General features: G+C 32.5%; 99 protein-coding genes, 3 pseudogenes and 1 other annotated feature. Of the genes and pseudogenes, 30 read left to right on the forward strand and 72 right to left on the reverse strand.

Translation table 11 applies throughout. The features are described from left to right. Positions 1–724 precede the first annotated feature (724 nt). Positions 725–1,384: an elongation factor G-binding protein gene (locus tag RR409_RS02105; protein ID WP_332556066.1), complete on the forward strand. Its 660-nt coding sequence runs from the start codon at positions 725–727 to the stop codon at positions 1,382–1,384. A gap of 457 nt (positions 1,385–1,841) precedes the next feature. On the opposite strand, the gene RR409_RS02110 is transcribed toward RR409_RS02105, so the two are convergent. From RR409_RS02110 to RR409_RS02135, 6 genes and pseudogenes are all read right to left on the reverse strand, one after another. Further along, positions 1,842–1,970, reverse strand: a complete 129-nt coding sequence (locus RR409_RS02110; protein WP_332556067.1) for a hypothetical protein — start codon at positions 1,968–1,970, stop codon at positions 1,842–1,844. Between the two features lie 39 nt (positions 1,971–2,009). After that, positions 2,010–2,171 (reverse strand): annotated as a pseudogene (locus RR409_RS02115) (DUF1062 domain-containing protein); the annotation flags it as partial. Positions 2,172–2,767: 596 nt separating this feature from the next. Continuing rightward, positions 2,768–3,028, reverse strand: a complete 261-nt coding sequence (locus RR409_RS02120) for a hypothetical protein (protein ID WP_332556068.1) — start codon at positions 3,026–3,028, stop codon at positions 2,768–2,770. 181 nt (positions 3,029–3,209) lie between these two features. Continuing rightward, positions 3,210–3,620 (reverse strand): peptide deformylase, encoded by a 411-nt coding sequence (locus RR409_RS02125; protein ID WP_332556069.1) that lies wholly within the window; start codon positions 3,618–3,620, stop codon positions 3,210–3,212. A 137-nt stretch (positions 3,621–3,757) separates the two neighbouring features. Beyond that, positions 3,758–4,606, reverse strand: coding sequence for an MBL fold metallo-hydrolase (locus RR409_RS02130; protein ID WP_332556070.1), 849 nt, complete (start codon positions 4,604–4,606; stop codon positions 3,758–3,760). 405 nt (positions 4,607–5,011) lie between these two features. Continuing rightward, positions 5,012–6,994 (reverse strand): molybdopterin-dependent oxidoreductase, encoded by a 1,983-nt coding sequence (locus RR409_RS02135; protein ID WP_332556071.1) that lies wholly within the window; start codon positions 6,992–6,994, stop codon positions 5,012–5,014. A gap of 660 nt (positions 6,995–7,654) precedes the next feature. On the opposite strand from RR409_RS02135, the gene RR409_RS02140 reads away from it, so the two are divergent. Both RR409_RS02140 and RR409_RS02145 read left to right on the forward strand, forming a co-directional pair. Continuing rightward, positions 7,655–9,328, forward strand: coding sequence for a M20/M25/M40 family metallo-hydrolase (locus tag RR409_RS02140; protein ID WP_332556072.1), 1,674 nt, complete (start codon positions 7,655–7,657; stop codon positions 9,326–9,328). A 337-nt stretch (positions 9,329–9,665) separates the two neighbouring features. Next, positions 9,666–9,782 carry a transposase gene (locus RR409_RS02145; protein ID WP_332556073.1) on the forward strand — a complete coding sequence of 39 codons (117 nt, stop codon included), beginning with the start codon at positions 9,666–9,668 and terminating at the stop codon, positions 9,780–9,782. A gap of 299 nt (positions 9,783–10,081) precedes the next feature. Here the strand turns inward: RR409_RS02145 and RR409_RS02150 are convergent, their stop codons facing one another. After that, positions 10,082–10,255 (reverse strand): DUF2922 domain-containing protein, encoded by a 174-nt coding sequence (locus RR409_RS02150; RefSeq protein WP_332556205.1) that lies wholly within the window; start codon positions 10,253–10,255, stop codon positions 10,082–10,084. Between the two features lie 133 nt (positions 10,256–10,388). Here RR409_RS02150 and RR409_RS02155 point away from each other — a divergent pair, with 133 nt between their 5' ends. From RR409_RS02155 to RR409_RS02185, 7 genes are read left to right on the forward strand one after another with little or no spacing between them, the layout of a single operon-like run. Continuing rightward, on the forward strand, positions 10,389–11,351 hold the full coding sequence (locus RR409_RS02155) for a Gfo/Idh/MocA family oxidoreductase (RefSeq protein WP_332556074.1): 963 nt from the start codon (positions 10,389–10,391) through the stop codon (positions 11,349–11,351). A 42-nt stretch (positions 11,352–11,393) separates the two neighbouring features. After that, positions 11,394–12,380 (forward strand): GNAT family N-acetyltransferase, encoded by a 987-nt coding sequence (locus tag RR409_RS02160; RefSeq protein WP_332556075.1) that lies wholly within the window; start codon positions 11,394–11,396, stop codon positions 12,378–12,380. A 17-nt stretch (positions 12,381–12,397) separates the two neighbouring features. Further along, positions 12,398–13,087: a WbqC family protein gene (locus RR409_RS02165; RefSeq protein ID WP_332556076.1), complete on the forward strand. Its 690-nt coding sequence runs from the start codon at positions 12,398–12,400 to the stop codon at positions 13,085–13,087. A gap of 2 nt (positions 13,088–13,089) precedes the next feature. Beyond that, the gene (locus RR409_RS02170) at positions 13,090–14,064 is read left to right on the forward strand and encodes a glycosyltransferase (protein ID WP_332556077.1); all 975 of its coding nucleotides are present in this window, start codon (positions 13,090–13,092) and stop codon (positions 14,062–14,064) included. A 7-nt stretch (positions 14,065–14,071) separates the two neighbouring features. Then, a complete protein-coding gene (locus tag RR409_RS02175) occupies positions 14,072–14,932 on the forward strand; it encodes a UDP-3-O-acyl-N-acetylglucosamine deacetylase (RefSeq protein WP_332556078.1) in 861 nt (286 codons plus the stop codon). After that, positions 14,916–15,995 (forward strand): DegT/DnrJ/EryC1/StrS family aminotransferase, encoded by a 1,080-nt coding sequence (locus RR409_RS02180; RefSeq protein WP_332556079.1) that lies wholly within the window; start codon positions 14,916–14,918, stop codon positions 15,993–15,995. The genes RR409_RS02175 and RR409_RS02180 overlap by 17 nt, the downstream gene beginning before the upstream one ends. Next, the gene (locus tag RR409_RS02185; protein ID WP_332556080.1) at positions 15,967–17,013 is read left to right on the forward strand and encodes an ATP-grasp domain-containing protein; all 1,047 of its coding nucleotides are present in this window, start codon (positions 15,967–15,969) and stop codon (positions 17,011–17,013) included. The genes RR409_RS02180 and RR409_RS02185 overlap by 29 nt, the downstream gene beginning before the upstream one ends. A 309-nt stretch (positions 17,014–17,322) precedes the next feature. On the opposite strand, the pseudogene RR409_RS02190 reads toward RR409_RS02185, so the two are convergent. Further along, a pseudogene (locus RR409_RS02190) lies at positions 17,323–18,349 on the reverse strand (IS3 family transposase). A gap of 302 nt (positions 18,350–18,651) precedes the next feature. Between RR409_RS02190 and RR409_RS02195 the strand changes: the two are divergent. Next, on the forward strand, positions 18,652–19,227 hold the full coding sequence (locus RR409_RS02195; RefSeq protein WP_332556081.1) for a hypothetical protein: 576 nt from the start codon (positions 18,652–18,654) through the stop codon (positions 19,225–19,227). Positions 19,228–19,450: 223 nt separating this feature from the next. Further along, positions 19,451–20,731: a M28 family peptidase gene (locus RR409_RS02200; RefSeq protein ID WP_332556082.1), complete on the forward strand. Its 1,281-nt coding sequence runs from the start codon at positions 19,451–19,453 to the stop codon at positions 20,729–20,731. On the opposite strand, the gene RR409_RS02205 is transcribed toward RR409_RS02200, so the two are convergent. The 7 genes and pseudogenes from RR409_RS02205 to RR409_RS02235 all read right to left on the reverse strand — a co-directional run bounded on the left by RR409_RS02205 (position 20,714) and on the right by RR409_RS02235 (position 28,033). Further along, entirely contained in the window at positions 20,714–20,881 is a 168-nt protein-coding gene (locus RR409_RS02205) for a hypothetical protein (RefSeq protein WP_332556083.1), read from the reverse strand. The genes RR409_RS02200 and RR409_RS02205 overlap by 18 nt on opposite strands. A 264-nt stretch (positions 20,882–21,145) precedes the next feature. Then, on the reverse strand, positions 21,146–22,351 hold the full coding sequence (locus RR409_RS02210) for an aldo/keto reductase (RefSeq protein WP_332556084.1): 1,206 nt from the start codon (positions 22,349–22,351) through the stop codon (positions 21,146–21,148). Between the two features lie 192 nt (positions 22,352–22,543). Further along, positions 22,544–22,893 (reverse strand): annotated as a pseudogene (locus tag RR409_RS02215) (DUF2200 domain-containing protein). Between the two features lie 867 nt (positions 22,894–23,760). Continuing rightward, on the reverse strand, positions 23,761–24,621 hold the full coding sequence (locus tag RR409_RS02220; RefSeq protein WP_332556085.1) for an AraC family transcriptional regulator: 861 nt from the start codon (positions 24,619–24,621) through the stop codon (positions 23,761–23,763). Between the two features lie 370 nt (positions 24,622–24,991). Continuing rightward, positions 24,992–26,536 (reverse strand): ABC-F family ATP-binding cassette domain-containing protein, encoded by a 1,545-nt coding sequence (locus RR409_RS02225; protein WP_332556086.1) that lies wholly within the window; start codon positions 26,534–26,536, stop codon positions 24,992–24,994. A gap of 386 nt (positions 26,537–26,922) precedes the next feature. Continuing rightward, positions 26,923–27,198: a CD3324 family protein gene (locus tag RR409_RS02230; protein ID WP_332556087.1), complete on the reverse strand. Its 276-nt coding sequence runs from the start codon at positions 27,196–27,198 to the stop codon at positions 26,923–26,925. A gap of 262 nt (positions 27,199–27,460) precedes the next feature. Next, positions 27,461–28,033, reverse strand: a complete 573-nt coding sequence (locus tag RR409_RS02235) for a TetR/AcrR family transcriptional regulator C-terminal domain-containing protein (protein WP_332556088.1) — start codon at positions 28,031–28,033, stop codon at positions 27,461–27,463. Positions 28,034–28,216: 183 nt separating this feature from the next. Here RR409_RS02235 and RR409_RS02240 point away from each other — a divergent pair, with 183 nt between their 5' ends. The 3 genes from RR409_RS02240 to RR409_RS02250 are packed head-to-tail and all read left to right on the forward strand — an operon-like array spanning position 28,217 to position 30,954. Then, positions 28,217–29,464, forward strand: a complete 1,248-nt coding sequence (locus tag RR409_RS02240) for a glycosyltransferase (RefSeq protein WP_332556089.1) — start codon at positions 28,217–28,219, stop codon at positions 29,462–29,464. 4 nt (positions 29,465–29,468) lie between these two features. After that, the gene (locus RR409_RS02245) at positions 29,469–30,701 is read left to right on the forward strand and encodes an MFS transporter (RefSeq protein WP_332556090.1); all 1,233 of its coding nucleotides are present in this window, start codon (positions 29,469–29,471) and stop codon (positions 30,699–30,701) included. Beyond that, complete coding sequence (locus RR409_RS02250; protein ID WP_332556091.1) at positions 30,694–30,954, forward strand: hypothetical protein; 261 nt, start codon at positions 30,694–30,696, stop codon at positions 30,952–30,954. The genes RR409_RS02245 and RR409_RS02250 overlap by 8 nt, the downstream gene beginning before the upstream one ends. Before the next feature lie 485 nt (positions 30,955–31,439). Here RR409_RS02250 and RR409_RS02255 read toward each other — a convergent pair whose 3' ends face one another. The 6 genes from RR409_RS02255 to RR409_RS02280 form a co-directional block, all read right to left on the reverse strand. Then, positions 31,440–32,843, reverse strand: a complete 1,404-nt coding sequence (locus tag RR409_RS02255) for a dienelactone hydrolase family protein (RefSeq protein ID WP_332556092.1) — start codon at positions 32,841–32,843, stop codon at positions 31,440–31,442. Positions 32,844–33,030: 187 nt separating this feature from the next. Next, positions 33,031–33,720, reverse strand: a complete 690-nt coding sequence (locus RR409_RS02260) for a response regulator transcription factor (RefSeq protein ID WP_332556093.1) — start codon at positions 33,718–33,720, stop codon at positions 33,031–33,033. A 3-nt stretch (positions 33,721–33,723) separates the two neighbouring features. Further along, a complete protein-coding gene (locus RR409_RS02265) occupies positions 33,724–34,908 on the reverse strand; it encodes a sensor histidine kinase (RefSeq protein ID WP_332556094.1) in 1,185 nt (394 codons plus the stop codon). Positions 34,909–35,132: 224 nt separating this feature from the next. Continuing rightward, complete coding sequence (gene thrS, locus RR409_RS02270; RefSeq protein ID WP_332556095.1) at positions 35,133–37,040, reverse strand: threonine--tRNA ligase; 1,908 nt, start codon at positions 37,038–37,040, stop codon at positions 35,133–35,135. An 87-nt stretch (positions 37,041–37,127) separates the two neighbouring features. Continuing rightward, positions 37,128–37,357 (reverse strand) — a binding site (T-box leader). Positions 37,358–37,621: 264 nt separating this feature from the next. Then, on the reverse strand, positions 37,622–37,864 hold the full coding sequence (locus RR409_RS02275; protein ID WP_332556096.1) for a hypothetical protein: 243 nt from the start codon (positions 37,862–37,864) through the stop codon (positions 37,622–37,624). A gap of 184 nt (positions 37,865–38,048) precedes the next feature. Next, positions 38,049–39,434 carry a tryptophanase gene (locus RR409_RS02280; protein ID WP_332556097.1) on the reverse strand — a complete coding sequence of 462 codons (1,386 nt, stop codon included), beginning with the start codon at positions 39,432–39,434 and terminating at the stop codon, positions 38,049–38,051. A gap of 474 nt (positions 39,435–39,908) precedes the next feature. On the opposite strand from RR409_RS02280, the gene RR409_RS02285 reads away from it, so the two are divergent. After that, a complete protein-coding gene (locus RR409_RS02285) occupies positions 39,909–40,598 on the forward strand; it encodes a PAS domain-containing protein (RefSeq protein ID WP_332556098.1) in 690 nt (229 codons plus the stop codon). A 28-nt stretch (positions 40,599–40,626) separates the two neighbouring features. After that, a complete protein-coding gene (locus RR409_RS02290) occupies positions 40,627–41,091 on the forward strand; it encodes a GNAT family N-acetyltransferase (RefSeq protein ID WP_332556099.1) in 465 nt (154 codons plus the stop codon). 319 nt (positions 41,092–41,410) lie between these two features. Here RR409_RS02290 and RR409_RS02295 read toward each other — a convergent pair whose 3' ends face one another. Then, positions 41,411–42,322 (reverse strand): AEC family transporter, encoded by a 912-nt coding sequence (locus RR409_RS02295; RefSeq protein WP_332556100.1) that lies wholly within the window; start codon positions 42,320–42,322, stop codon positions 41,411–41,413. A gap of 225 nt (positions 42,323–42,547) precedes the next feature. On the opposite strand from RR409_RS02295, the gene RR409_RS02300 reads away from it, so the two are divergent. Next, on the forward strand, positions 42,548–42,955 hold the full coding sequence (locus RR409_RS02300) for a hypothetical protein (RefSeq protein ID WP_332556101.1): 408 nt from the start codon (positions 42,548–42,550) through the stop codon (positions 42,953–42,955). Positions 42,956–43,051: 96 nt separating this feature from the next. On the opposite strand, the gene RR409_RS02305 is transcribed toward RR409_RS02300, so the two are convergent. From RR409_RS02305 to RR409_RS02315, 3 genes are all read right to left on the reverse strand, one after another. Further along, positions 43,052–44,071 carry a rhodanese-like domain-containing protein gene (locus RR409_RS02305; protein WP_332556102.1) on the reverse strand — a complete coding sequence of 340 codons (1,020 nt, stop codon included), beginning with the start codon at positions 44,069–44,071 and terminating at the stop codon, positions 43,052–43,054. A gap of 433 nt (positions 44,072–44,504) precedes the next feature. Beyond that, the gene (locus tag RR409_RS02310) at positions 44,505–45,329 is read right to left on the reverse strand and encodes a class I SAM-dependent methyltransferase (protein WP_332556103.1); all 825 of its coding nucleotides are present in this window, start codon (positions 45,327–45,329) and stop codon (positions 44,505–44,507) included. A 162-nt stretch (positions 45,330–45,491) separates the two neighbouring features. Next, a complete protein-coding gene (locus RR409_RS02315) occupies positions 45,492–46,742 on the reverse strand; it encodes a dicarboxylate/amino acid:cation symporter (protein ID WP_332556104.1) in 1,251 nt (416 codons plus the stop codon). A 123-nt stretch (positions 46,743–46,865) separates the two neighbouring features. Here RR409_RS02315 and RR409_RS02320 point away from each other — a divergent pair, with 123 nt between their 5' ends. Next, on the forward strand, positions 46,866–47,729 hold the full coding sequence (locus tag RR409_RS02320) for an AraC family transcriptional regulator (RefSeq protein ID WP_332556105.1): 864 nt from the start codon (positions 46,866–46,868) through the stop codon (positions 47,727–47,729). Between the two features lie 238 nt (positions 47,730–47,967). Here the strand turns inward: RR409_RS02320 and RR409_RS02325 are convergent, their stop codons facing one another. Continuing rightward, positions 47,968–48,303 carry a helix-turn-helix domain-containing protein gene (locus RR409_RS02325; RefSeq protein WP_332556106.1) on the reverse strand — a complete coding sequence of 112 codons (336 nt, stop codon included), beginning with the start codon at positions 48,301–48,303 and terminating at the stop codon, positions 47,968–47,970. A gap of 128 nt (positions 48,304–48,431) precedes the next feature. Here RR409_RS02325 and RR409_RS02330 point away from each other — a divergent pair, with 128 nt between their 5' ends. Further along, complete coding sequence (locus tag RR409_RS02330) at positions 48,432–48,827, forward strand: pyridoxamine 5'-phosphate oxidase family protein (protein ID WP_332556107.1); 396 nt, start codon at positions 48,432–48,434, stop codon at positions 48,825–48,827. 218 nt (positions 48,828–49,045) lie between these two features. On the opposite strand, the gene RR409_RS02335 is transcribed toward RR409_RS02330, so the two are convergent. From RR409_RS02335 to RR409_RS02345, 3 genes are all read right to left on the reverse strand, one after another. Next, positions 49,046–49,366, reverse strand: a complete 321-nt coding sequence (locus RR409_RS02335) for a hypothetical protein (RefSeq protein WP_332556108.1) — start codon at positions 49,364–49,366, stop codon at positions 49,046–49,048. Between the two features lie 232 nt (positions 49,367–49,598). Further along, complete coding sequence (locus tag RR409_RS02340) at positions 49,599–50,354, reverse strand: alpha/beta hydrolase (RefSeq protein ID WP_332556109.1); 756 nt, start codon at positions 50,352–50,354, stop codon at positions 49,599–49,601. A gap of 200 nt (positions 50,355–50,554) precedes the next feature. Next, positions 50,555–50,932: a hypothetical protein gene (locus RR409_RS02345; RefSeq protein ID WP_332556110.1), complete on the reverse strand. Its 378-nt coding sequence runs from the start codon at positions 50,930–50,932 to the stop codon at positions 50,555–50,557. 341 nt (positions 50,933–51,273) lie between these two features. On the opposite strand from RR409_RS02345, the gene RR409_RS02350 reads away from it, so the two are divergent. Beyond that, positions 51,274–52,590 (forward strand): pyridoxal phosphate-dependent aminotransferase, encoded by a 1,317-nt coding sequence (locus RR409_RS02350; RefSeq protein ID WP_332556111.1) that lies wholly within the window; start codon positions 51,274–51,276, stop codon positions 52,588–52,590. Positions 52,591–52,873: 283 nt separating this feature from the next. Here RR409_RS02350 and RR409_RS02355 read toward each other — a convergent pair whose 3' ends face one another. From RR409_RS02355 to RR409_RS02390, 8 genes are all read right to left on the reverse strand, one after another. Beyond that, positions 52,874–53,296 (reverse strand): VOC family protein, encoded by a 423-nt coding sequence (locus RR409_RS02355; RefSeq protein ID WP_332556112.1) that lies wholly within the window; start codon positions 53,294–53,296, stop codon positions 52,874–52,876. A 49-nt stretch (positions 53,297–53,345) separates the two neighbouring features. Next, positions 53,346–54,176, reverse strand: a complete 831-nt coding sequence (locus tag RR409_RS02360) for a MerR family transcriptional regulator (RefSeq protein WP_332556113.1) — start codon at positions 54,174–54,176, stop codon at positions 53,346–53,348. A 337-nt stretch (positions 54,177–54,513) separates the two neighbouring features. Next, the gene (locus RR409_RS02365) at positions 54,514–56,286 is read right to left on the reverse strand and encodes an EAL domain-containing protein (RefSeq protein WP_332556114.1); all 1,773 of its coding nucleotides are present in this window, start codon (positions 56,284–56,286) and stop codon (positions 54,514–54,516) included. A 654-nt stretch (positions 56,287–56,940) separates the two neighbouring features. Next, positions 56,941–57,330, reverse strand: a complete 390-nt coding sequence (locus RR409_RS02370) for a DUF1801 domain-containing protein (protein WP_332556115.1) — start codon at positions 57,328–57,330, stop codon at positions 56,941–56,943. A gap of 283 nt (positions 57,331–57,613) precedes the next feature. Then, a complete protein-coding gene (locus RR409_RS02375) occupies positions 57,614–58,273 on the reverse strand; it encodes a phenylalanine--tRNA ligase beta subunit-related protein (RefSeq protein ID WP_332556116.1) in 660 nt (219 codons plus the stop codon). Positions 58,274–58,553: 280 nt separating this feature from the next. Continuing rightward, positions 58,554–58,814: a hypothetical protein gene (locus tag RR409_RS02380; RefSeq protein ID WP_332556117.1), complete on the reverse strand. Its 261-nt coding sequence runs from the start codon at positions 58,812–58,814 to the stop codon at positions 58,554–58,556. A gap of 473 nt (positions 58,815–59,287) precedes the next feature. Continuing rightward, positions 59,288–59,860: a hypothetical protein gene (locus tag RR409_RS02385; RefSeq protein ID WP_332556118.1), complete on the reverse strand. Its 573-nt coding sequence runs from the start codon at positions 59,858–59,860 to the stop codon at positions 59,288–59,290. Positions 59,861–59,886: 26 nt separating this feature from the next. Beyond that, positions 59,887–60,519: a TetR/AcrR family transcriptional regulator gene (locus RR409_RS02390; protein WP_332556119.1), complete on the reverse strand. Its 633-nt coding sequence runs from the start codon at positions 60,517–60,519 to the stop codon at positions 59,887–59,889. 540 nt (positions 60,520–61,059) lie between these two features. Here RR409_RS02390 and RR409_RS02395 point away from each other — a divergent pair. Beyond that, positions 61,060–65,589 (forward strand): CehA/McbA family metallohydrolase, encoded by a 4,530-nt coding sequence (locus RR409_RS02395; RefSeq protein ID WP_332556120.1) that lies wholly within the window; start codon positions 61,060–61,062, stop codon positions 65,587–65,589. Between the two features lie 87 nt (positions 65,590–65,676). On the opposite strand, the gene RR409_RS02400 is transcribed toward RR409_RS02395, so the two are convergent. The 10 genes from RR409_RS02400 to RR409_RS02445 form a co-directional block, all read right to left on the reverse strand. Further along, complete coding sequence (locus tag RR409_RS02400) at positions 65,677–67,272, reverse strand: oleate hydratase (RefSeq protein WP_332556121.1); 1,596 nt, start codon at positions 67,270–67,272, stop codon at positions 65,677–65,679. A 127-nt stretch (positions 67,273–67,399) separates the two neighbouring features. Next, positions 67,400–67,951: a dihydroxyacetone kinase transcriptional activator DhaS gene (dhaS, locus tag RR409_RS02405; RefSeq protein ID WP_332556122.1), complete on the reverse strand. Its 552-nt coding sequence runs from the start codon at positions 67,949–67,951 to the stop codon at positions 67,400–67,402. A 15-nt stretch (positions 67,952–67,966) separates the two neighbouring features. Next, positions 67,967–69,832 carry an ABC transporter ATP-binding protein gene (locus tag RR409_RS02410; protein ID WP_332556123.1) on the reverse strand — a complete coding sequence of 622 codons (1,866 nt, stop codon included), beginning with the start codon at positions 69,830–69,832 and terminating at the stop codon, positions 67,967–67,969. Further along, on the reverse strand, positions 69,816–71,753 hold the full coding sequence (locus RR409_RS02415) for an ABC transporter ATP-binding protein (RefSeq protein ID WP_332556124.1): 1,938 nt from the start codon (positions 71,751–71,753) through the stop codon (positions 69,816–69,818). Before RR409_RS02415 ends, RR409_RS02410 begins: the two co-directional genes overlap by 17 nt. Before the next feature lie 405 nt (positions 71,754–72,158). Next, a complete protein-coding gene (locus tag RR409_RS02420; RefSeq protein WP_332556125.1) occupies positions 72,159–72,719 on the reverse strand; it encodes a GNAT family N-acetyltransferase in 561 nt (186 codons plus the stop codon). A 69-nt stretch (positions 72,720–72,788) separates the two neighbouring features. Beyond that, a complete protein-coding gene (locus RR409_RS02425; protein WP_336745755.1) occupies positions 72,789–73,064 on the reverse strand; it encodes a hypothetical protein in 276 nt (91 codons plus the stop codon). 367 nt (positions 73,065–73,431) lie between these two features. Then, positions 73,432–74,643, reverse strand: a complete 1,212-nt coding sequence (locus tag RR409_RS02430) for an MFS transporter (protein ID WP_332556126.1) — start codon at positions 74,641–74,643, stop codon at positions 73,432–73,434. Positions 74,644–74,898: 255 nt separating this feature from the next. Further along, a complete protein-coding gene (locus RR409_RS02435; protein WP_332556127.1) occupies positions 74,899–75,027 on the reverse strand; it encodes a hypothetical protein in 129 nt (42 codons plus the stop codon). Positions 75,028–75,416: 389 nt separating this feature from the next. Beyond that, positions 75,417–76,439, reverse strand: coding sequence for a spore photoproduct lyase (gene splB, locus RR409_RS02440; RefSeq protein WP_332556128.1), 1,023 nt, complete (start codon positions 76,437–76,439; stop codon positions 75,417–75,419). A 614-nt stretch (positions 76,440–77,053) separates the two neighbouring features. Continuing rightward, positions 77,054–78,010: a hypothetical protein gene (locus tag RR409_RS02445; RefSeq protein WP_332556129.1), complete on the reverse strand. Its 957-nt coding sequence runs from the start codon at positions 78,008–78,010 to the stop codon at positions 77,054–77,056. 426 nt (positions 78,011–78,436) lie between these two features. Between RR409_RS02445 and RR409_RS02450 the strand changes: the two genes are divergently transcribed. From RR409_RS02450 to RR409_RS02465, 4 genes are read left to right on the forward strand one after another with little or no spacing between them, the layout of a single operon-like run. Continuing rightward, positions 78,437–79,030: a TetR/AcrR family transcriptional regulator gene (locus tag RR409_RS02450; RefSeq protein WP_332556130.1), complete on the forward strand. Its 594-nt coding sequence runs from the start codon at positions 78,437–78,439 to the stop codon at positions 79,028–79,030. A gap of 26 nt (positions 79,031–79,056) precedes the next feature. Beyond that, positions 79,057–81,711: a phosphoenolpyruvate synthase gene (locus RR409_RS02455; protein WP_332556131.1), complete on the forward strand. Its 2,655-nt coding sequence runs from the start codon at positions 79,057–79,059 to the stop codon at positions 81,709–81,711. Between the two features lie 11 nt (positions 81,712–81,722). After that, positions 81,723–81,917: a hypothetical protein gene (locus tag RR409_RS02460; RefSeq protein WP_332556132.1), complete on the forward strand. Its 195-nt coding sequence runs from the start codon at positions 81,723–81,725 to the stop codon at positions 81,915–81,917. Then, positions 81,910–82,293 carry a hypothetical protein gene (locus tag RR409_RS02465; protein ID WP_332556133.1) on the forward strand — a complete coding sequence of 128 codons (384 nt, stop codon included), beginning with the start codon at positions 81,910–81,912 and terminating at the stop codon, positions 82,291–82,293. Before RR409_RS02460 ends, RR409_RS02465 begins: the two co-directional genes overlap by 8 nt. Positions 82,294–82,709: 416 nt before the next feature. On the opposite strand, the gene RR409_RS02470 is transcribed toward RR409_RS02465, so the two are convergent. From RR409_RS02470 to RR409_RS02500, 7 genes are all read right to left on the reverse strand, one after another. After that, entirely contained in the window at positions 82,710–83,708 is a 999-nt protein-coding gene (locus RR409_RS02470) for a lipoate--protein ligase (RefSeq protein ID WP_332556134.1), read from the reverse strand. Further along, positions 83,698–85,398, reverse strand: a complete 1,701-nt coding sequence (gene lpdA, locus RR409_RS02475) for a dihydrolipoyl dehydrogenase (protein WP_332556135.1) — start codon at positions 85,396–85,398, stop codon at positions 83,698–83,700. Before lpdA ends, RR409_RS02470 begins: the two co-directional genes overlap by 11 nt. A gap of 87 nt (positions 85,399–85,485) precedes the next feature. Then, entirely contained in the window at positions 85,486–85,839 is a 354-nt protein-coding gene (locus RR409_RS02480; protein ID WP_332556136.1) for a carboxymuconolactone decarboxylase family protein, read from the reverse strand. Positions 85,840–86,096: 257 nt separating this feature from the next. Next, on the reverse strand, positions 86,097–86,531 hold the full coding sequence (locus tag RR409_RS02485) for a MarR family transcriptional regulator (RefSeq protein WP_332556137.1): 435 nt from the start codon (positions 86,529–86,531) through the stop codon (positions 86,097–86,099). A 112-nt stretch (positions 86,532–86,643) separates the two neighbouring features. Continuing rightward, positions 86,644–88,032, reverse strand: a complete 1,389-nt coding sequence (locus RR409_RS02490) for an L-cystine transporter (RefSeq protein WP_332556138.1) — start codon at positions 88,030–88,032, stop codon at positions 86,644–86,646. A gap of 803 nt (positions 88,033–88,835) precedes the next feature. After that, positions 88,836–89,690 carry an ABC transporter permease gene (locus tag RR409_RS02495; RefSeq protein WP_332556139.1) on the reverse strand — a complete coding sequence of 285 codons (855 nt, stop codon included), beginning with the start codon at positions 89,688–89,690 and terminating at the stop codon, positions 88,836–88,838. Beyond that, positions 89,687–90,601 carry an ABC transporter ATP-binding protein gene (locus tag RR409_RS02500; protein WP_332556140.1) on the reverse strand — a complete coding sequence of 305 codons (915 nt, stop codon included), beginning with the start codon at positions 90,599–90,601 and terminating at the stop codon, positions 89,687–89,689. Before RR409_RS02500 ends, RR409_RS02495 begins: the two co-directional genes overlap by 4 nt. 405 nt (positions 90,602–91,006) lie before the next feature. On the opposite strand from RR409_RS02500, the gene RR409_RS02505 reads away from it, so the two are divergent. Together RR409_RS02505 and RR409_RS02510 are read left to right on the forward strand one after the other, a co-directional pair. Beyond that, positions 91,007–91,210 carry a nucleic acid-binding protein gene (locus RR409_RS02505; RefSeq protein ID WP_332556141.1) on the forward strand — a complete coding sequence of 68 codons (204 nt, stop codon included), beginning with the start codon at positions 91,007–91,009 and terminating at the stop codon, positions 91,208–91,210. A 565-nt stretch (positions 91,211–91,775) separates the two neighbouring features. Continuing rightward, positions 91,776–93,005 (forward strand): MFS transporter, encoded by a 1,230-nt coding sequence (locus RR409_RS02510; RefSeq protein WP_332556142.1) that lies wholly within the window; start codon positions 91,776–91,778, stop codon positions 93,003–93,005. Between the two features lie 75 nt (positions 93,006–93,080). Here RR409_RS02510 and RR409_RS02515 read toward each other — a convergent pair whose 3' ends face one another. From RR409_RS02515 to RR409_RS02535, 5 genes are all read right to left on the reverse strand, one after another. Then, positions 93,081–93,791: an ABC transporter ATP-binding protein gene (locus RR409_RS02515; protein WP_332556143.1), complete on the reverse strand. Its 711-nt coding sequence runs from the start codon at positions 93,789–93,791 to the stop codon at positions 93,081–93,083. Then, complete coding sequence (locus RR409_RS02520; RefSeq protein WP_332556144.1) at positions 93,778–94,581, reverse strand: ABC transporter ATP-binding protein; 804 nt, start codon at positions 94,579–94,581, stop codon at positions 93,778–93,780. The genes RR409_RS02515 and RR409_RS02520 overlap by 14 nt, the downstream gene beginning before the upstream one ends. 1 nt (position 94,582) lies before the next feature. Next, on the reverse strand, positions 94,583–95,488 hold the full coding sequence (locus tag RR409_RS02525) for a branched-chain amino acid ABC transporter permease (protein ID WP_332556145.1): 906 nt from the start codon (positions 95,486–95,488) through the stop codon (positions 94,583–94,585). 14 nt (positions 95,489–95,502) lie between these two features. Further along, complete coding sequence (locus tag RR409_RS02530) at positions 95,503–96,381, reverse strand: branched-chain amino acid ABC transporter permease (RefSeq protein ID WP_332556146.1); 879 nt, start codon at positions 96,379–96,381, stop codon at positions 95,503–95,505. 124 nt (positions 96,382–96,505) lie between these two features. After that, positions 96,506–97,675: an ABC transporter substrate-binding protein gene (locus RR409_RS02535; protein WP_332556147.1), complete on the reverse strand. Its 1,170-nt coding sequence runs from the start codon at positions 97,673–97,675 to the stop codon at positions 96,506–96,508. Positions 97,676–98,484: 809 nt separating this feature from the next. Between RR409_RS02535 and RR409_RS02540 the strand changes: the two genes are divergently transcribed. Further along, complete coding sequence (locus RR409_RS02540; protein WP_332556148.1) at positions 98,485–98,655, forward strand: zinc-ribbon domain-containing protein; 171 nt, start codon at positions 98,485–98,487, stop codon at positions 98,653–98,655. 369 nt (positions 98,656–99,024) lie between these two features. Here RR409_RS02540 and RR409_RS02545 read toward each other — a convergent pair whose 3' ends face one another. The 9 genes from RR409_RS02545 to RR409_RS02585 form a co-directional block, all read right to left on the reverse strand. Continuing rightward, a complete protein-coding gene (locus RR409_RS02545) occupies positions 99,025–100,284 on the reverse strand; it encodes a dicarboxylate/amino acid:cation symporter (RefSeq protein ID WP_332556149.1) in 1,260 nt (419 codons plus the stop codon). Between the two features lie 128 nt (positions 100,285–100,412). Further along, the gene (locus tag RR409_RS02550; RefSeq protein WP_332556150.1) at positions 100,413–101,885 is read right to left on the reverse strand and encodes an amidase; all 1,473 of its coding nucleotides are present in this window, start codon (positions 101,883–101,885) and stop codon (positions 100,413–100,415) included. A gap of 70 nt (positions 101,886–101,955) precedes the next feature. Then, positions 101,956–103,164 carry a dihydroorotase family protein gene (locus RR409_RS02555; protein WP_332556151.1) on the reverse strand — a complete coding sequence of 403 codons (1,209 nt, stop codon included), beginning with the start codon at positions 103,162–103,164 and terminating at the stop codon, positions 101,956–101,958. 462 nt (positions 103,165–103,626) lie between these two features. Continuing rightward, positions 103,627–105,531, reverse strand: a complete 1,905-nt coding sequence (locus RR409_RS02560; RefSeq protein WP_332556152.1) for a sigma 54-interacting transcriptional regulator — start codon at positions 105,529–105,531, stop codon at positions 103,627–103,629. A 289-nt stretch (positions 105,532–105,820) separates the two neighbouring features. Further along, positions 105,821–107,314 carry an ATP-binding protein gene (locus RR409_RS02565; protein ID WP_332556153.1) on the reverse strand — a complete coding sequence of 498 codons (1,494 nt, stop codon included), beginning with the start codon at positions 107,312–107,314 and terminating at the stop codon, positions 105,821–105,823. Next, complete coding sequence (locus RR409_RS02570; RefSeq protein ID WP_332556154.1) at positions 107,304–107,999, reverse strand: response regulator transcription factor; 696 nt, start codon at positions 107,997–107,999, stop codon at positions 107,304–107,306. Before RR409_RS02570 ends, RR409_RS02565 begins: the two co-directional genes overlap by 11 nt. Further along, complete coding sequence (locus RR409_RS02575) at positions 107,945–108,613, reverse strand: phosphatase PAP2 family protein (RefSeq protein ID WP_332556155.1); 669 nt, start codon at positions 108,611–108,613, stop codon at positions 107,945–107,947. The genes RR409_RS02570 and RR409_RS02575 overlap by 55 nt, the downstream gene beginning before the upstream one ends. Positions 108,614–108,633: 20 nt before the next feature. Next, positions 108,634–109,827, reverse strand: coding sequence for a glycosyltransferase family 4 protein (locus tag RR409_RS02580; RefSeq protein WP_332556156.1), 1,194 nt, complete (start codon positions 109,825–109,827; stop codon positions 108,634–108,636). 290 nt (positions 109,828–110,117) lie between these two features. Continuing rightward, entirely contained in the window at positions 110,118–110,402 is a 285-nt protein-coding gene (locus RR409_RS02585) for a hypothetical protein (RefSeq protein WP_332556157.1), read from the reverse strand. 384 nt (positions 110,403–110,786) lie between these two features. Here RR409_RS02585 and RR409_RS02590 point away from each other — a divergent pair, with 384 nt between their 5' ends. Next, positions 110,787–111,695: a GGDEF domain-containing protein gene (locus RR409_RS02590; protein WP_332556158.1), complete on the forward strand. Its 909-nt coding sequence runs from the start codon at positions 110,787–110,789 to the stop codon at positions 111,693–111,695. 203 nt (positions 111,696–111,898) lie between these two features. Here RR409_RS02590 and RR409_RS02595 read toward each other — a convergent pair whose 3' ends face one another. From RR409_RS02595 to RR409_RS02610, 4 genes are all read right to left on the reverse strand, one after another. Then, on the reverse strand, positions 111,899–112,030 hold the full coding sequence (locus RR409_RS02595; RefSeq protein WP_332556159.1) for a hypothetical protein: 132 nt from the start codon (positions 112,028–112,030) through the stop codon (positions 111,899–111,901). Positions 112,031–112,112: 82 nt separating this feature from the next. Then, entirely contained in the window at positions 112,113–112,760 is a 648-nt protein-coding gene (locus RR409_RS02600) for a cyclase family protein (RefSeq protein WP_332556160.1), read from the reverse strand. Between the two features lie 52 nt (positions 112,761–112,812). Beyond that, positions 112,813–113,394 carry a GNAT family protein gene (locus tag RR409_RS02605; protein ID WP_332556161.1) on the reverse strand — a complete coding sequence of 194 codons (582 nt, stop codon included), beginning with the start codon at positions 113,392–113,394 and terminating at the stop codon, positions 112,813–112,815. A gap of 458 nt (positions 113,395–113,852) precedes the next feature. After that, positions 113,853–114,214 (reverse strand): DMT family transporter (locus RR409_RS02610; protein WP_332556162.1); only part of this gene is annotated, 362 nt, incomplete at its 5' end.

Genomic DNA, 114,214 nt, shown 5'->3' on the forward strand with positions numbered 1-114,214 from the left:
GAGTTGTTTTTAATCCTAAGTCATTTTTGCAAATCATAATATTTTCCCTTTCATAAATACTAACATTTAATTATATTTAAAAATAACGTTTATATTATACAATATTATTATAAAGATCTCAATAAAATAATGTACAAGCTCATTTTGTTCAACCATTTTTCAAAGGAGATTTCACTTGAACAAAGCACCTTTTGCTACACCATAGTTTTGCTTACTGTAAAGGACTCCCCCTTAAACTTGCTTAAACATAAAGTGCCTAGGAGACTTATACTTCAAAATATGGTTAAAACACAAGACCTGTTATTAAGTTGAGAAATAGTAGGCTTTTTAATAGTATATTGTTGAATCCGATATTAATGACTAATTCAAGAGTATTGACAGTAAAAAAGCGTATAGAGTAAGTAAAAGATTAAAATAAATCTCTATGCTCATAATCATTACAGAATCATTAATTAGATTGAAGGCTTCTTTGTCACCATGTTATTATTTCATTGTGGCTATCCTATGAAAGTTATTATTTCTAGTTTAATACAAGATTCAAGAGTTAAATTGTTAATCATATGTATTACGTTTAAAATTAGGATGATAGTTATTACTTTCAGTTAGAGTGATACCTTTCATCCTTTTGTTACCAGGCTAATGATAAAGTGTAATTAAAAGTAATATCATTTTCACTCACATGATTAATAAAAATAAATGTTTTAGAAAAGAGGTGCTAGATTTTATGAAAGCTTTTATAAAGAAGCATGAATATAATTATATAAAAAAGCGTTTAAATGATTTAAATAATGCTTTCAAAGGTTGCGTAGATATTAATATTATTGAAGCTACTAAAGCATACATCCACGGAAACATATTAAATATTTTTTCAAATTTATCCGAAGATGAAAGAGCTCTACTTGATATTAGTAAAATAAAAAATCCACTTCATATTAATAAATATTTAGCTGAGCTAGATGAATATGTATATGGAATGCCAAACATTACGAATGCGCAAATTATTAAATTGTTTAAAAAGGAAAAGAAGTTAAAATTATCAAGCTTAAATTCACAGGATTCAAAGAATGTATATTTAGGTTGGGTAGATGATTCCATCAATAAATTATTTGTGGCTTATAATATGAATGGTAAACTTATAGGTATGTCATGTAGAACTCTAAAGTATACTTCCAATAACACCAATAGATGTACCCTTTGTAATCATGTAGGCGGCGAAAATGAAGTAGCTTTTGTTTCACCTATCTGCAAAACATCTAATGCTGGGGAAGGTTCCTATAAGTCAATAGCCTTTGATATATGTTTAGATAGCGAGAAGTGTAATGACCGAATCGTGTCTATCGAAAAACTTGAGAGCATTTTAAAGGAAGTTAACAATATAAAGTGATAGCTGCACATGTACACTTAACTCCCTATTAACAATTGAAAAATAGGGAAATAAAATATAATAAATAACAGCCTAATGCACCCAATATAGTGCTTTAGGGGGTTCTCTATTTAAGAACGTTAAACCGTTATATGCTGGATATACTGATAATAGCTGGTAAGTACTATTTACCTCTTCTGGACTTCTTTTATATTTCTTATTACCACATTCAACAGTACTTACTCTAGTGTCGATAGCTGTATTGTCTAAACTATAACTGGGCCTAATACTTAATTCATAAATAAAAATGTGCTACCTAAACAAATTAGGTAGCACATTCTGTATTATGGCATTTTCTCTTTGTAGAAGTAATTCTTTGTATAGTTTTCCGTGATAAGTAATACTTTTCTGAAAGAGATTGTGTGTACATTCCTTCCACATAATTTCAACAATTGCTTATTTTTAATGGAATAGAGGCTTATACTATTGCCTCTAAAACATTCTTATTGTCTGCAGACTTTATAACATGTATCTCCATTCCGTGTCTTGCTTTCATATTTAATGATTTTTTATCACCATTAATAAATATTACTCCTTCTTTATACATATCTTTTATTTTGCTCCTTGAAATTTCAAGTATATCACTTTAAAGCCTATCTACCCTCAATTCTATTGGATACTTGCAAATGAGTTCAATAACAAGTTCATTTTCCTTTATGTAATATGCTTCTGATTTTCTTTGGATTAACCTATAATTTATATTATCCTGAACAACTTTCACTTTATTTTTACTATATATACTTAAATTAAAGGCATATTCTCTGGCTAATTCACTATCCTTTGAAAGAAACTTATCATACTCATACTTACTATAATACTATGAGGCTTTATTCTTTCGTATATAGTCATATTCCAAATTGATTTACTCTTAGGCTAACTAAGCTCTTCATAAATTATCATCTACAAATTACTATTTGTGTTTCACTCAAGTTGCTTATATTTCCTATTATGCCATGTTTTGTGAACGATACATTGCTTGTGTAAAGTTTTTTTCATGCACAAAAACAACCTTAGCCAATTAATATTAATGGCTAAGGCTATAAACTGCATTCACTTATGATACAGCTCTCCGTATCATCTCTAAATGAGGTTTTTCCATTTTATTCTTCTGTATAAATCCTATATAATTATGATATAATTCTAAAGTAATATTTTGAAATCCGTAGTAGATGGCTACGGGGGTTTTGAAACATAATCTTTTTATTTCTAAGTTAATTATTAAGATTAAATTTCTTGGTATTCATATAGAACTTAATGGCAAAGAGAAAAAGCACCCATCCGCCAAAGACTAGTGCTTCACTCTAGAATAAAATATTAATTTTAATTCATCCTCAATAGGTCTATCTATTCAGCATCAAAATCAATAAAGTACTTTCTCTCTGGTGTATGTATGGTGAGGGTTGCTAAATTAATATTGTCCTCTAAAATATCCACTCTGTATTCGAACATGGTATCATCATTTTGCTTCTTCATGAATAAGTAACTTCCTTCTTCTTGATCCTCGGCCTCATCACTTATTTCAGCGTAGATTTCTTCGCCACTGACTTCTCCAGGATATCCTGACTTTCTTATCTTTTCCTCTATTGCTTTAAAAAACTTTTCCATTTTTTTTGCTCTCTTTCTTTTTAAATACCTATTTCTCTTCAAATCAAGTATATACTATGTTTCTAAATAACAGTATCCCTAATCATTATTAATTTATGATCTGAGGAAAACCTCACTTATCAAACTCACATGATTCTCAATGACCCTAGGCTAATAATTACGTCATATTTTAATTATTTAATTAAATTATTATACCTTCAAAATGATCCATTTCATGTTGAATTATTTGTGCTGTAAATCCAGTAAACACTTGCTTTTGCTTCTTAAAATTTCTATCAAGATACTCCACTTCTATCTTTTCATATCTCTTTGTTTTTCTAAAGCCAATTAAAGATAAACAACTCTCTTCAGTTTCATAAATCTTTTCTTTATTTAATACAACTGGATTTATCATAGGCACAATAAGGTTGCCTACAGCAAATACTAATATACGCTTTTTCACTCCAATCATATTACCAGCCAATCCAACACAATTCTCAAAGTTTGCTCTTAATGTATCTATTAAATCATCAATCACTACTATATCATTTTTAGTTGCATCTTCTGATTTTTGTCCTAAAAACAATATATCTTTTATAATTGGTTTTATCATAATTTATTTTTAGTATCAGATTGTATAACAAGTATGCAGGCATTGAAAACATTAAACTTATCACTTGTTACACATTTTAAACTGTATACTACTTTCTCCTTTCCCTTAAAATTTACTATTTAACTTAGACTTGATTTTTATAAATCAATAATCATTCCATCAAATGCAAACTTTAAGAAATCATATTGTTTTTCCAGTTCTAAATAGTCATCATATGACTTACCCCAGTCTTCCTCTATGTGTGTAATAATCACGCGTTTTATTTGCATATCTTTTACGATATTTAAGACATTTTCAAAACTATGTAGTACAGTGTGGAGAGGATGATTATCAGTTATTGTTTTCCCGTTCTTTAGTACATTTCCTATAAATGTATGGCCTATAATTAACAAATCGGCATTTTTTATTTTATCGTCCTCTGGGAATGGAACACAGTCGCAAGGTGCATATACAACCTTTTTTCCTTGTGACTCAAAAACGAAAACAGATGTAGCCTTATCCTTTGGTACAGGAATTAATGTAATGCTTATATCACCTAATTTTATAGAATGCTCCACAATAGAACGTGTGATTAGCCCCATGTGTTCATAGAAATCAAGCAAAGGACCATATTTACTTCTTATTGCATTAATATCATCCATGACACCTTTTTGAGCAAGAACATTAATTGGATTTTGGGGAGTAATTTTATCATAGTAATCAAGCCATTCAAGTCGTAGTTGTTCCATTATTCTCATTCCAAGTGTATGGTCAGGATCCCAATGACTATACATAATATGATTTACTTCTTTAAGGTCTGCATTGTTTATAGCAATAGCTATATCTTCAGGAGTATCAATTAAAAGTGCAATATCTTCTATGTACAAACTACAACCACACCTTTTGTATGGAAATCCCTTTTCTCTTGCTTCTACACATATGTTACATTGACATAATGGCTTAGGGGTACAGGTACAACCACCTGAACCTGTAATAATAAATCTCATAATTTATACCTCTTTTTCAGTTATCTTTTTTAGAAATCGTACTGTATCATATATAAAATTAGCATATCTAGTCCAACACCCAGTTGGCACATCAATGGCAAATTACTATTTGTCTATCACTTGAAAGTTATTTTTCTCTTTTATTTTAACATATTTTGATAATTTTCCATTACTTATGATACGGTATTTTAAAATATAAAAATCCCTTAATCAAGTCATACCAATGCATTTAATTAAAAACCTCATTAACTTATGATACAGCTCATCCTGCATTATTGTAAATTGCCCTATCTCTTTGTTCCATCAGTTAGCATTTTTAAAAATAATAATTTCTTCAACTTTTCTTCTACAGCTTACTAATATGTTCTACTTAAACTTGGTAGTCGATTGAACTTACCTCCGCTACTAACCTATACTTTCTAACCTGCAAAAACTCTCATAGTATGCGGATTGGTCTCCTATATCACTTACTTCATCAGTTGTTAACATATTTACAGAACCACTTTTATGCCAAATACCTTCATACATCATAATTATATTTTCCCCTACAATGTCACTTACAGCAAGCTGTACTTCAATTTCACCACGGCTTGACTGTATTTTTACTAATTGTTTATTTTCAAACCCTTCCTGCTTTAAGGTATTTCCATTTATATAAGCTATTGGTTTATTATCATCAAAGGCAAAATGCTGTGAGTGAAGTGAATTTTTAGGATGAGGAGTTAATAATCTTAGTGAATAACTATCATCCTTTTCCCTTACAGGTATATATTTTGGTATTGGGCTTAATCCCTGATTTTTAGCAGTTTCAGAGTAAAGCTCATATTTACCTGAAGGTGTATCAAATATTCCATCTTGCCAAGGTATTTCTTCACCCTCTAGAGCAAGGTAATTCTCTTTTAAATACTCATAGCTCACCTCTGCTTTTTCCATCAACGGCTTCATTGCGCTTCTAAAGAAAGTTTCCTTATCAATATCTGGATAATCTTTTAGCTCCATTTTTTTAGCAAGGAGTCTAAAAAGCTCATATTCCCCTAGGATGTTGTTCACAGGTTCAATAACCCTCTGTGAATAACTGAGATAAGGTGAATACATCCCTGTATAATTAAAATCTTCTTCTTCAAGCGTACTAGTTGCAGGTAATATTAAGTCTGCATATTTTGCTGAATCTGTCATAAACAAGTCTATTGCAACGATAAAGTCTACCTTTTTAAAGGCTTCTATGGTTTTGTTTATATCCCCTACTTGAACCATGGGGTTTCCTTTGTTTATAAACATGCACTTCACTGGAGGATTATCAGTATTTAATATAAAATCCCCAAGTTGACCTACAATATAATTTCTCTTTTTCATTGGGAGCTCTTCACTTTTATCTACTTCGCTAAACACATATTTACTAATAGTTTTGTGATAGTAATTGACTCCCCCTCCACTTTTACCTATATTACCTGTGATGGCACCTAAGGAATCTATGGCTCTTACATTATTACCACCATTTCTATATCTTTGTAGGCCATAACCAATATAAATAGACGAAGGTGTATTTTCACCATAAGCTTTAGCCAGTTCAATGATAACTTCTTTATCTACTCCTGTGATCTTCATAACATAATCTAGGTTAAAGCTCTTAGCATATTCCTTATATTCTTCATAACCCTTAACATTTTTATTTATAAATTCTTCATCAATTAACGCATTGTTAATAAGGTAATTTGCTATCCCAAAAGCTAAGGCACCATCAGTCCCTGGGTTTAATCTTATATATTTTGAGGCTGCTTTAGCTGTATTTGTTTTTATTGGATCAACTACATAAATTTGTGCGCCCTTATCTTTTGCCTCTATTAAATACTTCATTAGATGAATATTTGTATCTGCAGGATTTCTACCCCATACAAAAATTGTCTTAGAATTTAGTACATCTTTAGGATCATGCTCCTTATTTGCGCCAAAATCTATTTTTTGTGCTTCCTTACCTGCCCCTAAGCACAGACTACCTATAGCTTTTGTTACTCCACCATAGTAATTAAAAAACATGTCATCTACAGACTTACTGAGTCCATTATATCCACCACTTGAAAACAAAAGCACAGATTCAGAGCCGTATTCTTTTTTGTAAGAAAGGAGCTTTCTTGAAATTTCACCCAAAGCTTCCTCATAGCTTATATCCACCCATTTACCATTTTCTTTTCTTTTTGGGCTTAATATTCTATCATGATGATATACTCTTTCTAAATGCTTTTTTCCCTTTATACAAAATACACCTTGTGTTAGAGGATGATTCTTATTTCCTTCTATTTTTATTACTTTGCCATTTTCTACTGTTGCCACCAAAGAGCAATTTCCAAAACAATCTAGAGAACAACCAAAATTCACTTTTTTCTCTTCCATCTATTACACCTCCATTGTTGCTTTTCGCAATATTACAGTGGTGACAATCTGATTATGTCCAAAAGCTCAAGACGCAGATTTACACCGAACAAAGTATCTTTGTGAACAAAAGAATTTTGTTACACAAAGAAATTTTCCTAGACTGAAGGGCTTCTACTTATAGAAACCTAGAGACTTGAAGCTTTCAAAATGTCATTAAACAGTGGGATTACTACAAACCACTGTAATTCTTTTATTTGTTATGGTGAAATAAAGAATTATATGCATGCATCTTCTTTGAATCTATCATCTTCATAATTTTATGATAATATGTTTCAGCAGGTTGAATATACTATATTGATACTTTATATCATAGCAATAATTTTACATTTTTTGAACTAGTATGCAAATATTATTACCATTTTGAGGAGTATAATAATTTAATTTTCGCAATAACCAAGATAATAATTAGTCATACTATTTATAAATAAATAGTAATTAAAAAACTATAAACTATCTAGTTCTGTTTTGTATTCTCTTTAATAGAAGTTACATTATAATAATGCTTCAACAATAGAAGTATGCAAAATTCATGTATTTACACATTGCATACATAACTTTTTATGAAACAGCTACAATCGAACTATAATATTAATTATCCTAAGGAAGGTGGACAAGGATATGAAAAATTCTGTTTTAGATAAAATTGATAAGGAAATTGAAGCTATTTTTTATCCCTATATTAAAGTTAGAAGCGATACTTTCACAGAATTAGAACGGGACATAGAACTTTTTTTAATGAATTTCTTTGGCAGTATAGATTATTTTAAAAATAATCCTGATTTTTTTGGCACATATAAAATCAAGGATGATACACTTGAGAGGTCCGTTTGCTGGGGCCTTGTAAAAGGGAAAGGAAATGACACCGTGGTTCTCATACATCATAATGATGTAGTTAGTATTGAAGATTTTAAAACCCTTAAGCCTTACGCTTATTCACCAAAAGAACTAGAAATAGAACTAATGAAATTAGTGGAGGATTTGCAACCTGAAGCAAGAAATGATCTTGAAAGTGGAGATTACATTTTTGGTCGTGGCACAGCAGATATGAAGGGTGGTGGCTCTATTCAACTTGCACTTATAAAAAGATATTCACAGCTAGAAAATTTTTGTGGCAATGCTTTGCTTATTTCTGTACCAGATGAGGAAAATCTTTCTGCAGGAATGCTCAGTGCGGTTTTATTATTAAAGGAATTAAAAGAAAAATATGAGCTTAATTATTTAATGATGATAAATTCTGAACCACATCAAAGAGTAAATAAAGAAGTTGGAGTACTTTCAGAAGGCTCCGTTGGAAAGATGATGCCATTTTTCTATGTTAGGGGGTTTTTATCCCATGTAGGAAAAGTTTTTGAAGGCTTCAATCCTGTATCTCTTTTATCCGAAATAGTCCGCAGAACAGAGCTTAATTTAGAACTTTCTGATTTCATTGGTGATGAGGCTTCTCCTCCACCTACCTGGCTTTATTTTAAGGAAAGAAAATATCAATATGATGTGTCGTTACCACCAAGTGTAGGAGGATGTTTAAGTATTCTTACCTTGAACAGAGATCCTACTTCCATGCTAGAAACCATCCGCAGAATTTGCTATCAGGCTTTTGACGAAGTAATTATGGACATGAATGGAAAATACAAGATCTTCAAGGAAAGAATGAACAAACCCTTTGAACCTTTGCCATGGAAAGCTAAAGTAGTAACTTTTAAAGAGCTTTATGATGACGCTTACGCTGATTATGGTGATACCTTTAAAACTAAGTATGAGGAAGTTCTTCAAACCATAAAGTTAAAGGTTGAAAGCAGTGAGCTTTCCATTATCGAAAGTAATTTCTTTCTAGTGGAAGCGGTTTATGATTTTATTAATGATTTATCTCCACGAATTGTTATAGGTCTGGCACCTCCTTATTATCCTAATGTATCAAATATGTATATTAAGGATATTAATCCTAAAGCCAAAAATCTTTCTAATTGTATTATGGATTATTCATTAAAACACTTTAATCAAGGCTACTCTAGTGAGTATTTTTTCACCGGTATTTCTGATTTAAGCTATACATCTATCAATAACTCCAAGGTTATATCAGAAACTCTTCAGGGAAGCATGCCACTGTTTGGTTCACTTTACTCCATTCCACTTCAAGACATTGAAGATCTATCAATGCCTTGTATAAACATAGGACCCTGGGGCAAAGAATTCCATAAGCTCACAGAAAGGGTTTTAAAGGAGGACTTATTTCATAGGACTCCGGAACTTTTACATTATGCTATTTCAACTTTACTAGAATGGGATAAAAGCTAGGTTAAAAGTTCTTTTAAATAATGAATTTGTTTATTGTTTAAAACAAATAAATTCTCTAATATTTTGCTTAGTGTTATCGGCACTAAGCATTTCTTATTTATGATATGGTTCACTGTATCAGTTGCAAGTGAGGTTTTTACCATAGATGTCACAATATGTTTTTTGTTCCTATATTGTTTCTTCTTTCAATAACGCTGTAACTTCTAATTGCTTCAACTTCTCCTGCACATTAGCTCTATAGATATCATCATGTCTTACCGCCAAAAATAGTAACCTTCCCCCAGTTTGATAGACATGAAGATTCCCTATATAATAAGAAGAAACGGAGGGATTCAGTGTGAGAGAAAGAAAAAAGTTTGATAAATCATTTAAAGAACAAACAGTTGCAAAAATATTATCAGGTGAAACAACTACTAGCTTAATGTCTAAGGAGTTAGGTATACATAGGAAATAACTCCACCAAAGCTTACTATTTCAACTATAAATGCTCCTCTTGGTTCCGGACCATGAGGCCGCAGGTTCGAGTCCTGTCATCCAGATCAACATTAGCAGATATTATTTCAACTGAGCAGAAAAATATATTTAAAAGTATACAAAAGTGTCAACAACCTGGGGACTTATGGAGTAATCTTATTTAGGATTAATTACTGTGAACAGTATCACAACTAATAAGAAAACAGTCCAAAAGCAAAACAAAGGGGCTATGCTGAAAGATGAACTCAAAATCATCTTACAACATAGCCCCTAATTTTATTATCTCACCGCAAGATCAGTAATATTCCTCTCAGTAATCTGAGCTGAATGATTTGATTTCAAATCTCCACTAGATGCTATAACCACATCCATAGCTGCTGAAACCTCTGCTTCGGTTATGTTGTCTCTTAAGCCTGGAAGTGTAATGCTTGCTCTTGAACCTTCTGCGTTCAGTTATTAGCCCCTTTTATTTTTTTCGCTTTACGCAATGAGGATCCTCAATGCAAGTAACATTTTTTATGAGTGGTGAATACACTAATACATGGTGCTCCGGCATATAATTAGTATGTAATGAGAGGTGATTGCAATGATGAAGCTTGCTTTGATAGGCTGTGGAAAATGGGGAAAAAATTATCTAAAAACTGTAAATGCAATAGAGGGCTGTGAATTGAAGTGGGCCTGCGACCTAGACTATGAAAAGCTAAATCAGGCAGCACCTGTTTACCCTCATACCAGGTTCACTGAAAATAAAGCAGATATATTGAATGACAGTGAGGTACAGGGGGTTATTATAGCCACAACACCTGAAAGTCATTACATACTGGCGAAGGAAGCAATAAGCAAAGGCAAAGCTGTTCTCGTAGAAAAGCCCGTGACAATTAACAGGAAAGACAGTGATGATCTAATTGAATTGGCTGCTGCTCAAAATACCGTATTGATGGCCGGCCATACATTGATTTACCATCCTGCTGTGAAAAAGATAAAGGGGCTTCTGGAAGAAAAACATATTATTGATGATCAATGTTTCTTCAACATGTGCAGAACCAGTTCCACTTCTCAGGCTCCAAAAGTAGATGTTCTTTATGATCTGGCAGTTCATGATATTTATCTTTCCCGCCACCTCATAGGTATGGACCCTATCTGGGTAATTGCCCATGGTGAAAAATATATTCAAAGTCCTTATAACAATGTTATCAATATACTGATGGGTTTCCCCAATGGTAAAATGGCTTCTATATTTGCTAGCTTCATTCATAGGGAGAAAACCAGGAAAATGACACTGGTTACATCGAAAACAAAATTAGTATTTGACGATGCACAGACTGCCGATAGAAAAATCCAAATCTTCCATAACGGAGAGCAGGAGCATTTTTTGTCAGTGGAAGAGAAGTTGGAACCTCTGACACAGGAGTGTCTTCATTTTATGGAATGCATTAGAGAACACAAGGAGCCTCTTAGCGGCAGAGAAAATATAGAATTTGTGGCAAAAATAATTGATTGTATTTCAGAATCTCTCGCAAAAGGTGGAGAGAAAATCAACATCTTTTGATGGAGACGGCAAGCATTATAATCAGGAAAGTGTGGTGAAATTATGTTAATTGTAAAGAACTATTCAAAAGAACTTGAGAATGAATGGGAGGGATTTGTGAGTTCCTCAGTTAACGGCACTTTTATGCAGGAGAGAAGATTCCTGGGTTATCATCCTTCAGACAGGTTTTCAGATCATTCCCTGATATTTATGGAGGATAAGAGAATCATTGCTGTTCTTCCTGCTGCCGTAGTACAACAAGAGGATAAACGCATCCTGGTTTCCCACCCCGGCGCTTCCCATGGAGGGCTGATAATAAAGTCCAGTTTAAGCACTAAAAAATCCCTGGAGTTAGTAAGTGCCCTTATTGAATATTGTGCCATGGCTGGTTTTCACTATATACGGCTAAAACCTGTTCCGAAGGTTTACCATAATGAGCTTTCGGACCAACTTGACTTTGCTTTAAGGTTTTCTGGGTTTAGGATTGAGTATACAGAGCTGGCCACAGTGCTTGAGCTAAAAAAAGATGAGGAGCCCTTTGTAAAGCTGGTAATGAGTGACACAGCTTTTCGAAACTATCAAAAGGCATTGAAAAGCGGATTATCAGTGGTGGAGGATGCGGATATAAATGGTTTTTGGCCTATTCTGGAAAATAAACTTAAACATAGTCATAATGCAAAGCCTGCACATACATTAGATGAAATCAAACATCTAAAAACCCTTTATCCACACAGGATAAAACTCTTTGCAGCATATGAAGGAGTAACTCCTGCAGCGGGTGTTTTAGCATTTTTACTGAACGATAGAGTTATAAACTGTTTTTATATTGCCCACCACGATGGTTTCCAGCATAAGCGGCCCTTAAACCTTATTTTTGGTCATATGATGGAATGGGGACTAAAAAACGGCTTTTCATACTTAGATTGGGGTATTTCCACTGAGGTAAAAGGAAGTAGAGTCAATACAGGGCTGTTCCGTTTCAAAGAAGGCTATGGAGGGCATGGGGTATTGCGGGAATGCTATTTGTATGAAGTAAACAATAGCAAATAATTTAAAGGAGTGAGGCAATGAAATTAGCAGGTCATCAACCGAATTATATTCCCTGGCCGGGATATTTTGTTAAGATGGCACAGTGTGATATTTTTTTTATTTTAGATACTGCTCAGTTTCAAACAGGCAGTTCACTAGATAATAGGAATCTTATCAAGACTTCCCAAGGGACTCAGCTACTAACTGTGCCGGTAAAACGCAAAGGCATGGGCTTGCAGCGGTTTAATGAAGTAACTATGATACCGGGTTGGAAAAGGCATCATCTTATGGCACTCCAAGTAAACTACGCAAAGGCACCTCATTTCAAAGAAGTTTTCCCCATGATGGAGCAGGTATTGCAAGATACCGGATATCTTGTAGATACCAACATAGCTTTCATCAAGCTGGTACATCACCTGCTGGGACTTAAAACTAAGCTTGTGTTTTTATCAGATTTACCTCAATTTTCTGAGCTTCGAAAAAATGAACTGATAGCTGCAATCTGCAGCCACTTCTCTGCTGACAGTTACCTGTCCGGTATTGGAGGAAAGGCATATAATCAACCAGAGATTTTTGAAAAACAAGGTATTAAATTGGAGTATTTAAATTATGAGCCTATAGCATATCCGCAGCTTTGGGGCAATTTTATACCCAATTTGTCTATAGTTGATATGTTATTTAATTGTGGGACAAAAGGCACACGCAAGCTTTTGTTGAAAGAGGTGTAAGTATGAAAAGAATACTGTTTTTTGCACATAGTTCTAAATATACTCTTGGACTGCCCCAGGGCTTTAAAGAATTGAACTGCCCTGTTTTTGTCCTGAGGGATTTAAGTAGAAGTTCTATAACAGACGCAATTGACAACTTTAGGCCTGATATTATGATAACCACGGGATGGGCTTACCGCAGGTATAGCCGTGAGCATATAGAGGAGCTTACGAAAAGAGCTTCTAAATATAAGGTGAAACATGTGTATTGGGCAACTGAAGATCCAAGATGGACGGAAAAGTGTTCCTTCAGGTGTATTGAAACCTTTAAACCTAATGCAATTATGACCATACATCCTGGTAGTGTAAATAAATACAGAGAGCTTGGGCTTCCCTCCGGGCATCTGGATTTTGGTTGCAATCCGGAGTTCAATAAGAGTGAACCTCCAATCAGTAAATACGATTATGATGTGGTTTTAATCGGAAATGGTGGAAGAGAGTGGAAGTCATATCGTAAGAATAGCGTTCAGATATTACTTAAGCCTTTGGTGGAAAGAGGATATAACATTGCTATTTGGGGTAAGCGATGGGACCGTTTTAATGAGGAACTAATGGGTTTTAAGATCCCAACGCATATGCTTAAAGGTGAACTACCTTATGAGGAAACAAATAAAGTATATAATTCAGCCAGAATTATATTAGGTTTGCAAAATGATCATGACATGTTAACATCTCGGACTTTTGAGGTACTGGGTTCGGGGGGTTTTTTGCTTACGGTATCAACACAATCTGTCACCAAGCTGTTTATAAATAATGTTCACCTGTCGTGTGCCTCTTCCCCAGAGGATACAGTTCACCTGGTAAATTATTTTCTTAAAAATACCGCAGCACGGCAAGAAATAGCCCGCAATGGTCAGCGGTCGGTTTATTTAAAACATACTTATAAGGAACGGGCCAGACAAATTCTTGATTTCTGCAGTTTAGTTGAAAGGAAATGAAATTGAAATGGATAATCAGAAAACTATTAAACAAAAAGTTTCTTTAATTGGTACTAGCATTGCTGGAGAAACTGATGCAAAGGTAACTTTTTATCCAGCCCCGCCGAGTACTGGTATAATATTTATCCGTAATGACCTGCCAGGCTGCCCTAAAGTAAAATGCTCATTTGAAAAAGCAAAGGTTGAATACAGATGGACTTCTCTTGTTGATGGAGCTGTTCGCATTGAACACACGGAGCATGCCTTAGCAGCCTTATCAGGATTAGGACTAGACAACGTATTTATTGAGCTGGAACAGGCCAGCCTGCCAGTAACAGAGGATTACAGCAGTAAAAAGTTCAAAGAAGCGCTCACGGGAGCTGGGATAGTGGAACAAAATGCCAAGAAGGAAATGATAAAAATACTTAAGCCCATTATTGTATATCAACGTGAAAGCTTAGGGGATATGGAATATGAAAAGTTCCTGATAGCTCTTCCCTACCATGGATTTAAACTAACCTATGTGATCGACTATCCCAATCTGCCGCAACTAACTCAAGTAGCTGAAATGGACATAACTCCCGAAACCTTTGCTAAAGAGCTGGCAGATGCCCGTTCTTATATAATTGAGTCAGAGGTTGAAGAGGTTGTAAACCTCACTGGGAAAGTCAGCTCAAATGTATTGGTTGTGAAATCCGGGGCTGAGTACAGGTCTTGGAAATGGCCCAATGAACCTGCCCGACATAAAGTGCTTGACCTTCTCGGAGACCTTGGCCTACTTGGGAAAAAGGTACAGGGACATGTGATAGGCTTCAGATCCGGTCACCGGTTAAATCTAGAGTTGTGCAAAAATATTTATGAGGAGTGTAGTGATGATCGCTTTAGCTAAACCTATGCTTGGTATAGAGGAAAAAATACTTGTGAATGAAGTTCTTTCCAGTGGAAAGCTAGCCCAGGGAGAATATGTGGAAATGTTTGAACGGGACTTTGCCCTATTCCAGGGCAGCAAGCACAGCATCGCCACCTCTTCAGGCACCTCTGCCCTTCATGTGGCACTGCTGTCTTTAGGTATTAAACCTGGGGACAAAGTTATAACCACACCTTTCTCATTTATTGCAACTTCAAATGCCATACTTTATGCGCAAGCTGTTCCTGTGTTTTGTGACATTAATCTGGAGGATTACAACATGTCGCCTCAAGAGCTGCAAGATACCATGAAAAGACATCCTGATGCAAAAGCAATCCTAGTAGTTCATCTTTACGGCTATCCAGCTCCTATGACAGAGATAATGGCAATAGCCAATGAATACAAGCTGCCAGTGATAGAGGATTGTGCACAAGCTCACGGTGCATCCATCAATAGTAAGAAAGTCGGAACCTTTGGGCACTGTGGGGTTTTTAGCTTTTATCCTACAAAAAACATGACCTGCGGAGAAGGGGGCATGGTTGTGACCGATGACAAAGAGCTGGCTGATAAGGCCAGGAGTTTCATAAACCATGGACAGATAGCCAAATACCGTCATGATGCACTTGGCTACAATTACAGGATGACCAATATCCATGCAGCAATCGGCATAGAACAGTTGCGCAAGCTGCCTTACTTCAATGAAAGTCGCAAAGCTATTGCAGCACGATATTTAAGGGAGATAACCAACACCGCTTTTACTAAGCCCGTATGCTTACCGGGTTTTGAGCATGTATATCACCAATTTACCCTTGGGGTGAACAATCGCAGGGATTTCATAGAATTTCTGGAAACACAGGGTATTGGCTATGGTATCCATTATCCCACAGCTATCCCTGACCAGCCCCTGTATCAGCAGGGAGAAATCTTGGGATCTTTCACAAATGCCCGAATAGCTGCTGAAAGGGTAGTTTCAATACCTGTTCACCCTGGATTAACAGAACAGGAGGTTGATTACATTGTCAGCAGCTTGCAAAGATATGAATGAAATCAATGGTACTCTTAGTGTATTGGTTACAGGTGCAGGTTCCGTATACGGACTAGGTATTATCAGGTCACTGAAAGAATCGGTGCTTCCTGTTGAAACAATAGCAATTGACTCTAACCCATATTCCCTAGGTTTATTTGTTGCCCACAAAAGCTTTATCGCTCCCAAGGTAGCAGCTGAAGAAAGCTATTATATGTTTATTAAAGATCTTTGTATAAATTATCAGATTAAAGGAATATTTATCGGCTCCACAGCGGAACTTCCCTTTTATTCAAGAAATAGAGAATCCCTTGAAAGAGCTACAGGAACAAAGGTGTTTGTAAATTCTCCTGAAGTGATAGATCTTTGCACCGATAAGTGGCTCACCATGTGCCATTTATCACGCTGCGGTTTTCAAATTCCTGCAAGTATCAGGTATCCTGAAGATGCTGGTATGCTCTCCTCATTTATTGAAAGTACTGGGTTTCCCTTGATAGTGAAGCCGCGTTTTGGACGTGGCTCAGTAGGTGTTGTTTTAGTTAAGGATGAGCAGGTGCTGCTTGAAAATATAAAGGATAAGAAAAGCCTACTTATACAGGAATACCTTACAGATGAGGAGCAAGAGTTTACCGTAGGGATTTGCATAAATCAACAGGGAGAGGTGATTTCCAAAATCGCTTTAAGGAGGTATTTGCTGGAAGGAGTTTCTATTGCTGCAGTTTCTGATGATTATCACCACATTGCAGATTATTGTGCTATGGTTGCAAGTACACTGGGAGCCTATGGGGCTATAAATATTCAATTGCGCCTTAAAGATTGCAAGCCAGTAATTTTTGAAATAAATCCCAGATTCAGCAGTTCTACAGGCATGCGGTTACTATTTGGAATAAATGAGCCGGAAAGCTTAATACGCTCAGAAGTGCTTTGCCAGGAGGTAATACCCGGCAGCCCAGCAACTGGCCTTGTATTGAGGCAATACATGGATTATTACTTCCCATTAGATAAGCTTAACTCCCTTTCTACAGCCAGGCCTAATTAGATATAAATATTTACGTGAAAATTATTGAAAACCACCACTAATTAATTGGTGGTGGTTTTTTTATTTATAGAATCTAGCAGCAGTGACTATTAGTCAAACTGCTCGATTTTTGGTTTAGATCCAGTGTCCTAAAATGGTTGTCAGTTGTTGAAAAAGTGCAGGTATTGAGTACGGACCTAAAGCGCCGACTATGGTATGTTATTTTACGCTAAGACCTCATTTATTTATGATACGGTTCCCATGTCATTATTCCAAATTACTATACCTTATGATTTTGACCTAGGTCAATATTTTGGACACAATTTTTTATCAGTTTGACGCCTTAGCCAAGTCTTCTTTAGCCTGAGGCGTTAAATAACTAATTGACCCATGAATTCTCTGCCTGTTATACCACCCCTCAATATACTTAAAGAGCGCCAGCCTTGCGGCAGCAAAATCATAGTATGTTACACGATTAACTTCTTCTTTCTTTAAGATAGAATGAAAAGACGCTATACAAGCATTATCGTAAGGACACCCTTTACCGCTGTACGAGGCTGTAATGTCGTATCTTTTTAGTTGCTCTATAAACGCTTCGCTAGTATACTGTGTTCCAAGATCAGAGTGAAAAATAACGGAGCCGTTAGGCCTTTGTGTTTCGTATGCATTTTTTAAGGCTGCAATAATTAAGTTTGTATCCATGGTTTTTGAAAATGAATATCCAACTATCTTTCTTGTGTGAATATCCATAACTGATGCTATATTTAACCTTTTCGTAAGCCTCTGAACTCGTTTAATGCTTATTTTAAAGCCTTGATTTGTGAGCAGTTTATGAATTTTGGGTGCACCATATCGCTTGCTACTCTTTTTATAAATAGCAAGTATCTCAGATTCATATTTTTGATTTTCAATAGTCCTCTTACTTGGAGTCTTATCCAGGAACTTGTAATAAGTACTCCTGGGTATGTTGAGCACTTACACATAGTTTTAACCGAATAGTTCCCCTTATTTTCATCAATAAAATCTAATATGGATATTCTTCCTTTGCGAATATGGCGATAGCTTTTTTTAATATTTCATTTTCCTCTTTAATGCGTTCATTTTCCTTTTGAAGCTTAATCAACTCTTTGTCTTTATCCACAGCCTTCGGCTTATCATCAATTTTTATTATAGGCTTCTTTGATTCATTGCTAGGTGGGTTCTTAATCCACTTATATAGGGTTGCACTTGTTACGCCATATTCGCTGCATAGTTCAAGCACTGGCTTGCCTGAATTATATACCTCTATTAACATTTTCTTAAAATCGTACGTATATATCTTTCCTGTAACTCTCACACGGACACTTCCTTCCAACATTGATATATTAACTTGTTATCTGTACTCGTGTCCATTAAATTATACTAACACTATTAGATAAATTTTTACTTACTTGCTTATTATAACATAAAAAAGCCATGGACTTATAAAATGCACATCAATGAATTCGGTTTAGTTTAATTCCTTACTCTTTTTTATAAAACATATGAGTTTACCCCTATTTTTCTTTCTTAACATTTAATCTTAGTAACAACTGTCTACTTCACATTATGTAGCACTTCTCAGAATATGAAATATATTATTAGTGAAGTTTATATTCTATCAATATAAAGGAGTATTATATGTATAATAACAAATTTCCCTACTATCCTCACTACATGAATCATGCTACTTACTCCTCCTTAAATGCAAAGTTAAGGAATACATCATTAAAATTTGCACCTTTCAGTGGTACCGTTACAAAGATTGAAGACTTTTACACAAGCGAAGATGATGCATCAGTAGGCTGCTATAAAATGATGTCACTGGAAAGCATCGACATGGGACCAGTAAATTTTGTGATATCCCCAGAAACTTATTTTTTAGACCATGAATTGGTAGAGGTAGGAGATGAGGTAACTGGATTCTACGATGCAAATGCACCTGCCCTCCTTATTTATCCGCCGCAATACCCTGCAATTGTTATGGTGAAAGACACAGTATATGAAAATGTTACTGTAGACTATTTTAACAATCAGCTTATAAGCAGCGATGGAAATTTGAAACTAAATATCGCCCCATTTACTGAGGTAATTTTGAGAAACGATCAGCTTTTTAACGGATTACCTAGAAATAAAAACCTAATTGTTGTTTATGGCCCTACTACCAAGAGCATACCTCCTCAAACTACACCTTATAAAATCATTGTTCTTTGCTAAATTAATCTATATTATATTAATACATGCAATTTGCTTCAATTCAGAGAGAGGGTGTAATTACCCTCCTTCTTATATTGCAAAAGAAGTATATAATGTTCTCAGTTATACTATGGCTACTGAAAACATTCCTTCCTTTTTTGTTGTTATGCAGATTTTTTGGTATTTTGAATTTTCTTTCAATTTTGGTATAATATATATAACTAAATAGACGGGGGGAAATATTATGACAATAAATTGTGAAAGAGAATTTGAACTTTTAAAAAAGATTGGTTTTGTAAGAACCAGCGGTTCAGAAGAAGAATTAAGAGCTGCAAACATTTTACTGGAAGAAGTAGCTTCAATAGGCTGCAGCGGACACTTAGAGGATTTTAAAGTTCCTACTTCTAAAATAAAAAAAGCTACACTAAAGGTAGTTGAGCCTTTTGAAAGGGAATATGAGATTACACCATATAACTGCTCCATTAGTACACCTGAAGGTGGAATAACTACAGATTTTATATATATAGAAGATGGACTAGATGCAAATTTAGTTGATCTTAAAGGAAAGTTTGTACTTATGAACATGGGGCCAAACCCTAAGGTTTACAAAAAACTTATGAAAGCTGGCATCGCTGGTTATATAACTATGAGCGGTACTGCCAGGGACGAAGAAGACAAAACTGATATTACTGTAGCTAGAATGCGTGAAAAGAATACTCAATATGGAAAAGTAACTGCTTTAAATATTCGAATGAAAGACGGCTTTCATATGGTTCAAAACAAAGCCTCTAAGGTTAAAGTAGAACTAATTACTGAAGATATAGAACTTACTTCTCATAATGTGGTGGTAACCTTAGAAGGTACTAAATACCCTGATGAAATAATATCCTTTGGTGCTCACTATGATAGTGTTCCTTTCAGTACAGGGGTATATGACAATGGTGCTGGTTCAGTTATTATAATGGAACTTCTTAGACACTTTAAGGAAAATCCACCAATGAGAACTTTAAAATTTGTATGGTACGGCTCTGAGGAAGTTGGGCTTCTTGGAAGTAAAGCTTATTTAAAAGCTCATGAAGAAGAACTTAAAAACCATCTTCTAATGATCAACGTAGATGTGGCTGGATCAATTCTTGGAAAAGAAATGGCTTTAGTTACTGCTGAGCAAAGCTTAGTTGATTATATTAATCATATGGCTAAAATTAAAGGCTTCCCACTTAAGGTAGATCAAGATATCTACTCAAGTGATTCCACAGCCTTTGCTGATGCAGGAATTCCTTCTCTTACCTTCTGCCGTTTTGCACCTCAAGGGGGAGCTTTTATCCATACTCGACACGATGTTATGGACTATTTAAGTGCTGAAGCTTTAGAAAAAACTACTGTTATAACTAAAGATTTCAGTGAATCAGTGGTAAACTCAGTGGTATTCCCAATTGAAAGAAAAATTCCAGAAAATATGAGAAAGAAATTAGATGAATACTTTGGTAAAGATACTGAAAAAGAGGAATCATCTGAAAAGAAATAATAGCGAGAAAGGCTTACATCCTGGGATGTAAGCCTTTTTATTTAAATAGCTTGTTTTTACTGCTGTAAAAAATAGGCCATCATATTTACTATCGCAAGCCATGATTCTTTCCCACATCTCTTCAAAGGAGAGATTGATTTTGGTCGCCATTTAACCACTTCCCTTCACCTTATGCTGTACATTTTGCTTTTCTCATAATATTAGCTGAGTTAATTTTAGCAAGTAATCCATATTAATTTCGTCCTGATTCTTGCTGTTATGGTGTTCATTCTAAAACAAGACCCTCAGTCCTAATTACAAGGCTGAGGGTTTCTATAGTATAATATATTATTTTAGTTATATCACTTACAGCAACATAAAGTAAATAGTTACAAGCTTAAATTTAAGGTTAATATTCCAAAGAGAAAAGAGATATTACCACAATTTAAACAATCCAACTGCTGCTTTAGCAATTTTATAAACAGGAGTTTCAAGTTCCCTTTTCACATTCTTTAATTCCTTGCGAATTTCAATGTTCTGTGGGCAGTGTTTTTCACATTTCCCACAATCCACACACTGAGATGCGCTACTTGGTGTCTTTCGCATTACAGTACACATTATATAGTCACGCCAACCTGATTTTCTATTCTCTGAATATATCATATTGTAACTGTGGAAAGCACCTGGAATATCAACCCCCTTGTGACATGGCACGCAGTAACCACAGCCTGTACATCCAACCTTCACATTCTTATTTATCTCACTCTTTACCTGGTGTATTAAAGCAAAATCCTCTTCTGAAAACTCACCAACTTTAACTTCTGAGGCAACCCTTATATTTTCTCTTATCATATCAAGGGAATTCATGCCAGATAGAACTGAAGTAACTGCCTCTTGGTTCCATAACCACCTAAAGGCCCATTCAGCAGGTGTACGCTTTCTTAAATCCTGTTTGAAAATATCCTTTGCCTTTTCAGGAAGCAGATTTACCAATCTTCCACCTCTAAGTGGTTCCATTATAATAACTGGTATACCCTTTTTATTTGCATAATCAAGACCTCTTCTACCAGCCTGACTGTGCTCATCAATGTAATTGTATTGAATTTGGCAAAAATCCCAATCATATGCATCTACTAATTTTATAAACATATCCGTACTTCCATGATAGGAAAATCCTATATTTCGGATTTGGCCTTTATCCATTTTTTCCTTTATCCAATCTTCTACCCCTAAAGCTTTTAGACGCTCCCAGGTATCCACATCTGTGAGCATATGCATCAAATAGTAATCCACATAATCTGTTTGCAGCCTCTTTAATTGTTCTTGAAAATACTTTTCCAGACTATTTTTAGATTTAACCATATAGTGTGGAAGCTTGGTTGCTATATACACCTTTTCTCTGCAAGAGTTTCTTTTAAGTATTTCCCCAAGTGCTGCTTCACTTCCTACATAAACATAAGCAGTATCAAAATAATTGACACCGCTTTCGATGGCTTCCATCACTTCTTTTTCAGCTTTGTCCAAGTCAATGCTGGTGCCTTTTTTCGTAAATCGCATGCATCCATAACTAAGAATAGATATGCCCTTCCCTTTCCTATCTTTTCTGTACTGCATAACTTTTTTGTTTCCTTCTGATTCCATTAAGTACATCCCCTTATATTTAATTAATGCCAATATTGTGGATTCAAAAAACACCGATTCTTTATATTGTATATATGTTCTAGTAATGAAAATACATTTTAGTAATTACTAAATAATCACAACCCTAAATTACAAAGGTATAAACTTTAATGGAATATATATATGGAATCAGTGCTTATTCTTCTTAAATTATTATTTTCTCAAAATCTTATCCATGACTTTTCCTTTTGCTAACTCATCGATGAGCTTATCCAAATAGCGAATTTCCTTCATAGTTGGTTCTTCGATATCTTTCAATCTGACACCACAAACCACACCTTTGATCAAAATCCTGGAAGGATTAAGCTTAGGAGCTTCAGCAAAGAAGGTCTCATAATCTATCTGTTTTTCCAGTTGGACTTCTAACTCCTCCTGGTGTATCCTGTGAGCCAAAGGATGATTTCATCCACTTCCGCTTTAGTACGTCCCTTTTTCTCCGCCTTCGTAACCAAAAGAGGATGTACTCTTGCTATGCTCATTGTATATATATTATGTTTGGCCATAATAAAACCTCACTTAAATAATTTTCTTAAATAATACTATTTATTATATCACAAGAATAGTCCTATTTTTATGTAAATCCTATACAATATTTGATATTAGTAACAGCTAAAATCGCCATTATTTATGATATGGTTCTCCGTATTAGTTTCAAGTGAGGCTTTTAACATATGCTTTGTTAGCTCTCAAAATATAATAGAAATTTTTTCAATTCTATTTACCAAATTCATATTTATCTTTCTTTTTATTAAAACATATCTTGTTAATTCATCATTATTTACGATACGGTATTTTATCTGTAAAAATAGTCTTAGGCAAGTTATATAAATGACTAAGACAATAAACCTTATTTATTTGTGATTCAGTTCTCCTTAATTAGTATAACTTATGCTTTTTTATGTAAAGAAAAAAATATATACTTCTATCTCTTGAGATAAACATATTTAAATACCTTTTATTAAAAAAATTTTAAGTTATTAAATTCTTGTTATCTTTAGAAACTGCTTGGCAAGCACTACCAGAAAGAGAAGAAGGAGTTATATTAAAACTTTATCCGTTAAGTTAGATTTCCTTACTTATGATTATGGAAAACAAGAAATTTCCACACAAGTGTGTCAATAACTTAATTTATAAAAAAACCTTGATAATATATTTCAATATTATCAAGGTTTTTTTATAAAACGAAGTTTAGTATCATACCTAAATTTAATTTAGCAAATACTTCTTATTAATTGTGATAATTTCAGCCTAAAATGATATTCTATTTTATCCTCCTCTTAAGCTTAGAAAAGTTTACTCTTTCTCTTATCTAGTTCCTTGTCTAACTTTCTATATTTATTTGTATATTATTTTATATATAAAATTTTCATCTATTTCTTCTTTACTGCAATCCAAATTTCACTATATTTGCTATCAGTTCCTTTATCATGTTCAGTAAACGATATTCCAGGAGCCTTCACTAGCTCATATCCTGATGATGGTAACCACTCTGAATATATTTGTGCCCAAGTATTTTGAAGAGTCATAGGGAATGGTCCTTCATTAGGAAATATAGCCCACGTCAATGCAGGAACAGAAATTTCATCTAAATCCTCAAACTTATTATGCTTTTCTGAAACAAACCCTATCATATGGGCTAATTCTCCCTTTTCTTCCAATATTCCATCATCAAAATCGTAAGACGCATTCACCACTCTATGAGGGTACATATCCTTGAACTCATGCATTTCAGCTCTTTGTTGATCTGATATACTCTTAGCAAGTTCTAAAATAACATTATTCACTCCTTCAAATTGTATTGGAACCCTTTTGCTCACTCCAATAATATTAAATGCTTTTTTCTCTTCAATTCTAAAATCCATAGAAACTCCTCCTCTAATATTTAAATAAAATGAAAGCTTAGGAAAAGATTTTTGAGCTTTGGTTTTAATAACTTCTGAAGGCAGAACACCCATCCATCCTTTAAATGCCCTAGTAAATCCATCTACTGACTGATACCCATATTTAAAAGCTACATCAGTAACCTTTTCTCCCTTTATCAAATCAGTATTGGCATTTGCCAATCTTCTATTCTTAATATATTCACTTAAAGACATTCCTGAAATATAAGAAAACATTTTACGAAAATGATAATCAGATGCTCCAACAATTTGAGCGATTTTTTCTACTTCAATAACCTCGGTCAAATTATTCTCTATATACTCCATTACCTTATTAAACTCCTGTAACATTCTTTTCCTCACCTCTATTTCTATAATAAATATTTTTAGATATTTCTACTCGATATTTTCTATACTACATTTATCGTATCATATTAATTTAAGAATTTTCTTATTTCATATCCTTAAAAAACTTGAATCTCTTTTAGTAATTTTCACACAATTTCCTTAAGGAATTTTTATAATTCATAAGATATGTCTTGTATATTTGTAAAACCTTATGCTTTAATATTTATAAAAAATCTAACTGATATCTAAACAATATGTTCATTATTTATTTAGACATCAATTGCAATTTATCTTTTACTTAATATTATTTACTTTTCATTATAACATATTTTGTAAATATGCTATTACTTACAATACGATGTCTTCAGCTACCTCAAACTACCCAATCCTCACAATTCCATACTTCTGTTACAATATCACTATAAAACTCTGGTTCATGACAAACTAGAATTATGCTACCATCATATTCCTTTAATGCACGCTTAAGTTCACTTTTAGCATGAATATCCAGATGATTTATGGGTTCATCCAAAACCAATATATTGGAAGGTCTATTAATCAGCTTACATAATCTTACTTTAGCTTGCTCTCCTCCACTTAGTATATTAATAGGACTTTCTATATGCTGCCTTGTTAATCCGCATTGAGCAAGACTTCTTCTAACTTCTGTCACCGTCATATGTGGAAAGGTATCCCACATATCCTTTAACACTTCAGTAGTATTATTTTCTGTAATTTCTTGCTCAAAATAACCAATTTTTATATATTCACTTAAGCTTATTTCCCCATCTATAGGTTTTAGAAGTCCAAGTAAGCTTTTTAGAAGAGTTGTTTTACCAAGTCCATTGGCCCCAATTATTGCAATTTTTTCTCCCCTCTTCATCTTTAAATTTAGAGGCTTACTTAAGGGTTCATTGTAACCTATAACTAAATTGCTAGTTTGAAGAACTATACTTTCTGGTATGGCTACACTTATAAAATTGAAATAAGGCTTTATCATATCTTTTTTGATTTCTATTCTCTCAATTTTATTGAGCTTTTTTTCTCTTGCTTTAGCTTGTTTTGCAGTTGCTGTTCTCACCTTATTTTTTCTTATATAATCTTCGAGCTTTTTAATTTCCGCTTGTTGCTCTTTATACTCAATGAGTCTCTGCTCTTTCCTTATCTCATAAAGCTTAACAAAATAATCATAGTTCCCTTCATATCTTGTTAGCTCCTTGTGTTCAAGATGATAATCTACATTTACTACACTATTTAAAAAGCTATTATCATGAGATATCAATATAAATGCATTCTTATACTCTATCAAGTAACTTTTAAGCCATTCTATATGCTCCTCATCCAAATGGTTAGTGGGCTCATCTAACAGTAAAATATCTGGCTTTTCTAAAAGCAGCTTAGCAAGTAAAATTTTAGTTCTCTGACCACCACTTAAAGCAGAAACTTCTTTATCTAACAGCTCCTTAAATCCAAGGCCAATTGCCATTGCCTGTATTTTTGAATTAATGGTGTAAAAATCACTTTTATCTAATATCTCCTGAAATTGAGCTATTTTAATTAAGGCTTTATCCATTTCTTCTGTATTCATATTACCAAGATTATTATATAAATCATTAATTTTATTTTCCATATTATATAGATTTATAAATGCCTCTTTCAAGAAATCTATTGTGGTAACTCCTACTTTTAAATCCACAAGCTGATCCATATACCCAATGGTGAATTTTCTATTCCATTGAATATTACCGCTATCGGGCAAAATCTGATCTGTAAGAATTTTCATAAAGGTTGACTTACCCTCTCCATTAGCACCAATTAGACCAACATGTTCTCCCTTAAATAGATTAAAGGATACATTGCTAAAAAGTATTCTATCACCAAAAGAATGGTTCATGTTTTCAATTGTTAAAATGCTCATAAACTGTGCACCTCCTTGTACCCTCATATATAATAATATCATCCATCAGTACAAGGACCCAAGGTTGCAAATGATTCTGTAATAAATATAACCACAAAAGAACAAAAGCGTTTATTCACACACCTCTTAAGAAGCTACAATTACTTGGAATTTTTTGTAATACCGTAAAAGCCGCTAATATCAGGACTTTGACGACTTTATTTTAAGTGTAGCAAAGTTGAACTTTTTATATAAGAATAAAGGTATATTTCCATAGTAAAAACTACGAAAATATACCTCAAATATAGGGAACCAAAGTCAAAGCTTAACTTATAAATGAACCTACCTTGGTTGCTCTAAAGCTTCTAGAAAATGAATACTTTCATTCTTTATCATGGAAGCTCATCTCACCCATATTTTTTTTGATTTCTAATTATTCTTCTAATGCTGCTTTCCGTTAAGAAATACTGCTCACATAGAATTTTCACAGACGCTCCAGAGGAATACTTATAAAAAATTTCTTTATCCCTAGCCTCAAGCTGCCTTTTGGTTTCAGTATTTTCTCCCCAGGACTTCTTATTTTCATTCTTTCTAGGTATATAGATATACCCACCATCAATATAGTCTTGAATTAATTCTATTATATTATTTGGTAATATATTTTCTGCTTTCTCATATTTCATAAATCTTCGCTCCCATCTACATTTAGTTCCTAAATGAAGATGCAAAGGCTTAATCAAATATGAAAAACTCAATTTTTATTTATTAGCTCCAAGCATAAGTTTTTCATATTTTACAACCTTTGCATGGAGCCTACTACTATAGTTAGACACATATACATTCACTTCCTACTCTTTTTTTCTTTATAATTATCTATTATACTCGAAACACTATAGATTTTTGCCATATTTCTTTTAATATTTTTAAACGTAAATCTATGGTATTTTATAATACATTACTCTGAACACGCTTCATAACACCATTTTCCATAATATCGTATATTAGTGAGACTAAATCTTCTGCAGGTAATATTTTATCCTCCCTGAACCAGTAGCTCATTATGCCTATCATAGCTGAAAGAACAAATTCTAGGATAAAGTCAAATTCTATAGAATTTATATCGTATTTTCCAAGGAATGCTTGCCTAATAACAGGTTTTGTTGAGTTTTTCAGCTTGCTTGCAAAAGCAGGATCACCATTATCACCAAGTAACACAGAATAGTATTTGCTGTTCTGCTCATAGAGAGTAATAAACATATCAAGTGGCATCCCCATATTTTCATTTGGTATAAAAATTGGAGGCAACTCATGAATTGTAGGTATGAGGGATTTCTCAATCTGCTCTAGTACATCATAAACATCTGTAAAATATTCGTAGAAAGTCCCTCTGTTGTAGCCTGCTTTCTGTGTTATTTCCTTAATAGTTATTTTTTCAATTCTTTTTTCACAATATAAGCACCAGAATGCATCAATTAAGTTCTGCTTGGTCTGTGCGGTTATTTCGAGCTGCTTTTTCATATTTTCCTCCTGTATTCCTTATTCCGAACTGAGCAAATATTAATTGTTCAGTGTCCTATTTCATTTCCCTATCCCCATTAGAATCCGACATTCATCCTCTGATTGTTGGTTGATGGACAATTAAAACACAATTATACTGTAAATATACAACAAGTTGTCGGATAATACAAGGAGGAATAATACATGATTACAATACTTTGTTCAGGTTCAAGAGGAGATTTTCAGCCATATATCGCTCTTGCACAAGAGCTTAAGAAGTTAGGAAGAGATGTTCGTATTACTGGTATGAGAGAATTTGAAGACTTTGTTAAAAGCTATGGCATAGATTTTTATCCTATACAGGCAGATTTCAAATCCCTTAATGTTGATGAGAACATGCTTAAGGAAGCCCAATCAGCAGACAACCCATTAAAGATGCTTTTAACCTTCAATAAAATGAAAAAATATGGGTTAACCATAGCTAATGAATTCTATGCAGCCTGTGAAGAAAGCGAATTAATTATTTATCACCCTGGTTGCACCATCGGTTATTTTGCCGCTGAAAGGCTTGGTATACCTGCTATTTTGGCTTCTCCCTTCCCAATGCACAAAACAAAAGAGCAGACCTCTGTAATTCAGTATGGAAGAGTTAAATCCTCTCCATTTAAAAATATAATTAGCTACCATATGCTTCAAAGTATGCTGTGGCTAGCATCAAACAACTCAGTGAAATACCTTTGGAAGAAAGAATTCGGAGGACTTCCTAAAAATTTTGGTAAGCCTTATGAGCGTCATACAGTGAAAACACAACCTGCTGTTATATCCTGCAGTAACTTTGTTTTCAAAAGACCAAGTGATTGGAATGAGAATATACATCAATATGGGTATTGGTTTGTAAATGAGCCAAATGAATATACTCCTTCAAAGGAACTAGCACATTTTTTAAGTTCTGGTGAAAAGCCTGTCTATATTGGGTTTGGTAGCGTATTTCATGAAGATCAGAAAGATGCCTTATCTAAACTGATTATAGATGCTCTTTCAAAAGCTAACAGACGTGGAATAATCTGTGGAATGGGTAAGCTTCACAATTTACCAGAGAATATAATAGCTATAGATAGCATACCTCACTCCTGGCTTTTTGATAGAGTTGCAGCAGTATGCCATCACGGAGGGGCAGGAACTACCTCTGCAAGTTTTGCAGCTGGTGTTCCAAGCGTTATTATACCTTTTGCCAACGACCAACATGCTTGGGCTCATAGAGCTTATGACCTTGGAGTTGGTTCAAAGCCTATTCCTATAAAGAAGTTAACTTCTGATAATCTGGCTGAAGCTATTAACTATGCCCTTCAGGATAAAATTGCCCAAAATGCAAAGATTCTAGCAGCAAACATCTCCACTGAAAACGGTGCTAGAGAATGTGCAAAAGTTATTGTACACAGTCTAAGGAGGTAATTCTATGAAAAACCTTCAAAATTGGCACAAGACTTTCTTTACCATGTATATAGGTCAAGCCTTTTCACTTTTAAGCTCCAGTGCTGTTCAGTTTTCAATAATCTGGTGGATTACTCTTCAAACAGGCTCTGCTATGGCCCTTACAGCTGCAAGCGTAGTGGGCCTCCTGCCACAGGCCGTAATAGGACCCTTTGCAGGGGTTTGGATAGATAGATTCAACCGTAAAACCATAATGATAATTGCTGATAGCGCTGTTGCAGTGTCTAGTCTTTTTCTAGGTCTATCTTTCTTTTTCACTACACCTTCTTTGATATTTATTTACTTCATTTTGTTTATCAGGGCCTTAGGAGAAACCTTCCACAAGCCGGCAATGCAGGCAGCCATCCCACAGATTGTCCCTGAAAATCAACTTACTAAAGTTGGAGGTGTTGGACAAATGATTCAGTCAGCTTGCTCTATGGTGGGGCCAATGCTTGGAGCCTTTTTAATGAGTGTCACAACTCTTCAATATGCAATGGTCGTTGACGTACTAAGTGCTTTCTTAGCTGTACTGACACTTTCTTCGGTTAAGATAGCAAAGCACACTGTGAATTCAACCAAGTTCAGTATTATAGCAGATATAAAACAAGGTATAAGGGCTATAAAAGCAAATAAAGCACTAATGACAGTGTCCATTCCAATACTTCTTTCAACAATTGTTTTTGTACCTATGGGCACCCTGTTACCCTTAATAGTGAAAGAATACTTCCATGGTACTGCCTGGCATAATGGAATTGTGCAAACTCTATTTTCTAGTGGAATGCTTATAGGTGCAATGGTAATAAGCATAACTGGAGGAATAAGAAAGCAGTTTCTCATGATTTCTGTGGGTATATTTACCTTGGGAGTTTGCTCTTTAGTAGGAGGGACACTTCCTTCTGGTGCCTTCTGGATATTCTGTATAGTTATTTTCATAATGGGTACAACGGGGATGTTGTCTAATATTCCGTTCACCGCTTATATACAAAAGACAATACCGCAGGAAAACTTGGGTAAGGTTATTTCCCTAGTGACTAGCGTAATGAGCTTTGCGGCTCCTATAGGAATGTTTATAGCAGGACCTTTATCTAGTTTAATAGGCATTAGCTCCTGGATGATATGTGCAGGAGTATTGATGCTTATAGTTGGAATCCTATGTTATATACTAACCAGAAAATATGATAAAATAACTTTAAATGAGGTGATTTTAAGTGAATAAAATTTTTAAAAGGATTTTATTTATGCTATTGCTTTTGTTGTCACCTCTAGCAACTGTAGCTGTATTGGGTGCAGCTTATATTGCTTTTAGAATGATTACCGGTGTGGAGTTCGCAATAGCTCTAAGCTCTTTCAAAACAGTTATTTATAGTGTTAAGCCTTACTTCCCCTACTTAACCATAATACCAGCAGCTTTATTTATACTCCCACAACTTCTTAAAAGCAAAATAAAAATTAAAAACTTGAGAAAGTAGAAAACTACCCACAAGGCATGCTAAGCTTTAAACCAGGCTTTCCTTGTGGGCTTTTTATATTTGTACTTAGTTATATAAGCACTGATAAACTATTTGCAACTCGTACTTTACAATCTTTTAAAATATTAAATATACCTAAGCTCACTTACATATGCAACATATTTAAATATATTAATAAGCATAAGCACACATTAAAAAATCTCATTTACTTATGATACGGTTCATCGTACTTTATCCTAAACTGCAGCTTCAAAATTTTGTTTACCTCATATTGTACCAGAGAGTTAATCATAAAAAACATTTTTTTAGCCAAATAAACCTTATCAATTAGATTTCTCTCTTTATATTCAAGTCACTCACCTTTAGTCCATTTGCTTTAAGTTGCTGACGCCAGCCCATTTCTGCCCCAATTTTATAAGCAAATCTAGGAAAGTTAGGAGAAACATATTTATCTTCTAATGTGATTATGCCTTTCTAGTAATCATTTATCTTCCTACAATCTCAGAAACTCTCTTACTAAATTCCACCTGTTCACTAGGTGTATTATTTTCTAATAGTAAGCTATTTTGTCCTTTTATATGCTTATCAAAGAAAGCTAAAGAATAATCATTAACTATCTTTATGCATACAAAAGAGTCTACAGTACCAACTCCAAGCTTTTGTGCTAAAAATGGTGATATTCTTGGAAGATCTGTAAAGTTTAAATGTCCTGACTCCTTTATGAATAAGGAGTATGCAGCATTAGTAGAATTATTATACGCCTGGATATTGGGTAGGTAAGCTGACTTTTTAGCTTCCTCCTGCTGAAATAAGGAACCATACATTAACATAAGTGGTTTAGTGAACTTCTCTTCTGTGATGATTTCACTATTATCACTATTTAAACCTTTTATATCTCCTATCATTGTTCCATCAATAACAATAGCAGCCTTCACATCATCACGTACTCTCGCAACCTGAGCTGATGCAGCTCCACCAAGAGAATGCCCAAAAAGCCCAATGTTATTTAAATCCATGTGTCCCTTTAAAAATTCTCCATTTGTTCCAAGGTTTCCTGCTTTAAGACTATCAATTACAAGGTTTATATCTTTAGTTCTTAAATCAAGCCAACTATGGGTGATATCAAAAGCCTTTTGACCTTTAATATCATCTACCTGAACTCCTATGGCCTCATTTAGAAAATCATTGTTTACAATTGCTACCTTTCCATCTGCAAAAGAAGTGTAAAAAGCTTGATATGCATGATCTATGCTAGCTACAATATAGCCGTGACTAGCTAATTCCCTACAAGTTGAAGCATTACTCATACGCATTCCAAAAGCTCCATGAGAAAATATAACTAGCGGATATTGCTTCTGTATTGTAGAAACTGGTACACCTTCTATATCATACCTAACTTCTGTTTCCTGTCTATCTGAAGGATACCAGAATTGAACAGCAATTTTTCGATTACCGCCTGATTTTGAAAGAGTTTCTGTGCGGTTATTATCTGTAAAATCCATAACCACTGTTCCTACATCAAAGGTCCCTGTTGGTTCTGGAAGTGAATAAAAAGGTATTACCATGGTTGGAATAAATACACACACTGCTAATAAAATTAATTGAAATACGCGGCCTATGCTAGCTTTCACTCCATGTTTTGGTTCCTTAGAATTACCCTTGAAAATTTTCTGAATTGAAACTAAAAACATAGTGATTGTGAATATATAAAGTGGAATAAACCTTGCTGCTACAGTATCCTTGTCAATGAAAATATGAAGTATAAGAACAACTACCGCAGCTAAAGGAATAAAATCAATAGAGCGAGGGGCCTTCTTACTAGTGATTAAAGGCCATACGATCACTGTCATATTTAATACTACTATAATGATTTCTAGAAAAGTTAACATAATAAACCTCCAAAATTTACAATTCGTTATATATTAATTGTAAATCTTAGGAGGTTTTTACACATGTGTCTTGGGTAACAACTTTAGTCATAGTGACCTATGACTTGGGTCATATTATTTTATTTTAGATATATATTTTAACTAACAATTGAAGAAATCAAAGAACTTTTGAGAAATAACATACTTGTTATTTTTTTGAAGCTACCTTAATTGCGTATAAAGTTAATTTGCTTCTATCATCTATTTCCAATTTGCTATAAAGATTGCTGATATAATTTTTAACCGTCCCCACTGAAATATAAAGTTTCTTAGCTATTTCAGTATTAGACATTCCCTCTCCCACTAGGTGGAGTATTTCTCCTTCACGTTCCGTAAGTTCTGATATATGATTTATAACTTTAGTAGTATTCATGTGAATCTCCTTAGGAACCTCATGGTGCGTGGATTCTTTTGTTGAGCCGGTTATGTGAGAAATCACCTTTGCTGCAATTTCAGGCTGCATTATTGAATTCCCTTTATAGGCATCTTTAATGACTTCCACCAGCTTTTCTGAAGAAAGATCCTTTAAAATATATCCCACAGCACCGTTTTTCAAAGCTTCTATTATAAATTCGTCATCATCGAAGGTAGTTAAAATAATAACCTTAACCCTTGGATACTGTTGCTTTATGACTTTTGTACATTCTACCCCATCCATCACAGGCATCCGGATATCCATGAGGATTACATCAGGCTTGGCACTTTGAAGCTTCTCTAGTGCATCTTTTCCATTTTCAGCAAGCTCTACTACAGTTAAATCCTCCTCTAAATCAAGAAGAGTCTTAAGTCCTTCTCTCATGAGTCTTTGGTCATCTGTAATCATTACTTTAATTTTCATTTTCTATAACACCTCACAAGGAATTAATACCTTTGTCTTAAAGCCTTTACCTTGGAAACTTTCAAATTCCACAGTTCCCTTTAGACTTTCAACTCTTTCCTGAATCCCCTGGGTACCATACCCTTTTTTCATATTTGCACATCCGTAGCCATTGTCAGAAATTCTTAAATTGATATCATTTTCCTGCTTTTCCATATAAATTTCAATTTCACTGGCCTGTCCGTGTCTTATGGAGTTTGTAATACTTTCCTGTGTAATCCTAAACAGCGCAACCTCATGCTGTGATGCTAGCTTTATATTTTTTGGAAGTAAGTTGTTTAACACAATTTTCACTTTGGTGTTCTCCATAGTTTCATTGATAATAGCATTTATGGAAGCGAAGAAAGATTTTTCTTCCATAACTTGAGGTCTTAGTGCTTTTATACTGCGTTTTACCTCATTAAAGCCACTTCTTGATAATTTCTGAGCCTTTTCTAGTTCCATAGGTAGTCTAGAAGGGTCCTTTGAAGACAGTTTTTTACAAGCTTCTAGCTGGATAATCAATGTTGTTAAAGTATGAGCAAGAGTATCATGAATCTCTCTAGCCATTCTAGTTCTTTCTTTTTCCACTGTAAGCTCTTCTGCTATTGCTGAAGTTTCTATAAGCTTCTTATAGGTTTTTTCCAGTTCAGCCTTGGTCCTTGCCAGCTTTTCCTTTTCCCGAATCTGCACCTTTACCAAATAGCTCATCCCAACTACAAAGGCTATAGAAACCCCATAATTAAAAAACATAGCAAGAAATGATTGCATAGCTTGAGTAAATCCACTTTGTATAATGAAAATAAAAAAAGTAGAACCTAAATACACAGCCACTAAAAAAATTGAATATATAAAGGGATGTATAATCACCGTTGAGGATACAAAAACGAAAAATAAAAGTAGGTTAATATTTTCTTTATCAAAAAAGCTTATGGATAATATGAGAATCATTTCAATAGCCATACTTGTTATTACATAACCTATAGCTTTGTTCTTTGAAACTATGAAGTAATCTCTTGAATAATTAGTAAAAAATATAAATACTATAATTGGTATAATTCGTGTCAAGTTTTGAAAATTGTTGTTTACAATTAATAAAACTGTGGCAGAAATGTAGGTAAATAACTTTATCCCATTTGTAAAGTTTCTGATATCAAAAATCCTTGTCATAAAATCCCCCCATGACACCATTCTTCTAAATTCTATTCCTTTAGATGTTTTTCTATTCCAAATACTACCTTTATTATATGCTCTGAGGAAATCCTTGGCAACTCACTGTAACCCTTCAAGTTGGTTTGCTCTTAACTTCGCCATTACCCTTAATAGGGTTACTTATAGAAAAAATAGTAGCCCCCCACAGAAAAAGGATAGCTACTATTTTAAAATTTATATTATTACAGTTCTTTATTCACTATTTCTCCATTGATCCTATTTATAAACGCTCCTAAATCTAAACTTCCTTCATCTCCGTTATTTCTGCTGCGTAAAGAAATCTTTCCTTCCATCTCTTCCTTTTCTCCAACAACAATAATATATGGAACTCTTTCATTTCTAGCTTCTCTAATTTTATATCCTATCTTTTCATCTCTATAATCCATTTCAACTCTTATTCCTTTAGCTCTTAGTTGCTCTTTAACTTTCTCTGAATAATCGTTGAATTTATTTGATATAGGAAGTACTTTTACCTGAACTGGTGAAAGCCAAGTTGGGAATTTTCCTGCAAAGTGCTCTATTAGTATTCCAATAAATCTTTCTATACTTCCGTATACAACTCTATGAATAACTATAGGTCTATGCTTTTCTCCATCAGCCCCTGTGTACTCAAGTTCAAATCTTTGAGGTAACTGGAAGTCTAATTGAATTGTTCCACATTGCCATGTTCTACCTATACTATCTTCAAGATGAAAGTCTATCTTAGGTCCATAGAAGGCTCCATCACCCTCATTTACTTTGTACTGCAAATTCAGCTCATCTAAGGCACCTTGTAAGGATTCTTCTGCTAACTTCCAGTCTTCATCGCTTCCCATAGAATTTTCTGGTCTTGTAGAAAGTTCAAGATTATATTTAAATCCAAATTTCGAATATACCTTATCAATAAGATCTATAACACCTTTTATTTCAGATTTAATCTGACTAGGTAGCATAAATATATGAGCATCATCTTGTGTAAAAGCTCTTACTCTCATGAGTCCATGCATTGCACCTGAAAGTTCGTGTCTGTGAACTCTTCCAAGTTCCCCAACTCTCATTGGAAAATCTCTATAGGAATGAGCTTCTGATTTGTACACCATCATTCCACCAGGACAGTTCATTGGTTTTAGAGCAAATTCTTCCTCGTCAATTACTGAAGTATACATGTTTTCTTTGTAATGATACCAGTGACCTGAAGTTTCCCATAGTTTTTTATTAAGCATTATTGGAGTTTCAATTTCTACATAGCCCGCTTCATTATGAAGTATTCTCCAAAAATCAATTAAAATATTTTTAAGAACCACACCTTTAGGTAGCATAAATGGGAATCCTGGCCCTTCTTCTGCAAAAGTAAATAACTTTAATTCTCTGCCTAATTTTCTGTGATCTCTCTTTTTAGCTTCTTCTAAATTGTGCAAATGAGTATCTAATTGAGCCTTATTTGCAAAGGCAACTCCATAGACTCTTTGAAGCATCTTATTCTTTTCGCTACCTCTCCAGTAGGCTCCTGCTACACTTAAAAGCTTAAAGGCTTTTATATATTTTGTAGAAGGTATATGAGGTCCTCTACAAAGATCAATGTATTCACCTTGTGTGTATAAGGATATTTTTTCATCCTCTGGAAACTCGCTAATAAGCTCTTCTTTATAGGTTTCTCCTTTTTCCTCCATTAGCTTAATTGCTTCTTCTCTTGAAATATCAATTCTCTCTAAGCTTAAGTTTTCACTTATTATTTTGTTCATTTCTGCTTCAATCTTACTTAGATCATCAATAGATAGTGGATTTTCAATATCAAAATCATAATAGAATCCATTGTCAATGGAAGGTCCAATGGCAATCTTTGCGTCTTTATAAATTCGCTTGACTGCTTGAGCCATAACGTGAGATGTAGAATGTCTCAAAACTTCAATTGCTTTTTCATCTTCATAGGTTAGGATACTAACCTCATCATTTTCTTTTAATTTGTAGCTTAAATCCACTAGGGTTCCGTTTACTTCCCCCACTATTGCAGCTTTAGCTAAATTTTTGCTAATTGAGCTTGCAAGGTCATAAATACTTGAGCCATCTGAAATTTCCTTTACTGATCCATCTTTAAGTTTTACACTTATCATACCTCATTACCTCCTTCTTCTAAATTTTAATTTAAGTCACATTACAAATCTGCCTAATTTTTGATATAAAAAAAGCATCCATCCCGGTCTTGGGACGAATGCATAATATCCGTGGTTCCACCCAAATTGAATTAAAATAATTCAATTCTTCTCAAAACATTTTAACGATTTTCACCGATGGCATTTTACGAAGTTTGCTACTCAGCCATAGCTCCAGGGTAGTTTTTCTTATAGTCATATTTAGGAATGCTTACAGCCGGTGACACTCCCTCTCTGAAAACTGTTTCTATAGTACTTTTCCCTATCTTAGCCCATTTCATATCTGATTTTAGAAAAGTAAATACTACTTTTCTCTTATTAATATTATATATTATCATTTCTTTCATATGTTGTAAATACATTTTGCGAATCTATTTTGAAATTTTTGAATTTAATAACAAATTACTTCAACCTATAATTTAGAGGCAAGCTGTAAGAGCTTCTGCCTATTACCTCAAAATAGGATTATATCACCTTTTTTCTTCTCTACCGCCAATGTGGTAAGAATTGCAACAAGCTTTTCTCTTAAAATTTAAATTTATCTAGTGCACGGTAGCGAATGATTCTAACATTGAAATACTTGATAATAACCCTGCAATAAATGCAGCACCTGCACCTGTACCAAAAGATGTAAATTCTACTCCCTTATTACTTACTAAATATCCTGGTGTCGAGAATACTAATACTCCAACAATAAGATCAAAACTTGAATTTGCAAAAACTATAATAATTGTACTGTTTACAGTATCTACTTTATCATCTAAGTATGAACCATAGGTAATCATACCCCTTCAGCTAAAGTTGTTGAGAAAAATCCTGAGCGTAAGCAAAAACCCAAATACTCTGGTTTAAACAATGCCTCAAATCCTATGGCAGAATCATTTAAACGTACTGCATTAACATAAAATCTCTGAGGCTATCATATAACCTCAGAGATAATAATAGAAGTTTAAGTCTCTATATTAATTCTTATTTTCCTATTGGTTCAAGATGTGCTGTGAAGTGTCTAAGAACTGCTGGCTCCCATGTAATTCTGTATCCTTTAACTTCACTAGCTCTTTCTTTAATAGCAATCAAAGCTTCTGCCATAACATCAAAATGAGCTTGTGTATAAACACGACGTGGAATTGCTAGACGTGTAAATTCAAATTCTGATTTCAACTGTTTACCTGTATCAGGATCATTTCCTAGCATATATGATCCAATATCACAGGTACGTATTCCAGCTTCAATGTAAAGTTCTATTGCAAGAGCTTGACCAGGGAATTCATAGTATGGAATGTGAGGAAGCAATGCTTTAGCATCTATAAACACGCCATGTCCACCTACTGGTGATTGGTATGAAATACCACCATCATCAAGTCTTCCTGCAAGATACTGCATTTGTCCAATACGATATCTTAAGTAATTTTCATCAAGTCCCTCATAAAGTCCAATTGCTAAACTTTCAAGTTCACGGCCTGAAAGTCCACCGTAAGTAATGAAACCTTCAAATAAAATTGTTCTTTCTTTACAAGCTTGAACTAACTCTTCATTATCTTTAATTCCAATTAATCCACCCATATTTACAATTGTGTCTTTCTTAGCACTCATTGTAAACATGTCAGCATATCCAAACATCTCTTTAACAATCTCTTTTATTGATTTATCTGCATAACCTTCTTCTCTTTCTTTTACGAAGTATGCATTTTCAGCATAACGCGCAGCATCAATACATAATTTTATACCATATTTTTTACAAACCGCAGCTGTTTCTCTTACATTTTGCACAGATACTGGTTGTCCACCCGCTGAGTTGTTTGTTACTGTTACAACAACAAGACCAATCTTTTCAGCTCCATACTCTCTAATTAAGCTTTCTAATTTTTCAATATCCATATTTCCTTTAAAAGGAGCTCTCTTCGCTGGATCTTTAGCTTCTGCAACTACTGCATCAATTGCTCTAGCACCTGTTGCTTCTACGTGTGCTCTTGTTGTATCAAAGAACGTGTTAGAGATAGAGTACTGACCTTCTCCTAGTAATAATCCAAACATAACCTTTTCTGCAGCACGACCTTGATGAACTGGTTGGATATAGTTATAACCAAAAATATCTTTTGCTGCATCTACAAGTTTAAAGTAACTTGATCCACCAGCATAGGCTTCATCACCTCTAACAATACCCGCCCACTGTTCTTGGCTCATTGCATTTGTTCCACTGTCTGTTAATAAATCAATATAAACATCTTCTGCTCTAAGATTAAACACATTGTATTTTGCTTCAGCAATTTTTTGTATTCTTTCCTCACGTGTAAGCATTTTAATTGTCTCTACCATTTTAATTCTAAACGGTTCTGGCATATATTTTACGCCCATTGTAATCCCCCCATGACTTTTATTTTAATTTATAATCAAGTTAAAAATTAATAACTTCTAAATAAGACATAAAAAGTAAAATACTTTGTACTTCTAGATATGCCTATAGGTATCATCTATTATAAGATGTGTCCTCAATCACTAAGCCATCACTTACTATTCCCAATTTATATTCTTTTTCGATTATTCAGACAATTAATTTTACAAATTAATAATCCCTTTAATATAATATTATCATCGTAATAATTTTTAGTCAATAAATATGTTGTTAATTTGCCTATTCATATTTAATTTCTTATATTATAACTATTTTATATACCATGCCATTGCATTTATGTAGCTTTTCTTCTATTACTTAGATAATATTTTATTATGTTGATAAAATATTATTAGTATTTTTATTTTTATAGTGATAAAATATATTTATAAATTATAAAGATATAGCTTTACGAAATTATAAGAGTAGGTGAAAATATGAATGATAATACATTAAAACAATATAGCATTCTCGTAGAGTTTTTAGGAAAAACCTTAGGACCAGACTATGAGGTTGCTTTATACGATATTGGAAGTGAAACTAATTCCTTAGTAGCCATCGCAAATGGCTATATCAGTGGTAGAACCATAGGCGCCCCCATGACAAATATGGGATTAAATACAATCTCAAATAAGCTTTATATGCATAGTAACTACAAATTAAACTACCCCGGGATTTCAAAAGACCAGAATATACTTAGATCCTCAACTATGTTTATCAAGGATGAAAACGAGGAACTTGTGGGAATGTTATGCATCAACTTCGATGATAGAAAATTTGTAAATCTCAGCAATGAAATAATGCAGCTTTGTCACCCAAATGAATTAATTGAAAAGCACTGTACCTATGAATCTGTTAATACATTATCAGATGATGAAGTTGAGACATTTTCTGGTTCTATTTCTGAAGCAACTGAAAATGCCCTTAATAAAGTATTGTCTTCAAAGAACATTCCTCTTGATAGATTAACCCAGGATGAACGACTGGATGTTATTGATATTTTAATTCAAAAGGGTGTTTTTATGCTAAAAGGTGCTGTAAGTGAAGTGGCAAAACAACTTCATTGTTCAGAACCAACCGTTTATCGTTATATTAACAAACTAAATAAAGATCCGGATAATGCATAACTCAAAATCCATAGTGTGAGGTGTAATAATGAAACCTGAGAATATTATTATAAGAAGATTTGAAAGTAGTGATAGTATAGAAGTATGCGACATAATAAAGAGAAACTTGATTAAAGTAAATAGCAAAGACTATCCTGCACATATTATCAATAACATGTGTGATCTTTACACTTCTGAACACATAATAGAAATAGCTAAAGCCCGTGATATATATGTGGCTGAATTAAATGGTAAGCTTATTGGCACTGCAAGCTTAGATAAGCATATTATTTGTGCAGTTTATGTAAATATCGATTATCATAACCGTGGTATAGGTAGAAGACTAATGTGTTTTATTGAAGAAGTAGCTAAGCATAAGTCAATTAAATTTTTACGTTTACATGCAAGTTTGACATCATTAAACTTTTATTACACCTTAGGCTATAAATATATTGAAGAATTAAATGATCCTGAAGCAGGAAAAAGCACTCTTGTTGAAAAGGTATTGTTTTAGTTGATTCCTTTTTTTCATTTACTGTATATTTACTTTTAAAACACAAAAACACTCCCCTTGAAGTAACAGATTTTTCATTTTAAAATCTATCTACTTTAAGGGGAGCACATCATTTTAGCTATTATATTTTCTTTACGTCTAACTCACAAAAGGGCGTAATATATTTTCCAATTTGTTATATGGATTTTCATATTATATGAGATAATTTTAACTTCCCCTTTAAACAGTTATTTTACATAAGCTAGTAAGGATTATTACCTATTTATACACAAATTCTCTGATGAAGTATTTTCTGCAGGGGGTTCACCCCAAATATTAACTATCTTAATATAAAACTCCAAATTGGAATTGAAATAATCGATACAAGAGTAGAAAAGATAATACATCTGGAAGCAAATATATAGTCTCCATCATATTTAGACGCTAGCATTGCGGTAGCAGTTCCAGCTGGCATTGCAGTTAATATAACCACTACTCCCGTTACTAAATGATCAATTTTAAATATTAAACATAAAGTCCACACTATTAAGGGCAAAATAACAAGTCTTAACACTGTATAATATGCTATTGTTTTATTTACTAAGTTTTTAAAGTCAACTTCTGCAAAGATTGTTCCTATCACTATCATAGAAATTGGTGTATTAGCAGTACTTAAGCTCTTAATTGAGGTATCTAAAAACCCAGGAAGCTTTACCTGCATAAACATAAATAATAGTCCAATATACACTGCCACAATGCATGGATGTGTAAGTACTTTTTTTGTTAAGGTCTTTTTATCAGGAGCTTCCGTGAAAATGGATATACCAGCAGACCACATAACTATTCGTTGAGGAATTAAAAATATAGATGCATAAGCAAGACCCATCATTCCAAAAACACTTTCTGCAATAGGATTTCCAAAAAAACCTGCATTAGAGCATAAAGTGGCATATTTTAATACCTGACTTTGACCTGGACTGCATTTTACATATAATAATTTTCCCAATATAGAACACATAAACTGAATTAATATAGAAATAATTAACACAGTACCAAAACTTATTAAAATACTTTTATTGAAGGTGATCATAAAGGATTTAATAATATTAAAGGGTAGTAAAACATAAAGCACTAGATTTGTTAAGCTTTCTTTACCACTTTCTGAAATTACATTTAGCTTTTTAAGAGCAAAGCCTATAAATATCATTAAGAACATGGTTAACTGCAAGTCAAGTAACTGTTTTATCTCCATAGTTATCCCCACTTTCCATTAACCATTATACTTGTCCAAATAAAAATTCTCAAGATAAATAAACGAATTTACTTTTTTAAAATCCTTGGATTGTGTGAAAAAAATAAAGGAAAAGAAGACTTTTAGAAGAATCTTAGACTGAATAAATTAACTTCTAATAACCATTCGAGAAAAGATTTTGGTACAATAGTAATATCACATTAATAGTAAGGAGATATACTTATAATGAAAAAATTTTTCTTTTGGATGTTCACAATACTTCAAGTGCTTCTACTCATTACAGCTTATGGGATACAATTTTTTTCTATGAAAAAGATGGGTATGATGAGGTATGTAGTATTTATAAATAAAGAATGGCAATCCTTATATCCTATTTCTGTATTACAAGGTTTTGCAATTACATTTTTAATACTATTATGTTCTTCTATTATTTTATATATAAAAATAAAAAAAGATAATTATTTTAAGTCTAAAAAATTTTTACCAATGTTAATAGTAGATATAATACTTACTATTTCATTTGTAACTTTCACTTTAGCGTATTCAACAGTAAGTTATCGCTCATATTATTTTACCAGTTTGATATTAGCGATCACTACACTTATACAGGATATAAAAATTATTCTATATTAAAAAAAACCAAATAACAGATTTAGTTAAGTGCCCTAACTCCATTAATTAATATGATAAAAAAATGTCTGAAGGCCTATTAACCATCAGACATTTAATTTATTTATATTGGGCTGCTGCTTCTTCTGGAGTGATTGCTTGCACTGGATTGTTTGGATCCAACTGCCATGCGAACCATCCGCCATCATACATTTTTACGTTTTTCCATCCATTTTCATATGCCATTAAAAATGGAATAGTTGCTCTCCAGCCAGTACCGCAATAAAATGCGATTTCGTTATCTTTTGTAACTCCTTGTTCTTCCCACATTGCTATAGCTTTATCAAATGTAATAAAGGTTCCATCAGCATTACGGTAATCTGGTTCATCATGACCCCATACAGCTCCTTGTGGCTCCCCTGTTCTTTTGATATAGTCATATCCACTTTCTTTACCTGTAAATTCATCTAAACTTCTTATACTAACTAATCTGAATTTATCATTTTTTGCCATTTCATCCTTTACATCCTTTGGCATAGATAAAAGGTACTCAGGATGTGCTGGTATAGCTACTCCAAAATCTTTCGTAGTTGCTACTGGATTTTCTATATCTTTATTCGTTGAATATCCTGCTTTTGTCCAAGAACTTAAGCCACCATCAACAACCTTTACATTTTCAACTCCAGCCCAAAGACACACAAAGGCAACTCTAGTAGCACCTGAGTCACCACCATAAACAATAACAGTGGTATCTTTTGTTATTCCATAATCCGCCATGAGCTTCTTAATCTCATCACCTGTTCTTATGTTCCAGTAGTCTGGCTCTTCAATATCATCTGTATTTATATGAGCTGCTCCAGGTATGTGGGCTTCTTTGTAGTCTTTAGCCTCACTAACTGGCCCCCAAGACACTTCAAGGATTTTGTAATCTTTTGATTCTGGCTGCTTACCATCAATTACACTTTTTACCCAATCTGCAGAAACAAATACCTTTGTCTTTGTCACAGCCTCAACAGTGTTAGTATTTGTTGAACCATTTGTTGAATTATTTGTAGTTGGTTCAGGTTTAGAAGCGCAACCAGTAGCAAATACAGCAAACATAGTTACAACAAGAATATAAATAAGCAATTTCTTCTTCATGGTATCACTCCCCTTAATATGCATTTTAATATTTTCGCTTTAATTACCAATATAGTATGTTACACTATGTCCAATAATTAGTCGAATAGCATTTTCTAATAATATGTAAAGCTACTATTATTTTTTTTAATAAGGCAAGTACTAATAGTACATAATCATCTACATTTTTATATAACAAATATTGAAAAACTCACAGTGGTTTTTACAAGGCTATGGACAAATGAGATTCGGTTAACCTAATACTAGCATTAGCCTAATTTATTTATGATATTTTCTTTCTATTACTTACAACTGAGAGTTTTAGACGTTGTCAGAATAAAATAATAAGACGAGTGATAAGTTATGTAACCAAACATAATTTATCACTCGCCTTATTTGTTGATTTAAGGTTATTTATAAAAATTTAAATATTCAACAGTTATTATCCATTTTATTACGATTTTTTAGGATTCTTAGCTATAAACATTCCGCTGGATTTAGGTATATCAATACTTCCTTCTCTTAAAATTATATCTTCCAAATACATGTGTAAGTCCTTTATTCTACTATCTGTCATTATATCATGTATGTTTACGTGTCCTTCCAGAGACAAAATATAATCAACTAAGGGCTTTGCTTCTGTTATATGAAGAGAATCTTCATATACTAACATTTCAACAGAATCAAAATGTTTAATTAACTGCTCAGCTCCATTTTCTAATCCAAATTCCTTTGCAACAGAAAAGGATGCATAATCAAGGCGAGAATCAAAATTTCTTACTAAAGCTTTTAATCCCTTCATGTTGTATAAGCTATTTGTAGTAGCATAAAAAGTTCCATGTGGTTTAAGTATGCGAGCAACTTCACTTATTGCTAAATCTCTATCTTTCACATGGTAGAGCATATGATTGGCAATAGCACTATTAAAGGAATCATCTTCAAATTCAATGTTTTGTATATCCATAAGTGAATACTCAAATACTCCATCAATACCTAAAAGACTTTCTTTTGTTGCTTCAAGCATACCTTCAGATAAATCTGTGAGAATAACCCTAATATCCTTTAGTATCCTATTTCTATTATTGGCCCAAATACTTCCATTACCACAACCAAATTCAATAATTCTATCATTGGTTTTAAGCTTATACTGATCAAATACCCAATTTTGCCATCCGTATTTATTTGTACTGAAACCAAGATGTAAAGCTAGTCTAGCATTTAAATTCTTATCTGAATTATACTGAAATTTAACTATATCCCTGTCATTTGCTCTGGACATATAATCACTCCATTCCATTACTAAAAATTAAACCTGACTTTGCCATTACAGTTAAGTTCTTCTTAGTCAATCTTCATCAGGTATACAACAAATTATACCATAATATTACTTTCAATTCATATATTTACATTATCGATTATTCTTGATGATGCAAGAAACATGTTAGCAGACCTTTAACCACTTCTTCCCATCAACAAGTTTTGACACTATCATTGCACAAACTGTATTTCCTGTGGAGTTTAACACGGTTGCAGGGGCATCAATGATTGTGCTGATAACTGCTATAACTGGAAGAGCTTCAGGTGGAAAACCATAAACACTTATTATAAGCATTTCTCCAATCATTCCTCCCCCTGGAATTGCGCCCATAACAGCTCCCACTAAAAACCCTACTGCCAATATAGATAATAAAGCTTCAGTACTATGAAGATCCTTACCGAATAACCCAAATAAGAAAGCTATCTTTAATACTCCCCCAATAACTGAACCATCCTTATGAGTATTAACTCCAAGAGGAATAACAGTTTCAGCAATATCCTTTGGAACTCCAATTTTCTTAGTGGCTTCAAGATTTACTGGTATGGATGCAGCACTAGAACAAGTGGCTAGCGCAGTAACTGTAGGTGCAATAGCATTTTTCCAAAAGGCCTTAAATCCTAATTTTCCTGCTGATAAATAAGCATAAGCACTAAAAATTATAAAATAATTTATTGCCGCTATCACTAAATATAAAATAAATACCCTTAAGTATCCCTCTAATATCTGGGTTCCCAACTGACCCACCACTGTTGCAAAATAACATCCAAGCCCAATTGGTGCATAATACATAATAATTTTTACCATCTTCATCATTACAGCTGCTGATGCATCTAAAAAGTTTTTAACAACCGTTGCTTTTTCGCCAACTAATGCTGTGGATAATCCAAACAAAACAGAAAATACAATTAGCTGAAGCATATTACTTTTAGAAAGTAGTGCTGAAAAGTCCCCCACTGTAATTGTGTTCACAAGCTGTTTTGATAAGGATAACTTTTCAGTATTCTTCCCTACTTCCTCACCTGATTGAGTTAAAATCCCTTTAATAACTTCACTATTTAATCCTTCAGTTGGATTAAAAATTAATACTCCGATAATTGACAATAGTCCAGATATTAATGCAGTTAATGCAAAGGTAATTGCAATGCTTACTACTATTTTGCTTAGTCGATTCATGTTTCCCATATTAGCTATAGACGAAGCTACACTAAAAAAAACTAAAGGTACTAATATAGTGAACATTAAATTAAGAAACAGTTGCCCAAAAGGTTCTAACACGGTTGAACTTGGCCCTAATATAACACCTATAATCCCACCCAGTAATATTGATAAAAGTAACACTAAAGACATTTTGTAATTTTTAAAAAAGTTACTCATAAATTCAACTCCTTAATTCTTTCTAGTAATTATTATAATAGCTACATCTGCAATTTATATTGTAGTTACTGTTCAATTTATTGCAAAAAGTGCTATAATGAGTTTTATAATGGAGGTTACTATATGAATGAAATTAATTCTATTAAAAAAGTAAAAAAAGGATATCTAAATGAAGATTTTCAATTTTTTAATCTGAAGGATAAGTTAAGAAATGAATTTGAGTTTCACTACCATGACTTTAATAAGATAATTGTTTTTATCTCTGGGGATGTTACCTACATAATTGAAGGAAAATCCTATAAGCTAAAACCGTGGGATATATTGTTAGTTGGAAAAAATGATCTTCATTTACCCATAATAAATCCCACCACCCCCTATGAAAGAATGATTTTATGGTTAAATCCATTATTTTTAGAAGAACATAATAGGAATAATTGTAATCTACTAAGCTGTTTTCAACTTTCAACTGAAAGAAAGATGAATCTTATTAGATTAAACAAAATAAGCATTGATTCATTAAAGGAAACTCTAACCAATCTTGATGAGGCCACCAAGGACAAAGCTTTTGGTAGTGATATATTAAAAAACTCCTTATTCCTTCAGTTAATGGTTAAAATAAATAGGTTGTTTTTGGAAATGAACTTTAAGGATAATCTTGAGGATATTAAATATGATCTACGAATCGAGGATATTTTGACCTTTATAAACTCCAATCTAGATAAGGATTTATCTATAGATATTCTTTCCGAAAGATTTTATTTAAACAAATACTACCTAATGCATTTATTTAAGAAAGAAACAGGATACACCTTATATAGCTACATACAAAAGAAGAGAGTAATGAAGGCGGCAGACCTAATAAAAAGTGGCACTCAAGCTGGAGAGGTTTGCTCTCTATGTGGCTTTGGAGATTATTCCACCTTTGTGAGAACCTTTAAAAAGGAGTTTAAACTGTCTCCTAAGCAGTACTTTAAGTACAATAAGTAAAAAATTATAGTTATTACTAATATTGTGCTTTTCCACACCTTTAAAGTTGTTTTTATTTTTAATTAGAAAATCTGTAGCTCAAAGACTTATCATACCTTATATTTGTGAAAAAAGTTTAATTTCATATACAAAAGCAAAGGCTTACCTTGTTTAAGGTAAGCCTTTGTTACATAATAAGAAAGTGCAATCTAGCACATAACTCATTATTATTCATTTTTGCCTAGAATTTTATTCTCATCTATTGATTTTTAGTAGACTGGATATACTTATCTCCCCAAATCCTAAACTGTTCTAACACTGGATTGAAATCCTTTCCTAGATCCGTTAGTGAATACTCTACCTTAGGTGGAATTTCTGAATAAACCTGTCTACTTACCAATCCAAAGTCTTCTAACATTCTTAACTGTTTTGTTAGGGTAGCCTGGGTAATATCCCCCATTCTTCTTTGTAATTCTCCATAACGTAGTGCTTCCTCATTCAAATGATACATAATTAAAATTGACCATTTTCCCGAAAATACTTTTTGTGCTGTAAAATACGGGCACTTTCCAAAAAGACTATCAGTATTCTCCATTATATCTCCTCCTGTAGTATCTTTTAGATACTTACATAACATAAAAATCGTACTTGATATAATAATTGTACATGCTATTATTATTCCGTAATCAATTTTAACATGAATACGTGAGAGGAGCAATAATAATGAAAAAAGCATTAGAATTTTTACAAGAAACTGGTATCTTTTACTTAGCAACTACTGAAGGTGATCAACCAAGAGTTAGACCCTTTGGTGCTGTATTTGAATATGAAGGAAAGTTATATATTGTGACAAGTAATAAAAAAGAATGTTTTAACCAAATGCTAATAAATCCAAAGGTAGAAATCTCTGCTACCAATAGCAAGGGACAATGGATTCGTATCACTGGTGAGGTTGCAAATGATGACAGGAGAGAAGTTAAGGAACTTGCCCTTGAATCTGCTCCTTCTTTAAAACAAATGTATAGCGTTGATGATGGAATTTTTGCTGTTTTATACTTCACTAAAGGAGACGCCACTATATCTTCCTTTACAGCTGCACCAGAGACATTCGCATTATAATTTTCATAAATCAGTAGATCTATAAATCGAGGTATTGGTTTTTCACTTAAGCTATTACAACATCTTAAATATTGTAATAGCTTTTTTTGCTTTGATTCTTATGAAACTTATTTAATATTAGTTATTATTGCAGCAATTATTACAAAAAATAAAATCAGAAAAATAAACTTTTTATTAACTACATAACCCTCAGATATTTATGTGTAGTGCTAAATACTTTATCTATTTTGCAACTCTTCTTTTGAAACAACTCGCCATCCATGAGCTTTAAGTTTCTCTATATATGTTTCTACTTTGATTTCCTCAATTTCTATGACAAGTGGGGTCAAAGAAACCCAGCATTCATCCAAGGCATAATTAATAGTAACTTTTGTAACTTCATATCCATTGTGAAATTTCCCATCAAATCCTTGGTCATCTATTATATCCCCTTGAACAGGACGAATATTAGATTCCAAGGTTTTCATCATTAGCTCTTGTACATTCTTTTCTTTTTCTTCTTTCATCGAGGTTACAAAAATCATTAAATTTATTTTCATTATAGTCTCCTTTTATATATGAAATTTGCAAATTAGTCTTTTCAATTGTTATGGAGCATTATACTAAATGTTATATGGACGCAGAAGTCATGTTTTTTTCTATGACGGAAAATTACCCTGAAATTCTTTTGGGAATTATAGGGTATTTAATAAGATATTAATTTTCATATCTTATTAAATCACTATAAAATTAATAAGATATTCCATAAGTTACTCTTAAGCTATTCTTACTTTACTTCTTATTTTGCGCGAAAAAATCTAGTAACATCTTAACGTACTTCTCAGGATAAATTAAACTTAATTCTCCATGTGCACATTTTTCGAGAATCTTTATAGAACTATTATTAATGGTATCATGAAGTAAGCTTGCAGACCTCTTCATGATGGATATTTCCTTTTCACCAACTAGAATTAAAGTATTTGCATTGGTGTTATATAAGTTTGAAGGCATTGGGTAATCTCCATTACTTTTAGTAATATTGATTAATGATTCTTTTGACATTCGAGAGCTATCCACGTAATAATTTTCAAATAATTCTTCTGGTACACTCAAGGTTTTAGCCTGTAGCTTTGCGTACCATCTTTTTTTAATTAGCCCATAGCACATGTTATACATTGGCACAGTTAATGAAGTTACTACTTTCATGGGATAAACTAATGCACTTTCTATAACAGCATATTCTGTGATACTTTCATCTTGAGATAATACTTCAACAACAATTTGAGCGCCAATTGAAAGGCCGCAAAGGGCAAAAACTTTTCCATTACAACTTTCTTTTATATATCTGATTACCTGTTGTGCGGAATTTTTTATACTTTCAAAAGTAGTATCCCAATTATCACCATGACCATCAATAATAGGCGTAACTATATAATAATCCTTTTGCAGCGCTTCAATCTGTTGTTTCCATGACCACCAAGACAAACCACCCCCATGAAGAAAAACAATAACTGGCATATTTTTGTCCCCAAACTCTTTGAATACCACGTTTCCACCCCCTCCATACATTACAGGTTAACTAACTAACCTTCTTGCAAATTGAATAGATTTATATTTCCATATCAATTGCCTATATTAACTTATTAACTTTCTATGTTTTTTTCACTTAATCCTTAATTTATGCGAACTAAATCATCCCTTGTTACTCACATAAATATACTTTACGCTGCATTAATACTATAAAATTACTATTTATTAAGCTTATAATGCTTTGGCAGTTTAGATTTTAGTTGCTCATCAATTATCCCAATATAAGGATGCCAATCTTTAACATAATCCAATGTTTTAACTAAAAGCACAAGAAGGCTTTTCGCCCAAAACACTGATTGATTTAGTTTATTAACCTCTTCTCTCATAGTTTTTAGCCACTGATCTATTGCAAAGGATGCCTGTGTATGAAGTGACTCTTCATCCTTATTAGATTCATGAACTTCACTTAACTGGATAATAAAACTTGTAATTACTTCATCAATTATCTCTGAAACATGAGTAGCATAATTATTTCCATCTCCTTGCTCCAAAGAAAGTTTTTCCACTACAGGTTTAAAATCCATGTTCCAAATCATAAATAAACCTCCCTTTATTACCTTAATATGTCACATTTACTTAAGATATAATAATTCAATTCTACCATTAAATACTGTAATTAAATACCATTGATTTTTTATTGTTTAAACCTTTTATTTTGAAAACGAACTATTTTATTTAAAAGAATGAATTATATTGAGCCTAATACCTAATGAGGATAGTTAGCCCTATTACATAAAATTAGATTTTTAAAAAGTTATAAAAAAAAAGTGAAATGTAAACGAATTCGTGCTAAAATAATTATGACATCAAAAAACATGTAAAATACATCAAGCTTATTACTTGAGAAAAAATATTTTTTAGAAAAGGAGCTTTAACTATGAATAAACCAATTTTATCAGCTCACTTCGAGTCAAGAATGCCATCAGATGTGAGATTAGCACAAATGAAATATGAAGAGCGTAAAGTTAAACCTGAAGCTGTAATCAATGTAGGTATAGGTAACGTTTCTCTTCCTACAAATCCAGCTATGATGAAAAGAATGTTTGAACTTGGTGCACCTGAAAGCCCATTTGCAAAGGGTATTGTAAGATATTCAACTACTGCTGGTGTTCCAGAGTGCCAAGATGCTTTCAAAAACATCCTTAAATGTGAAGGCTTCGATACAAGCAAATTATTCGTTCAGGTAACTGACGGTGGATCCGCTGCTATGGAATTACTTTTACTTGGTGTTTGCGGTGCTGCTGGTACTGAGGACAAACCTCTTATGGTTATAGATCCTGCATACACAAATTATATCTCTTTTGCAGAAAGAGTAGGACGTAAAATAGTTACAGTATCACGTAATTTAAATGACGATGGAAAGTTTAGCCTTCCAGAACTATCAGGAATCGAAGAAGCAATTAAAAAGCATAATCCTGGAGCACTTCTTGTGATCCCTTATGACAATCCAACAGGACAGTACTTTGATTTCGAAACTCTTAAGCAACTAGCCGAATTATGCGTAAAATACAACATGTGGATGGTAAGTGATGAAGCTTATCGTGAACTATTCTATGATATAAATAACAAGCTTGTAAGTATCTGGGGAGTTACTGATGCTGAAGTACCTGGTATCGAAGGTAGAAGAATCAGTATCGAAACTACATCAAAGGTATGGAATGCTTGTGGTTTAAGAATTGGAGCATTAATCACAGACAGTGCTGAATTCAACAACCGTTCTGTAGCTGAATATACTGCAAACCTTTGTGCTAACGTAATTGGTCAGTACATATTCGGTGCTCTTGCTCATCAGACTAAAGAAGAAATTGCTGAATGGTGTACAAGCATTAGAGAATACTACAAAGAACAAATCTTCAAGGTATATAAAGGTCTTAAAGATCAAGAACCTGGCTTAATTGTTTCTAGCCCAGATGCATCAATATACACAGTAATAGACGTTAGAAACGTTGTAAAACCTGGCTTTAACGGAATTGACTTCATTTTATACTGTGCACAAGAAGGATCAGTTAACATCGACGGAGTTGAAACAACTCTACTTGTAGCACCAATGAAGGGATTCTATAACATTAGCAAAGGTGAAGCAAATCCAGGAAACACACAATTCAGAATTTCCTTCGTTGAAACTCCTGAAAACATGGCAAAGGTTCCTGAATTATTTGTTAAGCTTTTAAGACAGTTTGAAGCTCAAAGATAATAAATACAATATTTATTTGAAATTTCAATAAAACCGCCGACTTAGTTGGCGGTTTTATTTTGTCCTTCAAGATAAACCGTCTAGAAGAACTTGTTAGCTACATTAAATTCCATGAAGGAAACCCAAACCAAAACCTTTGACTTTTCCTTAGTCTATCTCAAGTAAAAATATAATTGCATGTAAAAATGCCTGACCAATATCGGAACTGATATTTTGTCAGACATCTCGGTAACAACACCACTAGTTTTTGTTTTATATCATTTTTACATATTATAAAATCATATTAACTTTCCATATAGTTGAATTGCCAAGGGATTCCGAATTTATCAATTACAGCGCCATATAATTTACTCCAAAAGGTTTCCTGAAGGTCCATGCTTACAGCACCACCTTCTTTCAACTTACTAAATATAGATTTAATTTCCTCCATATCATTTAAAGTTATTGTAAGGTTTATATTGCTTCCTATTGTTAATGGCATATCTGGGAAAACATCTTGAAACATCACATTGCTTCCATTAATGTTAACACTAGCAGCCATCACCATATTTTTCACTTCTTCAAACTGAGGAAATTCCTCACCAGGTTGTTGTGGGGTATCACCGTAGGTCATAATTTGTGGTTTTTCAGTTTTGAAAACCTCCGCGTAAAACTCTACTGCTTCACGACAGTTTCCTTTAAAATTAACAAATATATCAATTGCCATTTTTCTATTCCCCCATAATAACTTATTTTTTATTTTACATAATATATGTTTATTTGTTCTTTTTCACTGGAATTTGGATCTCCGTAAGATAGTTATTGGGATCCTGTTCATTTCCAGGATGTCTTATAGCATATCCACGTTCACTTCCTATAATTTCATAGTCATTGTCTTCAATCCACTTGGCGAGTAACCCTTCACCTTCTGGTAGAATTTTTTCATAGGGACCGTTACAAATAACAGTAGCAGCTAAGTCAATTGGTTCTAATTCCTTGAATACAAAACTATCTATACTTTTACCCATCTCTTTTACGGGAATTGCCACTTCAATATCTACATCTTGCTCTTTGTATTCCATTTCATGGTAAAGTGCAATAGCAGCCTCCTCCAAGATTGGATACATGGAATTATCACCAATAAAGCTGTATAGTCTCTCCCAAAGCTGTTCTTGGTAACTATAATCAGGTACTACTTCTCTAAGTGACAAAACCTGAATTTTCGGTATCTCCTTCAATACAACATTTTCGCAGGTAGTTGTATAATTTCCCTTTTCTATCCTATGAAGGGTGCCTTTTAACATTTCAATTTTCCTATTTTCTTCAGCTATCTTTTCTTGTATTTCATTGAACTTCCGATTCAGCACTTTATCCATATTTTCTTTTTCTTCAAAGCTATCAAGGATATCACTGATCTCTTCGATAGAAAAACCCATGTCCCGAAGTGAAACAATTCTCAATATCAACGGAATCTGAGTGGCACTATATAGCCGATATCCGTTGATTTTATCTATTTCTGCAGGGAAAAACAATCCGCACTTCTCGTAATGCCTTAGCATACGTGGAGAAACTCTAACCAGCTGTGAAAACTTACCTATATTAAACATTCTTGCACCACCTGTTTTTGTATAATCTAGATTATAGACTTAATATAATACTTGACACTATGTTAAGGTCAAGCACTATTTATAAATTTCATATTTCTTTTTTCTTTAATTCAACTACAGATTTAATAACACTGAACTTTGTAAATCCAATAAAATTCTTTTATTTAGACACCTGAATATAATATTTTGTTCCTATATTCAAGTGTTTATCAATATTTTTTGTTAAATTTATTCTCATTTAAGGGGTATTTTAGTCCTTTTGATCTTTTAAATGCTCTCAATAAAAATTACCGTCTGCAATTTTGCAGACGGTAGGTATTTTATATTATTATACATTTTATAAATTACAGGCATTTTGAAGCTTAATTAGCCTATCAAATTCTTCTTCAGGCACGGGCTTGCTAATAAGGTACCCTTGGAACATATCACACCCATGTTTCTTTAAATAGTTCAGGTGATGCTTTAACTCAACACCTTCAGCTATAACATTTAATCCTAATTGTCTTGCCATAAGAATAATAATATTAGTCATATTTTTTGTATCCTCTTCACATTGGATATCCATAATAAAAGAGCTGTCTATCTTTACAATATTTATTGGTAGCGTCTTAAGATAAGTAAGGGAAGAATATCCACACCCGAAGTCATCCAGTGCAATTTTAATATTATTATCTTTAAGTTCTTTTAGTTTATTAGTTACTGAATCCATAGATTCTATTAGCACTGATTCAGTGATTTCAATTATTAGAAGTTCCGGGGTTATACCTATTTTTTTTATAGTGTTAAGTACAAAATCAGTGAATTCGTTTTGCAATAACTGAAGCGGAGAAATATTTACTGATACATAAAAGTCAGTATGCCCACTATCATGCATCCTTTTGGCATATTCACAAGCACTCTCGAAGACCCATTTCCCTATCTCTACTATAGTTCCATTTTCTTCTGCTATGCTAATAAACTTCTCTGGAGGAACCATTCCTTTTTTAGGATGTCTCCATCTAATTAGAGCCTCACACCCTTTTATTTTTCCCACCGCAGTGTCAACTATAGGTTGATAATATAATTCAAATTCACTATTTTCAATAGCCTTATATAAATCTGCTTCTATTTCAAATTTTTCTTTTGTAGCTTCTCCCATTTTTACATGATAAAAAGAATTAGTACCCTTACCTAACTCTTTAGATTTGTACATTGCTGTATCAGCATTTTTTAACAACTCCTGAAAATTATCTCCATTTTCAGGATAGAGAACTATGCCACTGCTGTGTGTAACACGGAACATATGTGCATTAACAACAAAAGGACTTGCTAGAACTCTATGTAAATACTTTGATAGTTGCTCCACCTCATCTTTATCTTCAATATTTTCTATTAAAACAATGAATTCATCCCCACCTAATCTAAAGGAAGTAATTTTATCACTGTTCATTTCTCTTAATCTCTTTCCTACCTCTACAAGCAGCTTATCACCCACTACATGACCATAAGAATCATTAACAAACTTAAAATTGTCTAAATCCATAAAAATCATTGAGAATTTTCTGTTATTTTCATGGGCATCTTCAATCTTCTCTGGTATTACTTCAGTAAGCATGGCTCTATTAGGCAGCCCAGTTACAGAATCATAATAGGCTAAATCATGTATTTTTTTCTCATGCTCTTTAAGCTCGGTAATATCAGTAAATGCACCAAAGGTCGATATCGGCTCTCCTTTATGATTAAATTCACACTTTGTATTGGAAGATAACCATTTATAGCTTCCGTTTTTACACTTTACTCTGTATTCAAATGTCTTAAACTCTGCTTTCTCTCCAATTTGCGCTCTAATGCCTTCTATAACAAAGGCACGATCCTCTGGATGAACAATATTAAACCATTCATCAAGATTTTCCAATTCCTTTTCATTGTATCCAAGTACTTCATAAAGTTTTCCTGAGAAAAACCTTTTTTTATTAATTAGGTCACCTTCCCAAATAATATCTTTAGTAGCCTCTGCAACTATTCTATATCTCTCTTCACTTCTTTTTAGTTCCTCTTGCTTTTTAATTAACTCCTTTATGGTTTCTCCCATATCTTTCTCAAAAACTTCTATTTTTCTATAGCTTCCCATTATTCTGCTCCCTTATGAAACTGTACTACTGTGTTATAATGTTTTTTCTTTCGTTGTATGAATCCATATATTTTGTTATTATGTTTAATCTATCGTACACTTTTGCATAATATTTATATTACATACTTCCATATATGCTCTAGTTTTACAAAAATATAGAATATCAATATTAAACAATATTCCTAGGAAAATCACTTCAACACCTTCTATTTTCTCGTGGCATATAAAATACGACTTATAGCTATGCATTTTAGTCAAAGCTTTGGTAAACGTTTGCTTAACTTATTTAATTTCACCACATTTTTATGCTTCATGGCTAGCTTTCACTGTGTCATTGATTATAAATTATAAGTAATAATTGCTATATTTTTCTTTATTTCTTAACGTTTCTTTCTTCTAATATATCTCTGTATTTTCTGAAATAAATATTAGATTGCATACAAAAGCTATTGTTTTGTTATATGGTTACACACCTAATGAAATTTCAATTAGAAGTTAGGTTCTTTGAAAACTGAATATAATTTTTAAATGAAAAAGAGTTATGCACACCATAATGATATCTACAACTCTTTTTCATTTACTTATCTTAAATCTAAACATTCATTATATCACTATATATCTTTGTAACTTCTCAACTCTAAATGATCACCAGAATTACTTCTTCTTTTTTAATTTTTCTTCTGCATCTTTTATATTTTCAGCAACTCTAAATTTCACTATGTTTCTTATTAATTCATAAGGTATTGGCTTATCTAAAGGAAATTGCACTGCGCCCTTTGAACTTTTATATTCCGAAAACTCATGATTAAATTTTTCAACTCCGCTAGCTCCTGGATAAAACCCTATATGCTTTTTGTGAGCAGCAAAGTGTACCAAGTTTCCGTGTAGCGCAAAAGTAGGCATTTGCCAACTCATTTTTTCAGTAGCCCCTGGTGCTGACTCTTTAATAACACTTCTTAAGGTGTTAAGTTTTTCCTGAACTTCAGGAGGAAACTGCAGAATGTATTCATCAATTGTGTTAATAGTAATTTTATTTTCTTCCATGACTTCTCCCTTCATTTTCCGTTTTAGTTATCTTAATATCTTTTTATTCACCTTTATATGTGACTATATAAAAATTTCAACTCGTACATTTTTGCACTGGTACAGAATTCATATGACTTCTTTCTTTTCTCATGTGCTGACGATGGTGATGTTTAATATAAGTTATTTTTTAATTTCAACAGTGACTTACCATTAATTACCAATACATAATGCTATACTGCCCTTTTTTGTTCCCCAGTTTTTCTCCTATCATGTGGGGCTTAGAAAATGAGAGCATTGTTCATTAAACTATCTCTACATTCAAAATTCTACCACTAGCATACTTCTCTAATAAATTTATCGCATAATCCATATGTTCCTTGAGCTCCTCATCACCATTAAAGGAAATTATATTCATAATTATTTGTTTTGTACTTTCAGTTATCATTGCTCTTGTAGAATCTGAAGTTGTACTTCCAAAATAACCATTCTTATCCTTAAACACTGGCAAACTTTCAAGATTTATTGGACCTCTACCTATTCCTTCATAATAATCCCCTTGATTTCCTACAGTAAAATCTATACTAGAACTAATATTATCCAAGTCATATGTTCCAACAGAATAGCAGCTACTTAGTGATATCAGATTGTTAATATCTACTACATTGTTAACCTTATATAAACCATTTCCTTTTACTATTCGTTTTACTAAGGATTCAGAAGATAGCCTGTATCTACTTGGATCTTTTCCTAAGGCCTTATATGCTTTCCTTGAACTATCTATGTTTTTTATTTTTAATATATCTTCTGGTTCATATCTTTCCTCTATGACTTTACATTTCTCATCTATGATGTTCCACAATTCTTTATTTTCGCTTTCTACAATAACAGTAGCCTCAATACATCCTATAGTCACCTGTGGGCACTTTTCTTTTAGTTTTTCTGAAATTTTAATATCTATCATTGGTATACCTCTTTCATGAATATATAAATCTCTCACATCCATTATAATCCCTATATAATATACTTTCTAGTGTGCCATTTATATATTTCCCACATTTATGAAATTTGTACAAACATTTATTAAGAATTTGAATTTTTATTTTAATCCCTTAAATTAAGAAAGAGAGATGTTAGTTTCACCTCTCTTCCAAAATTATCTTTCTATTTTAAAACACCGATGATTTTTATTTTTAGTCATCAGAGCCTTGCATCTATCAATTATCCTTCACCTAATGAACTTTCTATTTAATTAAGAACCCCATTACATTCTTTACATTACAAATTGTATCACATGACCCCACAGATAGAATCCCCACAAATATCCCATAAATAACTTTCCTATAAATAACCACATCTTGAAATGAAACAATCCCAAGGATTATTCCTATGGGTATTGCTAAGAGGTGCGCATGCTTTCTTTTCATCCCAAATCTCTCTAAAATTTCAACTATGGTATAATCTATTGCTGCTAAAAGTCCTATTGCGTCAAAAGAAACAAACATAGACTTTCACCTCTTTTATATTGTTTTGTAATATAATATATGAGCTTGTACAATAAAGTTGCAAGCTTCCATAATCATATTTTCCCCCTTATTTCTCCACAGATTTGATACCATAATGTAAGCTTTTTATTGAGTTGTTAAAAAAGATTCCTTTTTATTATTGTATTTTATAAAGGTATTTGTATAAGATTCTTTCTTCTACTCTACACTTTAGTTTCTTCACTCTTATTATTGATATAAAGACTTGCATCCCTTCCAGAATTTTATAACCCTATTAAACTGTTTTAATATATTTCTATAGTAACAATAAAGGTTTTTTCAAATGTATCATAATATGAATCACAGCTTTTATATTTTACTTAGGATTATTTTAAATTTTTAAACATGAAAAAACTAAAATACTATCCAATTATAAGAATAGTACTTTAAGTTTTTAATCTTCTTCTTTTATAAAGTTAACTACCAACTCATAATTATTTAGACTTATTTTTCTTCCTTACAAACATATACACAACTCCTATACAAATAACAAGTCCAGTAATTGCTGGTTTAATAATTGATGCCCCAGAGTTTCCTGCAAAAGCTACACTCCAAATTATCTTGAGCACTGCAGCACCTATAATAACATAAATTCCATACTTTAGCTTTCTTCGCCAGAATGCTAGGGTTAATAGATAGAAAAATAAAGGTACTGATAAGCTAAGAAATATCTTTTGAAAATCCCAAGCACCAAAAGTATATGCCTTCTCAAAAGCTAAAAATTCTTCTACAGATGGTGAAACTACACCTGGAGTATTGAACCAAAACATGCTTGTGAAAAGTGCAAATATGGTAAAGGATATTCCCCCCAAGCTTTTTTTGTATGCGAACCAACAGATAGGAATTATAAACAATGGTCTAATGTACCAACTCAAAATATTTTCATGTCTGCCATAAGCCCAGTCTGAAAACTCCTTATTAGTCAAAAATAGTACTAAAAATCCTAATGTTAAAATTAAAAACAATACTGAAATAACCTTATCATTTTTCTTCAAAAATCTCTTCATAATTTAACCCCCTTTAATAATTAAATTTAATTTGATTTCATTCCATAGATGAGAATATCTAAAAGCTCATCAACCCATTCGTAGAGCTCTTCCTCATGGTTAACAAGGTTTTCAAATTCATATCGTTTTAGCATTTCATCTAGAACTGTTTGATTTAAAGTCATAAACATTTGCGCACAAGCCTTTGTATTAAGTTTCTTATTAATATCCCCTTTTGCTTTTGCAGACTCCACCAGCCCTATAAAAAAGTTTTCTCCTGCTTCATTTGCACCTTTTAAAATTTCTTTTTTTAATTCTTCATTAGTTTCTTTTGCAAATTGATTCCCTACAGCTGCAAGTTCAGGATATATAGCTGCAAATTGAATTCCTTTTTTAAAAAGAGTTTTCACTAATTCAAATATAGACAACTCTCTTAAAACTTCTGCTTCTTTTGAAAAAGAATTCATTTTCTCTTCTGTAGCTAAATCTAACACATATTTGTACAAATCTAGTTTATCTTCAAAGTATTGATAAAAGCTTCCCTTTGGTATTTTAGTAATCTTAACGATATTATTTAGACTGCTGTTTTTATAAGAGTTATTTCCAAACTCACTTAAGGCTGCCTTTATAATAATATTTTTCTTTTCTTCTGAAATCTTATGAAAAGCGTCTTTTGGCATGAAATTCATCTCCTCATGTTCACTTATAACTTTTGCTATTTATTTTATGACCATGTGGTCATTCATTAGCTTCAGTATATGACCACATGGTCATAATGTCAATATAATTATTATTTAGTACAAATACTTTTTAAAATCAAAAATATATTTCCTCTTATAACTATAATTTTTAACCATTTGCATCTTAGTAATAAAGTTTATCAATCTATTATGTCGCTTTAAATTAATTATCTCTGTATCCTTAGATGTAAATTCAATGTATATAATTTTCCGTATCACTACCAAAACTTCATATTTAAAACTACATTAACTCATTTGATACCCACGAATAAACACTTTAAATCCTGTAGTTATATTTTAAGCCACTTTTATTTTCCAACAAATATATTCTATCTTTTGTTGCATATAATATTATTACTATTAAGAATCACACTACATTGAATAAATAATCAACAATATTGGGGGTGGATAAGGATCTGCTAATATATTTTTTTATAACTTCATTCTTAACTAAAATTAGTTTATAGGGGGGCTAATACAATGACTAAAGCGAAGCCGAAAAAAATCCTTAGTTGGATTATCACATTAGCTTTGATTCTATCAAATTTTATTGGTTTCAACGGAAGCCAAATTGCAAAGGCAGCAGATGGAAATGGCAACATAGATAATCCATATACCGTTGCTCACGCTATCGGAATTCAAAATAATAGTATAGCTAGTGTAATAGGCTATATTGTCGGTCAACCTACTAGTGCAAATGTTGTATTATCAGGTTCATTTACTGGCGATACAGCTATAGCAATAGCAGATACAGTTGGAGAAACTGACGTTGCTAAAATGTTATATGTACAATTACCAACTACACCAGCTTACTTAAGAGCGGAATATGCCTTAAAAACTAACCCTACTAATATGGGTATGCAAATTAAAGTTACAGGCAATTTAACTCCTTACTTTACACCTCATTCAGGTTTGAAAAATACCACTTTTATTGAGAAGGTAGGCACTCCTCCAACACAAGTAGATGTTACTGGAGTATCCTTAGATAAAATTACTGTTTCTTTAGAAGAAGGACAAACAGCTTTACTTAATGCTACAGTACTTCCAGCAAATGCTACTAATAAAAAGGTAACCTGGACAACCGACAAACCTGAAGTAGTTACAGTTTTAAACGGTACTTTAACAGCTATTGGAGCAGGAACTGCAACAATAACAGTAACAACAGAGGATGGAAATAAAACTGCAACATGTAATGTTAATGTAACTCCAAAACCAGTTGGCGATTTTACTAAACCAGAAATATCAAATTTGAATCCTGCTAGTGGAGATAGTACAGGCCTTGTTACTAGACCTACTATTAGTGCAAATTATAGTGACCCCTCTGGCATTGACTTAAATTCAATAATTTTAAAAGTTGACGATGTAAATGTAACAAATTTAGCTACCATAACTTCTACTGGCATAACTTATGTTCCATCTATTGACCTTACTATTGGAGAGCATAAGGTAATGCTTGAAGTTAAGGACACAGTATCACCTTCCAATATTAGTATATTAGAATGGAATTTCTATGTTGGAGAACAGAAATTTAATTTCTACTTTGGAGGACTTCACAGCCATACTAACCTTTCAGATGGGACTGGAACTCCAGGTGAGGCTTACACTTGGGCAAGAGATAATGCAAAAGCTGATTTTCTTGCTATAACTGATCATTCAAATTGGTTTGATGGAGAAAAAGATTTAGGTAATGAAACTATTACAGACTTTAATTCTTCAACAAGTACAGAATGGAAAAAACTTCATGAAATTGCTGATACTTTTAATAAAGATGATGACTTCGTTGCTATAGGTGCCTTTGAGATGACTTGGAGTGGAAGTACTGGAGGATGGGGACATATAAACACCTTTAATACACCATGGTTTACTTCAAGAAGTAACCCAAAAATGGATTTAAAGAGCTATTATTCAAAACTTGCACAAAACCCTCAATCAATATCTCAACTTAATCACCCAGGCACAACCTTTGGAGATTTTTCTGACTTTGGTTATTACACACCAGAAGCAGATAAAGTTGTAAATTTAATTGAAGTTGGTAACGGGGAAGGCCCAGTTCGTGGTAGCGGATATTATCCAAGTTATGACCTTTACACAAGAGCTTTAGATAAAGGCTGGCATTTAGCACCAACAAATAACCAAGATAATCATAAAGGTATCTGGGTGAATGCAAATACAGCTAGAACCGTTATTTTAGCTCCAAATCTAACTAGAGATAGTTTATATGATGCAATGAGAAATAGAAGAGTATATGCCACTGAAGATAATAATTTAAGAATTGACTACACTATTAATAACAAGCCTATGGGAAGTATTTTAGACTCTCCTGATACCTTAAGTGCAAAAATAACTATAAATGATCCAGATGCTAACGATGTAATTGGCAAGGTGTCTGTAATTGTTGATGGTGGAAAGGTTTTACAATCTAAGACTTTTGCTACAAATTCAGCACAATGGGATATCTCTTTCCCTACAGGGTATAGCTATTATTATATAAGAGTAGATGAAAGTGATAAAGATATAGCTGTTTCAGCACCAATATGGGCAAGTACTGTGGTGCCAGTTGGAATATCAAAAGTTGAGGTTTCACAAGATCCTCAAATAATTAATACACCAGTAGAAATAGCTTCTACCATATATAACAATAGTACTCAAAGTTTAACCAATATTAAAGTTGAATACTTCCAAAATTCCGTTACGCCTGAAAATAAAATTGGTGAAGGCACTATTTCTTCCATAGCTTCTTCAAGCATGGGTACCTCAAAAATAACTTGGACACCAACACAAACAGGTGATATTAAAATTTATGCCCAAGCTATTATTGCACATGACGGAACAAATAAAGTGTTTACTCAAAGCACTACTTTTAGAGTGGCTCAGGCAGAGGATATGTTTAAAGTAGTTATTGATGCAGGTCATGTTAATCAGTACGTAAATGGTGATTATGCAGGAAAAATCTTAACCTTAACTTCTATGTTAAAAGATAAAAAATATATGCTAGTTCAAAATACAGATGAACTTACAGCACAAGATCTCCAAAATACAAATATATTAATGATAACAGACCCTCAAAGTGTAAAAAAGGATGCACTTACTCCAAGTAAATTTACTGATAAAGAAATTCAAGTTATTAAGAATTTTATAGATGGCGGTGGTTCTCTCATTATAACTTCAAGAGCTGATTATAATGATAAAGGTGTGATTGATTCAACCTATCAAAGTTCCGTTCAAGGTAATAGCATTTTAGAAGTTATCGGCTCTAATTTAAGATTCAATGATGATGAAGTTATAGATAAAACTTCTAATGGCGGGCAAGAGTTTAGATTATATTTTGACGACTACACTAGTTCTAAGTACAATTTGACTTCAAATGTTCCAAGTGGAGAAACTTATAGTTTCTATAGCGGTTGTTCAGTAGTATTAAAATCTGGTGGAGATGAAGCAACTATTGATTGGCTCGTTAAGGGGCATGATACAACTGAAATACTCGACTCTGATTTAGCTAATGACGCAACTCCGGTTGTTAAAGGAAATGTAAATGTTCTTGCTGCAGAAGTTCTTCCAAGTGGTAGTAAAGTTATTGTCGCAGGATCAACCTTCTTCTCAGACTTTGAAACTGCCTCTGTGGATAATGCTTATTCAAATAAGCTTATAACAGACAATATAATCTCCTGGATGTCCATCCCAGCCCCTGCTCCATTGAAATCCATAGCTGAAGTAAGAGCAGATTTGAATAATGATGGAATTCCAGATAACTACGGTAAGAGATTTACTATTGAGGGCAGAATAACAGCACAATCAGAAGCAGTTGTTCCTAAAAATTCTTTCTTTGAAGTAATTTATGTTCAGGATACCACTGGTGGTATTTGTATTTTTGGTGTTTCTAATACAGTACTTCCACTTGGAACTAAAGTGAGAGTTACTGGCACAGTAGGTCAATATCTAAACGATTCTCAACTTTCGCTATCAGATGAGAGCAAACAAATAGAGATAATAGACAATACCATCAGCCTAGTAGCTCCAAAGATCATGAGTACAAAGATAAGTATGGAGGAAGCTAGTGAAGGTTGGCTTGTAAAAATACAAGGCAAGGTAACAAGAATTGAAGGGCAAAATATGTTTATAAATGACGGAACTGGTGAAGCCAGAGCATACCTTGAGGGCTATATCAGCGATGAAACTGGCAATGATGTTACAAGAGGAAAATGGAATCCTAATATAAAGGTTGGCGACAATGTAAGTGTTATTGGTCTTGCATCACAAGACCCTGAAGGTCATAGATTAAGAGTTAGAAACACTTCTGAAGTAGTGCTTCTAGATTCAACTCCTCCTGTAATAACAATAACTGGAGTAGCAAATAATAGATTGTATAATGTAAATGTTACACCAGTAATTGCTGTAGATGATATTAATGCAGTTGTTACAAAGACACTTAATGGCAAACCATATAATGGAGAAACTATTACTGTAGATGGCACATACCAATTAGTGGTAACTGCTATTGATTTGATAGGAAATTTATCAAAAGAAACAATAAACTTTACAATTGATAAAACAGCTCCATTAATAACTGTTAATATTGCCAACGGTAGTATTTTCGAAAGACTAGGTACAATTAACATTATAACCTTAGCAGAAGACACTACCTCTGGAATAAATACATTAGAAATAACATTAGATGGTGCTAAAATAAGTAACAATGAGACAGTAAAACTTGAAACACTTGCTTTGAGAAATCATCAAATAGTTATTACTGCAGTAGACAAAGCAGGGAATATTGCAAGAAAAGAAGTGAATTTTACTATAACCGGTTCAAAGGAAAGCTTAACTAATTTACTTGAAAAATTCTACAATGAAGGCCTAATTAAAAACAAAGGTATTTACAATAGCTTAAATACTAAGTTATCTAAAGGAAATTTAACAGCATTTACCCATGAATTATTAGCACAAAAAGGTAAGGGTGTTGATGAACACGCTGCTAATGTGCTTTTAGATTATGTAAATTGGATTAACTGAAAATAAAACTTCTTTATGTAATAACACAGAATAGCTAATATAAAACAGGTTATAAGATATATTATTTTATCTTATAACCTGCTTTTATTAACGATAAGATGTTTTTATAGCTTTGATTTTTGTACCCGAATTTTTTGAATGTGGTGTTACTGGACAAATCTCTTTATTTACTCCCATAAGCTTATATATAGCCATTCTTGCAGCACGTACGGAATATTCCTCTGTAAATACCATATCCTCTGGAATTTCAACAAATTGACTTATCATTGCAAAGTTTGTTGAGCCCTCTGGAACCACCTGTGGTCTATCTTTCATTCCTCGAGGTTGGAACATGGAAATAATGTATGGCATCATACATGGAATAACATTAATAACATCCTTCATTATTTCGTCCTTTTCATTTTCAAAATGCAAGTGATGTAGAAGCTCGATTAACATCTCTTCCCCTGTACATTCCCTCATTGGCTTTTTAACATAATCTCCAACTTTATTTGTATTAAGTGCATATCCCCAAAATATAGTTTCATCATTACTTTGTGCTTTGAAATGAGGTTGGGCTGCTATAACTATTGACATTAGCCAATTTGAATCCTTAAAGGTCATTAATGCTCCACTTCCAGGCACGTTACCACTATATTTCTCAATTTTCTTAAGTAATTTATCGCCCTTCATTGTAACGGTGAAGGATTCCCAGTTTGTTTCTTCAGGATTTTTAAAGAAAGGCGTAGGATTTCCTAATCCCTTTTTCTTTTTAGCGATATTTGCCCAAAGCTCACCTGACATAGGTTTTTCTATCTTCATAGATGCCTTGGTTTTAAAATCTCCAAGGGTAGCATTATCAGTCATACAGCCATTTGTGACAATACAAATATCACCTTCATGAAGTTGGATATAATCATCTGTAACCCCATCTTTTGTATAATGAATTGCTGTTACTGTAACGTCATCTGACTCTTCAAAATCAAGATCTGTAACAGTGCACTTAAGCGTAAAATCTACTCCATGCTGATCTAGATAAGCTTTAATTGGTAATATTACTGAATCATACTGGTTATATGGAGTTCTTGTAACCCCTTCAAGGGTTTCAATTCTTGAGTATTCAAACATCATTCTATTCATATATCTCTTAAACTCGAATAAGCTAGACCATTTTTGGAATGCAAAGGTTGTTTGCCACATATACCAAAAATTAGTTTCAAAGAAGTGCGGAGTTTTTCTAAACCAATCACTGATACTCAAGTTATCAAGCTTCTCCTCTGGTGTTATCATAAGTTTAGCAAGGGCCATGCGGTCAGCTCTATTAAATCCCATAGACTTTACATCAAGGATTTTGCCTTGTTTATTTATAAGTCTTGCCTTTGCACAAGTTGGATGTGCGTGGTCAAATTCTAAGATTTCCTCTGTTACTGATTTACCTTTTATCTCTAAGGATGGGATAGTTCTAAACAATTCCCAAAAGTTTTCATAGGTTTCTTCGTTTAGCATTCGTCCCCCACGGCAAACGAAACCCTGAGTTGGATTTCCTATTCCATCATTACTTCCCCCTAAGATGTGCATCCCTTCAATAATGTGTATGTCTTTACCATCAAAGCCGCAATCTCTAATTAAATAGGCTGCACCAGCTAAGGAAGCTAAGCCACCACCTACAAAGTATGCTTGTTTATTACTTTTCATATTAGCCATATAAAGAACCTCCAATAAATGAAATTTATGCTTTAATCATAACTTCATTCTTGGAGGTTCACCATAAACAAAACTTCTCAAGTGTACAAACTTTAGACACTTATAGAAAAGTGTCTAAAAAATCTTTCTAAATATATTTATGAATTGCTTTTTTAATATCTCCTTCTATTAATTGATTTATATCATTTATTATGTTGCTTGGATTTTCTTTAGCTCCTTCTCGAATCCACTGAGTCATAATACCAATGAAGGCATAGCAGTAAAAGTTAGCTATAAATCGTTTCTCTCTCTCATTTACTTCATTCCCTTCAGCCACCTCATTTATAACACCAAGTAGCAAATCAAAGGTAGCATTATATAAAAACCTATCAAGAGGTTCTCTGCCTAATGAATTAAAACAATTAGCGCAAAATTCTACATTGTTCCCAACATATTCAAAAATGATTAAAAACCCTTGCTGCCAGGTTCCATAAGACTTATATTTTGCAATACTTTCAACAGCTTCTGTTTTATAAATCCATTCAACCAGATCATAGATGTCCTTGAAGTGATAATAAAAGGTTTGCCTATTAACACCACAATCAGCGGTCACATCTTTAACTGTAATATGATCAAGGGTAGATTTTTTCATGAGATTCTTTAGGGATTGTGCCAGTGCTTTTTTAGTGACTAAGGACATCACTCATTCCTCCTTTTAAACTTCTTCTTCATAGGACTGTGAAAATTGTCTACTATACATATTAAAATAAACTCCTTGGCAACGTATTAGCTCCTCATGACTACCACTTTCTACTATTTCACCATTATCAATCACCATTATAGTATCTGCATCACGAATAGTGCTAAGTCTATGAGCAATAATAAAACTTGTTCTTCCCTTCATCAGTTTTAACATTGCCTCTTGAATATTAAGCTCTGTCCGAGTATCTACACTACTGGTAGCCTCATCTAAAATTAGTATAGAAGGATTGCATAAAATTGCCCTGGCAATAGCCAAAAGTTGTTTTTGTCCCTGACTTAAATTACTTCCACTTTCAGAAAGCATAGTTTCATAACCTCTTGGCAAACGCCTAATAAAAATATCTGCATTTGCCATGGTTGCAGCTTCCTCCACTTCTTTGTCAGTAGCGTCTAGCCTTCCATATCTTATATTTTCTCTAATGGTGCCTGCAAAAAGATAGGTATCTTGAAGTACTATTCCAAAACATTTTCTTAAGCTATCCCTAGTATATTCCCTTATATCAATATCATCAATTAGTATTCTTCCCTCAGTGACATCATAAAATCTTGCTAATAAGTTTACAATAGTAGTTTTTCCTGCTCCTGTGGGGCCAACCAAAGCAATATTACTTCCTTCCTTAGCGTGAAAACTAACATTTTTAAGTATGGGAATATCTTTGCGGTAGCCAAAGGTAACATTTTCAAACACTACATCTCCTCTTGGATCTTTAAGTTCCACCGCTCCTGTGTTATCCCTTGGTTCTTCTTTTTCATCTAAAATTTCAAAAACTCTTTCAGCTCCAGCTACAGCAGATTGAAGAGTATTAAATATATTCGCTAAATCATTTAAAGGTCTTGAAAACTGCCTTGAATAACTTAAAAAACTAGCTATTACTCCTATGGTAATCATCCCTTTAACCGCTAGAGCCCCACCAACACCTGCAACTATTGTAAATCCTATATTGTTAATTACATTCATAAGAGGCATAATATATCCAGATAAAATTTGAGCTTTTATCCCCACATCACAAAGCTTATTATTAACTTTGTTAAATTCTTCAATTGCTTTATCCTCATGATTAAAGGCCTTTACTACTAAAATTCCTGATATAGTTTCCTCAATATGACCATTGAGCTTTCCTAGTTCTACTTGTTGGGTTTTAAATAGTACTTTGGTACTTTTGGCCACTGTACTTGTAAGTAAAAATACTAAGGGTATAGTTAGAAGACTAGCTAAGGTAAGAAGAGGACTTAAGTAAAGCATCATTACAAAGGACCCTATGATCACTATTACCCCTGACATCAATTGAATTGTAGACTGTGAAATTGTGGTGCTCACATTTTCAATATCATTAGATAGTCTACTCATAATCTCTCCATGGGTACGGACATCGAAAAAGGCTATAGATAGTTTTTGGAGTTTCTCAAATAAGGTATCTCTTAGTTTCTTAACTATCCTCTGGGCCACCCCAGCCATAAGCCATCCTTGAAAAAAGTTTATTACTCCATCAATAATGTAAGTAATAGTTAATATAGCTACAACAATCCCTAACACTCTAAAATCAACAGTTCCACCACTTATTGACATAGCATCTATTGCACGTCCTAGTAAATAGGGTACTGATAATCCAATGCCTGAACTTATTATTATAAAAATAAATATAATAAATAATAGTTTTTGTTCTCCACCAAAATACTTCCAAAGTCTTAGAAGCGTGCCCTTAAAATTCTTTGGCTTAACCACAGGTGCCCCCATAGGCCTTCTTCCACCAAAGCCTACACCTCTATTTAACGGACTTGGTACTGAGGCTTCAATATTTCTATTATTCTTCTTTTCCATGTTGTACCGCCTCCTTACCTATTTGAGAACGGAATATATCCTTATACACCTCACAGATTTCCATAAGCTCTTGGTGTTTCCCTATCCCCACAATTTCTCCATTCTCAAGAACTATTATCCTATCAGCACTGATAACTGAAGTAATACGTTGAGCAATTACAATGCAAGTGAGTTTATTAGAATATTCTTTTAGTGCATCTCTTATCTTTGCTTCGGTGGTCACATCCACAGCACTGGTGCAATCATCTAGTATAAGGATTTCTGGCTTCTTAATCAGTGCCCTAGCAATGGAAATACGTTGCTTTTGTCCACCGGATACATTTACTCCCCCCTGTCCAAGGATTGTGTTATAGCCCTCTGGCAGAGATGTAATAAACTCGTGAGCCTGAGCAACCTGAGCTGCTTCATTGATTTCTTCTAAAGTTGCAGCTTCCTTACCCCATTTTATATTATCCATAACTGTACCAGAGAAAAGTACTATTTTCTGAGGAACAATTGCTATCTTATCTCTCAGCGTCTTAACGTCCATATTCCTAATATCTCTATTATTTATTTTTATCTTTCCTGAATTAACATCATAAAATCGTGTAATTAAATTAACCATAGAAGTTTTACCAGAACCTGTAGATCCTATAATTCCAATAGTCTCTCCAGGTAAACTAGAAAAAGTAATATCTTTAAGAACAGGTTCACCTGAGGTGCCAGGATAAGAAAAACTAACATTTTCAAAGTCTAGTCTGCCTTTGATTTCTGATTCCTCACTACTATTTTTTAAATGATAATCTTGTGCAAATTCACTTTCAGCAACTACCTTTTGATCAAGTCTATTTTTACAAGAGGTTTTTTGAATAAGTTGATCTCTTTCAACTTCCTTAAAAGATGCCTCAACTCCCAAAGAAGTTACGCATTGCTCCCTAAGCTCATCCTTTGAGAAGTTTGTAGCCTTCCCCTCTGAAAGTGTTGTTAAAGTTTTCAGAGTATTTTCCTCTGTAAAAACTTCATCTATCCGTTCAGCAGATGCCTTAGCTCTAACAAACATAGTAAAAACATGAGAAATCATCATCATGGAGAAGAGTATTTGTGTCATATAATTTATAAAAGCAATTATTTCTCCAACTTGCATATTTCCATTATCTACTCTAATTCCACCTATCCAAATGGTTGCAACAATTCCTAGATTTACAGTAAGGGTAATCCCAGGTGAAAATATAGCCATTACACGCATGGCACTTATGGATATGTCAGATAACTCTCTATTTGATTTTTTAAATCGGTTTGTTTCATAGTTAAATCTATTAAAAGCCTTAACAACTCTAACCCCTGACAAATATTCTCTCATCACACTATTTACATTATCTAGGGCCTTTTGAATTTTTTTAAAGAAAGGATACCCGATCTTCATATTCATAACTATAAGCAATACTATTATAGGAATCACTATTAGAAATATCATGGACATTTTAGGATTAAGTCTCACCGCCATTATAAAACTTCCTACGCATAAAAGAGGAGCCTTTACAAATATTCTCATAAGTCCATTTGTAAAGTTTTGTACCATAGTTACATCATTGGTAAGCCTTGTGACTAAAGATGCTCCATCATATTTATCTAAACTTTCAAAAGAAAGACTTTGAACTTTACTAAAAAGATCCCCTCTAAGTTCTGTACCAAATTTTTGTGAAACTATACTTGCTAGGATGTTACGACTAACTGCACCTAAGGCTCCTAGTGCACTAATTCCAAGCATCACAGCACTCATCCGTAATACAAAATTTAAATCCTTATTTTTTACTCCTATATCTACTATTTTAGACATGATAGTTGGTTGCAAAAGGTCACAAGTGGCCTCTACAGTTAAACAAGCTACTGCAAGCAAAAACGGCTTCCAGTATTTTTTTATGTATTTATCTAGAAACTTCACTGCTTTCCCACCCCATTACTTCATTAATTCGTCTATGTAACAATTTTAAAATAATGTAATAAAACTTTTCCTTATGATTATTGATATATTTACTCCATTTAAGATATAAAAAGCTTCTACTTCAAAGGATGAAATAAATATTCAACCTTTAGTTTTTACATATCTTTATACAATTTTAATTATAAGATACAATTATTTATATTTCTATGAATTATTTAGATACTCTAAATATATTTTTCAACACGAATTAATTAATTCCTTTTTAATTTTATAATTTATATAATTTTCCTTATATTTGGGTAGCACGTTTATATCCTTCATAAATTTAAAGGTGAATTTCATTCACCAGAATAAAATTCACCCTTTAAATCACTTTTCAAAGAAATTTTTTATCTATATTAACAATTACAAGTATAAGTCCATGAGTATTTCATCATGAAAATTACCATCTATATTAAAAAAGTTCTTATGTATTCCAACTTTGATGAATCCAAATTTCTCATACATCTTAATTGCATTAACATTACTTGAACTAACACCAAGGCTTATATTTTTAATTGTGTTATGCTCCTTTCCGAATCTTATTAATTCTTCCATTACAATACTTCCAATACCAGTTCGCCAATACTCTTTTTTAACTGAAATTGAAATTTCACTATTATGGGCTATTCTTTTCCTATTATTGCTACTAATCTGTGCAACACTAATAATTTTACTATCTATAATTCCTAGAATCATAAGTGTATTAGGATCTTTGCTTATATTTTTAATGTATTCCATTTCTTGTTCAACAGTAAGGCGAAATTCATCTTTTCCAAATAGCAGGTTGTCACTCTCACCACCAACTGCATTAAGATATTCAACCATTTTTTCAGCATCATCTATAATAGGCTTCCTTAATATTAAATGATCACCATTTCTTAACTTTACTTCTTTTAGATTATTATTTTCTAACTTTACATCCATCAATATTCCTCCCCAATAATTTGTTATATAACAATATTCTTTACTAATTATATTTAGTAAAGTAATAAATCAATCTTTTAACTTTAGTTCCAAAAACCTTGTTCCTTTAATTGGATTATAAACATATGGCTCTATATCATAAAATCCAAATGATACATACTTACCAGGTAATGTGTTAAACTCTGCTTCGAAATTTTGAAAAGCAAGGTCTATTTTCAAAGACTGGGCGTATTCTAAGAAAAGCCCCTTAATTTCTTCTAACATATCCTGCCCAGTTATATGTTTAAAATCAATAATATGCTCCTTAATAACATCCATAGGTTCCATATATACCTCTCTTCTCATAACTTTTACTACCATTATAATATTATAAGTTGGATTTTATTATATTTCATATTCATTGTATAATTATATTTTACCATAAATTTTCTGGAGATATATTGGAAAATGCTGAGTTAATAATAGTTAATTTTCAACATTTATTGAATAAATACCTTTCAAAATATAGCAGCCTATAATTACTTACTTTTATTGTAAATTGCAATAAAAACTAAAGGCTTTTTTTCTCTTTAATATGATAATTTCAAAAATAGGACTTACCTTTTTAAAGTAAGTCCTAAACACTGTTTTGTTTTAAATATCTTAATTTGAAGCCGGCATAATAACTCTAATGAATTTTTCACTTGGTAACTTCTAAGCAATGCTTTAACTATTATCCATCAATGGTTCCTGTGGTTTTTTTATTCGCTTTTACTAAAAGTGTATAGCTATTTATCATTACAAACACTATTCCTAAAACCCCTAAGGCTTTAAAAGCAGTAGTCAAAGAATATTTATCTCCTATTATCCCTACTAAAGGGAATAAGGTAATCATAAAAAAGCTAAACACCATGCTTTGAAAGGATAGAATAGTTGCTCTATTTTCACTTGGTATCATTTTATTTATATAGTCACTCATGGAAACAAATATAATTCCTTCTGTTACCATAAGTAGAATGAAGAAAATATAATGAAATTTACTTAAAGCAATGCCCCAGATGCTTACCACTGTTAATATTGGTGTTATAAGCAGTAGGGCTTGCTCTTTTATTTTCCTCTCTAACGCATAGACCTGTGTTGACATCACCGCTGAACTTAGTGAACATGTTGCATATATAATTCCTATTATCGCTTCACTGTAGCCATCTCCCTTAAGAAAGTTTTGAAGATAAAAGAAAATACAAGTGCAAAAAGCTCCAAGTACTTCTGCAAAAATAATTAGGAATCCAACTTTAGGTTTATCTTTAATCACCTTAAGACTTGTCTTTACCTGCTGTATAAAAATATTTCTATGACCTTCCTCTTTATTTATTCTTCCTGACTTTGGCTCTTTAAAGGTAAAGGACTGAAATATGGTTAATAACCCAATTATTATAGTTATAATGAAAGCTATATTATAGCTCTTTGCAGCCAAGTATCCCCCTGCTAAAAAGGAAACGGTTCTGGCAACCTGAAAAAACAATTCCTTTCTACCGGATATTTTCATATAAGTGTTCTCTTCACCAACTTCTTTTAATGAATCATAAACCAAGGCATCTCCTGCACCAGACTCTAAATTATAAGAAATTGCAGTGAACACAAAGGATATAGCAAACCATAAAAAGCTATTAGCTGCTAGCAATAATATCACACTTACTAAGGAAAAAATTCTACCTAGAATTCTGCTTATTTTTCTTCCAAAGATGTCTGCAATGGCACCTGTTGGCACCTCCATAGTAAAAGAAGTCATATGAAAAATTGTTTCTAGAAGTCCTAGTTGAGTTAAACTCATTCCCTTGTTGGCTAAATAAATCATCCATATTCCACGGGTTAAATCTATATTTTGTAATAGTGTATACACATAATTTTTATAAACATTTCTTTTTAACTGCACATTGTAGTTCATAATTAATCCCCTCTCAATTTTTGATAACTTTAAATTGTTCCCGCCCTACCTCATGTGTCCAAACTATTATAAACCTTTTATCCACAGTAAACCTATAAATGCACATAAAAATACCCCTAAGTAGAATTACACTTAGAGGCTCATCTTCATTTTTGACATATATAATAATGGACCACAGCTTAAAAACATATTTATTGTTTCAAGCATATCAATTCATTATATTTTCTTATGTCTTTATTAATAAGAGAGTAAATTCTACATCATCAGGTTTACAGCATATTTAATTTTGGACGCACTTTCCCCAGTGTCTCCAAAAAAAATTGCTGTCATAGCTTGAGCTTCAGCTAAAAACTCTAACACGCTAGACCTGATAACAACTGCCATTTTACTCCCCTCCATTTCTAAAAATAATAAAATCATTATATTATATGATACTATTTAGGCATTTATTATAGAAATTTTATTATTTCTATAATAACAGTCTTAAGTGAAGTAACCTTAGTTAGTAAAAATTACTCTTAATTTCCTTCTCTTTTAGTCCATATAACAATATCATATCATAAATTCAATAAATTTCCAAACTAAATTTTAAATTAATTTTTACTTAAAAATTACATAGTATCTTTTTGGTTTAGTAACTATACTTCTCTCGGAACTTTTCATATTCTTTTCTACGTTTAAGCTAATCACCTTTCAATCATACCGAAGGATGGATTCTTTTCTTTTCTTGAATTTTACAATTACTGAAATCCTATTAATAATGCCTAAAAAATCTATATTGTATATAAAATCTTTTTATTGCTAAACAGCTCTTCTATTTCCGTAGTAAAGAACTCTTTTATTTCTGCTATACTTTCCTTTGGATACACATACTTACCATACCCAAATTGACCATATTTAAATTTACGTTCTTCATCATTCATAGGTAGCTTTGTTTCTGGGAATATCTCAAGTATTCTATTCTTTGCTATAGTTGTATACCTATGAGATATAATTTCAAAAGTTACTGGAAACTTCAAATCCTCTGGAAGCTTTTTGCTTAATTGCACTAACAAATCATGATACTCTTCCTTCCAATTAGGATAAATGAAAACAGGCGCAACTAAGAATCCAATAGGGTATCCTGCTTTGGCCACCTTTATACTTGCTTCTATTCTTAAGTCACGAGAAGCAGTATGATTTTCATATTGATCTATAACAGATGATGTATTAATACTAAACCTTATTTCTGTATGTCCATTATGCTCTATGTTAAGAAGAGAGTCTACGTCATTATATTTTGTTACAAATCTAAATCTAGCATTTGGAGATTTTCCAAAAAACTCTATAGACTTTTGCAGTGAATGCGTATATGGTTCTATAGGTATTGGATCTGAAGTAGCTGCTCCTTCAAATATAGTTATTTCAGGAAGCCTTTCATCAATATATCTCTGAGCTTGATTAAGAATATCCTCTATATTAGTATGTACTTTTACAAATGGCTTATCTCCTAGTTGAGTGTTTAAATAGCAATACTCACATTGGCCCATACACCCTGATACTAGTGGAAGTTGATAGTGGGCTGAAGGTTTGCAGGACTGAAACTTTAAACTTTTCTTTGGTCCAACTACTAGAGTCTTTTTACCTTCCCTATATTGAGAAAATAAATCCTCACCAGGAATGTGTTGTTTAAGCTTATTCGAAGTCAAGTTTATTATTTCAACCTTATCATCATCCTTAAATCTATTGAAAATCTCCTTACCCATCTCATAATTCAATGAATCTTTCTCAAATATAATTCTTTTAGGTTTAAACATATATATCACTAAATAAACCATGATTGAACTCTGATTTATTTTCTCCTTTCCATATTTTCATTTGTAAAATTCTTTGCTGAAGGCTTAAATTGTGCAAAATTTCTACTAGACAAACTTAAATTGTAACCAAATATAGCTACAGCAGTACTAATGAAAACATTACAAATAAATCATTTGTATAGATATTTTCTCCTAAACTTAAGGGAATATGCTAGAAATGCATCTAGGAATTTGGGTGTACGGTGGGCTTACTGGTACCTGAACAGATTTCTTGTTTATGTGGCTTCAAAAGGTTGGTAACAGTATATTTGTTTCTTCTTTCTTAGCAAAAATAGTTAATAATCTTTTAGATAAAATAGGATCTTGTATTTTAATATGGGCATTAATAAAATCATTACCAAAACAATTTACTAAAGATAAATTATTTAGTAGTAATATGTAGTTAATACTTAGGAAATGAATGTACTTATACCTATAAATATTCTAGTTAGAACTTTTATTTTTTAACTTTTTTAATAATAAATATGATGACTTAATAGAAAAACCGCACTTTTATTATAGTGCGGTTTTTTATATGTTACATTAATATAACTATTTGCATAAAACAGTATAAGTTACTTGTAATAATGAAATTCCTTCCATTTATTCGCCAATTCTTCATTAGGGATCCATGAAGAAATGTTCTTATCTTTTTTAAACTCTGAAACAGGAGTTATAGATCCATCAGTTCTATCTCCAATCCAAACATTGGACTGTTTTATATCTTTAAGCACAATTGGCCCCTTTGATGAATTAGATTTCTTTGGAACTCTTTGCTGAATAATTTCCTTTAACCATGGAATGGCTAACTCATCTGTTTTACCTATTACATGTCCAGAGAATGCTTCATTAGCTAAACACCAAAGAGGATCCTTATTTATATATTTATTAAATAAATCCTTAGCTGCATCTTTTCTACGTGGCAAATCATATGCTCCAGTAAAGTATAATGCAGGTATTTTTAATGCCTCATTATTTGCTTCTGCAAAATAATATCCCCCTTTTACAGCAACAAATGTAATAACCCTCTCAGGCTTCCAACATGCAAACTGATAATTAAATTGTCCTCCAGCAGAAAATCCCCACATGGCTAAGGGAGCAAATTCTATTTCAGGATGCTTTGACTCCTTGGCAAAATATGCTAGGGCATCTAGCATTGCTTCACCACTTCCAAACTCTGCCTGCCAGTATGGTATATCATAGTCCTCCTCAGTTCGGCTTTTCATATGGGAAGTCAATAAAACAAATTGATTTTCTCTTGCGATTTCCTTCCACTTTTCTTCCTCCATCATTGGAATACTACTATATTCATAGCCTGCTCCTAGGTATAATATGCCCCTATAGGTTTTTATATTTTCGGGGCACCAAACCGAAAACTGCCCATAAGAAAAATTATCTTTTTCTGTAGGAGTAGCTGTAAATGTAAATATCTTATCTTCTTCCAGAGTAGGTGCTTGTCTACTACAAGCCATTACAATTCCCATACCAAATATGATAACTAGAGCTATACCGAATTTATTAATAATTTTCATAACCCCGCCCCCTAAATACATTACTTTTTACCAATATATTAAAATCATTTAATGCTACATAGTTATTATATGTCTTAATATTCGTCAATATAATAGTTGAATAATTAATATTATTAGTTTTCAATGATAAAGATTAATTCATTCTTTACCTCCTATTCCTTATATTATAATCTTCACTTTTCTCATAAATGAAAATAATCGTAGTTTATTTTCACCTTAATTATAACACCAATTCCAATATTTGTATAAAAAAATACTTGGATAATGGTTACTATTCTTCTAAATCAGTTAATTTTTATCTACGCAATATCTTTCGATATTGAAAAATCAATATTGACATTTCATAATATTGAGCATAGTATAAAATTTTACACCGTATAATAATATATCAAGTATAAATAAATTGAATTTTAGGAGGTTATAAATATGAGCAGAAGAGAACGAAAAAAAGAAGAAACCCGAGGAAATATAATAGATACTGCCGTTAGTTTATTTGAAGAAAAAGGTTTTCAAGAAACCTCTATGGAGGAAATTGCAGAAAAGTCTGATGTGTCAAAAGGTACTCTTTACAACTACTTTCAAGATAAGGAATCCATATTAGTGGGGTATTTTCAAACAATCATTGCTGATTATTTCGATGAAATCAAAGAATCCCTTATGGTTAATATGAATATAGAAACAAGACTTTATACTTTATTAGGTTTAATGAGCAAAATTTTTAAAAATCATGATGAATTAGCACTAATTTATTTTAAGCATAGAATGAAATCTCCTATTGATGTGAATCTAGTGGATAGCTCTCAGCGAAGTGGAGTTGAAAAATGGGTGCTAGAAATCATGGAAAAGGCTCAGGAAAATGGACAACTTAGAAGTGATATACCTGCTTTAGTATTAACACGAAACTTTCAATTCCTAGCCATGAGCTTTTTTGTTTCAAGTATATATACGAAAGAAACCCTTGATATAGAGTACATAAAAACTCAATTGATTGGACTGTTTTTAAATGGGGCAAAGCAATAATCATTTGAATGAATGGGGGAATAATTATGAAAAGTAAGTACACTATATTTTTTGATGAAATAGACAAAAATCACTTACCATTGGTAGGTGGAAAAGGGGCGAACCTTGGTGAAATGACTAAAACCGGCTTTACTGTACCTTTCGGTTTTTGTGTAACTACGGAATGTTATAAGGAATTTATTGAACTGAACAAGCTATCAGACTTTATATCACAAATTATCAAAGGTGCAACCCTTGATAATGTAAGCCCCATAGGTAAAGAAATTAGAAGCAAGATAATTCAGTGTGAAATCCCTGTAGGTGTTAAGCAAGAATTAGTTAAATCCCTTAATAGGATAGGATCAACCAACTATTATGCAGTTAGATCTAGTGCTACTGCAGAGGATCTAGCCTTTGCTTCCTTTGCAGGTCAGCAGGACACCTATCTTAACATAAAAGGTGAGGAATCCATCCTGGAATCTGTGAAAAACTGTTGGGCTTCGTTGTTTACAGATAGAGCTATACTATACAGAATTCAAAATAAAATACCACACGAAAATGTCTATATGTCTGTCGTAATTCAAAAAATGGTTCTGCCAGAAATCTCTGGTATTATGTTTACTGCGGATCCAATCACTGGTCATAGGGGAATTGTATCCATTGATGCTAGCTATGGACTAGGAGAAGCTCTTGTATCTGGTCTTGTTTCTCCAGATATATATAAATTTAGAAAGAAAACTGGCTCCATAGATAGTAAAACTATAGCACAAAAAAAACTCGCAATCATACCTCTTGAGGATGGTGGCACCAAAAAGATTGAGATTTCAGGAAAAGAATCAAGTAATCAAGTAATGGAAGACTCCCAAATAAAAAGCCTTGTTGAAATTGGTATTGCAATAGAAAAACATTACGGTAGTCCACAGGATATAGAGTGGTGTATGGAAAAGGGGAAAATTTATATAGTTCAAAGCCGTGCCATTACTTCCTTATTCCCTATTCCTACCCCAATTCCAAAGGATGATGCCCTGCATGGTTATGTTTCATTCAACCATTTTCAGGTTATGATCCATCCTATTTCACCTCTTGGAATTGATATGTTAAGACTAATCATGTCCTTTGATAATGGAGCTAGAAGTGCTGAGGAATATAAAATTTTAAAATCTGCAGCAGGCAGGATCTATATTGATTTAAGTGTATTATTACAACATAAAAGAGTTAGAAATATAGTTACTTCATTCATGAAAAATGCCGATGCCCTAGCATCTGAGGCATTAGTAGAACTTACAAACAGACCTGATTTTGAAGCACAGTTAGTAAAGAATGACGCCTCCGGAAAATCATTAAAGAAATTTATTAAACCCATAGCGGTAAAAGCTATTAAAAATTTAGCCTACAAAACACCCGAGGGTACCATAGAATTTGTAAACGAATATATAAAAAATAGAATGAAGAAAACAGAAGAAGCTATCAATAGTTCAGCCCATGGAATAGAAAAACTAGAAGCCATATTTAAGCACTCGAGCTTTATTAATGATTTCCAAACAATTCTTCCAAAGATGGCGCCTGCAATGATAAGTTTTAAAGCCGTAGAAGGGCTTGAAAAAAAATTACTTGGTACAAACAAATACTCTAATTTAATAGTTAAAGGCTTAGAAGGAAATATAACTACGGAATTGGGACTTTTAGTTGGTGATATGGCTGACCATATAAGAAAATCACTTGATTTAACAAGAGAATTCGAAAGCAACAACTATAGAACTTTAATCGAAAGAATAAATAGCCTTAATGGTTACCTTGAATTTAAGAGGCTTTTCAATGATTTTATGAATAAATATGATATGAGAGCCGCTGGAGAAATAGACATGGCCAAGGACAGGTGGATTGAGAATCCTGAACCTTTGGTTAAAGCAATAATGGCTACAGTAAAAACTTCTGAAGAAGGTATCCATAGAAAAGACTACAAAGACACCATAGAAACAGCAAAGAAAGCTGCACAAGAGTTCATAATGGAAGTAGAAGCAAAACATGGAAAAGCTAAAGGTATAGTAGTTAAGAGACTCATAAGAGTTTTAAGAAACTATTTACCAGTGCGAGAACATCCAAAATATCTAATAATGAAACTTATTCTAATTTTTAAGAAAGCTTTCCTTGAAGAAGCTAAGATATTAGTACAAAAGGGTCATCTTCAAGCAGAAAAGGATATATTCTATGTAAGCTTTTGGGAACTATATGAAGCCATGAAAAACAATGAGAGTCTTGTACACCTTGTAGCACTTAGAAAAGAAGAATATGAACACTTTAAAAAGTTAACACCTCCAAGAGTTATAACTAGTGAAGGTGAAGAGATTAAAGCAGGTTACAAAATAGACAACCTTCCTAAGGGCTCTCTAGCGGGAATCCCTGTATCTTCTGGGATAATAGAAGGTATGGCCAGAGTTATCACAGATCCGTCAAGTGGATCTATAAATAAAGGTGAGATACTAGTTGCACCATTTACAGACCCAGGCTGGACTCCTCTTTTTATTAATGCAGCAGGACTTGTAATGGAGATTGGTGGTCTTTTAACCCATGGAACTGTGGTTGCTAGGGAATATGGTATGCCGGCGGTAGTTGGAATCACTGATGCTACAAAAATAATAAAAACTGGTCAAAAAATCAGAGTAGATGGTAATGCTGGCTATGTAATGATTATTGAAGAATAGAGGTAATTGCAATGATTGGATTTGCAGGAATATTAGTTGGAATGTTTTCAATAGGAGTTATGCAGCTCATCCTTGCCACTGCACTGCCCTTCATAGTAACTGAGATTGGCGGTAGCAATATGTATAGCTGGATTTTCTCCAGCTATATGCTAGCCTCCCTAGCAACAATTCCTCTATTTTCAAAGCTTGCTGATATATATGGTTAAGGCTAAGTTTAGACCTGGGCTTATCACAAGAATTCTGTGGATTGTTATGATTACAAGCTCTGTTCTTATGTTATTTTCAATTACTACTGGAAATCTTTTATTCTTTAATATATTAACAGTGCTAATTGGGCTTTTCACAGGGGGAATTATGGCAACCTTCCTTATCAATTCTCAAAATGCTGTAAACGGTGAGGATAGAACCGTACTTAGCGGAGTTATCCAGCTAGGACGATACTTTGGTGCCTCTATTGGAGTTACAATCCTAACTGGAATGCTTCCTAAAGTTAACCTAATTAGCAATATTAGTGAATTTATAGGAGCCTTTGGATTTTTAGTGGCTCTGTGTATAACTGGGCTAATTAATGAAATTATATAGCTTTAGCATTTATAATAATTCATACCAAGGGACACAAAACCCAAACTTAAATCCAAATTAAAATCAAACTTAAACATATTAACATTATTATTACCTCAAGTGAATTAGCTTCTTTAATTTATAGTGATGTTAAACAATGTTAATATTTATCATTTCTAAATTAAAAGGTATAGTTAGTCCAAACTATGCCTTTTATAAAAAAAATAAGAATCTAGCCATTAGACTAAATTCTTATTTACTATTACTGCTTATTTGTAAATTACTAAGCTCAATTGTAATTTCTATTTTTCCTTATCATTATCTCTTTATAATCTAATTTCATTATATTCTTTTAACTAACTAGCTTTTACAAAATCATTATTAGGTATCTATAAAAGATATTTTTATACTAATATATTCTTCATAAATAAATTAAATTAAATCATCGTATCTTCTATAATCTCTTTAACCATAGTTAAAACATTAATTTCGCCTTTAGGAAAGCTTTCATTTGCATTTTCTAGCTTCTCTAAAATATCAACCTTATTAAAATTGCAACCTTTTAATAAGTTCTCAATCACAGTAAACTCCCTTGTCATCAAGGAATCAGTGTATATTTTACACTGGTTTATTTTTCCTTCTTCGGTTTTAAGATTAATTTCTATTTTCCCTTCTTTAAAGAGTTTATCCATAGACACATCAAAGCTTGGGCAATCTCCGTATACCCATTCTTCACTGGAATACTTTAAGATAAGATTCTCCATGCTGACAGAGCCTTCATCTACATATTGTGTATTATCTATTTTACCATAGTTATATTTAAAGGCTTCTATTAATGCTTCTTTTAGCTTATCAATAGTTAAACCTTCCTTACAGCCCTTTAAATTCGTCACCCTACTCTTAACAGAATCTATTCCCTTTGATTCTAACTTTTCTATTGAGGGAGTTAATATTGTGGGTAGTACTTCCATGTCTACGTCAAATAATAAAGTTCCATGATGATAGTATTTATCCTCTTCTCTATAAAAGGCATTTCCAGATATTTTTTTATTTTGCACTAGAATATCATTTCTTCCTGAAAACCCTGCTTTTACACCTAATTCTTCTAACGCTTTTATTATTACAGACAGCTGCTTACTTAAGTCCTCATTTTCATCACTCATTAAAAATGTAAAATTTAGATTTCCTAAATCGTGATAAACCGCTCCCCCACCTGACAACCTTCTTGCCAATTTCCCTTTATTCCTAGACAAGACCTCTAAGTTGCATTCCTTCCATGGGTTCTGATTTCGACCTATTACCACTGTATTTTGATTTCTCCACAGATACATTATTATTTCATGTTTTTCTACTGTATTTAGAAGAAGTTCTTCCAATGCTAAGTTGAAATAAGGATTGTAACTATTAGAAACTATAACCTTTCTTTTAGCTATCAAAGTGAATCGCACCGCCTTCTAAAGATAACACCGCCTCATGAATTGCTTCTGCTGTTGTTGGATGAGCAAAAATTGTTTCTTTTATTTGCTCTTCTGAAAGATTATTCTTAATAGCTAAAGTTAATATACCGATTAAATCAGAACCATGTGGCCCCACTATAGAAGCTCCAATTAATCTATTACTATTCTTATCTTTTATCACCTTTACAAAGCCTCGTTCTTCTCCATATGTTAAAGCTTTTCCATTAGCCATGAAAGGGAATTTTCCTATCTTTATTTCAATACCGCATTCAAGAGCTGATTTTTCTGTTACCCCCACTGTGGCAACCTCTGGAGTAGTATACACCACACTAGGTACCACTAAGTAATCCATTTCTTTTTCTTCACCTAAAATATTGTCTACAGCCACCATTGCTCCATGGGATGCAACGTGAGCAAGGCCTATTTTATTATTAACATCACCAATAGCATAAATATTATCTATGTTTGTTTTTAGTTTATCATTAACCTTTATTCCTTTTCCATTACAGTTTAACTCAATTCCAATGTTTTCAATTCCAAGGCCTTCTATATTAGGTTCTCTTCCTATGGCAACTAGTACCTTATCGCAGGTAATTAACTTTTCAACTCCATTTGATTCAAAGCACACAATAGCCTTTCCATCTTCACTATTTTTTACTCCAGTGACTTTTGATGATGTAAAGAACTTAATTCCTTTTTCTTCACCTATGGATTTTATTTCATCAACAACATCTTCATCCATAGAGCAAAGTATCTTTGGCATATATTCAACAACAGTTACTTCTACACCAAAATTCGAATAAATGAAGGCGAACTCCATGCCGATAACACCGCCACCGATAACCACCATTTTCTCTGGAAGTTTCCTTATCTCTAATGCCTCAGTACTATTTATAACCTTATCTCCATTAAATCCTTCTATATTAATGTTTGCAATCTTTGAACCTGTTGCAACTATTATATTCTTCGTACTTATAGTGACTTCTTCTCTTTTACTCTTTACGAAAACCTTATTTTTTTCTATTATTTCACCTAAACCAGTGATTTTCTCTACAGAATTTTTTTCTAATAGAAAATCTATACCACCAGTGAGATTTTTCACTATTTTATCTTTTCTATTTATTACTTGATTCATATCTACTTCTGCATGTGCTACTTTAATTCCAAATTCTACTCCATGCTTTACATTGTCAAATATTTCAGAGGATCTCACCAATGCTTTAGTTGGTATGCATCCTACATTTAAACAGGTGCCACCTAGATTTTCCTTTTCAATAATTACAGTTTTCAAACCTTTTTTAGCTGCATAAATAGCTGCTACATATCCTCCTGGGCCTGCACCAATTACTGTTAAATCACAGCTTACCTCCCTTTTTACTGGTTTTAACATTGAGCTAAAGTAATCAAAACCCTTAGATTTTTCCTTTGTTTCTGCGGTTCCTTCTACAATTCCAAATATCTCCCCTACATTTACTGTGTCTCCTTCATTTACCTTTAGCTCCTTTAAAATTCCTGAACAACTTGCTTTTATTGGGGCATTTCCCTTGTCTCCTTCAACTTGAAAAATTATGTCTCCAGCTTTTAAATTGTCTCCAACCTTAACATTTACTTTTCCAACTTTACCTGTTTTACTATGACCTGCTAATTTATCAATTTTTAATTCAACCATTATTATCCCCGCCTTATATTCAATAATAAACAAGTTCACTAAAATATGTACCTGTACAAACTATTTGCACAGGTACGTATTTATTAATTATTTGAAGTCTTTCTCAAATTCATCAATTGAATCTTTAAGAAGAGTTACTGAGTACGCCATTGATGGTCCGCCACCAAATGCAACTGCAACCATAGCTGCTTCCATTATTTCTTCTCTAGTAGCTCCTGCTTCTAAAGCTTTATAAACATGGAATACTATGCAATATTCACAACGGTTATAAGCACCAATTGCAACACTTATTAATTCTTTAGCTTTAACATCTAAAGCTCCTGGTGTATAGGTTGTTCCTAAAAGTCCCATAAAAGCTTCTACATTAGCTCCATTTGTATTTCCTAATTCTTGTAGTCCTCCCATAAAGGCATTTAGCAGTTCTCTTGGATTTTTATTCATAATGTATCTCTCCATTCACCTATTTTTACTTGCAATACTAATAGTTGCTATAGCAAGTATCTACTTTTATAGTACCACCTTTCGGTGGCATTGACAATGTTTTATCATATATTTTTTTGAAATAGTTAAAGCTGAATTTATTATATTTTATATGTTATAGAAAATAATGAAATATATATTGATTTATAATCATATTTCCTCGTTCTCTTTCTACAAGTGGATTTTGTATAATATAATAGAGTTTATTTATATATCTTTTATTTATTTCCTTCTTTCACATTAAATACAATCTTATTTAGCACTTCTTTAAAGATTTCTAAATGCTCTTCACTTATTCCACTGTTAGCCTCATTTGAAAAACTTTCTCCAATGGGAAGCAAAGCTTCTCTTTTCTCTTTGCCTTCTTTAGTTAGATATAGCTTAGTTATTCTTCTATCTTTTCCATCCTTCATTCGTTCAACTGTATTTTCCTTTTCTAATCTATCTATAAGTCTTACTACTGTGGATTCCGTTAAATCCATTTCCTCTGATAATTCCTTTTGAGTTATACCTTCATTTCTTCCTATATAATAAAGAGCTATCCATTGAACTCTTGTAATACCATAAAGCGCTAATCTATTATTAAAAGCATCAACTATATGTTTTGTACCTCTACTTGTTATAATTCCGATGCAATCATCTAAATTAAACATATATCATCACCTCATTAATTATTATAAACTATTTTATTCATTATAAATACCTTATTTAAAAAATCAATATCCAGCCTAAAATACTTTTTAAGCTGGATATTTTTATTATAGATTATTCACTTATTTCTACTTTTTCCTTACTGTTATATACCTTCATATCTATTTCCTTCAATCTCTTCCCTGTAACTAGCCCAGATACCATGGAATCACTTACATTAAGGGCTGTTCTAGCCATATCAATAAGTGGTTCTATTGCTATCAAAAGACCAACTAACCCTACAGGAAGTCCCATAGCAGATAAAACTGTTAGAGCTGCAAAAGTTGCTCCTCCACCGACTCCAGCAATACCAAAGGAACCTAATGCTGTAACTATTATAAGTTTAATTAAAAATCCTGGCTCCATTGGATTTATTCCCACAGTTGGAGCTATCATTACTGCAAGCATTGCTGGATATATACCAGCACATCCATTTTGACCTATACTTGTTCCAAGCGAAGCTGAAAGATTAGCTATTCCTTCTGAAAGACCTAGTTTATTTGTCTCAGCCTCAATAGTTAAAGGAAGGGTACCTGCACTTGTTCTTGAAGTAAATGCAAAGGTTAGTACTGCTGCTGATTTCTTTAGATAAGTTAGTGGGTTTAGCCCATTAAGTGCTAGTATTATAAAGTGTATTATAAACATAATTATTATGGCTACATATGATGCCCCAACAAACTTCATCAACTTAACTATTTCAGCAAAGTTGCTTGTTGAAACCATTCTAGTCATAAGTGCTAATACTCCAAAAGGAGTTAATCTAAGTATTAACGTTACCATTCTCATAACAACATCATGGATTGAGTTTAAGAATTTAGTAAAGGTTTCTGCTGATTCTGGATGTTTCTTTTTAATTCCAATAGTAGCAATCCCAATGAACCCTGCAAATACAACCACTGATAAGGTTGCCGCACTTCCTTGTCCTGTCAAAGAATAGAATGGATTAGTTGGTATTATTTCCACTATTTGATCTTGAACCGATTTTGCTTGGAAACTCTTTAAAGATTCGTCTAACTTTTCACCTTGTTTAATTTGAGCTTCTCCTGCTTGCATTCCACTAGCATCTAAGTTAAAGGCTCCTGCAGTAAAAGCTCCCACAGCTGCAGATATTCCTGCAGTTATAATAAGAACGGCTATAATAGTTCCAGCTTTTTTTCCAAGATCCTTAGAATTTTGGTTTATAATAGCTGTGGATATTGACACAAATATCAATGGCATAACTATCATCTTTAATAGTCTTACATAACCATTCCCCAATATAGCAAACCAAGTGTTAGCTTCCTTTACCACAGGACTTGTTGCGCCGTACAATAATTGGAGTACAGCCCCATATAAAATACCTACTACAAGGGCTAAAAGAACCCTAACAGTAAATGAGTAGTGTTTCTTTTGCATCCATATTATCCCATAGACGAAAGCAATCATTATGATAAGGTTTAAAATCACGTGGATTGTTGTATTCATTTTATACCCCCTTGAGCTCTTATTATTTTATAATTCCTCATAATCTTGTGTATCTTCTTTCTATAATGAGTGTACTTTTTAGTATAATCTCTACACTTAACTTATGTACATCAACTATTCTTTAAGTTTCTATTTCTCTTTGTTTTTTAATAATGTTCTCCTATGCCTTCTACAGTTCTAACCTCCTCCCAAACTTACTATTAGCTACTTTTCTATAACTCACACCCTAAATTTAAGTGGTAATTCACAGTTTTAAGAGTCTTTCCTAGTTTTTTTAGTTCTTATTCTAAGCATATGCAATCAACCAGAAATTTTTTCCAATTTGGATTAGTTTCCATCAAAAATTTTTTTAATTTAAAATAAAATCACCTTAAGGCTGAGAGCCAAAAGGTGGTTTTCATTGTATTAGAACAAGTAAAAATTCTTTTATAATATTAATAATCGATTATTGTTAAAATTTATACTTTTAATCTAACAATTCTTCAACACTAGAACTCATGAAAAACTCATGAGTTCTAGTTGCTTTTTATAAAAATTAGATTAAAGTTACTGCACTATCTTTACTACACATTTTTGCCATGGCTTCGTCCAGTGAGTAATAGGACTAATAATAAACTAATTACAACTAGTACAAACACCATTAAATAACCTATTTCAATAAAAATCCTCCCAGTAGGAAGTGATGCTTCCATTCTGCCCAAGTGTTCTAAAATTTCAGTACAGCGTAGCTTCCTTTAGTTCATACAATCCCTCGCTTTTTTCAATTAAATGCATATATCAACCTAAATAAAGTGAAGGTTCAACTATTTTTCTTTTTTAGAAATTTTCAAAATGGATAGCCCAAAGAATATAACCATAAAAACAAAAATATAAATTAAACTGGCATTGAGGCTTAGAATAGTATCTCCAACTTTGAAGGCACCCCCTAAGGATAATCTAAATTCCTCCAATGCTGCAATTGGTGCACCTGCAAAGGTAATCTTCTCGGCTTCCTCCATCATAATTCTTCGAAATAATACTCCTGCATGGGAAGGTGGAAATACTTTTACAACTAACTGTACAGCCTCTGGTAAACTTCCGATAGGTATATAAATTCCTGTAAGAAATCCTATTAAAGTACCTACTAAAGTACTTGCAGTAGAGAAAGCATTTACACTTTTAAACCAAGACACCATATAAAACATCATGAAGCTTGAAGCTGCAGTGGTAAAGATAATTAACAATATGACTTTTGACATAGCTTCAAAGGTTAATAGTTCTCCACCATACATAACAATATACCCTTCTGCCAAAACAAAAGTAATTAAGGTCATGATAAGACTAATGAAAAATCCACTAACTATATAACCTCCTGCTAGAGTACTTCTCTTTAAAGGTGAAGCTTGAAAATCTTTATATATATTATTTCTTTTATCTTCAATCATGGTTGCCATAGCTCCTAAGGATGTAGTTATAGGAGTTACTGCTAATAATCCTCCCATAATCCAACTATCCATTAAAAACCTGGCACCTTTCATATCACCCATGTTTTTTACCATCATATCACCTAAAAACAAAACATAAAGACCAATAATTACCAATACCCCAAGAAGGGAGAAAAACACACTGCTTTTATCACGGAAAAATATTAACAAATTACGTTTCACTAAATATCTCATTCTCTTATCTCCTTCCCAGTAATATTAATAAAGGCATCATCCATATTTCCTTCCACTACTTGAAATCCTATTAATTTACCTTTACATTGCTCTAAAATAGGCATTGCCTGTAGGGTTGAATCTAACTTAATTGTTACTGTATCCCCCTTAATTTCATAGGCAAGTCCCATATCTTTAAGGATATAAGTGATTTCTTCCATAGATGAAGTATGCATTATCAAATGATCAGTACTATATTCTTCTTTTAACTGTGCAGGAGTACCTTTTGCTGAAATAGTTCCATTGTCGATAACTACTACATAATCTGCTTTGGCTGCCTCTTCCATATAATGAGTAGTAAGGAAGATAGTCATATTTTTTTCTTTTCTCAAATACTCAATAGCCTCCCACACATTCTGCCTAGTTTGTGGGTCTAATCCAGTTGTAGGCTCATCTAAGATTAGAATTTTAGGTGCATTTACAAGGGCCCTTGCAATATCTGCTCTTCTTCTCTGTCCTCCTGATAATTCACCATATTTACGATCTAAATATCCTGTTACTCCTGTACTTTTTGCTGCATAATCAACAGCTGCCATTAACTCATCTTTCTTGGAATGATAAAAACTTCCCCTGATTATTAGGTTTTCTTTTACCGTCAACAGTTTGTCTAATACATTATCTTGGAATACTGTACCAATCATGTGACGAATTTTATCATCATCCTTGCCCAAGCCATACCCATCAATAGTAACCTCACCTCCATTTGACTTTAGCAAGGTACCTATTATGTTTATAGTAGTTGACTTTCCTGCACCATTAGGACCCAAAAAAGCAAATAATGTTCCTCTCTCAACAAAAAAATCAAGGCCTTTTACTACTTCTAATTCCCCATAGGATTTTCTAAGACCTGTTATTTCAATAATCTTATCCATAGCCCACATCCCCTTAACTTTATTTTAAATTCTTCTTAAAACTGAAAATCTAGTCCACATTTATATTATTTAACTTTCACTTATCTCCGATATTTCATATCTTTTAATTATATTATAGCAATATTGTTAAAATTCCAACAATATTTTCCAATAGGTTTTATTTTGAGTTTTTTACACATAACTTTATGTCCTGAATAAAAAACATGAAAATCCTTAGTAAATTTTAATTTTTCATTACATTAATAACTCCTCTGTGTTGATATGTGATTCTCTTTAAAAATAAAACCAACTCTAAATTAATGTACACATACTTATAATTATGTAATTATTATCATGGAATCTCACTATAATTAATAAGGCAGTTAAAATAAATTAGAGCTAACTAATTCAAATGGAGGGAGAGAAATGAAAAGAATATGTACTCAATGTCAAACCGAAATGGTAGAGGATTTAGCAATCGATATCCAATATGGTATGTATGGAATTAGAATCACAAAAAAAGGTAAAGGGCTATTTAATGGTGTTTCAGCTAAACCTAAAGCGGCGGTATGCCCTAATTGTGGTTATATAGTTTTATATACAGATGAATATAATGTTTTTGCTAACTAGGAACACACATTATTTTTTATGATCTTATATTAAGTAATAGCATTCAAGTATTATAATTAAGGGGGTGATAAAAATTCACCCTCTTAATTTATTCATTACTAAAAACTTCACCAACGGTTATTAGGCATATCCGTGCACTATTTTCCTGATATCATTGAACTTTCACCCTTTGCTGCATTTGCAATTTATAGTTTTATTTAATCTTCTTTTGTTTTTGTCTATAATCATTGTAAAGATGGCAATATATATAGTAAAATGTTTCAGTAATGCACTTGGACTTCTTAAATTTAATTTATATCTATGATGAACTAATTTCAAGATTCTGCGTATACATAGAGCTACCTTGGTTCCATTAAGGTTCTAATATACATATATTAGTTTTTCGTTTTAAAATCTATATATCTATTTTAAAGTTTACCATAAATATTATTTTAGGCTCTTTAGACAAAAAAATTAATATTGGGTACTCTTATTAAATTACTAAGTTGGATATATAAACTAAGACAAATTTTCTGCGGAGTTCAGGTATTAAATCACAGCATTAGATTGGAGTGACTATTAACATATGAAAAATAATTGGAAGAAAAATATGGTGCTATTTTTATTAAGCCAAACTATATCACTTTTTGGTTCTTCTTTAGTTCAGTATGCGATTTTATGGTATATTACCTTAAATACTAAATCAGGTCTCATGATGACTATTTCTATTATTTGTGGATTCCTTCCTACATTTTTCCTCTCACCCTTTGCAGGAGTGTGGGCGGACCGCTATAATCGAAAAAATCTCATTATGTTATCAGATTCCTTCATTGCCCTAAGTACACTTATACTGGCAATACTATTCTTAATGGGCTACGAATCCATGGGCTTGCTTTTTGTTATGTCCGCACTAAGATCAATAGGGACTGGAATTCAAACTCCAGCTATAGGAGCGTTTATGCCTCAAATAGTACCTGAAGATCAGCTAACAAGAGTCAATGGCATAAATGGTAGTATTCAATCCATGGTAATGTTAATTTCACCAATGCTCAGTGGTGCTCTACTATCCGTAGCTTCCATAGAAGCTATCTTTTTCATTGATGTAGTTACAGCGGCTATTGCGGTTTTGGTAATGTTGCTATTTTTGAAAGTATCTCCCCATGCAAAAGCACAAAGTACACAAGAAGTCAGCTATTTCAAAGATCTAGCTGCAGGAATTTCCTACATTAAAGGTCATACTTATGTGAAAAAGTTTTTTATCTTTTGTGCTTTCTTCTTTTTCTTGGTGGCTCCCGTTGCCTTTCTAACTCCACTTCAAGTTACAAGGACTTTTGGAGATGATGTTTGGCGCTTAACCGCCATTGAAATTACCTTCTCCCTTGGAATGATGTTCGGAGGAATTATCATGGCTTCTTGGGGTGGCTTTAAAAACAAGGTTCATACCATGACATTTTCAAGTTTCATGGTTGGTATAGGTACCTTTGCTCTAGGGATTGTTGCTAATTTTTGGGTTTACTTATTTATTATGGTAATGATTGGTGTTTCTCTTCCCTTTTTCAATACACCTTCAACGGTTTTACTACAAGAAAAGGTTGAACCAGATTTCTTGGGAAGAGTATTCGGTGTTTTAGGCATGATTTCAAGTTCAATGATGCCTCTTGGAATGCTTATTTTTGGACCAATATCTGATGCAATTCAAATTGAATGGCTCCTCATAGGAACTGGTTTTCTATTGTTCATTCAAGGATTTTTCTTAATTGGTAGCAAAGATTTAGTTGAGGCTGGAAAAGCAAAAGTTGGAATTCAAGAAAACTAGATTAAAATAATGTAACATAGAAAGGACGCCTATAGGGCGTCCTTTTATGATGAAGTTATTTTTCTATAATCACATCTACACCTTTTGAACCCCAAGATAAGCTTCATGGATCTGTGGATTTTTTGCAATTTCTTTAGCATCGCCTTCCATAGTTATAACTCCTTGTTCCAAAACATAAGCCCTATCCGCAATAGAAAGTGCTTGAAAGGCATTTTGTTCTACTAGCAATATGGTTTTACCCATTTTTTTAATATCTATTATTATATCAAAAATAGTTTGAACTAGAAGAGGTGCAAGTCCAAGAGAAGGTTCATCTAATAGTATTAAGTCTGGATTACTCATAAGTCCTCTTCCCATGGCAAGCATCTGTTGTTCTCCTCCTGAAAGAGTTCCTGCTATCTGTTTTTCTCTTTCTTTAAGTCTTGGAAATAAAGTGTAAACTTTCTCTAAATCTTCTCCAATAGCTTTCTTATCTCTTCTTAAATAAGCACCTAGTAAAAGATTATCTTTAACAGTTAAATTTACAAAAACTAATCTTCCTTCTGGCACATGGCACATGCCCTTTTTCACTATTTTAGTAGGATTAGTAGTAATCTTTTCACCCATGTAGGATATAGTTCCATCCTTTGGTTTTAAAAATCCAGAAACTGAATTTAACAAGGTGGATTTACCTGCTCCATTTGATCCAATTATTGTTACTATTTCTCCCTGGTTTACTTCTACATTTATCCCTTTTAAGGCATGAATCCCACCATAATAAACATGTAAATTATTAACCTTTAGCATTTTCTCCACCTCCTAGATAAGCTTCTTTCACTTTGCTATTCCCTTGTATTTCCTGAGGTGTGCCTTCAGCTAATTTGCATCCAAAGTTTAATACCACAATGTTATCGCAAATTCCCATTATCATGTCCATATGATGTTCAATTAATAATACCGATAAGTTGAATTTTTTTCTAATATCAATAACAAGTTCCATAAGCTTTATAGTTTCATCTGGATTCATCCCTGCAGCTGGCTCATCTAATAAAAGCAGCTTTGGCTTCAAAGCTAAAGCTCTTGCTATTTCAAGCCTTCTTTGGATTCCATATGGAAGATTATTTGCAATAAAAGCTCTTCTATCTGTAAGTCCCATTATTTCCATTAATTCTTCAGCTTGTTCTTTTAGATTATTTTCTTCCTTTCTATATCTAGTTTTCTTACTAAGAGTCTTAGGAAGAGTACCAAACAATAATGCCTCTCCAAAAGAATAATTTGCGCTATTATGACATGCTGTGAGTATGTTTTCATACACAGTGAGATTTTTAAATAACCTTATATTTTGGAAGGTTCTAGTTATTCCTGTCTCTATAACTTTAAAAGTTTCTTTGTTTTCAATATGCTTACCATCAAAAATAATACTTCCTGAGGAAACCTTATAAATTCCTGTTATCAAATTAAAGATGGTGGTTTTTCCTGCTCCATTTGGTCCTATTAATCCAGTAATACTGTTTTCTTCAATTTTAAACCCCACATCATTAACCGCTGTAAGTCCTCCAAATTGTTTAGTTAAGCCATTTATCTCTAGCAATGCCATATTAAACACCCTCTTCCTTAGATACACTATCTTTAATGTTTTTCTTTTTAAATAGCTTCTTAAAGAAATTAATGCAGGCAGAAATTCTAAATTCTTTCCCTCCCATTAATCCCTGTGGTCTTGCAATCATTATAAACACCACTGCAGCGCCATAAATAACTAATCGCCAATTGGCAAAGGTCCTTAATAGTTCTGGTAATGATATCAATACAAGAGATCCAAGAACACTACCAGAAATACTTCCTAGTCCTCCGAAAATCACAATTATGGTAAGTTCTGTTGATCTTGTAAGTGCAAACATTTTTGGTTGAAGGAAACCAAGATAAGTAGCTAAAAGCCCTCCACCAACACCAGCATAAAAGGCACTTATTATTAAGGCTTTTAGTTTATATTTAAAAACATTAATCCCTATCATTTGAGAAGCCAATTCTTCTTCTTTTATTGCAATCATATTTCTACCTTGTCTTGATTTTATAACATTAAATAAAAGTATAACGCCTAAAATATCAAACACTACCACTGTTGTTAAATTAGTTGCTAAGGGTATTCCTGGCCATCCCCTAGCTCCACCAAAAAACTGTACGTTATCTAATATTAATCTAATAGCTTCACCAAAGCCTAATGTAGCAATACAAAAGTAGTCTCCCTTTAAATTTAATGTAACTTTACCTATAAGAATGCTTATTAATGAAGCCACTGCGCCACCAATTAACACTGACAAAACAAATGGTAAATGTAATTTTGTCATCATAAGTGCAGTAGTGTATCCCCCAATAGCCATAAACCCTGCATGACCAAAAGAAAATAGCCCTGTAAACCCTGTTAGTAATGAAAGTCCAAGCACAGGTAACATAAAGATTCCTGCAAGGGTAAGGATTCCTTTTAAGTAGTACCAACTAATATCCATGAATACTTCCTCCTTTATGCCTTATCTTCAGTAACCTTGCCCATAAGTCCCGTAGGTCTAAAGACAAGTACTAGAATTAGAAGAGCAAATGCTATTAAATCACGGTATTGAGATGAAAAATATGCTGCGGTTATAGTCTCAATAATTCCTAAAATTACTGATCCTAAAACAGCTCCTTGAATACTTCCAAGACCACCAAATACTGCTGCGATGAATGACTTTAGAGTTATAACCCCAATTTGTGGATATACTGTATATTTCATACCGAAAAGCACTCCAGCAACTCCACCTAACATTCCACCTATTGCAAAAATCAACATTATAATAATATTTGTGTTTATTCCTACCAAAGCACTAGCCTTCATGTTATAAGCAGTGGCTTGAATTGCTTTACCTATCTTTGTAAATTCAATTAAATATATTAGAATTCCAAGACAAACTGCTGATATTAAAAACATAGTTAAATCTATTTTACCTATGGATAATAGTCCTATTTTTATAGGTGCAGTTGAAAATACTTCAGGATAAGTCATAAAGGTTGGTCCTATAGTTGCTACTACTAAATTCTCTAATAATATAGACACACCCATTGCAGAAATAATAAAATATAAAAACGGAGCTTTTCTATCTCTTAAAGGCTTGTACGCAATCCTTTCAATAACTATGGCAAGAATACCTGCGCAAAGAGCTGAAAGTATAAATGCTACTGGAAAAGAATATTTAAACAGTGTCATAAAGAAATATCCAAAGTATGCACCAAACATTATTACGCCACCATGTGCAAAGTTTGAAAAATTCATAATACTATATACTAAGGAATATCCTACAGCCATTAGTGCATATACACTTCCTATGGATAATCCATTTATAAGTTGTTGTAAAAAATTAATCATATATCATTCCACCTTATGAATTAATTTTGATCCTTGTAACTATTAAAGAAATAATAACTTCTTGTGCTTTATATTATAATGAGTTAAGTGAGGTTCTCACTTAACTCATTTCATTTTATTTCACTTATTCTGGTCTATACTTTTGCTTAAATTTATATTGTTGATTTTCAATTTTAATGATAGCTGCATCTTTCTTTTCTGGGTTATGAGTATCTTTTCCTATAACTATTTTCCCAGTTATCCCAGTAATATTTGTTGTTTCAAGGGCTTCAGTTATTTTAACTGGATCAAAGCTATTTGATCTCTTTATTGCATCAATAAGCATATTAGATGCGTCATAAGCTAAGTATCCATTTAACTCAACATCTTTACCAAACTTTTCTTTATATTTATTTTTAAAAGCTTGAACTTCTGGGTCATCAAAATCTAAGTGATTAACAATATATGATCCTTCTACTGCTTCTTTTGCCATTGGAATTAGTTGCTCTGATGGCCATCCATCTCCACCTAGAAGAGTAGCAGTTATTCCAAGTTCTCTTGCTTGTTTAGCACTTAGAGCTACTTCTTTAAAGAAATATGGCATAAATATAACATCTGGCTCTGCAGCTTTAATCTTTGTAAGTTGAGCTCTAAAGTCTACATCTCCACTCTTAAATCCTTCTTTTGCAACAATTGTACCTCCGCTTTTCTTGAAGGTTTCTTCAAAGAATTGCGTAAGTCCTTGAGAATAATCATCCCCTACATCATAAAGTACTGCAGCTTTCTTAACCTTTAATACATCTGCAGCAAAACCTGCTGCTACAGCTCCTTGATAAGGATCTATGAAGCAAACTCTAAAGTTATATGGTTTTACTTTACCATCTACTACTGTAACCTTCGGATTTGTAGCTACAGTTGCTATATCTGGAACCTTCATTTCTTCAAGGACACTAGAAATAGGAATTGCTTGACCGCTGGCATTTGGTCCAATAATTGCTACAACTTTATCCTGGCCAGTTAATCTCTTTACTGCATTAACAGCTTCTGTACTATCACCTCTAGTATCATAAGTAACAACTTCTATTTTTTTCCCTAATAGTCCACCATTATTGTTTATATCTTCGAAAACCATCTTTACAGTCTGCGACTCACATTGTCCCCATACAGCCTGATCCCCTGAAAGAGAACCTATCCAACCAACTTTTATTACCTCATCTTTAGTTTCACTTCCAGCTGCTCCTTTGCTGCATCCTGTAAATACAAAGGAAATTGCCATTGTTGCTGCCAGTAAGCAAGACATCCATTTTCTTTTCATTAAATTACCCCCCTTTTAACATGTAATATTTATTTTTACTAATGATTTTTCTCAATAGGTAATACTTCCATCATTTGTATACACTATATTATGAATACCCTTTACATAATATTCCAACAAAATTCATTTCTTTGAGTTTATGAAATATGTGTCATAATGCTCTACTGTAGCTCAACCCCTTATATAGAAAGTCAATTTACTGTTAAATATATCTTTTAGTAGATTTTTTATTTCCAGTTCTAAATTCTTGAAAATCTCCACAAGAACCATATCTATAACAACATCTAATTTTCACTTATTTTAATTTTTAACTTCACTTTCTAAGATTGCTGTACTGATTACTATATACATGCATAAATAACCTTTTTAATTGACAAACTATATTTGTATTTCTCTTTTGGATAGAAAAATCTACAATATAAACTAAATTCTTTTAAAAGAACCAAGTCCAACGTTGCCTCCTTGAACTTGGTTCTTTTACTTTTGAAATAGTAACATCAGTAGATCTGCCTTTTTAGTTTTGTAGTTTAAATCACTTAGTAGTAGAGGTAAGCAACAAAATTGCATTCCAAAATAAAGTTAGAATTAAGCTATTTTCCTTACTATAATACCTTCATATAATAGTTCTAGATATAAAATTTACATTTTTCCTTGCATTACGAATCTATATATGATAATATAACAAATGTAGTGATTGTAGTTAATCACAAAAGCGAGGTTTAAATTTGATAGCAACGTTTCCTCTTTTTTTAGAATAACAATGTCAATCAAAAATTAAGTCTTAATATAGAAAAAAGGGGATTATATAAATGGCAGATAAAACATTAGTATGTAAAGATTGTTCACAAGAATTCGTATTCACAGAGGGCGAGCAAGCTTTCTACAAAGAAAAAGGATTCGAAAATGAGCCACAAAGATGTGCTGATTGCAGAAGAGCAAAGAAGCAACAAAACAACAACAACAACGGATTCAGAAGATAGTAATATTTTAGAATCAAATTCCCATTTGGGATTCAATAACCTGTAAGAATTAATTCTTACAGGTTATTTTTATTTGTACTAACTAATTTAAGCCTTCTTTTCCCGCTTTGCTAAAAGATTACCTATAAATACCTAGTTATACAATCTGCTATTTGTACAATCACCAATGGTTTTGGCGTATGAAATTTTCCAGGTTACAAAATCACATTCACTTGTTCTATTCCGCCTATAATCTATAGACACTTAATGTGGAATTTTTTTCACAATAATAGAGACACTAAATATCTTAGTGCCTCTAACTAAAAGGTAAATATGATTTTGTTATGCTATTTTATTGGTTTATTTAATCTTGCACTTACAAACAAAGGATTATGCATTTACATTTGCATCTAATGTTTTTTCATCAAAGATGTCTCTATTAAATTCACCTTCATCATCTGCGATTATAAGTGCTACTAAAGCATCAATATCTACGTTTGGAACAGTGGTAATAGCACCTCTAAACCAATCTACTCCTGCTATTAATGCTATTCCTTCTACTGGTAAACCAAGAACTGGCATCATACTAACAAATACTACTAATCCTCCACCAGGAACAGCAAGGGAACCCATACACCCTAAAGTTGCTACTGCAACTATTTGAATAACCTTACCTAAGGATGCATCCATATTGAAAAATTGTAATAACATTAAGCTTGCCATCGACATAAATACCGCTTGACCACAACTGTTCATAGCCATTCCTAGAGGATTAACTAAATCTGATATTCTTTTACTTACTCCTAACTTATTAACGGAATCATCCATTTTAGTAGGCAAAGTAATTGCAGATGATGTGGTAGTTGCTGCTACCAAAGTCATATTTCCAAGTTTCTTTGCTAACTTCCATGGATTAACTTTAACTCTAGCTGCAGTAACTAGTATTGCTAAAATCATTACTAACCCGCAAGCTAAGAATAGGCCACCTAAATATTTAATCATTAATGTAATAACATTTAATCCCATACTTCCTGATACTACAGCGATTAAAGCACCTACACCAATTGGTGCAATTTTCATTACATTTTTAATAATAATAAGTAGTATATCGTTGCCCTTCATCATTAGTTCTAATATAGTTCTATCTCCCTTTTTATCAACATAACTACTTGTAGCAGTTCCTAAAAATATTGCAAATACTATTATATGAATCATATTTGTTTTAGCTAAAGAGTCTAGTATGTTGTTAGGTATAAAATTAACGAAAGTTTCAAATATAGTTTGTTTAGTTGGTTCAATAGTCTTAACAAGCTCCATTGCTGGTAATCCTTCACCTGGTTTTAAAATATATCCAAAGGTAATTCCAATAATTGCTGATATTATTGTACCACCTAAAAACCAAGCAAATATTTTAAATCCAAGTTTACCAAGCTCCTTTGGTGAAATCTGACCAACAGCTACAGTAACAGATCCTAATATTATTAAAGGAACTCCCATCATGATTAACCTTAAAAATATATCACCTAAAAACTTAATTGGCGCAATCTTTGGTCCTAAAATTAAACCAGCAATTATACCGATAATTGTTGCAATAAGTATTTGGTTAGTTAATGATATTTTCCCCTTATTATTTATAGGTTTTGTTGACATAAATATCCCCCCAAGTAACAGTTTTAATACGTAATTTTTCTCAGTATCAATAAGCTAATAATCTAAATAAATAATGTTCATTGATAAGCTAAAAGCTCAATAGTCTCATTAATAGCTCTTGAAAATTTTTAGATCACAGGAGCCCTTCTGAATTTTGACAATTTCTCAAATTCACGAGCAATTTTAATTAATACACTATCCTTTAATTCACAACTTAAAAACTCTATTCCTACTGGCACTCCTAATGGTGCTGTGTCTGTTTTCTCAGTAAACCCTGCCGGCATAACAATAGCTGGATATCCTAATAAAGATGCTAATATTCCATTTCTCTCTAACTGTGATTCCCCGATTTTCACAACTGGTCTTTTTTGATGAGGGTATACAAGAGCATCAATGTTATATTTCTCAGTTAGCTCATTGAGTTCCTTCCTCATTGCAAGCCTTCTTGCTACTCTGCCTTCATAATCAACATTATCTTCTCTATTTATACTATTTGCTCTTATACAGCTAGATTCGATTCCTTTGAAATACAAACCTGATTCAAGTATATCCGATAAACTCTTCACATTAAGTTCTTTGCCTTCTTTTAATAAAAACTCATTTAAGGCATCTTTAAATTCGAATAAGTCCACACTAGTACTTTGCTGCAATTTAACGGCATCATAATTTTCTTCAATGTCAACAAACACTGCACCTGCTTTTTTCATCATATCTATGCAATTATACATATTTTTATTTACATCAGTATGGATTTCATCATTTCCAAAGAAGCTCTTGAGAATTCCTATTCTGCACCCATCTAAAGTAAAATCTTCATTATCTAAACTTTCAATTTTATTATAGCTATTGGCTATTTCAGTACAGGTCACATCAGGATCATAACCATACATAGCATTCAGTGCTAAGTTTAAATCCTCAACTGTTCTAGTTATTATTCCAACACAATCTTGATTAATTGAAGATGGAATAACACCTGATTTGCTTAACAAGCCATAAGTTGGCCTTAATCCTACAAGATTACAAGCGGAAGATGGAGATCTTACAGAATTTACTGTATCAGTACCTAATCCTATAACTCCAAAGTTCATTGCAATCCCTACTGCTGTACCCCCACTAGATCCTCCTGGAGTTCTTGTTACGTCATATGGATTTAAAGTTTGGCCCATTAATGTGTTATTTGTTTCACCACCGATTGCAAATTCATGCAAGTTGGCTTTAGCAAGGATTATAGCACCAGCTTCTATCAACTTATTAGCGATAAAAGCATCTCTATTAGGGTGAAAATCCTTCAAAAGTATTGATCCTGATGTAGTTTTCATATCTTTTGTGAATATATTATCCTTAAGTAGCACTGGTATTCCATGTAATGGTCCGACAAGTCCATTTTTCTCAAAATCCTCATCTAGTTTTTTTGCCATTTCCAAGGCATGAGGATTAATTGTAATTATAGAATTAACGGAAATACCCTTCTTATCAAATTTATTAATTCTCTCTATACACATGGTTATTAATTCTTTACAGTTAATTTGTTTTTCTACAATGGCCTTATGGATAGATTTTATAGTAGCTTCTTCTAAAATAAATTTATTATTATCTAACATGTTATCCCCCTAGCACTTACTCAATTTATAAATATAACTAAACTTATTATCTAACATTATCGCATTTTCCCTATATAACTTGGCTCTTCTCTAAACATTGGTTTCTATACTTGATCTGACCATCCTTAATAGTCATTAATATCTCTCCGAAATATTTATAATTGCAGAACGGAGTATTGTTACACTTGGATAAAAATTTTGATGAATCAATAATTCCGGTTTTGTTCAAATCAACTAATACTATATCCGCTTTATACCCTTTTCTTAAATAACCTTGGTTTAGGTTTAATATCTCTGATGGCTTTCCTGACATTAAAGATGAAAGCTTACTAAGTTTTATTTTATGATTTTTAACCAATGCAGTATAGCAAACGGAAAAGGCTGTCTCTAGTCCCACAGCACCAGTGAACCCCTTATCGAAATCCTCCATAGTTTGTGGTGCGTGGTCTGTAGCAATGGTATCAATTATATCGTCCTTTATTGCTTCAATGAATATATCTGTATCCTCCTTTTCTTTTAACGGAGGATTAACCCTGTATTTTGTGTCGTTCAGTGCTAAATGATGTGGTGTAATATCACAAGTAATGTTATTACTCACTACCTTTAATTGCCTCATTGCTTTCACTGCTTCCTTAGAACTAATATGTGTAAAGTGAATGCTTGAGTGGCTGTGCTTTGCTAGCAATCCGCATCTTATAGTTTCTAGTTCCTCTGAAAGCCTTGGATTATTCTTTTGCAATTCTCTATCCTCTGCTTGTACAATTAATACTATATTTTTTTCCTTGCATAGATTTACTGCCTTCAAAAATATACTATTGTTAATATATGCGCTTCTTTCTATAACCACACTCTTAACTCTTGAATCAACAGTATTTAATATTTCAAGGGTATCTTCACAGTTGTGTCTGCCAATAAATATACTTTGATGAAGATTTATTAAATCTAATTGTTCATTCTTGTTGTAGATATAATCTAGAGTTTGACTAATAGACCAGTGATCTTTTGACTCATACATTAGGTTAGTATAAGTATATCCACCCTTTAGTGCTGCTAATGACCCTGTGATTAGATCTTCTTTGTGAACTGCTCCGGGATCTCTAAAGTGAACATGCATATCAATAAAACTTGGCATAACATACAGTCCATTACCATCTATAGTATAACAATCATATTTCAAATTTTCTCCAATATCTTCGATATAACCTCCTTTCAAATAAATATCACCATTTATTTCTCTTTCTCCATCTACAAGCCTAGTGTTTTTTATTAATATTTTCATATTTTTTCCTTTCACATAAAGCTTTACTGATTCATTAAATCTAAGTTTAATGTTATTATGAACCAATTATATTTTTATCCTCATCCCCCTTTTATTTATACTGATTAGTCCTAGCTAGTAAACCGTTCCCTCCGAATGAGAAGTTATCAAGAAATTTCTAATAATTATATATAAAGCAAATGCTGTGCCAACTTTATGACACAGCATTATATTTTATTTTTCAACATATTTACTTTTCATCTTATGACGGGTGTAAATCGCTTTTTTTATAGATTTGTACATTGATATAAATTCAACTTTTTTTCTTAAATATATTATTATGAACACTTTGTGTTACACCTTCATTACTTTTGTAAAACAAATCTACACTCTATTCTTCAAAAATCCTAGTTATTGTTTCAAATATGTTTCATAATCGTCTTAATATAGTTTTAGTTTTGTTTCATTTTTGTTATAACAACGTTATTCAGTTACTAATATATTGAACTTTTTCATTTTACGCCATAAAGTTGTTCTTGAAATGTCCAAAAACTTAGCAGCCTTTGACACATTGCCATAACTCTTTTTCAAAGCAGCTATTATTTCTTCCTTTTCATTAATTTCAAAAGAATTTATAATTTCATAGTTATTACTTTTGCTAAAAAGTTCTTCAATCATTTCATCGTTTAGAACTGTATTTTCTAGTTCCCTTAAGTCAATTACTGAAGTTTTTGCCATTACCACTGCTCTTTCAACGAAGTTTCTTAGTTGTCTTACATTTCCTGGCCATGTATATTTACATAAATAGCCCATTGAAGCCTCAGTAAAGCTAATTTTATCTTTTCTCAGCCTTTCGCAATATTGATCAGTAAAAGATTTAATAAAGCACGGAATATCCTCTTGCCTATATCTAAGAGGTACTAACTTCACTTTTAAAACATTAAGTCTATAATAAAGGTCTTCCCTGAATTTGCCGGCTTTAACCATTTCGTAAAGATTGTTATTTGTTGCAACAATTACTCTTACATTAATTGGCGTTAGCTTATCTGCACCAACTCTCATTATTTGTTTTTCTTGAAGAACTCTTAGTAGTCTTCCTTGTAGTCCAAGATTCATTTCAGAAATTTCATCAAGGAAAATTGTACCATTGTGAGCTAATTCAAATAATCCTGCCCTCCCTTTACGATCTGCTCCTGTAAATGCTCCCGAGGCATATCCAAACAATTCTGATTCAAGCAAACTTTCCGGAAGTGCTGCACAGTTTACTGCTACAAAGGGTCTTAAAGCTCTTTCACTTTCACTATGAATGCTTTGAGCCATAATTTCCTTTCCTGTACCTGTTTCCCCTTCAATTAAAACTGTAGAATTAACCTTTGCATACTCTTTGCCTAAACGAATTTGTTCTTTAGTAGATTCACCTTCTCCAATAACATCTTTGAAGGAATATTTTGCGTAGTGACCTGACTGTAATGCCTCTCGCCTAATTTTCTCTTCCATCTGCTGTATCCTTTTTACATCATGGAATACTGAAACAGCTCCAAAAATCTCATTTCTTACATATATAGGCACATTAGAAACCATAAGTTTACTATCCCCAATGTTTTTAATAACATCTATTTCCTTTATTCCTTTATCTAATACTTGTCCCAATTCAAGCTGTGGTATAACATAATTTATAGGTTTTCCGATTATGTCCTTCCTCTTTATATTTAGAAGTTTTTCTGATGAAAAATTAAAAGTATTAATAAAACCTTTTTCATCTACCGCTACAATTCCATTGTAGGTATGTTCAACAATAGCTTTAAATCTTTCTCCTTTTTCTTTTTCTATTATTGTGGCTTGAACTATGTTTTTTGCTTCTCTAATTGCATTGGCAAATACTTCTTTTCCTGTGCTAATTACCACTGGCCTTATTCCATATTGGGCCGCGATATTTGCAACTACTCCTCCACCAACTACTACTTTGTAGCCTTTGTTATGAAGTTCAATAACACTTCTCTCAATATCTTCCTCTTCCTTCACTAAGTATTTTTCTAATTGGACTTCTATTATTTCCTCATAACTTTCTATTGCAGGAAGTACGTTATTAAAAGTAATAACAGCTACTTTTGATTCGTATTTATAAGCATCTCTCATAGCTTTGAAAATATCCATTGGAGTAATAGGTAGCACAACAATTGGAATCTGCAGAACTGCTTTTTTTAATAACAGTTCTGTGCCACCTCTTGCAATTATCACATCGTATCCCTTTTTTTCAAGCTTTCTCGCCAGTTCAAACCCACAATTTAAAGGTCTTTCAATAACTGTAACCTTCTCATTTAATTCCTCCGCTGCTTGCACTACTATGTTTTTTAATTCTTTAGGAACGATAACCCCAATATTAATCATTTTTATCACCCTAACCCCTTTGGTCATACTGTAAATAAATCATAACATCAAAGTATTTTCATGTCACTGAGTTTTACAAAATAATACAGCGAGTTACATTTTAAAACTTTCATACTTCCCAAATTTAATTTTAAACAGCAAATTAATAATTATTTCCAAATAAAAAAACAACTGACTAATTATAAATTCAGTTGTTTTTAAAGTATAGAAAATTTCTTTATATCTGTTGTTATTTAGTTTAAATCCCATGTTTTGTAGATATTCGATGTAGCTGTTAACAAGAAATCATTTAATCATTTGCCATTCTAAATCTCACATCAAAACTTACATACCCATCTTTATATTTTGCCTCAATGCGTCCACCTTGAAGTTCCACAATATTCTTTGCTATGGCAAGGCCTAATCCACTTCCTCCTGTATGTGAAGCTCTAGATTTTTCTACTCTATAGAACCTATCAAATATCTTTTCTAAATCCTCTTCACTTAAGTTGTCGCATTTATTTTGAACACTTACTAAGGCAACATCTTTCTCTCTTGTAAGTATTACCTTAATTTCTCCAGGCTTTAAACTGTATCTAATAGCATTCATCAATAAATTTTCAAAAACTCTTACAGTTTTATTTGGATCAATGTTAACTATGACCTTTTCATTTATAAATTCTTCAGCTATGGTTACTTTGTTTTCTTCACTAATAAAACTTAATTCATCTATAAGTTGATCAAGTAATCCATTTAAAGCTATGTTTTGCTTATTTATGTTAGCTCCTTCATTTGTAAGTTTAGTGTATTCAAACAAGTCATTTATTAGTAACTCTAGCTTCTCTGACTTATTATAAGCAATATTTACATATTCCTCTAACTGTTCATCTTCTTTATACTTTTTTTCCTTTATTAAACCTAAATATCCTTTAATTGAAGTTAATGGAGTTCTTAAATCATGAGAAACATTAGTTATTAACTCATTTTTTGCTCTTTCAGATTTTCTTTCATTTTCTATTTTATTTTTAAGTTGATGGGCCATAAAGTTTATGTTATCTGCCAGGGAACTTAATTCATCTTCACCACATTTTTCAATTCTATGATCTAGGTTTCCCTTTGCTATCTCAATAAGCCCATGAGATACAACTTCTACATATCTCATCTTTCTATTTGTAATGAAGTAAAAAGACAAAAGAAAAGTAAGAAGTGCCGCAATATTACCTGCCATGGGGTCAGTATTTGTTTCATAAACTATTTGACCTTCTGGAATACCACTTACTATTACATATCCCTTACCATCAGTAAAGTTTATAGGATAAAAGCTTACATACTCTTTATTACTATTTTCTTCCCTACCTCTGGATATCTCAGTGGCATTTTTTATTGTGGTATAAATATCCACTTGAGTTTCATTGGCATTTTCAGATTTGTATAAAACCTTACCCTCTAAATCTGAAATTATCGTCTTGAAATCTTCACCAAGATTTGACTGTTTTAAAACCTCATCTACTTTCACTTTATCGCTTATGGCTACTTGTTCTTCTGTTATTGAATTTACTATACGGCTTGCTTGTTCTGATATTCTTTCACTACTATAGGTATAATCTATCCTAGCATATCTACCTCTATCTTCAAAAAAGTCATCAGCTATACTTGCAACTATGGTTGATGCAAGCAAACATATACCGAAAATAGTAACCAATTCTAGTCTTATGCTTTTTTTAACTTTGTTCCAAATCATATTATAAAGTCTTGTTACTGGTGAAAATAACTTTTTTATGAACTTAGGACATCTAATTTTCAATTTTGTACCCCACTCCCCATACAGTCTTTATAAATCTAGGCTTTCTTGGGTCTTCTTCTATTTTTTCTCTTATTTTTCTTATGTGAACCATAACGGTATTATCGGATTCAAAAAAATCCTCTTTCCAAACCATGGAGTATATTTTTTCGATGCTAAATATCATATTCTTGTTTTTTGCTAAAAGATAAAGTATATCAAACTCTCTTGGAGTAAGCTTTACATCTTTTTCTCCAATTCTGACTTCATGTGTATTTGTGTTAATAAAAAGCTCATCTATTTCAATTACACCTATCTGTCTTTCGGGGCTAGTATTTAATTTTTTGTATCTACGAAGTTGAGACTTTACTCTTGCTAAAAGCTCAAGGGGATTAAAAGGTTTGGTAACATAGTCATCAGCTCCAGTGGTTAATCCCATAATTTTATCCATATCTTCACTTTTTGCAGAGAGCATGATAATAGGCATGTTTTTATCTTCTCTTATTTTCATGCAAGCTTTTATCCCATCCATATTTGGCATCATAATATCAAGTATAATTAAATCCACCTCATGTTTTTCTAAAACTTCTAAGGCATCTAATCCATTCTCAGCCTTTAAAACTTTATAATTATCATTTTGTAGATATATCCCAACTAAATCTCTAATTTCTTTTTCGTCGTCCACCACCAAGATGGTTTCTTTATCCATAATAGGCACCTCTCTAAACTCACTTTATCAACAGCCTTATAAACAACATCTGCAAATACTATCCCAAAAACTACATCTAAAATAACATGCTGTTTAACAAATAGTGTAGATATTATTATTATTAAAGCAGTGAAACTTATAATATTATTTATTTTCAAATTGTTGCTTCCACTTTTTTTCATTCCAATTATCATAGCATAACTTGTTAAAACATGTATACTTGGGAAGCAGTTATAAGGATTATCTGATTTATATATTAAATTTACAAGGCTAGTCAGTATATCATTTTCTACTAATTCTGGCCTTGGTACAGTGGTCTGAAAGAAAAAGTAAACCACATAACTTACTAGCATACCTATAACTAAGGTACTTAAAGTTTTGTAATATATCTTTTTATAATATAAACAAAAGTACACTAATGTAATAAGGATAAACGGATACCATACTAAATAGGGCAATATAAATATTTTTGCAAAAGGTATTGCCTTATCCAGATCTGTAACAAGAGAATACACCCCTCTACTTGAGTTGTTTAAAAATCCATAAAATATATTTGTTATTGGTATTAACATCATGAGCATTAATGGAAGCAAATTATCTTTAATTTTTTTCACTATTATATCACCCTTACACTCTAATATTGCATGCCTGAAGTTCTTGCTTCACCATGAAGAATTGATGAATTACTCCCTACTTTAGAGTATAAAGCAAGTACTCTATTTGCGAAAGCCCCGCTGGAATATTCTAGTGCTTTTCCTTTCGCCTTTATACTCAGTTCCTCTCTTAATTCCTCATTTAGCAAAATTTCACTGGTGTATAAAATAAATTCCCAATCATTCTTATAGGAAAAGCCATTTATTCCCTGCAACACTACCTCTTCAATAGCTTTATCATATTTACACACAATAGGACAGCCACTACTTAATGCTTCTAAGTAAGTTAATCCTTGAGTTTCACTAGTGGAAGCTGTAACAAATAAGTGTGCCAAATTGTAATATTTATATACATCCTTAGGTTCTACCATACCAGTGAATATTACCTTGTTCTCTAAAGCTTTTTCTTTCACAAGATCTTTTAGAGACTCAAGATGAGGTCCACCCCCAACAATTAGAATTTTTGCATTTACAACTTTTTCTAGCACCTGTGGGAAGAGATTTAGAATTTCATCTATATTTTTTTCTTCTGCAACTCTTCCTACATAGGCCATAATTTTATCTTCTTTTTTTATACCTAAATTTAAAAGTAGCGCATCTTTTTCCTCTTCATTAAGTTTTTTTTGAAACTTGTCTATATCAATACCTGTTGGAATTATATTTATATCACTATCTACTCCATAACCTCTAAGGGCTGCTTTAGTCTTATCAGTGGGAGCAATGACCCCGTCTAAAGAATTTAAGAGTAATTTAGTAACTTTAGCAGCTACACCTCTTTTAAGAATTCTTCCCCCTAATAAATAATTAAGATAATCCTCATACATAGTGTGATATGTGTGTATTTGAGGAATATTTAATTTCTTTACAATATGTTTTGCTACTACCATAGTAGAAAACTCTGTTTGTGAATGTACAATATCTGGATGCCAATCTAGAATTTCTTTAATTAGTTTATTTCGAAATGGCACTTTCATTCTAGCATCAGGGTAAACATTGATCTTAATAGATTTTAAATAATAAATATCGCCCTGCACGCTCTCTTCTCCAGTGTGGGATAAGGTCAAAATTTTAACCTCATGTCCTTGATTCCTTAGTTCTCTATATAAATTACTTGTGGAAATTACAACTCCATTTATCATTGGATAGTAAGTATCTGTTGTCAATAAAATTTTCAATTACTATACCCCCCTTGAAACGCAACAAAAAAATCTAATTTTTATTTTATATAACCTTTTTAGATTTTTTAAAATTAACTATATATGTTCCATCTTAGTAAATCTCAAGTTACCTTAAAAGTTAGCTAAATATTTATTGATATTATTGGAACTTATATACTTATAAAATCCCATAGAAAAATAATACTTTGTTAATTCCTATCTTTCTATTTGTTTATACAGGTTCTATTTGCAATTTAATATTATAATTACAATTTAACACCCTATATTATAATTATATTAGCCACTCCTTAATTATTTCTTAGGATAAATCTTAAGTATTTCTTAAGATTGTATTTGCTATGAGTAATCATCCACTTCTTAGTTCCTGTAGCAACAGAATTTATATTTAATTCTTGAAGTATAATCAATGATTTAATGTAATTTTGAGTGTTTATCATATGCTCCTTGGAGTTATCTATCTCAATTTTTGTTATACTACTTCTAATTGCAAAATCAATTATACCTATGCCAATAATAATAGGGAGAGCTACCGTAAAAACCATGGATGTAACTAGCCTAGTCTTTAACCTCACTTAAACCATCTCCATATTTGACTATATATTTTAATATTTGTTCTATATTACATAGTATGCTTGTCTTTAAATGAAGTGTTCTAATTTCTGCGATGTCACACTAAAACTTGCTATAAGTATAATAAAATGTAAATAAATCCTATATTGTAGGGAAAACTAGAAGATAGTAAATTTAAAATACCATAAATAATATATAAATTAATTTTGTTAACCTTTATTGATGAAATTAAAAAATAACTTCATTTTAGTTTTAATTGTAGATGAGCACTTTTACTTCAAAGTTGTTCACATTATTTAATTCCATATGTCCATGTGAAACTTACAATTCTAAAAACGGTAATTAATTTTCATTATCAACATAGTTTTTAAACTGCGAAGGGTGTGTTGAAAATAGATATTCTAGAAATTATAAAAGAAAGATTAAATATATTCACAAATATTTATGATGTACTAAGAGTAATAGACCCTGCTAATAGAACAATTCTATCCGCAGATTCTAGTAGTGACAATGCATTAAACAGCACTTGTTATCATTTTTGGAAAAAGAATAAAGTATGTACTAATTGCGTAATGATAAGAGCATTAAGAGAAAATAGTACCTTTATGAAGATTGAAACTAAAGAAGATAAGGTTTTTATCACTATCGCAACTCCAGTTAACTGGCATGGTAAATCCTATGTAGTGGAACTATTAAAAGATGTTACAAATGATGGCCTCACGATAAAACCTGAAAATGAGCATGCAGAATCCATAGATAAATTAATGCTAGATATAAATAATGAATTGGTTACTGATGCTCTTACTGGAGTTTATAACAGGAGATTTATCGATGATACACTACCTTTTGATATTGAGGAAAGCTCAATTAATAGATATCCACTGTCGATAATTTTAACTGATATTGATAACTTCAAGAATATTAATGACACCTTTGGTCACGTAGCTGGAGATTATATCTTAAAAGAATTCGCTCAATTAATTTCAAAAGGGATAAGAAAAACAACAGACTGGGTAGCTAGATATGGTGGTGAAGAATTTCTAATTTTGCTTAGGAATTCTACTGGTAAAGATGCTTACAAGGTAGCTGAGAAGCTTAGGGAACTTGTTGATAAAAAAGATTTTGTATATGAGGACACTAAGATTAAATTAACTGCCAGTTTTGGCATTTGTTATCTTGAAAGATATGAAAGTATCGATGTTAATGCATTTATACAATGTGCTGACAAAAATCTATATGCTGCAAAAGAAAAAGGACGCAACCAAGTTATCATGGATTTTTATAAACCTCATTAGATGTGGTTTCAAAAAAAGTTCTTTGAATTCAGTAATAAATAAAATTGATTTTATAATTACCCAAAATCAGTATATTACTCATGCCTGTAGCTCTTTTGATTTTTTTATACTTTAAGTAATTTATATATTAAGTTTTCTTGGTGGAAGTTTAATGAGAAAAGGTGTGAAGTTTAGATTATATATCTAATTTCACACCTTCTTTATTATTGACCTCTTGAATTTCCTCTTATTGGTTTTTTAGGTGTTGGAGCACTGGTGCTTTTTTCACCTTTATTAACCTGTTGATTGCCAAATTTGCTGTTATTTGATTGAAAAGCTGGTTTGTTCTTAGCCATGATATCACTCCTTACTCGAATACACATTACTTGTATGAATTATATAATCTTTTAGAAATTTATACAAGGAATTTATTTAATATTAAATTAATTCTTTTACCATGGCTACTGCTCTTACTGGTGAACCATCAGCATTATCTAAATTCAAAGGCATAGCTGAGAATGTAATTATGTTTTCATTAATTTCACTTAAGTTATTTAAGTTTTCTATTATTACTAAACTATTTTCAAAGAAAGTATGATGCACAAAAAAATCTATGGTATCAATAGGATCTACAGAAATAGTATCAACTCCTATTCCTTTTAGTTTAAAGTTCGTAAGCCACTTAGCTGCTTCCAGTGTTAAAGTTGGATATCCTTTGAAGTATGTTTCCTCACCCCAATAAGCACTCCAACCTGTTTTCATTATTATAAAATCAACTTTTGAAATTTCCCCCTTATACTTTTCCAAAAATTGCAAGGTTATTTTTTCTATATTCAAATTCGTTAAATCTATAATAAATCCTTCACCAATAAATTTATCTACAGGAAACTCACCTAAGGTTTTTCCTTCAATCCTCATGTGACTAGGAGCATCCATATGTGTACCTGTATGACTAAACATGGTTATCTTCTTTTCTGCAAATCCATTCTTTTCTATGGTGTTTTGATCTATAATTATTGGTGGCTCTGTTCCTGGATATACTGGCATGGATTCTTTTATTTTGTGAGTCAAATCTATAATTTTCATTCTAATAGCTCCTTAACTTTTATATATCAACTTTAAATAATTCAAATGCATTTTAAGTTGACTCACTTAAAGTTTTATTTAACCCTTCCCACTCTTCTCTTAATATGGCAAAATGAACTTCATCCACGTATTCCCCTTTTGATAAGTAACTCTTAATGAAACATCCTTCTTTTCTCATTCCAACCTTTTCAAGCAAATTTATTGATCGCTGATTTCTTGGATCTACTCGCGCAATAACTCTATGCTTTTTTAAAACAGTAAATATATAATTAATCACAACTTTCACTGCTTCCCTTGCATAACCTTGATTTTGATATATCGGCTCTAAAGTAAAACCTATTTCAGCCTGTTCTGGATCTTCTTCTAAGGTATGAAGTGCACAATCCCCTATTAGCGTATTATCTGATTTTAATGCTATAGCGATTTGAAACCAAGTACCTGGAATGTTGGGTCTAAAGTTTTTTTGCTGTTCTATAAAATTTAGAGCTTTTTCATATGTGTACGGCTCCCATCCTTGATATAAGGCAACCTCGGGATTTTTTCTATATCTATAAAAGTTATCTGCATCAGTATCCTCTAATTTTCTTAGCATAATTCTATCAGTATCAATTCTATCAAAAAAAACCTTTTCCATGAAGTACCTCCAAATTCATTTTTCAATTTACTACAATGAACAAGTGCATTTTATTTAGTTATCTATGCACTAAATGCTTATTGTCGTGATTACTATCTTAGATTTATATAATTTATAATGTTTACATTCTTCAATTATATTACAAATTATATTTTTATAAGTAAAAATATGAAAAAAGTCCACTAAAAGTGGACAAGAATCTAAATTAAACATTTATAGTTTCATAAATTATAAATGTTTAACTCATTCTATTCAACCATTTTTTTAAAAATTAACACCTGATAAAATAGCCTCTCACACGGTTTAGATTTTTGTGAAAACTCTCATCTTAAACTAACATAAACATTTTAAATTACTAAAACATTAAAGAAAGTTGATAACCTATCCTTTCAGATTGCTTTTAAAACTTAAAGCTATGCTACTCTTTCAAAATCCTTACTATTATGATAACTTCAAATCTATATAAATAACAGTGAGACACCAATTAAGGATATTATAGCTCCAATAATTTCTCTAGGGAGTACCTTTTCCTTAAAGATAAATATCGATGCAGGTATAACCAGTATGGGCGTAAGAGAAGTAATAGTGGAAACAATTCCAGTTGGTACATATTGAACTGCTAATAAAGAAAGTGATACACCAATGAAAGGTCCAAAAAATGCTCCTAGAGAAATTTGTTTAAGGGCATTTTTATCTTTTATAGCTGTTTTTAATTCTCCCCACTTTTTCCATATAGTTATAACTATAGAAAAACCTATAATAGCAGCAATAATTCTAATTTGAGTCGCTCCAAAAGGATTATAGTCTCCCATTCCAAATT

The sequence above is a fragment of the Clostridium sp. genome (genome assembly GCF_036642255.1).
Classification (GTDB): Bacteria; Bacillota; Clostridia; order Clostridiales; family Clostridiaceae; genus Clostridium_J.

Excerpts from the sequence above, each read along its gene's own strand:
- RR409_RS02105 (WP_332556066.1), top strand. The coding sequence starts at position 725 with ATGAAAGCTTTTATAAAGAAGCATGAATATAATTATATAAAAAAGCGT.
- RR409_RS02110 (WP_332556067.1), bottom strand. The coding sequence starts at position 1,970 with ATGTATAAAGAAGGAGTAATATTTATTAATGGTGATAAAAAATCATTA.
- RR409_RS02120 (WP_332556068.1), bottom strand. The coding sequence starts at position 3,028 with ATGGAAAAGTTTTTTAAAGCAATAGAGGAAAAGATAAGAAAGTCAGGA.
- RR409_RS02125 (WP_332556069.1), bottom strand. The coding sequence starts at position 3,620 with ATGATAAAACCAATTATAAAAGATATATTGTTTTTAGGACAAAAATCA.
- RR409_RS02130 (WP_332556070.1), bottom strand. The coding sequence starts at position 4,606 with ATGAGATTTATTATTACAGGTTCAGGTGGTTGTACCTGTACCCCTAAG.
- RR409_RS02135 (WP_332556071.1), bottom strand. The coding sequence starts at position 6,994 with ATGGAAGAGAAAAAAGTGAATTTTGGTTGTTCTCTAGATTGTTTTGGA.
- RR409_RS02140 (WP_332556072.1), top strand. The coding sequence starts at position 7,655 with ATGAAAAATTCTGTTTTAGATAAAATTGATAAGGAAATTGAAGCTATT.
- RR409_RS02155 (WP_332556074.1), top strand. The coding sequence starts at position 10,389 with ATGATGAAGCTTGCTTTGATAGGCTGTGGAAAATGGGGAAAAAATTAT.
- RR409_RS02160 (WP_332556075.1), top strand. The coding sequence starts at position 11,394 with ATGTTAATTGTAAAGAACTATTCAAAAGAACTTGAGAATGAATGGGAG.
- RR409_RS02165 (WP_332556076.1), top strand. The coding sequence starts at position 12,398 with ATGAAATTAGCAGGTCATCAACCGAATTATATTCCCTGGCCGGGATAT.
- RR409_RS02170 (WP_332556077.1), top strand. The coding sequence starts at position 13,090 with ATGAAAAGAATACTGTTTTTTGCACATAGTTCTAAATATACTCTTGGA.
- RR409_RS02175 (WP_332556078.1), top strand. The coding sequence starts at position 14,072 with ATGGATAATCAGAAAACTATTAAACAAAAAGTTTCTTTAATTGGTACT.
- RR409_RS02180 (WP_332556079.1), top strand. The coding sequence starts at position 14,916 with ATGATCGCTTTAGCTAAACCTATGCTTGGTATAGAGGAAAAAATACTT.
- RR409_RS02195 (WP_332556081.1), top strand. The coding sequence starts at position 18,652 with ATGTATAATAACAAATTTCCCTACTATCCTCACTACATGAATCATGCT.
- RR409_RS02200 (WP_332556082.1), top strand. The coding sequence starts at position 19,451 with ATGACAATAAATTGTGAAAGAGAATTTGAACTTTTAAAAAAGATTGGT.
- RR409_RS02205 (WP_332556083.1), bottom strand. The coding sequence starts at position 20,881 with ATGGCGACCAAAATCAATCTCTCCTTTGAAGAGATGTGGGAAAGAATC.
- RR409_RS02210 (WP_332556084.1), bottom strand. The coding sequence starts at position 22,351 with ATGGAATCAGAAGGAAACAAAAAAGTTATGCAGTACAGAAAAGATAGG.
- RR409_RS02220 (WP_332556085.1), bottom strand. The coding sequence starts at position 24,621 with ATGTTACAGGAGTTTAATAAGGTAATGGAGTATATAGAGAATAATTTG.
- RR409_RS02225 (WP_332556086.1), bottom strand. The coding sequence starts at position 26,536 with ATGAGCATTTTAACAATTGAAAACATGAACCATTCTTTTGGTGATAGA.
- RR409_RS02230 (WP_332556087.1), bottom strand. The coding sequence starts at position 27,198 with ATGAAATATGAGAAAGCAGAAAATATATTACCAAATAATATAATAGAA.
- RR409_RS02235 (WP_332556088.1), bottom strand. The coding sequence starts at position 28,033 with ATGAAAAAGCAGCTCGAAATAACCGCACAGACCAAGCAGAACTTAATT.
- RR409_RS02240 (WP_332556089.1), top strand. The coding sequence starts at position 28,217 with ATGATTACAATACTTTGTTCAGGTTCAAGAGGAGATTTTCAGCCATAT.
- RR409_RS02245 (WP_332556090.1), top strand. The coding sequence starts at position 29,469 with ATGAAAAACCTTCAAAATTGGCACAAGACTTTCTTTACCATGTATATA.
- RR409_RS02255 (WP_332556092.1), bottom strand. The coding sequence starts at position 32,843 with ATGTTAACTTTTCTAGAAATCATTATAGTAGTATTAAATATGACAGTG.
- RR409_RS02260 (WP_332556093.1), bottom strand. The coding sequence starts at position 33,720 with ATGAAAATTAAAGTAATGATTACAGATGACCAAAGACTCATGAGAGAA.
- RR409_RS02265 (WP_332556094.1), bottom strand. The coding sequence starts at position 34,908 with ATGACAAGGATTTTTGATATCAGAAACTTTACAAATGGGATAAAGTTA.
- thrS (WP_332556095.1), bottom strand. The coding sequence starts at position 37,040 with ATGATAAGTGTAAAACTTAAAGATGGATCAGTAAAGGAAATTTCAGAT.
- RR409_RS02275 (WP_332556096.1), bottom strand. The coding sequence starts at position 37,864 with ATGATTACCTATGGTTCATACTTAGATGATAAAGTAGATACTGTAAAC.
- RR409_RS02280 (WP_332556097.1), bottom strand. The coding sequence starts at position 39,434 with ATGGGCGTAAAATATATGCCAGAACCGTTTAGAATTAAAATGGTAGAG.
- RR409_RS02285 (WP_332556098.1), top strand. The coding sequence starts at position 39,909 with ATGAATGATAATACATTAAAACAATATAGCATTCTCGTAGAGTTTTTA.
- RR409_RS02290 (WP_332556099.1), top strand. The coding sequence starts at position 40,627 with ATGAAACCTGAGAATATTATTATAAGAAGATTTGAAAGTAGTGATAGT.
- RR409_RS02295 (WP_332556100.1), bottom strand. The coding sequence starts at position 42,322 with ATGGAGATAAAACAGTTACTTGACTTGCAGTTAACCATGTTCTTAATG.
- RR409_RS02300 (WP_332556101.1), top strand. The coding sequence starts at position 42,548 with ATGAAAAAATTTTTCTTTTGGATGTTCACAATACTTCAAGTGCTTCTA.
- RR409_RS02305 (WP_332556102.1), bottom strand. The coding sequence starts at position 44,071 with ATGAAGAAGAAATTGCTTATTTATATTCTTGTTGTAACTATGTTTGCT.
- RR409_RS02310 (WP_332556103.1), bottom strand. The coding sequence starts at position 45,329 with ATGTCCAGAGCAAATGACAGGGATATAGTTAAATTTCAGTATAATTCA.
- RR409_RS02315 (WP_332556104.1), bottom strand. The coding sequence starts at position 46,742 with ATGAGTAACTTTTTTAAAAATTACAAAATGTCTTTAGTGTTACTTTTA.
- RR409_RS02320 (WP_332556105.1), top strand. The coding sequence starts at position 46,866 with ATGAATGAAATTAATTCTATTAAAAAAGTAAAAAAAGGATATCTAAAT.
- RR409_RS02325 (WP_332556106.1), bottom strand. The coding sequence starts at position 48,303 with ATGGAGAATACTGATAGTCTTTTTGGAAAGTGCCCGTATTTTACAGCA.
- RR409_RS02330 (WP_332556107.1), top strand. The coding sequence starts at position 48,432 with ATGAAAAAAGCATTAGAATTTTTACAAGAAACTGGTATCTTTTACTTA.
- RR409_RS02335 (WP_332556108.1), bottom strand. The coding sequence starts at position 49,366 with ATGAAAATAAATTTAATGATTTTTGTAACCTCGATGAAAGAAGAAAAA.
- RR409_RS02345 (WP_332556110.1), bottom strand. The coding sequence starts at position 50,932 with ATGATTTGGAACATGGATTTTAAACCTGTAGTGGAAAAACTTTCTTTG.
- RR409_RS02350 (WP_332556111.1), top strand. The coding sequence starts at position 51,274 with ATGAATAAACCAATTTTATCAGCTCACTTCGAGTCAAGAATGCCATCA.
- RR409_RS02355 (WP_332556112.1), bottom strand. The coding sequence starts at position 53,296 with ATGGCAATTGATATATTTGTTAATTTTAAAGGAAACTGTCGTGAAGCA.
- RR409_RS02360 (WP_332556113.1), bottom strand. The coding sequence starts at position 54,176 with ATGTTTAATATAGGTAAGTTTTCACAGCTGGTTAGAGTTTCTCCACGT.
- RR409_RS02365 (WP_332556114.1), bottom strand. The coding sequence starts at position 56,286 with ATGGGAAGCTATAGAAAAATAGAAGTTTTTGAGAAAGATATGGGAGAA.
- RR409_RS02370 (WP_332556115.1), bottom strand. The coding sequence starts at position 57,330 with ATGGAAGAAAATAAAATTACTATTAACACAATTGATGAATACATTCTG.
- RR409_RS02375 (WP_332556116.1), bottom strand. The coding sequence starts at position 58,273 with ATGATAGATATTAAAATTTCAGAAAAACTAAAAGAAAAGTGCCCACAG.
- RR409_RS02380 (WP_332556117.1), bottom strand. The coding sequence starts at position 58,814 with ATGTTTGTTTCTTTTGACGCAATAGGACTTTTAGCAGCAATAGATTAT.
- RR409_RS02385 (WP_332556118.1), bottom strand. The coding sequence starts at position 59,860 with ATGAAGAGATTTTTGAAGAAAAATGATAAGGTTATTTCAGTATTGTTT.
- RR409_RS02390 (WP_332556119.1), bottom strand. The coding sequence starts at position 60,519 with ATGCCAAAAGACGCTTTTCATAAGATTTCAGAAGAAAAGAAAAATATT.
- RR409_RS02395 (WP_332556120.1), top strand. The coding sequence starts at position 61,060 with ATGACTAAAGCGAAGCCGAAAAAAATCCTTAGTTGGATTATCACATTA.
- RR409_RS02400 (WP_332556121.1), bottom strand. The coding sequence starts at position 67,272 with ATGGCTAATATGAAAAGTAATAAACAAGCATACTTTGTAGGTGGTGGC.
- dhaS (WP_332556122.1), bottom strand. The coding sequence starts at position 67,951 with ATGTCCTTAGTCACTAAAAAAGCACTGGCACAATCCCTAAAGAATCTC.
- RR409_RS02410 (WP_332556123.1), bottom strand. The coding sequence starts at position 69,832 with ATGGAAAAGAAGAATAATAGAAATATTGAAGCCTCAGTACCAAGTCCG.
- RR409_RS02420 (WP_332556125.1), bottom strand. The coding sequence starts at position 72,719 with ATGGATGTAAAGTTAGAAAATAATAATCTAAAAGAAGTAAAGTTAAGA.
- RR409_RS02425 (WP_336745755.1), bottom strand. The coding sequence starts at position 73,064 with ATGAGAAGAGAGGTATATATGGAACCTATGGATGTTATTAAGGAGCAT.
- RR409_RS02430 (WP_332556126.1), bottom strand. The coding sequence starts at position 74,643 with ATGAACTACAATGTGCAGTTAAAAAGAAATGTTTATAAAAATTATGTG.
- RR409_RS02435 (WP_332556127.1), bottom strand. The coding sequence starts at position 75,027 with ATGGCAGTTGTTATCAGGTCTAGCGTGTTAGAGTTTTTAGCTGAAGCT.
- splB (WP_332556128.1), bottom strand. The coding sequence starts at position 76,439 with ATGTTTAAACCTAAAAGAATTATATTTGAGAAAGATTCATTGAATTAT.
- RR409_RS02445 (WP_332556129.1), bottom strand. The coding sequence starts at position 78,010 with ATGAAAATTATTAATAAATTCGGTATAGCTCTAGTTATCATATTTGGT.
- RR409_RS02450 (WP_332556130.1), top strand. The coding sequence starts at position 78,437 with ATGAGCAGAAGAGAACGAAAAAAAGAAGAAACCCGAGGAAATATAATA.
- RR409_RS02455 (WP_332556131.1), top strand. The coding sequence starts at position 79,057 with ATGAAAAGTAAGTACACTATATTTTTTGATGAAATAGACAAAAATCAC.
- RR409_RS02460 (WP_332556132.1), top strand. The coding sequence starts at position 81,723 with ATGATTGGATTTGCAGGAATATTAGTTGGAATGTTTTCAATAGGAGTT.
- RR409_RS02465 (WP_332556133.1), top strand. The coding sequence starts at position 81,910 with ATGGTTAAGGCTAAGTTTAGACCTGGGCTTATCACAAGAATTCTGTGG.
- lpdA (WP_332556135.1), bottom strand. The coding sequence starts at position 85,398 with ATGGTTGAATTAAAAATTGATAAATTAGCAGGTCATAGTAAAACAGGT.
- RR409_RS02480 (WP_332556136.1), bottom strand. The coding sequence starts at position 85,839 with ATGAATAAAAATCCAAGAGAACTGCTAAATGCCTTTATGGGAGGACTA.
- RR409_RS02485 (WP_332556137.1), bottom strand. The coding sequence starts at position 86,531 with ATGTTTAATTTAGATGATTGCATCGGAATTATAACAAGTAGAGGTACA.
- RR409_RS02490 (WP_332556138.1), bottom strand. The coding sequence starts at position 88,032 with ATGAATACAACAATCCACGTGATTTTAAACCTTATCATAATGATTGCT.
- RR409_RS02495 (WP_332556139.1), bottom strand. The coding sequence starts at position 89,690 with ATGAGATATTTAGTGAAACGTAATTTGTTAATATTTTTCCGTGATAAA.
- RR409_RS02500 (WP_332556140.1), bottom strand. The coding sequence starts at position 90,601 with ATGGATAAGATTATTGAAATAACAGGTCTTAGAAAATCCTATGGGGAA.
- RR409_RS02505 (WP_332556141.1), top strand. The coding sequence starts at position 91,007 with ATGAAAAGAATATGTACTCAATGTCAAACCGAAATGGTAGAGGATTTA.
- RR409_RS02510 (WP_332556142.1), top strand. The coding sequence starts at position 91,776 with ATGAAAAATAATTGGAAGAAAAATATGGTGCTATTTTTATTAAGCCAA.
- RR409_RS02515 (WP_332556143.1), bottom strand. The coding sequence starts at position 93,791 with ATGCTAAAGGTTAATAATTTACATGTTTATTATGGTGGGATTCATGCC.
- RR409_RS02520 (WP_332556144.1), bottom strand. The coding sequence starts at position 94,581 with ATGGCATTGCTAGAGATAAATGGCTTAACTAAACAATTTGGAGGACTT.
- RR409_RS02525 (WP_332556145.1), bottom strand. The coding sequence starts at position 95,488 with ATGGATATTAGTTGGTACTACTTAAAAGGAATCCTTACCCTTGCAGGA.
- RR409_RS02530 (WP_332556146.1), bottom strand. The coding sequence starts at position 96,381 with ATGATTAATTTTTTACAACAACTTATAAATGGATTATCCATAGGAAGT.
- RR409_RS02535 (WP_332556147.1), bottom strand. The coding sequence starts at position 97,675 with ATGAAAAGAAAATGGATGTCTTGCTTACTGGCAGCAACAATGGCAATT.
- RR409_RS02540 (WP_332556148.1), top strand. The coding sequence starts at position 98,485 with ATGGCAGATAAAACATTAGTATGTAAAGATTGTTCACAAGAATTCGTA.
- RR409_RS02545 (WP_332556149.1), bottom strand. The coding sequence starts at position 100,284 with ATGTCAACAAAACCTATAAATAATAAGGGGAAAATATCATTAACTAAC.
- RR409_RS02550 (WP_332556150.1), bottom strand. The coding sequence starts at position 101,885 with ATGTTAGATAATAATAAATTTATTTTAGAAGAAGCTACTATAAAATCT.
- RR409_RS02555 (WP_332556151.1), bottom strand. The coding sequence starts at position 103,164 with ATGAAAATATTAATAAAAAACACTAGGCTTGTAGATGGAGAAAGAGAA.
- RR409_RS02560 (WP_332556152.1), bottom strand. The coding sequence starts at position 105,531 with ATGATTAATATTGGGGTTATCGTTCCTAAAGAATTAAAAAACATAGTA.
- RR409_RS02570 (WP_332556154.1), bottom strand. The coding sequence starts at position 107,999 with ATGGATAAAGAAACCATCTTGGTGGTGGACGACGAAAAAGAAATTAGA.
- RR409_RS02595 (WP_332556159.1), bottom strand. The coding sequence starts at position 112,030 with ATGGCTAAGAACAAACCAGCTTTTCAATCAAATAACAGCAAATTTGGC.
- RR409_RS02600 (WP_332556160.1), bottom strand. The coding sequence starts at position 112,760 with ATGAAAATTATAGATTTGACTCACAAAATAAAAGAATCCATGCCAGTA.
- RR409_RS02605 (WP_332556161.1), bottom strand. The coding sequence starts at position 113,394 with ATGGAAAAGGTTTTTTTTGATAGAATTGATACTGATAGAATTATGCTA.